Source organism: Vreelandella arcis (assembly GCF_900103865.1).
In the GTDB taxonomy this organism is placed as follows: Bacteria; Pseudomonadota; Gammaproteobacteria; order Pseudomonadales; family Halomonadaceae; genus Vreelandella; species Vreelandella arcis.
Window position 1 is genome coordinate 57672 of record NZ_FNII01000005.1, and the last position, 115343, is coordinate 173014.

Genomic DNA, 115343 nt, shown 5'->3' on the forward strand with positions numbered 1-115343 from the left:
GGGTTCGGTCCGGCGTGCCAGTTGCCACGCCTCGAGCTCGGCGCTGCGCAGTCGAGGGAGCACTTCATGTGCAGTCTCAAGCAGCCGCTCTCCTGAGGCGGAAAGCGTCAGTCGGCGTCCTTCACGGTGAAAAAGCGCCACACCCAGGCGGCGCTCCATTTCACGAATGCGATGCGTAGCCGCAGGCTGAGTAATGCCGATAGCGCCAGCAGCATCGTGCACCGTGCCGTGAGTGGCAATGGCGTCTATCAATACGTAATACTTGATATCCAGCATGGGACTCAGGGATCTCTTGAGAGGTGACGCGTCGCGTGAAACGACATGCTAGCACCGGCCAGTTTCTTTTGAATACGCCGTGTTCCATACATTACCTGGCCATCTTCATAAGGCGTGGAAATACTGGCTTAATCATCAGGGCGTTTTGTTGCCGAGCAGCCCCTCAAAAAAGTTCGCCGCGTTGGCTTCCAGCCCTTCCAGGTAGTATCCCCCTTCCTGCACCACCAGTGTGGGCAGGTTCAGGCCCGCTACTGTGCGGCCAAGCTGACCAAAGCCTGCTGTGGAGACGGCGACTTTCGCCTGGGGGTCGCGCTCGTCGATATCAAACCCCAGCGCCAGCACAATCGCGTCCGGCTCAAACAGACGAATGGCCTTGCAGGCCTGTTCGAGACGGTCAAAAAACACCGACTCTTCTGACCCGTGGGGCATCGGCAGGTTGATGTTGTAACCCAGCCCGGCACCACACCCGCGCTCGTCTTCGAAGCCGGTGACCGCCGGGTAGAAGTTGGTGGTATCGCCGTGGATCGAGATATACAGCACATCGTCGCGTTGGTAGAAAATTTCCTGAACACCCTGCCCATGGTGCATATCCGGGTCCAACACAACCACGCGGGGGTAGCGCGAGGTAAGGTGCTGCGCGGCAATCGCCGTATTATTGAGGAAGCAAAAACCACCGGCGGTGTCGATGCCCGCATGGTGGCCCGGCGGGCGCGTTAACGCATAGGCAAAGCGCTCACCGGCCAGCAGCGTTTCGGCAGCGGCCACCGCGCTTTGCGCGGACCAATAGGCGGCTTGCCAGGTGTGCTTGCCCACCGGCGCGCTACCGTCGGCCAGGTAGCACGCGGCTTCCGCCAGTATGCCTCGCAGGGCGTTGGGCGAACGTACGAAGATGTTGGAGATGACTTCTTCGCCCCAGTCTTCTTCAAGCGCATGCCAGCGCTGGTAAGCACTTTCAAGAAAGCGTAGATAGGCCAGCGAATGCACCGCCCTCAGTGGTGCCACGCCGTAATCGGCGGGTGTCTGAAGCTCAAAGCCCAGCTGTTTCGCGGCCGCCTGCAGGTGCTGGGTACGCTCGGACACTTCCAACGGCGTGCGCATTTTCCCGCGGGAGAAGTAGGTTTGCGGCTGGTGAAGCATTTGGTCAGCGTGAAAGAAGGTCTTCATCCGTTACTCCCCCGTCTCGCCCACGCCCTTGACCACGAAGTCGCGGGCCACGCCAATATGGTAGTCAATGGCCTCACGGCAAGCCTCGGGACTGCCGCTATTTAGCGCTTCCAGTAACTGGAAGTGGCTCGTCGCGATGGTCTCGGGGGCTTCATGGGTTTTGGTGATTAAAGTGATGCACAGGCGCAGCTCGTGGGTCAGGTTATCAAACGCAAGCAGCAGCCGTTCGTTGCCTGCGTAGTGCAACATTAAGCGATGAAACTGCAAATCCTCCTCAATGCGGCGTGTGCCGTCGTTGCCTGCTGCTGCCTCACATAGCACCTCTACCTGCTGATTTAGCGCACGCTGGGCCTCGGGCGTATAGCGCTCGGCCAGGCGCTGAATGGCATGGCGCTCAAGGCACAGTCGTAAATCAAATACATCGTCGAGTTCAACGGCATTCAACGCGCGAACAAAGAATCCCCGGCGGGGTTTTGAGACCAGCAAACCACGGCTTTCGAGAAGCCGAGCGGCCTCACGCACCGGTGCACGGCTAACACCCAAATCCCGGGAAAGCTGTACTTCAGAAAGCCGCTCACCAGGTAAAAACTGTTGCTGAATAATTGCTTGAGTCAAATAGTCAGCGACTTGATCAACCAGATTTTGCTGTTGGATAAAGGCCTTGGGGGCCGACGTTAATAAGGCCATAAAAAATCACTCATGGGGGCGACGCAATTTTCAGTATGACGAAAATAAACCTGATGTCGACGAACGATTGCCGACTGTCGACAGTTTTTTGAAGCGCTGCTATGTTCAAAAAGGCCCTTTAAAACACAACAACCGGCCACCTCATCACGCCTCGCTCGCCTAACGATAACGCAAGCCATTGCGTGCCATGCATTGGCCTAATAACCGAGGAGCAGGAAACATGAAGACACCATTGGCTTTGGCTATTTCCGCTGCAGCACTCGCCTTTACCTCTACCACTCTTGCCGACGACCCCAAGCCAGGAGGAACCGTCAATACGATTGTCCAGCCGGAACCGCCAGGCTTGGTACTGGGCATGATTCAAAACGCCCCCACGCGCACCGTGGCGGGCAATATCTACGAAGGGCTGCTGCGCTATACCACCGACCTGGAACCCATGCCGCAACTGGCAGAGTCGTGGGAGGTTAGTGACGATGGCCGCACCTACACCTTCCATCTACGCGATGACGTTACCTGGCACGACGGCGAAGCCTTTACCGCTGAGGATGTGGTGTTCTCCGCCGATGTGTTCCATCGCGAATTGAACCCCAGCGCCCGGGCGGTGCTGCAACACGTGGAGAGTATCGAAGCCACCGACGATCACACCGTGGTATTTACCCTGACACAACCCTTCGGCCCGTTCCTGCTCTCCTTTGAAGCGGGCACCTTCACCATGGTGCCCGAGCACCTTTACGCGGGTACCGAGTTCCGCGATAACGAGCACAACGACCACCCCATTGGCACCGGCCCGTTTAAGTTCGCCGACTGGGAACGCGGCACGGTGATCGAGCTGGTTAAAAACGAGGAGTACTACGAAGACGACCTGCCCTACCTGGATGGCGTTAACTGGCATGTGATCCCCGATGGCGCCTCCCGGGCGGTGGCGTTTGAGAACGGCACCATCGACGTGCTGCCCAGCGGTACCGTCGAAAACTTCGACATTCCGCGTTTGGCGGAAATGGATAACGTCTGTATGACCGAAAAGGGTCACGAGTACTTCAGCCCCTTCGCCATGCTGTGGATGAACAACCGCGAAGGCCCCACCGCCGATAAGCGCTTCCGCCAGGCGGTGATGTACGCCATGGATCGCGAATTTGCTCGCGATGTACTGTGGAACGGCCTGGGCAAGGTGCCGCTTTCCGCCTTTGGCTCTAATGCGCGTTTCCAGAACGATGACCTGGAACCCTACGACCACAACCCCGAGCGCGCACGCGAGCTACTGGACGAAATGGGCTACGACGGTGAAGAGATCACCATTCTGCCGCTGCCCTATGGCGAAACCTGGACACGCTGGGCCGAAGCCGTGCAGCAGAACCTGCGCGAGGTGGGGATCAATGTAGAAACCCAGGCCACCGATGTGGGCGGCTGGAACCAGCGCCTGGGCGATTGGGATTACGACCTGGCCTTTACCTACCTGTACCAGTACGGCGACCCGGCACTGGGTATTTCACGCACCTACCTTTCCGACAACATTGCCAAGGGCTCGCCCTGGAATAACGTCGAAGGCTACGAAAACGAGCGCGTTGACGAGCTGTTTAACGAGGCCGCCACCGCCTTCCCCGAGGAAGAGCGCGAAAAGCTTTACCGCGAAGTGCAAGAGATCCTTCACGAAGATGTGCCTGTTGGCTGGCTGATGGAGCTGGGCTTCCCGACACTCTACCGTTGCGATGTGAAAAACCTGGTGACCTCCGGCGTGGGGGTTAATGATGGCTTTAAGGATGCTTGGCTAGACCGCTAAGTTCAGGCCCTACCTAGGCGGCGCCAGCCGCCTAGGTGTTTCAGCCATGTCTTGAAGGTATTCGTCAGGAAACTACTTATGGTCTACGCTCGCCTAATTCTCATGCGGCTGTTCAAAGCCGTGATTGTGCTGTTTTTAATCGTTATTTTTAATTTCCTGCTAATTCAGTTAGCCCCCGGTGACCCGGCCGCTATTCTGGCCGGCCAAGCGGGCGCTGCCGACCAGGAATTTCTTAACCAACTGCGCGAACGCTTTGGCCTTGACCAGCCGATGTATGTGCAGCTTTGGCGCTATGTGTCGGGCATCGCCATGCTCGATTTCGGCTACTCCTACCGGTTGGGTGTTCCGGTATTCGACCTGATTATGGACCGCTTACCCGCCACCCTGCTGCTCACCGGCACGGCCTTTGTGCTCTCTCTGGTGCTGGGCATTGTAGCGGGCTCCATGGCCGCGGCACGGGTTAAAAAGCCCTCCGGCTCATTGATTATGGCGCTCGCGCTAGTGTTCTACGCCACCCCGCTATTCTGGGTCGCATTAATGTCGGTGGTGGTGTTTTCGGTCTACCTGGGCTGGCTGCCCGCCTACGGCCTTTACACCGTTGGGGCGGACTACACAGGGTTTGCGCTGGCACTCGATATCGCCAAACACTTGGTGCTACCGGCAACTACCTTAGCGCTGTTTTTTATGGCGATTTACACCCGCATGACGCGCACCTCGATGCTCGATGCCGCCCAGCAGGATTACGTCAAAACCGCCCGCGCCAAAGGCTTAAAGCCCAGTATTATCCAACGTCGCCATGTGCTGCGTAACGCGCTGCTGCCGATTATCACCCTGGCGGGCCTACAGGCGGGGCAAATGGTCGGCGGGGCGATACTGACCGAAACCGTGTTTGCTTGGCCGGGCATCGGGCGGTTGATGTTCGAAGCCCTTGAACAGCGCGACTACAACCTGCTGTTAGGTATTTTCTTCTTCTCGGCGGCCTTGGTCATCGTCTTCAACATCATCACCGACTTGGTGTACAGCCTGGCTGATCCACGCATCAAGAAGGGGGCCTCATGAGCTTTTTCGCGCGCTTTGCGCAAAACCGTGGCGCCCTGGTGGGGTTGATTATTCTGCTGGTGATTATCGCCATGGCGATACTCGCTCCGCTGTTGTTTCCTGAATCGCCCTGGCGCATGGTTCAACGGCCGTTTTTGCCGCCGCTCTCGCAAGATGGCTTTCCCCTGGGCACCGACACCATGGGCCGCAACGTAGCGTCAGGTTTGATGCACGGCGCCTGGGTATCGCTACTGATTGGGCTGGTATCCACCAGTGTGGCGCTGCTGATTGGCGTACCGCTTGGGGCTATTGCGGGCTACTACGGCGGGTTGATTGACGATGTATTGATGCGCTTTACTGAGTTTTTCCAGACGATCCCCAACTTCGCGCTGGCGATTGTGCTGGTGGCCATCATGCAGCCCAGCATCACCTCGATCGTGCTGGCGATTGCGATTGTTAGCTGGCCGCCGGTGGCCCGTTTGGTGCGCGCCGAGTTTATGTCGCTGCGCAACCGCGAATACGTGGAGGCCGCACGCTTGGTCGGCCAGTCCAACACCACGATCATCATTCGCCAAATCCTGCCCAATACGCTGTCGCCGATTATTGTGCTGGCTTCCTTGATGGTGGCCACCGCCATCTTGCTGGAATCAGCGCTGTCGTTTCTCGGCCTGGGGGATCCTAACGTGATGTCCTGGGGCTATATGATTGGTGCGGCGCGCACGGTGATTCGCCAAGCGTGGTGGCTGAGCTTCTTCCCTGGGGTAGCGATTTTGCTCACCGTGCTGGCGTTAAATCTCGTCGGTGAAGGATTGGACGACGCCCTGAACCCCAAACTTTCCCGCGAGCGCTAGGAGCCTCTTATGTCTGCAACAGAGAATCAAAGCGCTGAAACGGTACTCAGCATTCGCGACCTAAGCATTGCGCTCCCCAAAGGGGCGGATCGCGCCCTGGCGGTGGAGGACGTCAGCTACGACGTGAAGCGCGGGGAGATCATGTGCGTGGTAGGCGAGTCGGGGTCGGGCAAGTCGATGGCTGCCAACGCGGTGATGGGGCTACTGCCCAAGGGCGTACGCGCCACCCAAGGCGAGATACTCTTTGAAGGGTGGAACCTTCTCGCCATGACGGAAAAACAGCACCGCGCCCTGCGCGGCCTGAAGATCGGCATGATATTTCAGGAGCCGATGACCGCCCTTAACCCGCTGATGCGTGTCGGCGCACAAATTGCCGAGGTGTTTGAGGCCCACGGCCAGTTCACGTCTAAAGAGCGCCAGGCCCACGCCCTAGAACTGTTAATCGAGGTGGGTATACCCCAGCCGGAGAAGGCCATTCGCGCCTATCCCTTCGAGCTTTCCGGCGGGCAGCGCCAGCGGGTAATGATCGCTATGGCACTAGCGCTGGAACCCATTCTGCTGATTGCCGATGAGCCGACCACGGCGCTGGATGTGACCACCCAGGCGCAGATTCTCGAGCTAATTCGTGACCTTCAACAGCGGCGCGGCATGTCGGTGATGTTTATCACCCACGATTTTGGTGTGGTGGCCGAAATCGCCAACCGTGTCTGCGTGATGCGCCACGGCAAGATTGTCGAACTGGGTGACGCCAGACCGGTGCTTGAGAACCCCCAAGACAGCTATACCCAAGCGCTGATCGCAGCGATTCCCAGCAACGCGGTACCGCCCCACCGTGAGACTAGCCAGGTCGCCCCGCTGCTGGAAATCAAGCAGCTCAATAAAGTCTTTCGCTCCCGAGGCGGTTTATTTAAGCCTGCGCGGGAAGTGCGTGCCCTTGACGATATTTCGCTCACCCTAGCCCGCGGTGAAACACTAGGCATTGTGGGAGAATCCGGTTCAGGCAAGTCCACCCTAGGCCGCTGCGTGGTACGTCTTGAGCACCCCGACAGCGGCGAGCTGCTGCTCGATGGCGTTAACCTTTCACAGCTCAAAGGCGATGCGCTGCGTCGTGAACGCCGCCGGGTGCAGATGATTTTTCAAGACCCTTACGCTTCGCTTAACCCTCGCACCAAGGTGGGCATGGCGATTGCCCAGGGGCCGATTGCCAATGGCACACCCAAGGCCGACGCACTTAAGCAGGCGGGCGAGCTGTTAGACATGGTCGGCTTGGGCGCCAGCGCCGTGGAGCGCTTTCCTCACGAATTTTCCGGCGGCCAGCGCCAGCGTATTGGCATTGCTCGGGCGCTGGCGCTCAACCCCGAGCTGATCGTGGCGGACGAAGCCGTCTCGGCGCTGGATGTGTCGATCCAGGCCCAAGTGCTGGAACTGCTTGAAGAGCTTAAACAGCGGCTGTCGCTTTCGCTGCTGTTTATTACCCACGACTTACGCGTCGCCGCCCGGATTTGCGACCGCATTGTGGTGATGCAACATGGCCGCATTGTCGAGCAAGGCAGCGCCGAGCAAATTTTCCTCGCCCCAAAAGAGGCGTATACCCAAGACCTGCTTAAGGCGATTCCCGGCCGCGAAGGCCCCATGGCGGCCACTGCGTAAATTGTTTAATGGCAAGAAGGATACCCAATGCAGATAACCCTGGAAGCACTGCGCGATATTGTGGGTTCTTCCCATGTATTGACCGGCGAGGATGTACACGACCGCCGCGTGGACTGGATGACCAGTGCTCCCTGCCAGGCAGGCGCGATTGTTCGCCCTGCGGATACCCAGCAAGTCGCCGCCGTGATGCAGGCGTGTCACGCCGTGCAGCAGCCGGTGGTCACCCACGGTGGACTGACCGGGTTGGTACACGGTGCAGAAGCAAGCCCTGACGAGCTGGTGATATCCCTTGAGCGCATGAGCGCGATTGAAGAGGTTGACCAAGTGGGAGGCACCCTCACCGTGCAGGCAGGCGCGCCGCTGCAGCGTGTACAGGAGGCCGCTAAAGAAGTCGACCTACAGTTCCCGTTGGATCTGGGTGCTAGAGGCAGCTGCACGATTGGCGGCAATATCGCCACAAATGCGGGCGGCGTCCGGGTAATACGTTACGGCATGATGCGCCAGCAGGTGCTTGGCCTGGAGGCGGTCATGGCCGATGGGCGGGTGGTCAGCTCCATGAACCGCATGTTGAAAAACAACGCCGGTTTCGATTTAAAGCAGCTGTTTATTGGTAGCGAAGGCACCCTTGGGATTGTGACCCGTGCGGTGCTGCGCCTGCAGCCGCCCACACCCAGCGAGCAAACGGCGCTAGTGGCCTGCCCCTCCTTTGAGGCGTTAACCGGGCTACTCAGCCAGATGGGCAAAACACTCGGCGGCAGCCTCGGCGCGTTTGAGGTGATGTGGCAAAACCACTACCGCTTGCTCACCGAAACACTAGGCCGCCACACCCCGCCGATTGCCACCGAGCATCCGTTTTATGTGATTATTGAGTCCCTGGGCAGCGATACCGAGCGTAATGCCATCCAGTTCAGCGAGGCGCTAGAGGATGCGTTAGAGAGCGAGCTGATTGTCGATGCGGTGATTGCGCAATCAAGCACCCAGCGTGATGGGCTATGGGCGATTCGCGAAGACATTGAAGGACTGATCCAAGGGCTGTCGCCGGTGCTTACCTTCGATGTCAGCTTGCCGATTGCCGACATGCAGCGCTACACCGATGCCCTGGAAGCGCAGCTAACGAACCGCTGGCCCGAGGCGCGACTGGTGGTCTTTGGCCACCTGGGCGATGGTAACCTGCATATTTCCGTTAGTGCGGGAAGCGATGCCGCTGAAGTTCGCCGTGAAGTGGAAGCCATGGTCTACCAGCCGCTGGCCGCGCTGGGCGGGTCGGTTTCCGCCGAACACGGCATTGGCCTGGAGAAGCGCCCGTGGCTAAGCACCTGCCGCTCCAGCGCCGAGATCGAGTTGATGCGCACGCTCAAGCAGGCGCTAGACCCGCTCAATCTGCTGAATCGCGGTAAAGTACTTTAAATAAACCCGCTAAGTTAATCATTAATGCTGTTTTTAAAAATCGTTTTTAGAGATCGCTTTTAGGAATCAACATGCCACGTTACCCCGAGCACTTAACCGGCGAAGGCCCGCATAACCCCTTCCCAGGTATCAAAGTATTAGAGCGCAAGCTTGGCCAAGCGATTCCCCATCGACTGGGCTCTAACGAAGGCCTGGATATGCCCCACCGTGCGCTGCGCGAGCATTTTGGCGACGCCCTGGCCGAACACGTTTATTGCTACGGCGATGCCGAAGCGTTGGGCGTGCGCCAGCGCTTGAGTGTTCAGCAAGGTATTGCACTGGAAACGATGCTGGTAGATGCCGGTGCCGATAGTTTAATCGCCCTGGCCCTGCGCACCACCTGCGAGCAGGGGGAAACCGTTGTGAGCACCGCAGGCACCTACCCCACCTTTGGTTATTTTGCCAAAGGCCAGGGCTGCCGCCTGATTGAACCCGGCTACTATGAAGCACCGGGCGTGCTGGCCCCTGATCTGGAAGCCCTGGCGGCGGCCGCGCATAAAGAAAACGCTCGCTTGGTGTATCTGGCCAACCCGGATAACCCCAGCGGCCACTTACATAGCGACAGCGCGATTCTTAAGCTGCGCGAAGCGCTGCCCGACACCTGCTGGCTACTGATGGACGAGGCCTATGGGGATTTCCGCGATGACGCAGGCAGCGAGTTCGCCGCTAAAGCGCTTCCGGGAGTGATTCGCCTGCGCACATTCTCCAAGGCCCACGGTTTGGCGGGCCTGCGTATTGGCTACGCCATCGCCGACCCCGAGGTGCTGGCGATGATGATGAAGGTGCGCATTCACTACGCGGTCTCCACCTTGACTCAGGCCGCCGCCGAAGTGGTGCTCGACCACCCAGAGGAGGTGCACCAGCACGTCGCCGAAGTAAAAGCCCGCCGAGAGCAGTTGGCAGAACACTTTCGTGCGCTGGGTGCCGATGTGTTGCCCAGCGCCACCAACTTTATCGGCATTCGCTTACCCAGCGCCGAACTCGCTGAGCGAATCAACCGCGAGCTATTAGAAGCCGGTCGATTAATCGCCCGCCCGGCGCACCCTGCCCTCGGCCACGTGCTGCGTATTACCGCGGTCGCCGATGCTTTGGAGCCTGGGCAGTTGGCCATTCTTGAGCAGGCCATAAAAGAGCACGGCTGATTCGGCCTACTCCTCGTACTCCGGCTTAAGCTGACGTTAGCCAATGGCGAAAATCATCCAGCTCGCCGCGTACTACCTGGCGATATAAGTGCTGTAGTTGAGCCGTCACACTGTCTCGGCTGATGGGCTCGTTGACAGGCGGTGCACCCGCGCGCCCGCCGATGCGCCGCCCATCAAGCTCGCGCAGTGGCAGTATCTCGGCGGCGGTGCCGGTTAAGAACGCCTCATCGGCCGTGTACAGTTCGTCGCGGGTCATACGCCGCTCGCGCACTTCGATGCCCAGCACTTTTTGCGCTAGCTGAATCACACTATCCCGGGTGATGCCTTGCAGGCAGGAAGTCACTTCTGGCGTGTGCAGCACACCATCGCGTAGCAAAAAGACATTCGCCGCCGAGGCCTCGGCTACATAGCCCTCCGGGTCGAGCATAATGGTTTCATCAAACCCGGCTTTAAGCGCCGTATTCAGCGCCAGTATGGAGTTGACGTAGTGGCCGTTGGTTTTAGCCCGGCAGAGGCTGATATTGACGTGGTGGCGCGCCCAGGAAGAGGTTAGCGCCCGCAGCCCGTGAGTCGCGGCCTGGGGCGAAATGTAGGGACCTAGATCCCAGGCGGCGACCATTACCTGGGTGGTCAGCCCCTTGGCACGCAGCCCTAAACCTTCCGCACCGAAAAACACCGTGGGCTTCAGGTACGCGCTGTTCAGGTTGTTTTTGGCCAGACACTCACGCTGAACGTCGATCAGTTCCGCTTCGCTGAACGGCAGTGGCATATCCAGCGAATGAGCGCTTTCTGCCAAACGTCGGGTGTGTTCTGCCACGCGAAATAGATGCGTGCCGTTGGGCCCAGCGTAGGCCCGCACGCCCTCAAAACAGCCCATGCCGTAGTGCAGAGTATGGGTAAACAGGTGCACCTTGGCGTCGCGCCACTCTCGCCATTCGCCGTCCTGCCAAATCCAGCCGTCGCGATCATAAAGCGGTGTCATCGGTTTGTTTGCTCCCACTGTTGGCACCAGCTATCAATTAGCGTCTGCTGGTGCGGCTGCAGGGCCTGATAGCCCCAAGCAGCAATTTCATCGTTTTGCGGATCGGGCACGGCAATCGCACTTCCCGCCAGGGTTTGGATCACCGCGTGGCCGCATAGCGGCGCATAGCCTTCCGAGTAACCGCCTTCGTGAATAAACACCAGTTTGCCTTCACTAAAGCGCTCAGCGAGGGCCGTCAGCTGGGCGGTCATATTGGCAAACGCCTGGCTATTGAGCAGCATTTTGCCTAATGGGTCTTTGGCACAGGCATCAAAACCACAAGCCACCACAATTAGCTCGGGATTAAAGGACTCCAGTGCGGGCAACACCAGCTTCTCCATGGCGTACGCATAGGCGCCCAGGCCACAGCCTGGCGGCAACGGCAGGTTGAGGTTGGCACCCACGCCGTCACCTTCGCCCTGCTCATCAAAGCCACCGGTTTCCAGCGGATAATTAGCCGCCTGATGGATTGAAACGGTAAACACCTCGGGGTCGCCGTAAAACGCCGCCTGCTGACCGTTGCCGTGGTGAACGTCCCAATCGAGTATCGCCACGCGGTTAACCTGCCCCAAAGCGCGGGCGCGCATCACCGCCACGGGAATATTGCCCAACAGGCAGAACCCGCGGCCTTGATCGGCTTCGGCATGGTGGCCGGGCGGGCGACACAGGGCATAGGCGTTGCTGAGTTCACCCAGCGCCACGGCTTCGACGGCGGCGATGGCTAACCCGGCGGACTGAGTGGCCGCCGCCCAACTGCCGGGCATATAGGGCGCGCAGTCGCCGCCGTTGCCGCCTCGCGCTTTATCCCCTGCCTGCAGTTTGTCTAGGTAGCGCGGGGTGTGAAAGCGCAGCAGATCTTCTAGCGACGCGGCAGACGGCTTCACCACCTGAAGCTCATCGATCAGCCCGCTGACTTCGAGAATGTTCTTCAGCCGCCGCTTGCTTTCCGGGCTTTCCGAGGCGGCTTGGGGCTGCAAAAACTCACCGGGCGCAGAAAACACGCCAATCGCGCCTTGATCGTGCCAAAAGCAGCGTTCGTGCCAGTAAAAGCCCGTACTCATGGCTTAGCCTGCTGAAAGCCCTGCATAAAGGCGGTCAGGTTGGCGCTTAGATGCTCGGTGGGGTAGCCACCTTCCTGAACAATTACCATGGGTTGCGAAAGCGCCGCCAGGCGTTTACCTACCTCGACAAACGCCTCGGTTTCCACCCTGAGCCCTGCTAGCGGGTCATCTTTGTGGGCGTCTAAGCCCAGCGCCACCACCACGGCCTCCGGTTTAAAGCGCTGCAGATGGTCAATCAACATCGCTAGGGCATCGAGATATACATCTCCGTCAGCGCCCAACGGCAGGGGCAAATTGACGTTGGCCTCCTCGCCTTCGCCGCTGCCGATCTCATCAGCACCGCCCCAAAAGAAGGGATAGAAATCACTGGGGTCAACGTGCAGCGATCCCGTCCAGACGTCACCACGATCATAGAAAATATCCTGGGTGCCGTTGCCGTGGTGCAGATCCACATCGATGATCGCCACCTTGGCAAAGCGCTCGCGCAGTACCGTGGCAGCCAGCGCGGAATTATTCAGCAGGCAAAAGCCCCCGGCGCGCTCAGGCCCGGCATGGTGGCCGGGTGGGCGACACAGCGCGTAGGCCACTGGCGCGCCATTAAGCACCGCTTCGGCCGCGGCTTCGGCGCTCGCGGCTGAGGCCAACGCACCTTGAAAGCTGGTGGCACTCAGTGGGCAGGCCATATCGTGCAGGTGCCACCCCGCCTGACCGATCGGATGACGCGGGTAGTGATGACCACCGCCGCAGGGGTGAATGTTGGGTGCGACAAACTCCGCTGCATCAGGCAGCGCCTGCCAACGCTCATAAATCGTTTCCAGAAAGCGTAAATAGCGCGGCGTGTGAATCTGCTCCAAGCGCTTGCGCAACATTGGCGAATCGGCCTCGGCAGGTGCGGTCAGCGTAAGCCCTGCGCTTGCCAAGCCTTGGGTCAGCAGCTCGGCGCGAACTGGGCCTTCCGGCGACGGTACGGGCTGGCCGCGCAACAGAAAAGTCGGCGGGGCGTGGTACGCCTGGTCGGGGTGGTAAAAGCATTTCATGATTGAGTTTTGGCAGCCCGTTAGAGTAATGAAGGAATCCAGGTGGAGAGCGCTGGGAACGCCGCTAGCAGCACAATCACCACTAAAAACGACACGTAAAACGGCAGCGAAGCCACAATCGCCCGTTCGTAAGGCACCTCGGCTATTCGCGCGGCGGTCATCAGCGTCATCCCCACCGGCGGTGTCACGTTGGAGATATTGAGCACCACGATCATCAAAATGGCGAAGTGCAGCGGATCGAAACCCAACTGAATCATCGCGGGCACCAATACCGGGGCAATCACCACCAAGGCGGGCAGTACGTCCATCACCGTGCCAATCACTATCAGTAGCAGGCAGACCAGCATCAATTGCACAAAGGCTGCGTCGCTAACGGTGGTGATCATGCTGGCCGCATCCCGGGCAATGCCCGAGCGGGTGACGAACCAGCCCAATACCGCCGACGTTGCCAGCAAGAAAAACACCACGCCGGAAAAACGCACCGTGGTGACCAGGGAGTCCCAGATCTTGCGCCAGGTGAGATTACGGTAGAACACCACGCCAATCACGATGGCGTAAACCGCGGCAAAGCCGGAGGCCTCGGTGATCGTGGTTAATCCTGAGAGAATACCGCCGAGAATAATCAGCGGCACCACCATGGCGGGCAGCGCGACTAAAAATGCGAAAATCGCCGCTTTAAAGGGTGTCGGCGCCGCCTTAGGATAGTTACGTTTCCAGGCCAGAAAGAAGCTAACGCCCAGCAGCGCCAGCGCCATTATTAAACCGGGGATAATCCCGCCCGCGAACAGGTCAATCACCGAAATATCCCGCAGCAGCGTGGCGTAAACCACCATCACTACGCTGGGGGGAATAATCGGCCCAATGATCGATGAACAGGCGGTGACCGCGGCCGCATACTCGGCGTCGTAGCCCTGCTTTTTCATCTCGGGGATCATGATTTTGCCGATGGCGACGGTGTCGGTCACTGCGGCACCGGTCAGCCCGGCAAAAAACACCGACACCGAGATATTCACGTGGGAAAGCGACCCGCGCACCCGGCCAAACAGTGCATTGTTAAACGCAATCAGCTTATGGGTCAGCCCGCCCTGGTTCATCAGCTCAGCGGTGAAAATAAAGTAAGGCACGGCGATCAGCAAAAAGCCCGAAACGCCGGAGAACATTCGGTCGGCGATGATCCCCAGCATACGCTCGCCGCCCATGGCAAAACCGCCCGCCAAGCCCGACATGGCCATCACCACGGCCACCGGCGTACCAATAAACAGCAACAGAACAAATACCACAATCGCAGGTGTCATGAGCGGCGCTCCCCATCGGTGGTATCAATGAGCTCGCCAATCGCGTCTTGCTCATCAATAAAATGCTCAAGCAGTGCAAAACCATGAACCAAGTGCAGCAGCATCATGACGCCGCTGATGGGCACGACGATGGCGGTAAACTTGCTGGGAATGCTGATTTGTGCGGAGACCAAATAGACCTGGGTCGCGGTGCTGAAGTAGTTCCAGCCGTACCAGGTCAGCATTAGCGCAAACAGACCAATCACCGCCAGACAGAGCCCGGCAGCCACATACACCATGACCCTGGGCAAGCTGCGTACCAGCAGCGTCATGGCCACGTGTTCGCCGTAGCGCAGCGAAATGGTCATGGAGAGAAAGCCGATCCACGGTAAAAACAGCCGCGCCAGCGAGTAGGTCCAGCTTAGCGTGCTGCCGGTCACCAGCTTGTAAATAAACGCGGTAAATGAGATGCCGAGCATCGTCAGGACACAGCCCACACAGATTACGATGGCCACCTGATTGACGCTATCGCTCAGGCGGCGCAACGGTTGCAATATACCCATAAGCAAACCTCATCACTACGCCTCACAGGCCGGGGCGCGCCATGTCGCCCCGACGTTGATTAGCAGCTAGCCCTGGTGTAACTAACCAGGCTGTTATTGGCCGCTTTTATTGGCCATAGATGCGGTAGTCTTCCTCTTCCAACTGCTCGCCGACGCTTTCGACTTCGTCAAGCAGCCCCTGTACGCGAGCTTCGTCCATGCCAAAGTCATCGACGATCCACTCTTGCCAGGCGGGACGGGCAATCTCTGCCATGCGCTCACGTTCGGCATCGGGCATCAGGTAGCACTCTTCAAAGCGTTCGCAGGACTCCACCCAACTGGTGGTGGCTAGCGCCCCTGACATGCCGTGGCTAAGCTGAATGGCTTCCCGTGCCGAGCTTATTAACACCTGCTGCTGGTCTTCGGGTAACGATTGGTACCACGTCTCGCTGACCACCCAAGGGGCGCTGTTATACACATGCCCGGTGAGGGTGGTGTAGTCGGTCACCGCATCGAAGTTAAAGGTGGTGTTGAGCACTGGCGCATTGAACTGGCCATCGGCAAGGCCGGTTTCCAGTGCGGTGATCAGCTCGCCCCAGGGCAGCGGCGTGGCGGAAGCGCCTAACGATTGCATGATGGCCACGTGGGCGGGGTTCTCTTCGGTGCGAATATTGAGCCCTTCTAAATCTTCGACGGTCTCAATCAGGCGCACGTTATTGGTAAAGGCGACAAAGCCACCACCATCGTCGAAGGTGCCCAGATAGCGCAAATCGGCGTCTTCGATGGTGCCGGACATAAAGTCAGCGAACCATTCACTGTCGAAGAATGTCCACGCCTGGCGCCAGTTGGTAAACAGGAATGGAGCCGTGACGACTTGGTAATCCTCATAAAAAGACGACATTGCCCCAGCCGACATAATGGTCGACTGTAGCGTGCGCCCGCCCTGCACTTCTGAGCCGTTTTCCACCTCGGAGCCTAACTGGCCGCCGCCGAAGATGGTGACTTCAAGGTCACCGTCGGTGCGCGATTCGACCAGGTTTTTGAAATGCACCAGGGCCGGATAAATGGCGTTGTTGCTCATATCCTCGGGCAACTGCGTGGCAATCACCATTTCGTTGGATTGCGCTTGGGCATTGGCACTCGCAATGGCTAGCGGAAGTGCCGCCAAAGCGGCGATAAGTAGGGATTGGTTAGCGTTCATAACACACCTCGTTTTGGTTATTGGTCGGTCTTCGTTATGAGTGGCGTTGCCACCTATTTGGGGTCAATATCGTTGTTGTGCTGGTTATTCGGGGAGCGACTCCCATACCTCAATGGCGGCGGCTAAATCTTCCAACGAAGCGCCTACCGATTTGAATAGCGTGATTGCGTCCGATGAAGAGCGTCCCGGTTTAGTTCTCGCTAGCACTTCGGCAAGCTCCGCCTGGATCTGATTAAAGTCGAATTCACCCTCCTCAATGGCTTGCAAGATATCGCCCGCTTCACCTTTAGCACCGGCGTAGGTATCGACAAACACCTCAGCGCGACGCAGGCACTGGGCGTCGGTTTCGCGCATTTGCGGACGAAACGCACCGATCAGGTCAAGATGCGTGCCGGAGGTCAGCCACTCGCCCTTAATCAGCGGTTGGGTGGAAAGCGTCACGCAGCTAATGATGTCGGCTTCAGCCACGGCATCGGCTAATTCTTCCACCACCTGCGTCTCGAAGCGCTCGGCGTAGTCGTCGGCAATCGCTGCCGCTTTGCTGGGGTTACGCCCCCAGACCAGCACCCGCTTGATCGGCCGTACGCTGGCGTGGGCTTCAATCACCATGGGGGCCAGTTTGCCCGTGCCCACCACCAGCAGCGTTTCTGCCGCCTCGTTCGCCAACGCTTGGGCGGCCAGTGCAGAAGCGGCCGCCGTGCGACGCCGGGTTAGCTCGCTGCCGTCAATACACGCCAGCGGCTGGCCGTGCTTGCCTTCGCTGAGCAGATAGAGCCCCGAGATGGCAGGAACACCGTGGTCAGCATTTTGCGGAAATACGTTGACCATTTTGACGCCGATATACCCCGCCGTTTCCCAGGCGGGCATTAGCAGCATAGTGGCCTCGCCATCCGGACGATGCATGGCGTGGTGATGGCGTGGAGGGGACTCAACGCCGTTGACAAAGGTAGTGTGTAGTCGCTTGATCAAACCGTCCCAGCTAAGCGTTTGAGCGACCTCTTCGGCAGATACAACCCGCATATCAGGCCCCCGGCAGCGCGGCAATGACCATGATTTCAACCTTCCACTCGGGCTTGGCGAGCTTGGCCTCCACCGCGGCGCGCACCGGTGGACGACCCGGCACGACCCAGGCATCCCAGGCGGCGTTCATCTGATCGAACTCCGCCATGCTGGTCACCCAGATTTGCGCTGAGATCAGGTGCTCTTTGCTGGTCCCTGCCTGGGTCAGCAGTTGATCGATGCGTGCCAGCACCTGCTCGGTTTGGCCGCGCATCTCCGCGGTGGCATCAGTCGGTACTTGGCCAGCGAGGTAGACGGTGCCGTTGTGAACCGCGACTTGGCTCATCCGCGCATTGCTGTCTTGGTAGGTAACGCTCATCGGGTCTCTCCTTGAAAGGGTCTCTTCAAAGAGTAGAACGCTCAGCAAAAATTACTTGCCCGACACTGCGGCAGATTTGCCCGTAAGTCATGCAGGCAGGCAGAGCCTAGCAGTCGTAGGAGGAACTAACGGTCTGAAGAAGGGGAAAGCTCAAAATAGCGCCGATAGGCGCGGGAAAAACTGCCTTGATCGCGAAAGCCCACCAGCATGGCGATATGCCCCAGGCTGAGCGCGCTGTGGCGCACTAAGGTACGCGCATGCTCTAAGCGCCTGCGCTGCACATACGCCAGCGGCGTCACGCCGGTCAATTCCCGAAAGCAGCTATGAAAATGCCCTGGGCTTAATGCACATAGAGCCGCTAGCTGTTCCACACGAATCTCATCCGCCAGGTGCTGATCCAACCAAGCATCCAAGCGGGCAAGGTCGAGGCGTTCACTGATGCAATGTTGGCCCAGTTGGGTGACCGTGGCCGGGGTGGCATCGTGCAGATACATGGTCAGCGCGCGTAGCAACAGAATAGCGATTTCATTCTGTAGCGCGGGGCACTGCTCAAGCTGGTTGGCCAGGGCGTGGGTGAGCTGGTTTAACGCAGGGGGAACGCTGAAAAAGCGCGGCTTATCGAAAAGCCGCTCGATCTCGTCACCTTTTTCAAGCAAGGCCAACTGGGCGACAGGGATGTCGAGCACCAAGGTGCGGTTGCTACCGTCGCCCTGAAACTCGTGATGCCGCGAGGAAGGAATCAGGCAGCCGCGACGGGCGGTCACCCTTTCCCCTTGCCCTTCCATCGAAAGCTCCGTCACGCCACAGGTGGCCAGAATAAGCTGATGAAAATCGTGGGTATGGGCCACCTGCTCTTGGGCTAAATTGCGATTATGCAGCTCAAAAAGTGCCATAACGAGATACCGTCTTACGTCGAAGACTATTTAATCACTATAAAACGGCTAGACAACAAAAAGCGAGGGTACAGCCAACTGTGCGCTAACGCTCTCTGCGTGAGGGGCACAATGTGAGCGCTGGCTGTCATCCACCAGTCATGGACTCAGGTTAGCGTGGCAGCAAGCTGCCAAAAGAGTCCAAATAACATGTCACAGCGCCGACGCCCCCCTCTCAACGACCAGGAAGTCGCACCACTCATAAAACTGGCTAACGGCAATGCCTTGACGCTGCAGCGGGAAGCTGACCGCGAGGCACGAATGGCCTCGGCTTTGGCGCTTTTCCACTCGACGGCGTCAACCCACGAGATTCAGCCGCAAAGCATGAAAATACTCATGGTTTCGGATGTCTACTTTCCCCGCGTTAACGGCGTGTCTACCTCCATCGCCAGCTTTCGCGGTGCCCTTGAGCGCATGGGCCACTCAGTCACGCTGATTTGCCCTGGTTACCCCGTGGGCCAGGTGGACGAGCCGGGCGTGCTACGCATTCGTTCGCGCCAGGTGCCCGGCGACCCGGAAGATCGGATGGTTTACTACCGGGATCTGCTCGCCCTGGCACCGAAGCTTGCCGACGAGGCCTTTGACCTTATTCATATCCACACGCCCTTTACCGCTCACTATGCCGGTATTGCGCTGGGGCGTCGGCTCGGCCTTCCGCTGGTGGCTACCTACCACACACTTTTCGAAGAGTACCTGCATCACTATATTCGCTGGTTACCGCGACGCTGGCTGCGCCTTGCCGCGCGTCGGCTTTCGGTGCATCAGTGTCAGCAGGTTGATGCTCTCGTGGCTCCCTCCCGGGCGATGCAAGAGACACTGACCCGCTATGGCGTGACCACTCACACCCAGGTGATTCCTACCGGCCTGGGGCTGGACACGTTTTGCCACCCTCAAGGAGATAGCGACTTCCGCGCCTATTACGACCTGCCACAGGAGGCGCGACTGCTGCTCTACGTGGGGCGCGCCGCCTTTGAGAAGAACATCGATTTTCTGATCGATATGCTGCCCAAAGTGCTGACCGAACACCCGACCACCCGGCTAATCATCACTGGCGAAGGCCCTGCACACGACTCGCTTGTGCAACGCGCCCAGGACGTTGGCGTGGCGGACGCCGTGCTGTTTCTCGGCTATCTCGATCGCAGCGGCCCACTGCAGGCGGCCTACCGCGCCGCCGACGTCTTTGTATTTGCGTCACGCACGGAAACCCAGGGTCTGGTTTTGCTGGAAGCCATGGCACTGGGCACACCAGTTGTATCCACGGCGATGATGGGCACACTTGATGTGCTGAAAGAGGGGGAAGGCTGTCTTATCGCCGAGGAGAATCTTGACGACTTCTCCACCAAGGTCAAACGGTTATTAAGTGATGACACTCTGCGCCAGAAACTCGCCGAGCGCGCCCTGACCTATGCCGCCAGCTGGCACGAAGACGCCAAGAGCGCAGAACTTGTCGCTCTTTATCGCCAACTCACAGCCGATTACCAAGCAAAAGCGAGTAAGTAAGCGCTAACACTCGATTGACACTATGTTGGCGCTTTAGAGGAAGAGCGATTAAAGACAAGGCAAAAAAAAGAGCCTAGCGATGAACGCTAAGCCCTTAATAAACTTGGTGCCGGTGGCCAGACTCGAACTGGCACGCCTTTTACAGCGGCGGATTTTGAATCCGCTGCGTCTACCAATTCCGCCACACCGGCAATGGATGCGCATTATACGTAGATCCCTTTCTAGGTCAATCACATTGACTGACTTTATCCGCACAAAGCGCTATCCTATGCCGCCTGTTTGGCCACCGACATAGAGCTTTTTCATGCAGCGCGCGGATTTTCACTTTGAGCTACCCGACGAGTTAATTGCTCGCTACCCGTCTGAGCAGCGTAGCGACTGCCGTCTGCTGTGCGCGGATGGCCAGAGCGGCGCGCTCGAACACCGCCGATTTACTGACTTACTTGAGCTTTTAGAACCCGGCGACTTGCTAGTATTCAACGACACCCGCGTGATCCCAGCGCGCCTGCACGGTCACAAAGCCAGCGGCGGCAAGGTGGAAATGCTGCTTGAACGCCCGCTCGATGCTCACCGTGGCTTAGCGCATATTCGTTCGAGCAAATCTCCCAAGCCCGGTACAGAACTGATTTTTGAGGGCGATGTTCACGCCGTTGTAGAAGGTCGCCGTGAAGCGCTGTTCGAGCTGCGCTTTTTGGGCGAGACGCCGATGATTGCGCTTTTAGAGCAGCATGGCCACATGCCGTTGCCGCCCTATATCACCCGCGAAGACGAGTTAAGCGACCGCGAGCGCTACCAAACCGTTTATGCGCGGCGAGACGGCGCAGTAGCCGCACCTACTGCGGGGCTACATTTTGATCAGCCGATGCTCGATGCGCTGGCGGAAAAAGGTATTAACAGCGCCTTTGTTACGCTGCACGTTGGGGCAGGCACGTTTCAACCGGTGCGCGTCGACAACATCCTTGAACACCACATGCACAGCGAGTGGATTGAGGTATCGGAGACGACCTGCCAGCAGGTTCGCGCCACTCAAGCAGCGGGCAAAAGGGTGATTGCCGTGGGTACGACCAGCGTGCGCTGTTTGGAAAGCGCCTGCCTGCAAAGCACTGACAACCACATTGCCCCGTTTAGCGGCGACACCGATATTTTCATCTATCCAGGCTATGAGTGGCGTTGCGTGGACGCGCTAATTACCAACTTCCACCTGCCGGAATCAACGCTATTGATGCTGGTCTCTGCATTTGCGGGCTATGAAACCATTATGCACGCCTATCGCGCGGCGGTTGACGAGCGCTATGCGTTCTTCAGCTACGGCGATGCGATGCTGCTGACTCGATAAACATTCCTGCTTTAACCGCTTCCTGAACGAGTAATAACGATGCGAAACGACTGCTTTATGCGCTTTGAGCGCCTCGCCGACGATGGGCGGGCGCGCCGGGGCCGGCTCCATTTTCCACGTGGCACGGTGGAAACACCGGCGTTTATGCCGGTCGGCACCTACGGCACGGTCAAAGGCATGACGCCAGAGTCCGTCAAAGAGATCGGCGCCGAGATTATCCTGGGCAATACCTTTCATCTTTGGTTACGCCCGGGCACCCAGGTCATTGAAGCCCACGGCGACCTGCACGATTTTGCCCAGTGGGACAAACCCATTCTGACCGACTCCGGCGGCTTCCAGGTCTTTTCGCTGGGCGAGACGCGTAAAATCACCGAACAGGGCGTGCATTTCCGCTCGCCGGTGGATGGCAGCAAAGTCTTCATGGGCCCGGAAGAGTCGATGGCGGTGCAACGCTCGTTGGGCTCCGATGTGGTGATGATCTTTGACGAATGCACGCCTTACCCAGCCACCTTTGAGGAAGCCGAAAAATCCATGGAGCTGTCGCTGCGCTGGGCCAAGCGCTCCCGCGAGGCCCACGGTGATTCGCCTTCGGCGCTGTTCGGCATTATCCAGGGCGGCATGCATCCCGAGCTGCGCGAGCGCTCGCTCAAAGGGTTACTCGACATCGGCTTTGACGGCCTGGCGATCGGCGGTTTATCCGTGGGCGAACCCAAAGAGGAGATGATCAAGGTCCTCGACTACTTACCCACCTGGATGCCCGATGACACGCCCCGCTACCTGATGGGGGTTGGCAAGCCCGAAGACTTGGTAGAAGGTGTGCGCCGTGGCGTGGATATGTTCGACTGTGTGATGCCAACGCGCAATGCGCGCAACGGCCACTTGTTCACCGCCGAAGGGACCGTCAAAATACGCAATGCTGTGCATCGCTTCGATACTCAGCCCCTTGAAGAAGGCTGTGATTGCCATACCTGCCAACATTTTTCACGCGGCTATTTACATCACCTGGATCGCTGCAACGAGATGCTTGGCTCAATGCTCAATACCATCCATAACTTGCGCTACTATCAGCGAGTGATGGCTGATTTGCGCGCGGCAATCGAAGCGGGTACATTGACGAACTTTGTGGAAGGCTTCTATGCACGGCGCGGTCTGCCGGTGCCTCCCCTCGCGAATTAATCGGCGCTCGTGTCAACGGGCGTTTTAACCGGCTCAACCATTGAGTTTTTAACCCAGGAGTTCTCTGCAATGCTGGATTTCTTCATCTCATCAGCCCATGCCCAAGAAGGGGCCGCTGGCGGTGGTATTGCGCAAATTGTCATGCTGGTCGGCTTTGTGCTGATTTTTTACTTTCTGTTGTGGCGCCCGCAGGCCAAACGCGCCAAGCAGCATAAACAGCTGATCAGCAACCTGGACAAGGGCGATGAAATTGTCATCGGCGGTGGTATGGTCGGGCGCATTACCAAAGTCAGCGACGATTTTCTGACCATGGAAGTCGCCGAAGGTACCGAAGTCAACGTGCAGAAAAGCGCCGTGGCCGCCGTACTCCCCAAAGGCACGATCAAGTCCATCTAAAACTTAGCGTAACGCCCCTGCCCAAGTGCCAGCCATCCCGGCAGGGGTGACATGGTATGAACGATGGTGAACGTTGCTATGCACAGCGAACCTGTGCATAGCACTCCGTTTGTAATTGAAGGCAGGGCTTGCATGCTCAACCGTTACCCCCTGTGGAAGTATCTGCTGATACTGGTCGTTTTAGTGGTCGGCCTTATCTACGCGCTTCCCAATCTATTCCCCCAAGATCCCGCCGTCCAAATCAGCAGCGCCCAAAGCGGCGAAACGCTGGATGAAAGCGAAATTGAGCGTGTCGAAAACGCCCTCAATGAAGCCGATGTCGCTATCAAAGCCATCGAGCAAACTAACCAGCAGTGGCTTATTCGCCTGTCAGACACCGAGGATCAGCTGCGCACCAAAGAAATTGCCAGCGATCTACTCGGTGATGATGCCACCGTTGCACTGAACCTCGCCGAAGCGACGCCGGGCTGGCTGCAAGCTTTTTCTGCCTCGCCCATGACGCTCGGCCTCGACCTTCGCGGTGGCGTTCACTTCTTGCTGGAAGTCGATATGGATGCTGCTTTAACGCAGCGACTTGAAGTCAACGGCAGCGCGATGCGCGAACTGCTTCGCAGCGAAGGTATTCGCTACCGCAATACCGAGGTGAACGACCGCAGTTTGTCGATTGATTTCGCGGGCGAAGAAGACCGCGATACGGCGCGGGGACTGATCAGCCGCGAATTTCCTGACTTCGAATACAGCAGCGAAGAAGAAGGCCGTGCGGCACGCTTGGTAATGACGCTAACCGACCAATCGGTTAATGAAATTCAAGACTACGCCATCAACCAAAACCTAACCACGCTGCGCAACCGGGTTAATGAGTTGGGCGTTGCCGAGCCGCTGGTGCAGCGCCAAGGGCCCGACAAAATCGTAGTTGAGCTTCCCGGCGTACAGGATACCGTTGCCGCGAAGCGCGTTGTCGGCGCAACTGCGAACTTGGAATTCCGCCTGGAAGCCCGCCCCGACACGCCCGACAGCGAGACCGAGAGCTTTAGCTTCCGCAACGACGAATCGCGTTCGGCCGATTTAATGCGCGATGTCATTGTGACCGGCGACAGCGTTTCCAGCGCCAGCCGCAGCTTTGACGAAAACGGCCGCCCGCAGGTCAACATCGACCTGGACGGCACCGGTGGGATGCTGATGAACCGCGCCACACGCAGCAATATTGGGCGCAATATGGCGGTGTTGTACATCGAGCACAAAACCGAAGAGCGCACGGTGATGGAGGATGGCGAAGAGACCATCGTTCGCGAACCCTATGTAGAGCGCGGCTTGATTAGCTTGGCAACGATTCAGAGTGCGCTGGGCAATAGCTTTCGCATTACCGGTTTAGACTCGCCAACCGAAGCGGCCGAGCTTTCATTGCTGCTGCGTTCGGGGGCGCTCGCGGCGCCGATTTACTTCGTTCAGGAACGCACCATTGGGCCAAGCCTGGGCGCGGATAATATCGACCGCGGTCTGCTGTCGGTGCAAATCGGCTTGCTGCTGGTCGCGCTGTTTATGCTGATTCGCTACAAGGTGTTCGGTATTTTCGCCAATATCGCACTGGCTCTGAACCTTGTGTTACTGACAGCCGTGATGTCGATGCTGGGGGCCACGCTGACGCTACCGGGGATTGCCGGGATCGTGCTCACCCTTGGCATGGCCGTAGACGCTAACGTGCTGATCTTTGAGCGAATACGCGAGGAGCTACGCAATGGCATGTCGGTTCAGCAGGCTATTTATACCGGCTACCAGCGCGCCTTCACCTCAATCGTCGACGCAAACATCACCACCTTGCTGGTCGCGGTGATCCTGTTTTCGATTGGCACTGGGCCGGTCAAAGGCTTCGCTGTCACCCTGTCGATCGGTATTTTGACATCGATGTTTACCGCGCTACTGGTGACGCGTGCCATGGTCAACCTGATGTATGGCAGCAAGCCCGTTAAAAAGCTGTGGATCTAACGCCAACGCTCAGTCCAGACTTTAAGAGGTGGTAATGAAACCCTTAACACACCGGCAAATCGACTTTATGGGACGCCGTAAGCTTGCGTTCATCGTCGCTGCCGTCCTGCTGATCGTGTCGATTGGCGCGATTGCTTTCCAGCAGCTTAATTTAGGCCTGGATTTCACCGGCGGTACATTAATAGAAGTCCGCTATGCCGAGGCCCCTTCCCTCAACACGATCCGCCAACTGCTTGAGACCAGCGGATTTGAAGACGTGGCGGTACAAACCTTTGGGGCCTCTAACGAAATACTGATACGTCTGCGCCAAGCCTTTGATGCAGATATTGGCGGCCAAGTGGTCAACATGCTGGGTAACGACGGTGCCAGCGTGGAGCTTATCCGTGCCGAGTTCGTCGGTGCCCAGGTGGGCGACCAGTTGCGCGACCAAAGCGGCATGGGCTTGCTGGTCGCCCTGGGCGTGGTCATGCTCTATGTGGCCTTCCGCTTTCAGTACAAGTTTGCCATCGGCGCGCTGTTGGCGCTGATGCACGACGTTATCATCGTGGTAGGCTTCTTCGCGCTGTTTCGGCTTGAATTCGACCTGACGGTACTGGCCGCGATCTTGGCGGTCATCGGTTACTCGCTGAACGATACGATAGTGGTATACGACCGCATGCGCGAAGAGATTCGTACATCGCGCATCGATCATATGCCGCAAATCTTCAACGATGCGATCAATGCCACGCTCTCCCGGACGTTAGCCACTTCGGGCACCACTTTGCTTGTGCTAATCGCCCTGCTATTGCTAGGTGGCGATATGATTGAAAACTTCGCCATCGCGCTACTTGTGGGTATTGTGGTGGGCACGTTTTCATCTATCTACATCTCCGGGGCACTGCTGCTGCCGCTGAAGTTATCGCGTGAGGATTTGATTCCCACCAAGAAAGAGATCGACGAAGAAGAGGAAGAGTTGCCCTAATCGGGTTAACCTTGCCGCTACCAAAAAGCCCCTGCCGGTATTACCGGCAGGGGCTTTTTGTTTTACTGGGCTGATGCTTTAAATATGTGGCGCCAGTTGTTTAATTATCGCTTTATACAAGCGTGGCCCTGCGGCCAATAGCTGACCTTCGACTTTCACATTGGGCTGCCCGTCGGGGCTACCCATCAGCGCGCCGGCCTCTTTCAGCATCAGGCTGCCCACCTGCATGTCCTGCTCTTCAAGCCCCAATACAAAGGCGCTATCCACGCGACCGGTGGCCAGCTCAAGGATATCCAGCAACCCACACCCCGTGGCGATCAGGGTCTGAACCTGAGGAGCCAACTGCTGGGTAATGGTTAAATAGGCAGGCAAATGACGGGGACGCAGCCACGATTCAGGAAGGCTCATTGCCAGGCGCGTTGCGCTAATCGCTTTGGCTTGGCTGACCCGCATGCGTTTATCGTTGTGCTGGGCACCACGACCGCGGCTGGCGATGTACTCGTCATCCCCAAAGGGGGCGATGACAACCGCATGTTCGGGACGGCCTTTAATTAAACACACCACTGACAGTGCAAAGCCCTTACCCGCAACGGCTAGGTTGGAATAGCCGTGCAAGGGTTCAATCTTCCAGACGATATCGTCGCTTTCATCCTGACCGGGTTTAAAGGTCGTGAAGCGACCCATCACACCGTGCTGGGGATAGCCGCGCTCCAGCTGCTGAACAATGCTTGCCTCGGCTTTACGCGCCGTGTCTTCGAGCAGTTTGTCGAGGTTGAACTCATCGTGCGCGTTTTCGATACGCTCGCGCACCTTCAGGAAGTGTTCAACAGCGCCGCGCGCAGCGCGCAGCGTAAATTGGACCATCGGATTCATGGTTAGGCCTTGTGACAGTGATGTTAAAGAACGGTAGGCGGACGCTTCGCCTTTGGCGAGCAATTCTAGCAGACCGCTATCGGGCATGCTATCGACTCATGGTAGACTGCCGCTTTTCCGCTTCCTGTGACCGGGTCTTATCATGCTTGAGCGCATTCGCATCGTCCTTATCGGCACCAGCCACCCTGGCAACATCGGCGGCGTTGCCCGTGCCATGCATAACATGGGGCTTGCCGACCTGGCGCTGGTGGCCCCACGCTGCGAGGTCATCACGCAAGACAGCATCTCGCGCGCCTCGGGGGCTGACCACCTACTCCACAGCACCCAGGTGTTCGCGACCATCGAAGAGGCCGTGGCAGACTGCACGCTGGCAGTGGGCGCCAGCGCTCGCTCGCGCACCTTGCCTTGGCCGATGCTAACCCCACGCGAGTTGGCTGACCGATTACCCAGTGAATGCCAAGCGCCCAGCGCCCGCGTCGCGTTGGTCTTTGGCCGTGAAGATAGCGGCTTAACCAACGCCGAGCTACAGCGCTGTCACGCTCACGTGCACATTCCCACCAACGCCGACTTCAGCTCGCTCAACCTGGCGGCGGCGGTTCAGGTGCTCGCCTACGAATGCCGCATGGCATGGCTGAGTCAAACCGACAATCAACAGCCCGCCAGCGACCCCGGAGACACTGTACGGCCAGTCACGGTGTTGGAAGCGGATGATGAATTGGCGTCTCACGCGGCACTGGAGCGGTACTTCGAGCACCTCGAGCGTGTACTGGTGGCGATTGAGTTCCATGACCCAGACAAGCCCCGCCAGCTGATGGCCCGCTTGCGGCGTTTATACCTACGCGCGCGCCCCGAGCAAATGGAGATGAATATTTTGCGCGGCATTTTATCCGCAACTGAAAAGGCGGCGCAGCGCAAGCATCACCATGAGTGAACCGCTAGACTTGAAGAGATCGGCAGGTGCCCCCACCATCATCAATCCACCGCGCCCTATTACCTAGCGACGAAGAAAATAACCGCCCGGTGATGAATCGCACCGCTACCGCCCAAGGGATCCCCATGTTTCAACGCCTGCGTGAAGATATTAACAGCGTCTTTGAACGCGACCCGGCCGCCCGCAACTTTCTTGAGGTGCTGACCAACTACCCTGGCCTGCACGCTCTACTGTTACATCGCTGCAGCCACTGGCTGTGGAAAAAAAATCTTAAATGGCTGTCGCGCTCGCTGTCGACGTTCGGCCGCTGGCTGACCGGCATCGAAATCCACCCTGGGGCCACCATCGGGCGGCGCTTTTTTATTGACCACGGTATGGGCGTCGTTATCGGCGAGACTGCCAAGGTGGGCGACAATGTCACGCTCTACCAGGGCGTCACACTGGGCGGCACTAGCTTGAACAAGGGCAAGCGCCACCCGACTCTGGGCGATGGTGTGATTGTCGGCGCCGGGGCCAAGATCCTCGGGCCCTTTACCGTCGGCGCCGGCGCCAAGGTCGGCTCCAATGCCGTGGTGACCAAGGAGGTGCCCGCCGGGGCAACGGTCGTCGGGATTCCCGGCAAGGTTGTCAAACGCGCCGAACCCGACGTTGAAGAAGCGCTGGACGTGGATCCCGCCCGCCGCGAAGCCATCTGCCAGAAATTCGGCTTTGATGCCTACGGCGTCAGCGAAGACATGCCCGATCCCGTGGCGCGCTCCATGCAGGCCATGCTGGATCACATGCACGCGGTGGACGAGCGCATCGAGCGTATGTGCTCGACGCTTCGCAAGCTGGATGCGAACTATCGCGACGGCCAATTGCCGGCGCTGCGCGATGAAGACTTTGCCGATATTTTGGACGAAGCAGACGGCGCCTGCTCAGGCTTAGGCAAGCGCACTTCATCGACGACTTCCGCGGAGCGGGACTCCTCGTCGGGTAATGGTTGACCAAAGCACTCAGGTTTTCCCATAATGGCATCACATTTGCCGTTAGCGCTGAGTCGTCGGCGTCGAGGTACCTGCTATGCGTTTGACTACCAAAGGGCGATATGCCGTTACCGCCATGCTGGACTTAGCACTGCATGGCCAGCAGGGGCCGACCAGCCTTAGCGATATTTCTCAGCGCCAGGAAATATCGCTGTCGTATCTTGAGCAGTTGTTTGCTCTATTACGCCGTTATGGATTGGTTAACAGTGTCCGGGGGCCGGGTGGCGGCTATCTGCTTGCCTATGCGCCCGACGACATCAGCGTATCCCAGGTGATTGATGCGGTTAACGAAACCGTCGATGCCACCCGCTGCCAGGGACTTTCCGACTGTCAGCAGGGAGATACTTGTCTAACTCACCATTTATGGTGCGATCTATCGGCTCAAATCCGTGGTTTCCTGAATGATGTGACCCTCGCTCAGCTAATGCAGCGCCCTGACGTCATGCAGGTTGCCGAACGCCAACAGCAGCGCGTCGCAGCGGGCATCTTGGCGTCTTCGCCCTAAATAAGGCCGAGCGCCTTACTTTTTACCATAGGTACCATGACCACAATGACTGCCGCCTCGCTTCCCATTTACCTGGATTACGCCGCCACCACGCCGGTGGATCAGCGTGTGGCTGAGGTAATGCAGCGCTACCTCACGGCGGATCAACTGTTTGCCAACCCAGCCTCGCGTAGCCACATGCTTGGCTGGCAGGCAGAACAAGCCGTGGAGCAGGCCCGTCGCCAAGTGGCCGAGACCATCGATGCCGACCCGCGCGAAATTGTCTGGACAAGCGGCGCCACAGAAGCCAATAACTTGGCGTTAATTGGCTATATGCGGGCTAACCGCAAACGCGGCATGCACCTGGTCACATCGACGATCGAGCACAAAGCGATTATCGATACCGCCCGGGCGCTTGAGCAAGAGGGTTTTGACATCACCTGGCTACCCCCCGGGGCAGACGGCTGTATTCAGCCCGATCAGTTACGCAAGGCCATGCGCGATGACACCGCGCTGGTATCGCTGATGGCCGTCAACAATGAACTTGGCAGCATCAATGACATTGCTGCCCTGGCCGCCGTGACCCATGAGTTCGGCGCGGTGTTTCATTGCGATGCTGCCCAGGCCGTCGGCCGTATTGAACTGGCGGTGGCCGCTCAAGGGGTGGATTTAATGTCGCTATCGGGCCATAAAGCCTATGGCCCCAAGGGTGTTGGTGCCCTTTATGTGAAACGCCACCCGGATATTCACATAGAACCGCTAATTCACGGCGGCGGCCACGAACGCGGCATGCGCTCTGGCACACTGCCTACGCATCAGATTGCCGGCATGGGGGAAGCCTTTACCCTTATGCAACAGCAGCACATTGAAGATCAGGCGCACATCACCCAGTTACAGCAACGCTTTCTCAAAGGGCTTGAAGGGTTAGAAGGCGTTTATGCCAATACGCCTCTCCCCCAGGCGGTACCCAATATCCTTAACCTTGCCTTTGAAGGTGTGGACGGCGAATCGCTGCTAATGGGGCTGCGCGATGTGGCCGTATCTACCGGCTCGGCCTGCAACTCGGCAAGCGTAGATCCATCATACGTATTACTCGGCATTGGCGTCCCACGGCGCCTTGCTCTTTCGTCGCTTCGTTTTAGCTTTGGGCGCTTCACCACCAATGCCGATATCGACCACGCGATAACGCTTATCCGCCACGCGGTGAGCGGGCTGCGCGCTTAGCAGCGCTAAGCGGCTTACACATAGGAGGACGCCTCAATGGCCACACTCAACATCACTCCAGCTGCCGCCCAGCAGATCCGCCAGGTACTGGACGAACGCGGTCAAGGCCTAGGCCTACGTGTTTCCGTCAAACCCAGCGGCTGCTCGGGCTATAGCTATGTGCTCGACTTCGCCGACCAAGTGAACGACGATGAAGTGCACTTTGAAGCCAATGGCGCAAGCGTTTATGTTGCCCCCGACGCCCTCGAGATGCTCGACGGCAGCGAAGTGGATTACGTTAACGAAGGGCTTAATCGCTTTTTCCGCTTCAACAACCCTAACGTGAAGGACGAGTGCGGCTGCGGTGAAAGCTTTACCGTCTAGCGCGCTACCGGGCCTAAAAGCGCGACGGTATTCATCCCCCGGCTTAAGCGCTATAATCGCGCCACTCGGCAGCCAAATCAGCTACCGACACTTTTTATTTGTACCGCCCCGGCCCACCGGGGCGGCAATGTTTGTTTATCCTCTAAGGAGACTGTCAAATGGCAACTGAACGTACGCTGTCTATTATCAAGCCCGATGCCGTCGCCAAAAACGCCATTGGCGATATCATCGCTCGTTTCGAGAAGGCCGGGCTACGCGTCGTGGCCGCCAAAATGCTTCACCTGTCCGAAGAGAAAGCCGGCGGATTCTACGCAGAACACAAAGAGCGTCCGTTCTTTAACGACTTAGTCGGCTTCATGACCTCCGGCCCCGTCGTTGTTCAAGTGCTTGAAGGCGAAGATGCCATTGCCAAAAACCGTGATCTAATGGGCGCAACTAACCCCAAAGAAGCGGCAGCTGGCACGATTCGCGCCGATTTTGCGGAAACAATCGACGCCAACGCTGTCCATGGTTCTGACTCCGTTGAAAGTGCCGAGCGCGAAATCAACTACTTCTTCGGTAATGACGAAATCTGCCCGCGCTAAGATCGCCTTACCAGGTAGCGCTGCCGTTTCAACGTCTGTTGCCGGCCATTTACGCGGGGGCACCGCCCCCGCCACTTTCCTAAACGCTGACCACCATGACCACCACCGTAGCCCAACATACGCCTAGCGCCGATCCCCATCACGCGCCCTCCGACCAAGCAACGCCCGAGCGTCAAAACCTGCTGGGCATGTCGCGGGAGCAAATGGCGGCCTTTTTCGTCTCTATAGGCGAAAAGAAATTCCGTGCCGCCCAGGTGATGAAGTGGATTCACATCGAAGGCTGCGACGACTTCTCCGCGATGACAAACCTGTCAAAGCCGCTGCGGGAAAAGCTCGCTAAGCTGGCGGAAATTCGTGGCCCAGGGGTGATTTACGAGGGCACCTCAAGCGATGGCACGCGCAAGTGGGTGCTAGAGGTAGAGGATGGCAGCTACGTTGAAACCGTGCTGATCCCCGCCGAAAACGGCAAGCGCCGGACACTCTGTGTCTCGTCTCAGGTGGGCTGCTCGCTGGACTGCAGTTTCTGCTCTACCGGCAAGCAAGGCTTTCAGCGCAACCTGACCGCCGCTGAAATCATCGGTCAGGTGTGGGTGGCCCAGCGTAGCGTAGGGCCGCGTCGTGATACCGCCAATCGCCCGGTCACTAACGTGGTGATGATGGGCATGGGCGAGCCGCTGCTCAACTACGATAACGTCGTACCGGCCATGAAGCTGATGCTCGACGACGATGGTTACGGGCTTTCCAAGCGACGGGTAACGCTCTCCACCTCGGGCGTTGTGCCCATGCTGGACAAATTGGGCGATGAACTCGACGTCAGCTTGGCGGTCTCGCTTCACGCCGCTAACGATGAATTACGTAACGAACTTGTACCTCTCAATCGCAAGTACAACATTCGTGCGCTGATGGATGCCTGTCACCGTTATTTGGCCAAGTGCCCTGAAAACCGCTTGGTGACCATCGAATACACCTTAATCAAAGACGTTAACGATCAGCAGGAACACGCCGAACAGCTCGCCGCGCTGCTCGATGAGTTGCCTTGTAAGATCAACTTGATTCCGTTTAACCCGTTTCCGCATTCCGGGTACGAAACACCGTCGCGTAACCAGACGATGCGTTTTCAGCAGTGGTTGCACGACTTAGGCTACACTGCTCCCATTCGATCTACCCGCGGCGATGACATTGACGCCGCCTGCGGACAGCTTGTCGGCCGGGTAAAAGATCGCACCAAACGAAGTGCCCGTTATATTCAATCGATTCAATTGGATGCCGACTAATGGGTCTCCATCTTGACTTCCGGCGAACACGACGCTTTGATGGGTACCGCTTAATTTAGCGATGCACCTTTTTACCGTCACCTTGCGAGGATTTACATGATCAGTCACCGCAGGCTTTACCACCCATCTCGGGTGCCCATGCTCGCCGCCTTAGTCGGCAGCATGTGGCTAGCCGGCTGTGCCTCCTCTTCCAATGTGCCCTCCTCGCCGTCAACGCCCGAGGCTGCCTCAGCCTACACGCAGCTTGGGGTGGCTTATTTAGAGCGTGATAATCTCCCTAGAGCGCTAAAAGCATTAGACCGAGCGCTTGAGATTGCACCCGACAACGCGGAAGCGCTGCAGGCCATTGCCTTGGTCTACCAGCGTCAAGGCGAAAATAATTTGGCCGATGAGTATTTCCAGCGTGCCATTGATAAAGCTCCTAATTTTACACGCGCGCGTAACAACTACGCCGCATTTCTCTACCAAGAAGGCCGAGTGGAAGCCGCCTGCGAGCAACTCGAAAACGCTTCCCAAGACGCCCAGTACGACAATCGTACGCAGCTTTTTGCCAACCTGGGGCAGTGCTATTTAGCCCTGGGCAAGACCGACTTAGCACGAGAGCGCTTGAAGCGGGCGCAGCGGATCGATCCGCGCAACCCCCGCGGGTATTTTATGTTAGCTGAACTCGAATATTCACAGGGCAATTACACCGAGGCGTGGGCACCGCTGCAAAGGTATCTGCAGCTTGCCGGGCCGAGTCAAAACGCGCTGTCACTGGCTGTTGATATTGCCAAGGCCCGAGGCGACCACGCGGCTGCCGCTGATTACCAGCGTCAACTGAACGCCGACTGACCGATGGACGCCCTGATCACCGATTATTAAATGAAGGATGCTCAGCTATGAGCGAGACACCGTCACAAGATAGCGAAAACAACGTTAACGATTCACCCGGAAAAATGCTGGCTCGGCGCCGTGAACAACTCAACCTTCCCCTCAATGATGTCGCGCGGGCGTTGAACCTACGCCCGGCCGTCATAGAAGGCCTGGAAAACGATGACTACAGTGAAATTCCAGTGGCGACCTATCGGCGCGGTTACCTACGCGCCTATGCCAAATACCTCGCCATCGATGAACGCGAGGTATTGGATGCTTACCGAGCACGCTATGGCGAAGGCGACATTGATCGCAAAGTGACCCCCGTCACGGTGACCAAGCCACCGTCACGCCTGGGTGCTTGGCTATTTAAACTGGTGACGCTATTAATCATCGTCGCGCTAATTGCCGTCACCGTAATGTGGTGGCAGAGCCGTGGCGGCAGCGAACTACCCAACCTGGAATCGTCCTCCACTATGAATGACCCAGTGGAACAGGATGGCGCCGGCGGCGGGCTAACCGATGAACCAGCCCTGGCTGACGACCCAACAGCCTTCTCCAGCGAACCCGAGGCGGCGTCAGAACCCGACCCAACCACGAGCAACGCGGCCGCTCGCGACGATGCAATGGACAATGAAGTCGCCGCTGAAGGCTCGACCAACGACACGGAAACCAACGTTGACCCGGCCGATCCAACTCTATTAGACGATAACCAGCAAGCGGATCAAGCAACGGGGCTTGCTGCAACGGACAACGAAAGCGACGATAACGCTAACGCCACGTCTGATGACGCCAATGCGGACACTGACAGCGGCGACGTCGACTCCAACCGCTTAACGCTGACGTTTAACGAACAGTCGTGGACGGAAATTATCGATGCCAACAATCAGCGCGTACTGGTGGGCCTTCAGCAACCCGGCACCTCTGCTGAGGTCGAAGGCCAGGCACCGTTTCGTCTCACCGTCGGCAACGTCACCGGTGTTGAAATGCGCTATCAAGGAGAGGCAGTCGACTTAACCTCTCGCGCAGGTGCCAACAACGTTGCTCGATTCACTCTGGGAGAATAACCCGACTTATGCACGCTCAATCGCCCATCCAGCGCCGAGCTTCACGTAAAATCCACGTGGGGAACGTGGCGGTGGGGGGAGATGCCCCCATTGCCGTTCAGAGCATGACCAACACGGACACGCTCGACGTGGCTGCGACCGTGGGGCAAATTCAACAGTTAGAGAAAGCCGGGGCTGATATCGTGCGCGTGTCAGTCCCCGATATGGACGCCGCCGAAGCCTTTGGCAAAATCAAACGTTTAGCAAACGTGCCGCTGGTCGCCGACATTCACTTTGACTATAAAATCGCCCTGCGGGTGGCCGAGTTGGGCGTCGATTGCCTGCGCATCAACCCCGGTAACATTGGCCGTGAAGACCGCGTAAAAGCAGTGGTCAGCGCCGCCCGGGATCATGGCATCCCCATCCGTATCGGCGTTAACGCGGGCTCTTTAGAAAAAGATCTGCAAAAAAAATACGGTGAACCCACCCCTGCGGCACTCGTCGAGTCCGCCATGCGCCATATCGACTACCTGGATCGCCTGGACTTCCCCGAATTCAAAGTCAGCGTTAAGGCGTCGGATGTGTTTATGGCGGTCGCTGCCTACCGCGATCTGGCCACCCGGATCGAACAACCGCTGCACTTGGGTATTACCGAGGCAGGTGGGCTTCGTTCAGGCACGGTCAAATCCTCTATTGGCCTGGGCATGCTGCTGATGGATGGCATCGGCGATACCATTCGCGTCTCGTTGGCGGCCGACCCGGTCGAAGAGATCAAAGTCGGCTACGACATGTTGAAAAGCCTGAAACTGCGGTCAAAAGGCATCAACTTTATTGCCTGCCCAAGTTGTTCACGGCAGAATTTCGATGTCATCAGCACCATGAACCAGCTTGAAGAGCGGCTGGAAGACGTGATGACCCCCCTCGATGTCTCGGTCATTGGCTGCGTTGTTAACGGACCGGGTGAAGCCAAGGAAACCGATATCGGCCTCACCGGCGGCAGCCCCGCCAACTTGGTGTATATCGACGGTAAACCTGCCAGCAAATTGCGCAATGACCATCTTGTCGATGACTTGGAGCGGCTGATCCGCGACAAAGTGCGCGAAAAACAGCAGCAAGAAGAAAATACGATCGCCCGCAGCGTTTAATCGTTTTGCGAGATAGCCGACCAGGGAGTTTGCCTTGAGCAAGTCTGTAGCCAAAAAAATTCAAGCCATCCGTGGCATGAACGATCTATTGCCCAGCGATAGCCCACGCTGGCAGTTTTTTGAAGAGAAAGTTCGTCAGTTAATGCAGCGCTACGGTTTTGCCGAAATACGCATGCCGATCGTCGAGCAAACCGCCCTATTCGCACGCTCTATCGGCGAAGTGACCGACATCGTCGAAAAAGAGATGTACACCTTCGAAGACCGCAACGGTGACAGCCTCACCCTGCGTCCCGAAGGCACCGCAAGCTGCGTCCGCGCCGCCATGGAACACGGTCTTCTGTACAACCAAACCCAACGGTTGTGGTACCAAGGGCCGATGTTCCGTCATGAGCGCCCGCAAAAAGGCCGTTATCGCCAGTTTCATCAAGTGGGCGTCGAGGCGTACGGGTTTGAAGGCCCGGATATTGATGCTGAAGTCATTTTGCTGTCTGCCCGGCTATGGCAAGAATTAGGCTTGATGGAGCACGTCACGCTTGAGCTTAATTCGCTGGGTTCCAGTGAGGCCCGCGCCGCCTACCGCGACAAACTCGTGGCCTACTTTGAACAGCATCGCGAGATGCTCGACGAAGACTCGCAGCGGCGGTTAACCAGCAATCCGCTGCGTATTCTCGATTCCAAAAATCCCGCCATGGCCGAGATGCTCGATAACGCACCACGCCTGATGGATAACCTCGACGAACCATCGCAAGCCCACTTTGAGCAGCTAAAAACCATGCTCGACGCGGCGGGTATTGCGTATGTCATCAACCCACGTCTTGTGCGCGGGCTCGACTATTATTCGCGCACCGTGTTCGAGTGGACCACGACGGCGCTAGGCAGCCAAGGCACTGTGTGCGCCGGCGGCCGTTACGATGGATTGGTTGAGCAACTCGGTGGCAAGCCCACGCCAGGGGTCGGCTTTGCCATGGGGATTGAACGACTTATTTTGCTGCTCGAAACCCTCGACCTGGTGCCTGACGAGGCGCTAGGCGGTTGTGACGTGTACCTACTGCCAATGGACGATACGGCCACTATTGCTGCCATGACGCTAGCAGAACAGCTGCGTAGCGAACTGCCGTGGCTGCGGATGCAGCTTCACTGCGGCGGCGGTAGTTTCAAAAGCCGCATGAAAAAAGCCGATAAAAGCGGTGCGCCCTTTGCGCTGCTATTAGGGGAAGACGAAATAGCCGAGCAGGCTATCACGCTCAAAGCCTTGCGCGACGACCAGGCCCAACAACGCATTCCCCAATCAGCGTTGGCCCATACACTCAGCGAGCAGCTGACGCACTCTCAATAAACGGGCTGCAGGTTGTCCTGCATCTCAATCCATTATGACCGCGGCACCAAGGCGGCGGTTATCGTTGAATAGGAGGCCGCCCGTGGCGGAGCTTAGAAGCGAAGAAGAGCAGTTGGATGCAGTGAAGCGCTGGTGGAAAGAAAACGGCACGTCATTGATAGCCGGTGCTGCCCTTGCCGCTGCTGGCGTTTTTGGCTGGAACGCTTGGCAAGACTACCAAGCCGGGAAAGCGGAAGCGGCATCGATACGTTATCAACAGCTCGTCAGCCTGTCAGCAGGGGACGACATGAACGACTCCCAGCTTAGCCAAGCACGCGAGTTGGTCGATGAGATTGTCAGCGAGCACGACGACACATTGTATGCCGAGCTCGCTTTGCTGCTGGAAGCCCGTCTGGCCGTCCAGCAAGACGACCTGGACAGCGCCACGGCGGCACTCACCGAGGTAGCTGAATCGTCGTCTCGGCGCTACGTACAAAGCCTGGCGTGGCTGCGTTTGGCGCGTATCGCCATCGCCAACGACCAGCCTGAACGTGCCCTGGAATGGCTCAGCGAACCGATTACCGAAGCCTTAGCCGCGCAGCAAGCCAACGTACAGGGCAATGCCTACCTGGCACTTGGCCAAACTGATGAGGCCCGCGACGCTTGGCAAAACGCCCTTGAGCTGGCACAGCAACAAGACCAACCGTTGTATGGCGTGCAGTTCAAGCTTGACGATCTCGGCGCTGAGGAGACAGCTCAATGAACCCTATGTTTTCAACCCCAATAATGCGCGTTGCCCTAGGCGCCACCGCACTGGCCTTGTTAGCCGGTTGCGCGACCCAAAGCGAACCTGCTTATACTCCCAAAGAACTGAGCAGCATCGAGGAAAGCTCGACCCTTGAGAGCCTTTGGCAGCGCGACGTAGGCGACGGGCTGGGGCGTGCGCGTTACCCGATTGCACCGGCGCGCGAAGGCGATAATGTGTTTGCCGCCGACGCCGAAGGCGTGGTGATGTCCTTCGCGGCTGACAGCGGCGAAGAACGCTGGGAAGTCGACCTCGAGACACCCGTTTCAAGCGCGCTAACCGCGATTGCCGGACAGGTCTACCTGGGAACCCGCAACGGTGAAGTCATTTCACTGGATCAACGCGACGGCAGCGTTAACTGGCGCTCACGGGTGTCCAGCGAAGTATTAGCTGCTCCGCAGGCCAACCCACAATTACTGGTTGTGCAAAGCATCGACGGACAGGTCACCGCCCTCGATCGCGAAAGCGGTGAAGAGCGCTGGGTATATACCAGCTCTCAGCCATCGCTCACACTGCGTGGCACCGGCACCCCATTGGTCATCGAGCCGGTCAGCTTCGTCGGCCTCGCCAATGGCCGCTTGGCTACCCTCGACAACCGCAACGGCCAACCACTGTGGGATATGCAAATTGCCACCCCCAGTGGCCGTAGCGAAGTCGAACGCCTGGTCGACCTCACCGGCCAGCCCGTTCTCAGCCAGGATGGCCGCCTGTTCGTTACCAGCTATAACGGCCGACTGGTCGCGCTGGAAGCCACGCGCGGTAGCGTAATCTGGGAGCGTGAATTATCGAGCCGCCACGCGCCTGTGTTAGTGGGTGATTACCTGTTTGTAGTGACCGATGAAAGCCACGTTGTGGCCATCGACACCAACAACGGCCAGGAAGTATGGCGTAACGACGAATTAGAAGACCGCTGGCTAACTGCGCCTGCATTTGCCGATGGCCGTTTGGTTTTCGGCGACTTTGAAGGCTATCTTCACCTGATCGATGCCCGAGAAGGTGACCTTGTTGGCCGCACCGAGATCGACGGTTCTGGCATTAGCGTCCCCGCCGTCACCGAAGGCGACGTGATTCACGTCTTGGCCAATGACGGACACTTAGAAACCCTGGAAGTCTCTCCATGACACCCGTGATTGCGTTAGTCGGCCGCCCCAATGTGGGCAAGTCGACGCTGTTTAACCGCCTGACCCGCTCGCGGGATGCGCTGGTGGCCGACTTTCCAGGCCTTACCCGCGACCGCAAGTACGGCAATGGCATGCTGGGCAACAAAGCCTATACGGTAATCGACACGGGCGGCATTAGCGGCGACGAAGAAGGCATCGACGCCGTGATGGCCGAACAGTCGCTAGCGGCGATCGACGAAGCCGATATCGTCATGTTTATGGTCGATGCGCGGGCGGGGTTGAACGTGGCCGACCAGGCCATTGCCAATCACTTACGGGTCAATCAGAAAAAGACCTGGCTGGTGGTCAATAAAACCGACGGCCTGGAAGAACACTCGGCGATGGGCGACTTCTGGTCGCTGGGCCTCGGCGATCCTTGGCCGATTGCCGCCGCCCACGGGCGCAACGTCTCGACCTTAATGGATACCGTGCTTGAGCCCTTCCCCGAGCGCGACGCCGACATCCCTGCCGACACCGGTACAAAGGGCATTCGTATCGGCGTTATCGGACGTCCCAACGTAGGTAAATCGACGCTGGTCAATCGCCTACTGGGTGAAGAACGCGTGGTGGTCTTCGACGAAGCCGGCACAACGCGTGATGCTATCGAAATTCCTTTCGAGCGACGCGGCAAACCCTATGTGCTGGTCGATACCGCCGGTGTCAGGCGTCGCAAGAACGTCAGCGAAATCGCCGAGAAGTTCTCGATCATCAAGACCCTCGACGCAATCAAAGCGTGTCACGTGGCGGTCATGGTGCTGGATGCGCGCAGCGGGCTGGTTGAGCAAGACCTGCACCTGCTCGATTACGTGCTCACCACCGGTCGTGCGCTGGTATTGGCGGTTAACAAATGGGACGGCCTGGAAAGCGACGCCAAGGATAAAATGCGCAACGAAATTAAGCGCCGCCTGGGCTTTGCCGACTACGCCGAGATGCACTTTATCTCGGCGTTGCATGGTACCGCCGTTGGCGACCTTTATCCGTCGATTGAGCGCGCCTTTGATGCCGCTAACGCCCACTGGTCCACCAACCGCTTAACCACTTTGCTGCAGGACGCCGTCAGCCAGCACCCACCGCCGATGATCCATGGGCGACGCATCAAGCTGCGCATGGCCCACCAGGGTGGTAGCAACCCGCCGATTATCGTTGTGCATGGTAATCAGACCGCCTCTCTCCCTGACGCCTACCGCCGCTATTTGACCAACACCTTCCGCAAGGTGTTGAAAGTGCGCGGCACCCCTATGCGCTTCGAGTTTCGCTCCGGCGATAACCCGTTCGATCACATGGCGGGCGCCAGCGACAAAGAGAAGGCTAAAAAGCGCGAACTTAATCGCACCAAAGAAGCGCGTAAAAGCCGCCGTTGATCGCTACATGTCTAGCCGTTGGCGTGTAACCTTTTGCGGCCTACCCAGTGGGCCGCAAACTGCCAGGCAGTGCGGCCGCTGCGCCCGCCGCGCAAGGTCGCAAAGCGCAGCGCCTCGGCGCGCGCCGCGTCATCAAAGCTAACCTCACCGCCTACGCGCTCGACCCAATGGGCGCACATGTCCAAATAGGTAGCCTGGTTGAACGGATGGAAGCTCAGCCACAAGCCAAACCGATCCGATAGCGATATTTTTTCTTCCACCGCATCGCCATGGTGCAACTCCTCTCCCACGAGACGCGTGCCGCTGTTGTCGTCCATCGATTCAGGCAACAAATGCCGTCGGTTGGACGTCGCGTAGAGCAGCACATTCTCAGGCGGGCCGGTCAACGCGCCATCCAACACGCTTTTAAGCGCCTTGTAGGCATCATCGTTGCCTTCAAAGGAAAGGTCGTCGCAATACACTACAAACCGCTGGGGTTGATGGCGCAGCTGTTCTACCAGTATCGGTAAGCTTGAGAGCTCGTGCCGGTCGATCTGCACTAAGCGCAGCCCTTCGCCAGCTAATGCGTTTAGCAGCGCGCGCACCACCGACGATTTACCGCTGCCTCTCGCCCCCCACAACAGCGCGTGGTTGGCAGGCAAACCGCGTAAAAACGCGCGGGTGTTGTCCACCAGCGCCGCCTTTTGCCGTTCAATGCCTAGCAAGTCATCCAGCGTTAACGCATCGCGCGGCGGCACCGCCACTAACCTACCGCCTAACGGGTGACGCTGCCACAGTGCGGCAACCTCGGTTTGCCAATTGACCGGCTCGGGTGCTGGCGGCAACCAGTGGTCTAAGTGGTCGAGTAACTGTGTTAACCGCTGACTCAATTCGGCATCCATAAAGCCTCTCTTAATGAATTATGCTCACGAGAATTGATTTACCCCGTACACTAGTTATCTTGTGTGCTAGGAATTCACTCGTTGAAAAGGAAATATCCCATGCGCTGGCTTCGCCCTCTCGCTATCACTGCCCTATGTGCATCTATCGCAGCTTGCACAACGTCGCCCACCGGACGTTCGCAGCTATTGCTGTTGTCCGATGAAGAACTCAATAACATGGGCAGCCAAGCCTTCAGCCAATATCAACAAGAGTTGCCAGCAGCCGGCCAGGCAAGCCAGCGTTACGTGCAATGTATCGCGGATGCCGTCGTCGCGGAACTCCCCCAGGCGCAGCAACAGCTCGACTGGCAGATCCGCGTCTTTGAAGAAGAAACCCCCAATGCCTTTGCCCTGCCCGGCGGCTACATGGGCGTGCATACCGGCATGCTGGATATCGCTACCAGCCAAGACCAGCTAGCCTCTGTTGTTGCTCACGAAATCGGCCACGTACTGGCCAAGCACGCCAATGAGCGAGCCTCGACCCAAAGCGCTACTCAGCTAGGCCTCTCGGTAATTTCCAGCACCGCGGGCATTCAGAGCGAACAACTGATGGGGGTATTGGGAATGGGGGCGCAATACGGCATTATGCTGCCTTTCTCACGCCGCCATGAAAGCGAGGCGGATACTATCGGGCTGCAACTAATGGCTCAAGCCGGGTTTGACCCGCGAGCCAGCGTTACCCTCTGGCAGAACATGCAAAAAGCAACTAGCGGCGGCCAACCGCCGGCCTGGATGTCGACCCACCCCAGCCAAGGCCAGCGGATAGACGGGCTGGAAGCCGATATGAATAACGCCCTGGCCACTTACGAGCAAGCCCGCAACAATGGCCGTACGCCTAACTGTCCGCGCCCATAACCGTTCGGAAATCTCGCGGACGATAATGACCTCCTCAGCCGGCGCGCCATAGCGCGTCGGCTTAGTCTACTATGCCCCTATAGCCCCGCAAACAGCACCACACCAAGCACGATGGCCAGCAGTAGCACCGTTTCCAGAACCATTAGTATCACCGGCTTCCACCCCACCACCGCAAGTTTCTGGAATGACGTTTTGATACCCAGTGCTGCAATCGCCGTGACGAGACACCAACGAGACAGCGTCGACATCCCCTCATTCACCGACTCGGGAATCAACCCCAAACTGTTAACCACGACCAAAATCACAAAACCCACCAGGAAACCCGGCAGCCTCGGCACTTTTCCCGACGCTCCTCCCTCTTGACGCGACGCTCGAAAAAGCCACATGAAAATCATCACTGCCGGCACTAGCATGGCTACTCGCACCAATTTGACCAGTGTTGAAATGTCGCCTGTTTCATCCGAGATCATATAGCCAGCACCCACCACTTGAGCCACATCGTGGATAGTGCCTCCCAAGAAGATCCCGGCTTGGACATTAGCCAGCTCTAAAGCTCCAGCGATCAATGGGTAAATCACCATGGCAGCGGTTGAGAGTGTGGTCACACCCACCACCGTGAGAATGGTGTTACGTTCACTGTTCTCATGACGCGGCATCACCGCTGACAGCGCCAATGCTGCCGATGCACCGCAGATGGCAACCGACCCTCCAGTCAACAGGCCAAGATCACGCGGTAAACCCAGCATCCTCGCCAAAACCGCGCCCGACAGAATGACGATGGCCACCGAACCAATCACAGTGAGCACAGGCACGATGCCCAGCTCACCCACTTGCTCGAACGTCATCCTCGCTCCCAGCAGTGCCACTCCCAGGCGAAGGACGGTGCGAGCGGCAAATTCGATACCCTCACGACAACGCCCCTCTTCACTCAAAAAGTGCAGCGACATACCAAATAGCAACGCATACAGAAGCGTTGGGCCTCCATAGTGGTCAGCGATAAACGTAGTGGCCAGCGCGATGGTGACGCACACTAACAGACCACGACCAATATCGCGGACGTTACCAACCTGACGGATCAACCGAGAAGACCAACCAGCCTCAGGTGTCGTGAATATTGGTGGCTTCATGTGCCTACTCTCCTAGTACTGGCATGCCCGTCCAAAAGCATGTGGCGCTGTGAGGTTGGCTTTTAACCTCAACAATGGCGTCGATTGTTATGGCCGTGACAACCCTTGCAAAGCGCCGGAACGCTTTGCTGATCTGAATTATCAAGAGACATCATGGTCGCGTTAGTAGCTTAGGAACCTACCGGCCCAGTGCTGAGGAAAAATAAGCTATTCAGCTTCCTTCAGCATGGGCCTTTAGAGCGGCCACGACAGAGGTGGGCAACATGACGTGGTCATTTTGCTCTCGACGCAATTGAAAGCGACGATCTCCAGGCATACGTACACCAGGCTGTTCCTGCATCGCGGCAAATAAACTCTCGGCATGCTCAACGAAACCCGATGAGAAACGCTGCGGATCGAACAGCAAAATCAGATGACCAACGCCAGGCGGCGCACCGTCAGCGTCGAAAAAAGAACTTGCCTGGAAGCCGAAATGACTACCTGAAAGCCCCGCGGTGAGAAGTTCTACCATCAGTGCCAGGGCCGCCCCTTTTGCGTCACCGGCGGGCACCATACTGCCCGCAATTGCTTCATCAGGGTTGGTTGTTGGGTGACCTTCAACATCCAGCGCCCAGCCTTCTGGGATCGACTCTCCCCGCTTCTTTGCCATCATCACCTTGCCGCGCGCGACCTTTGATAGCGATAGATCGATCAGCAGCGGATCACCGTCACGGCGAGGGCATGCAAACGCAATAGGATTGGTGCCAAACAAGGCTTGATTACCCCCCCAGGGTGCCATCGCCGAGGGCGCATTGCTGAAAGCCAAGGCTAGATAGCCACGACGAGCCGCGGCCTCTACCGGCGCTCCTGCCACACCAAAGTGATGGGAACGAGCGATGGATACTGCGGCAATCCCAAGCCGATCCGCGCATTCATAGCCAGCTTTAAGGCCCTGGTCGACGGCTGGGAAAGCCAAACCATGCCCTGCATCAACGCGTACCACGGCGCCATTAACCTCTATATGTGTGACCGCCGAGGCATCGACCTTGCCGCTAGCTGCCTGGTCTAGATAGAAAGGCAACCGCGACAGACCATGAGAGGCTAGCCCGTCTAGCTCAGCCGCCAGCAACGCCTCGACAGTCACCGTGGCCTCAGCCTCACCGAAGCCTTTACCGCGCATCGCCGCTACAGCCAACTCCCGGGCCTGCTTGAGTGTGAGCTCGATGTTATCGTTCATACGCTCACCTCTATCCACTCTAATACCTCACGGACATTGTCGGCGGTCATCTGACTGATACGTGCGTTGGATTCCTCAGTGACACCGGCGATGTGTGGCGTCAGGATAAGATTCGGCACACCGTCAAGCACCGAGCCACTCGGCAGGGGTTCCTGCTCAAAGACATCGAGCAACGCTCCGGCCAATCGACCATCAGTCAGCGCCGCTGCCAACGCCCTTTCATCCACAATGCCGCCCCGTGCGGCGTTGACCAAAATGGCATCGTGCTTCATGCGCCTTAAGGCCTCATCATCAATCAGATGACGTGTCTCATCGGTCAGGGGCACGTGAAGACTGACCGCATCAGACACTTCCAGCAATGTTGCGAGGCTATCTTGGCGTGCCACACCGGCCCATTCAGGCGCATCTGCCGCTAGATGCGGATCGAAAGCAACCACGTTCATACCCAGGGCAAGCGCCCGCCGTGCCGTCTCGCGCGCGATGGCTCCAAAGCCGACCAGTCCTAGCGTACAGCCGCTCCCTTCGCGACCGATCAACGCCTGGCGGGGCCATTCTCCTGCCAACATTGCCTGGCTGGAGAAGTAAGCCTGGCGGCGCAATATCAGGATACCGGTCAGCACATACTCGGCGACCGAACTGCCATTGCCGCCATGCGCCGGTTTAACCACGACGCCTTGAGCTTCACAAGCCTCTAGATCGATGTTGTCGAGCCCCACACCTAATCGCCCAACAACCTTGAGGTGGGGAGCGGCCGCCAATAATTCGGCATCTACCTGGGTGCGGTTGCGCACGATGATAGCGTGAGCGTCGGCAACGGCCTCAAGCAGAGCCCGGCGATCATCGACCAGCCCTGTATCAAAGGTCACCTCGAAGCCGTCTTTAAGGCTCAGGACAGCTCCCTCATCCATAAACTCGGTAATGACAATTTTATTCATAGGTATTTTGCTCCTGTTACCGAGCCAGACCCGGTATCGGTTGTTGTATGCCGCGACAGAGACCGATTGATTACATCCACCACCGCCCCACCGGCAGAGGCACATTGAGCAGTAAAGCAAACAGGCCGTAGAAACATGCCACCAGTACGATGCCGCTGATCAGGTGCCCTATTAGCCGCCGTGGTGTCCAGGGACGGTATTGAGCAATCATCATCAAGGTAACGAAGCTCACCAGTCCCGCCAGCAGAAAGCCCGCCCATGGCATGATTAATGCCCAGACCGTCATCGCTAACACCAGCAGTACCCGCCGCGGGGTCGACCCCCGGTCTCGCTCGGTGTTGCTTGATACCCCGCGCATTATCAGTTGGCCAAGCCGCAGTACCCCCGAAAAGATGGTCACTATCGCGATGGTGACGGGGAAAATAGCACCAAGCTGGCTCATGTCCTGACTCTGCCATAGACAAATACCGCCTATAGCGATGAACAACATTGGCATCAGGAACTCGGAACGCGCCGAGCAAGCTGCCTGGATACCAGGCAGTGTTTTACTTCTAGAGAGCCCCTTCGTCATTACAAAACCTCCTGATGAGGATCACCCGCACCGTTCGGGTTACGCCGCCGGGCACGGCGAGCCTTGATCAGTGGATAGAAGACGCTGAGAATCGACAGAGCGATGATCGTCAACGAAATCGGTCCACCAAAGAACATCACGGCATAGGAACCACTTGCCCGCCCCATCAGAAAACCCTGCACAAAGCCCTGCTCGGCGATAGGCCCCAGGATCAGGCCCAGCACGATCGGCGATGGTTTGAAGCCATAGCGGTTAAGCAGCCATCCCATGACGCCCAAGGTCAGCATGATGATCACGTCGCTGACGCTGTTGCGGATCGCATAGGTACCAATCACCGTCATGAACGCAATGGTGGGAACAAGCAACGCCTTGGGAACGCTAATGATGGATTTGAAGGCATAGCGGCCGATCAGCAATCCCAATGGCAGCAGCAAACAAGTGGCAATAAACAGCCCTGCAACGAAGGTGTACGTGATGTTGGCGTTGGTGGTGAAAAGCTCAGGCCCGGTACGAAAGCCCTGCACTAACAAAGCGCCCAGGATCACGGCATCCGGCGGTGTGCCCGGAATACCCAACACTAACGTCGGGATAAAACCGCCACCCACGGTGGCATTGTTGGCCGCTTCGGTCGCCAGCACCCCCTGGGGGTTTCCCTTGCCGAAGGAACTGGAATCCTTGGCGGCACGTCTGGCTTCCGAATAAGACACCAGACTGGCAATCGACCCGCCGGCGCCGGGCAAGATCGCTACCCCCGTGCCGATGGAGGCCGAACGCAACAGGTTGAGCTTGCCGATCCAGGCGTGTTTAAGGCCCTCACGCAAACGAATGCCACGCTGTTCTTCATCGACCTTAAGGTGGGATTCAGGGGTAGCGACCAGGTCAATCAGCACCGGAATGCAGTACAGCCCTATTAACGCCGAGACTATTTCGATACCGCCCAGCAACACCTGGGAGCCGAACGTGTAACGAATATCTCCCCCCACCACCGCCACACCGATGGTGGATAACAGCAGCCCGAAGCCCGCGCCCATAAAGCCTTTTAGGGTAGACCCCTCGGACAGCGCTGAAATCAGCGTGAGCCCGAAAATGGCCAGCCAGAAGTACTCCACAGGCCCGAAGCTGAGCGCCACCTGAGCCAATAACGGCGCCAGTGTCAACAACGCCAACACACCGACCAGGCCCCCAACAACCGAGGCCAATGTCGAAAGGGTTACCGCAAGATCACCGTCTCCCCGTTTGGCCATCGGAAAGCCATCAAACGTTGTGGCTATCGCCGAGGGTGTCCCCGGCGTGTTGACCAGAATGGCTGAATAGGAGCCGCCATAGATCGCCCCGGTGTAAATGGCACCCAGCATGATGAGTGCCGACTCTGGCGCCATGCCGAAGGTCACCGGAACGAGCACGGCCACGGCCATGGTAGCCGAAAGGCCGGGCAGCGCCCCGATGATGATCCCTGAGGCGACACCCAACAGCGCCAACCCCAGGTTTAACGGTGACAGAGCGCCTAGTGCATGACTAAAAATTTCCATACGACGCCTCTCCCGGAGGTTACTCGATCAGGCCGAGTTCACGCGCAGACGCCTCGTAAACATCCATGCGCTCCGCCATGAAGGCATCCACTTCTTCCAACGGAACATCCATTAGCACGAAGCCAAGATCCTGCATCTCTTCCCGGAACTGAGGGTTCTGGTTGATCTGCTGGAAGATATCAGAGAGCTGCTGCTGAACGTCCTCAGGGGTTCCCTCGGGTACCGCCATGCCGCGATAAGCGCCACCGACCATGTCATAGCCAAGCTCCTGGAAGGTAGGCACATCCGGGAACATGGGGTGACGTTCCTCAGAAGCGACCGCCAGCATACGGACTTTGTCCTGGTGGTTGGCCGCCACTGTGGTGTAACCCCACTCTGCCTGTACCTGTCCGCCTAACAGCGCCGTAACGGCTGCGCCGGTTCCCTTGAACGGAATATAGGTTGTGGTGACATCTGCCAACTGCTGGAAACGCGTATTGGCGACATCGTTGGCACTATAGGTGCCGCTACCGGAAAAGGTGACAGCCCCGGGCGCCTCTTCGGCCGCCTGAATCAAGTCATCCAGGGTCTCATGGGGGCTATCATTGCGAACCAGGATGGCATCGGGTGAATAGTGGAAATAGAAAAAGTTGTTGAGTTCTTCGGTCTTGAAACCGACATCCTGCCCCATGGGCTTGAGGATAATATGTGGCAGGTTGGATCCCATGATCGTGTGGCCATCAGCCGGCATGTCAGAGAGCTGAGACCAACCTACAGCGCCACCGCCGCCAGGCATGTACTGCACAATCAACTGCTCGCCGGTGATTTCTTCGAAGTACTTCTGCTGTAGCCGGGCGCTGATATCGGACTCACCGCCAGGGCCGAAGGGGATCACGTATTGAACATTCTTTGAAGGAAAGTCGTCCGCCAGAGCCACTGTGGTCAGAGCGCTGGCGAGGGACAAGCCGAGACCGGTCGCTAGACCGATGGAAATTGAGAGTCGCATGATTCATTCTCCAAGTATTGTCGTTGTCATTGTCGTTGTTAACTTGCGAGCCAACAGCACCGTGCTTGCACTACATTCACGGTGCACGGTAGAAAACACTCCCTCCTATTGTGGTGGTTAATTGATGAAGGCGACGCCCCAACATCTTTAAGGGCGCCAAAAAGCATCAGGCACTTTCGTAGAGACGCGTCAGTACGAATTCACGATGCCCCAGAGCCTCAGCCGCAGTGTGACGACCATTAGCGGTACGCAGCGTCATTTCCAACAACGCGTCACCCGCCTGATCCATATCCATCTCGCGTCTGAGGATATGCGTCACATCGACATCAACATGCTCGCTCATGGTACGCATGGTGCGTGGGTTGGCGCAGACCTTGATGACCGGCAAGATGGGGTTGCCGATAACATTGCCCTGACCGGTGGGGAAGTAATGCACGACATAACCGGCCGCCGCACACAGCGTCACCATCTCGGCCGCCGCCGACGATGAGTCCATGAACCACAGCCCTGACCCGGTGGGTGCTTCGGCTTTATCGAGCACACCGTCCACCATACAGCGCTTACCAATTTTCTGGATGTTGCCAAGCGCTTTCTCTTCGATAGTCGTCAGGCCACCTTCAATATTGCCCTTGGTTGGCTGGGACTCAGAGAGATCACTGGTTTTGTGGCGATCAATCATGTCGCTGTAGCGGTCGAACATCGCCTGGAACTGCTCACGCACCTCGGGCGTAGCGCATCGCTCGGCGACCAGATGCTCGCCACCGGTCAGCTCGGATGTTTCACCAAAGACCAAGGTACAGCCTGCGTCGTAGAGCTTATCGAAGGCGTTACCGGTGGTTGGGCAGGACGCCAGGCCAGAGGTGGTATCGGACTCGCCACACTTGGTAGAGACCCATAGCTCACTAATGTCGCACTCTTCACGCTGCAGCTCGCTGGCATGCTGCACAAACTCGCGCGCCTTTTTGGAAGCCGAGCAGATAGTATTGTGATCGCCGTTCTGCTCGATCCAGAAACCTTCAACAGGCTTGCCGGTGGACTTGATGCCATCCACGACTTTATTGGTCCAGCCCGGCTCGATACCAATCACGATCACCGCAGCAACGTTGGGGTTACAACCAATCCCAATCAGGGTGCGAAAGTGCAGATCCAGATCTGGGCCGAACTGCAACCGGCCATAGGCATGGGGCAACGCCAGGGTGCCCTTGATATTATTGGCGACGGCTTCGGCGGCAGCGTTGGAAATGTCGTCAACTGGCATAACGATAACGTGATTACGGACACCGACACGTCCGTTCTCGCGACGATAGCCCAGAAATTTGCGACCTTTGATTTCCATTTTTACCACCTCTTGGTTTTAACGTTGTGGACGTGCAGGTGCTCACCCTGCTTGATCGGCTTGATCACGCGACCAATATCGACGCTGTACTTAATGACGGTGTCATTCTCTGCCAGATCGCGGATTGCCAATTTATGACCAATCGGGATGGGATCATTGACGGTGAACGTAATGGTCTGATCTCCCTGCATAACCCACCCCGTCAACTCCTGACCGGCCTGAATCCCCTCGACCACCGCGACGCCGACGCTATCGTCGGTATCATGCACTACGAAGTCGATGCTCATGATGTCTCCTCTCAACGTGTGAGGTTTATTAACGTTGTCTCGATGCCCACTTGTGAAAACCACGGTGAGTCAGATGCTGTGAAGCCTCCACTCATATATATGATATATGATAGATGTTAGCAAGTCCTCTACATGTTTTTTTGATATTATTGTCTTGAGTAACCTAATTGACGTTATTGAATACCCGGCTAGCAGCACTCCAAGGAACCGAACATGAACGACCAGTCGACACCGAGCTATCGCCCGCTATACCAACAAATCAAGGAAGCACTGGTGTCACGTATCGTATCGGGCGCCTGGCCGCCCGGAACCTTCATTCCTAGCGAGTCAGCCCTATCGCAGGAATACGGTGTTAGCGTGGGAACACTTCGCAAAGCAGTCGATGCATTGGCTAACGACCATGTCGTTATTCGTCATCAGGGGAAGGGCACCGTCGTTGCTATGCACGACAGCGATAGCTCATTATTTCAGTTTTTTCACCTCATGCGTCTGGACGGTACTCGCTCGCTGCCCATTTCCCAGGTACTACTACGCGAGCGGCGGTCGGCCACTGTCGAGGAAGCGAAGGTATTGGGGATTGCGGCAAATGCAGAGGTGGTGCATATACGGCGGATCAGGGTCTTAGACGAGGTGCCAGCACTGCTGGAGAATCTGGTAGTGGACGCAGCGCGCTTTCCGGCACTGGAGAGCGAACCTCAGACATTGCCAAATACGCTCTACCAGCTCTACCAGCAGCGGTTTAAGCAGAGCGTTGCAAAAGCGGAAGAGCGTTTATTCGCTGTTGCAGCAGACGCTCAGGATCAGAAACATCTAGGGGTAGAGGTAGGCTCTCCGCTACTGGAGGTTCGTCGTATTGCGCGAGGGCTGCAGGGAGAGGCGCTTGAATACCGCGTCTCTCGCTGCGAGACGCAGCAACACTGCTACTGGAATGAGCTCTAACTACTTGGGCTTTAATCCCTCGGTGAGCCAGATACTGGCTATCTGCTGCCACAACCGAGTGTTGTAACGTAGGGCCTTAATAGTTCAACGACTGGCGTAGCCGCGCACGCACCGAGGCCGTCTCAGGGCGCACATTGCGCCACAGGAAAAACGATTCCGCGGCTTGCTCGACCAGCATTCCCAATCCATCTAACAACTTCGCCCCGCGTGGCCCAGCCCACTGAAGAAACACCGTCGGTTCAGCGCCGTACATCATGTCGTATGCCCAAGCGTTGGGCGCAAACAGAGAATCAGGTAATGGAGGAAGCTCACCCGTCAGGCTAGCGCTGGTGCCGTTGATCACAAGATCAAACGTGCCTTTCAAGCTATCAAATCCGCCGCCTTGTATAGCGCCAAGATCGGCAAAGTCTTCGGCTAGCTGATCGGCCTTAGCTGCTGTCCGGTTAACCACCACCAGCGAGGCTGGCTGCTCGTTGAGTAGCGGTTCAATAATCCCCCGGACAGCACCGCCTGCGCCCACCACCAACACACGCTTTTGGGTAAGCGACACACGATGAAACGCCAAATCGCGCACCAGCCCAATACCGTCGGTGGTGTCACCGTAGGTAAGGCCGTTACCCCCAGCGATCAACGTATTCACGGCACCCGCGCGGCGGGCACGATGACTGAGTGTATCGCATAGCGTAACGGCGTCCGTTTTAAACGGCACCGTCACGTTGGCCCCACGCCCACCGTCGGCGAAAAACTGCCGCCACGCCTCAGCCAACGCGTCTACTGGCGGCTCAATAGCCTCATAGTCAATGTCCTGACCTGTTTGCCGGGCAAAATCAGCATGAATCATCGGCGATTTGGAGTGGCCGACGGGATTGCCAAAGACACCGTAACGATCAGTCATAGAACCTCCTCGCCACGCGTCCTGGAGGCTTCGTCGAGCCAGTCACGGGGCACAAGATAAGCATTGAGTCGCGCTTCAGGGCTGTCGTTCTCAGGCACGAACGCATACTCCCAGCGGGCGAGCGGCGGCATCGACATCAAGATCGACTCGGTACGTCCACCGCTTTGCAGGCCAAACAACGTGCCTCGATCCCAGACGAGGTTGAACTCCACGTACCGGCCACGACGGTAGAGCTGAAATTCCCGCTCGCGTTCGTCCCAGGCATCCGCTTTGCGGCGCTCGACAATCGGCAAGTAGGCGTCTAGAAAACTATCGCCAACGGCACGCTGAAATGCAAAAAGCTACCGTCGTTGAGATCGTCAAAAAACAGCCCGCCCACGCCGCGGGTCTCATCGCGGTGCTTGAGGTAGAAATACTCATCGCACCAGGCTTTGTAGCGTGAGTAAACGTCGTCGCCAAACGGTGCGCAGGCGGTTTTGGCGACCTGATGCCAATGCACGACGTCGTCAAATACCGGGTAGCTATTGGGCTTCGAGTCTCATTGCTCTCGCACGCATATCTGGCCGCCTCATAGGCGATTCCTATTCGTCGGGCCAGGAGTTTGCCTTCAGCTTTCTTCAGATTCCGCCTCGCGACGGACGCCCTTTGCTGTTCAGCTAACGGTTCCCGCTATTTTCATCCCCAAGTCATCTAGCTAGCCACCACAGCTGACCAGATAGCGCCTGAAAGGCGCTGCGCGTCATGCCTAACACACAATAAAAAGCGGGGAAGGATACATTATCCGCCCCCGCTTTTAAGCAGCATGAACAAAACGCTCATTTTTGCAGCAACATGACTAAGCCTAAAATGAAAGATGCAAGAAAAAGTGTCTCTGCCGCAAGCATTACTATGGCCGTACCCCCTACTGAAATGATGCCGCGCAGGGAGGTCTTAATTCCGACAGCAGCAATGGCAACCAAAAGAGCCCAGCCCGAAATCTCGGTCAAAAAGGTTTGCAATACTTCAGGAATAAATCCAAGCGAGTTCAGCAAGGCAAGCAACGCAAACCCCAATAGAAACCCAGGCAAGATTTGCGTGCGACTTCCTTCTTTAGAGGCGAACATCTGGCGTACCCTCAAAGATAGCAACAGAACAACTGGTGCCAGCATAGATACGCGGATCAACTTGACCAGCACAGCTATTTCACCCGTCTCATCAGAAATAGAGAACCCAGCCCCAACAACTTGGGCTACATCATGAATAGATGCCCCCAAGAAAATACCGGCTATATCAGCATCGAAACCTAAAACTTTCACCAGCACTGGGTAGATGATCATAGTAAGCGTACTTAGCACGGTCACACAAAGCACAGTGAGCGTCAGATCACGGTCGCCACCTTTGCGCGAGGGCAAAACTGCGGCGATAGCCATAGCGGCGGAGGCTCCGCAAATCGCGACTGATCCTCCTGTCAGTAGTCCAAGGTCGTTATCTCGTCCCATGAGCCGAGCAATTAAAATGCCAAACCCGATAGTAAGAAAAACGCCGAAAATGACACCGATGATAATCATCGGCCCGAGATTGAGTAAAATTTCCCAACTCACACGCACCCCTAGCAGTGCCACGCCGAAACGTAGCACGCTGCGAGCAGTGAATTGGATACCTACGTAGGTACGCGGATCATCGCAAAGAAAATTTAATGCCATACCGAGTAAAAGTGCCATAAGCATAGCTGGAGCACCGTAATGCTCAGATAGAAATTTCGCAGCCATAGCAACGAGAACGGAAACCAGAAATCCCTTCATATTCTCATTGAGAATAAAGGAGATTTTTTGAGACCGTTCATGGATTCGTACCTGCATCACGACCTTATCCTTTTATTGTAAGTACGGATAACGCCGTATCGAGGTCGGCAATCAGGTCATCAATATGCTCGAGGCCAGCGTGGAACCGGACTATCTTCCCTCCCTTTGGTAGTCCGATAAGCGAAGCTCTACTTCGATCTGGCGAGATTGGCATAGCAAGACTTTCGAATCCTCCCCAACTACTACCAATACCAAATAGCTGTAAGCTGTTTAGCAAAATCTCCAGATCAACCCCCGCTATGAGGGCCACACTTAGCAAGCCATTAGATCCGCTGGCATCACGTGCCCAGATATCATGCCCCGGATGAACAGGCAAGCCTGGGTGCAAAACACGTATAACCTCAGGCCGCTCAGCGAGCCAAGTCGCTAGAGCAAGTGAATTTTCCTCGTGCCGTTCAAGCCGTAAAGATAAAGTGCGCATACCCCTCAACGTTGCATAAGACTCGTCCGGCGCAAGTGTCTGACCCGTGACATGTGCGGTTTTACGTATTTTACTAGCAGCCTCACCACGCGCGCTCACAGCTCCCATCATTACATCGGCATGTCCACCAAGGTATTTAGTCCCCGCTATAATGGATACATCACACCCCAGCTCTAGAGGGCGGTAGAGCCAACCGGATCCATAAGTGTTGTCTGCTACAACGATCAAGTCCGCCTTATGAGCGCTTGTGCACAGCGCAGGTAAGTCCATAACCTCGTAAGTTTGAGAACCGGGTGATTCGACAAAAACGAGATTAGTATTCTCTTTTACGTAAGGGGTAAGGTCAGTGGTATCTGAAGGAAAGAGGTCATAGGTTACACCAAACCGTTGTAAAACCTCATCACAGCAGGCTTTAGTCGCCCCAAAGATGGTATCAACAAGCAGGAGGTGATCGCCTGGACGTAAAAGTGCCATCAGGACAGAAGAAATGGCCGCCACACCAGTGGGATAAAGCCATGCACCCTCACCACCCTCGAGATCAGCGATTGCTTCCATCAGTGCATGAGCGGTGGTAGTTCCGCGCCTGCCATAGGAAAGCACGCTATCATCTGATTCCCGCATGTGCTTAGTTAAGTTATAGCTTTCCACCGTATTGTGAATAATCGTCGATGCACGTATCACAGGAGGGTTAGCAGGGCCTGGTCGGGCTGGCTGCCCGTAGTGACATAGTTTAGTTTCCCGCTTCATGACACATTGACTCCAGTTCTGATGCCACAAGAGGTTTAAGCACTGAGCGTTCCTGCTCGTCTAGCTGGCTTAGGAGATTTAATTCCCAAGCAAGATATTGACGTGCAGCTTCCAGATTGTCGTCATGTCTATCGTGGACAAAAAAGAGGAAGTCTATGCACTCCCTTTCTGTCGGTGTATAGGGAGTAGCAATAACTTGGTATCCAGTATCTCGCCAACTTTCTGGTGTTCCCACACAACCTGCTACATCCTCGGCGCCGAGCTCGGTTAACCTCTGCATTACTCCATACACAAGATCCGTGCTCTGACCGATGACAATGATGGGGCTCTTCTTATCTTCGACTTTGGTAAGATTCGCACGGTTGACCCACTCTGCACTCTCAATATGTGCCTTTCGGTAGGCCATTCCACGCGAGGCATCAAAGAGCTGCGCGCCCTGCAAAATGGATTGAGCCACATCGCGGAGAGGAATTTCTTTCGTCAGCGTCACTGATGGCTTAATTTCAGCCCCTCTTTCATCACCTTTCCGAGCATCGGCCTCAAGAACAAAAACGTCATGCCCCATACCCTTGAGCCAAATTGCAGTCCCTGCCGCACGAAGCCCCAAATCATCGCTTAGAACAACCTGTGCTTGGCGAGTCCCCAAAAATTCGTCTGTGGCTTGAACTAGCTGTCCACCTGGCGCATGACGTGCACCAGCCCAGTGCGCTTTGAGATACTCTTCTTCCGTGCGGACATCGAACAGAAAAGTAGTGCGTAATTTGTTATCTAGCATCGTTTGCAACTGCACGGGAGTAACTTTTTTTAGTCCAAACTGTGCTATCAGCTTTTCTGCTCGGCTATTTGCAAGTTGTTCAGCATCCGCGCTAAGAACAGGCAGTGCTTGTGGCACTTCACCATGGCATAGATCGAACCCTGATAAACGCCAGCCCTGTGTACCGTTGCGAAGTGCTAGCACTGGGTTTTTCAGCCCTAGATAGCGCAAAGATTGCGCGCCGATAATTGACCGAGTTCGACCGGCACAGTTGATCACCACTGGAGTATTCTGATCAGAAAGTAATTCTGGCAGCCGATAAGCTAGTTCAGCATTTGGACAGGACATCGCTCCAGGCAGAGACATCTTCTGAAACTCTTTCGGGGAACGCCCATCAAGTATCATCACTGGCATATTGTGTTGTTGCATTTCGTGGAGATCTTCAGCGGAAATAGAGGGTGTCTCACAGAAATGCTCGACTAGTTCGCCAAAACTCTTGGATATAACATTTACCCCCTTAAACAGGGTATAACCTGCTTCAGCCCAGGCGGGAGCTCCACCATTTAGTACAACAAGGTTGGCGTAACCCATCTCCACCATTCTTGCATGGACTAAGTCAGCCACGCCGTCCCCGGCATCCATAAGAATGCAGAGCGTCTCAAAACAGGGCACCAAAAGTGGTGCGCAAGTTTCAATGATGCTGTACGGCGCATTTACGCTGAGAAAAGGATGCCCCTCTCCATATTGACCATGTTCACGAACATCGAGAAAGGCATACTCTTTAGGTTCAGCCAAAAGTGCCTTCAGATCATCGGCGGAAATTTTTCTAATCGGCATTATTCACTCCGTTTCAGGTTCTAGTTTTCACACCGACGGCCATGATTTTGTATGTATTATTTTCTAGATCAAACACCTTACGTTCAGTCAGCGTCTCAAGTGGGCGGCCATAAAAATGCAAGTGACGGATGATCTGCTCATCACGAATTTCAACGCTATGTATGTCATCTGGCATGAGTGCAACAGAGGTTCCAGGGCGTATTTCAAACACCTCTTTCACACTCAATTCGGCATAACCTTCTTTACTACCATCATCATGGCGTTCGTAAAGGGTATTGAGTTCACTCCCTTCAACAGCAGCAATACAGGCCCAGGTCGTGTGATCGTGTGGCAAAATCTTTTTACCAGAGCGCATCACATTAAGATAAAGCGAAATTCCTGTATCGCTTTCCGATGCTATAAGATAGCGGGCCTGTAGTTCACCTTCTTCTGGTGGCGAAAATGCTGTATCTGTCCAAAAGTCGCTATACCCGGCCAATGCTTCAACATCCTTACGAATGTCGTTCAGCAAATTCCGGGTCAGCTCCCCCACATCAAGACGACTACGAGCATTCACAATGAGATTTTTTACAGCCTCTGAGCGTTTAGCGGAAAGATTAGTGATATTCGAAGACGACATGCAAAGTGCTCCTTTTAGTAAGTAAGGCGGGATATTAGTTACTAGTTCCGGCCGAAAAGTAGCTTGCGCGTAGATGGCGTAAACCACGTAAGATGGGGGCGATCCACATCACCGCAGCTAAGAGCAACATCGCTACGCTGATAGGATGATTAACAGGATCAATAAAGACGAACCAACTACCGCGAGAGATCGACAGGGAGTTAGCGATGGAAGCTTCCATCTGACTACCCAGAACTAAGCCGAGAATGGCTGGGCCAAGTGGAATATTCGAAACTTTCATCAAATAGGCCACTACACCCGCTCCCAGAGCCACCCAAACGTTGAACAAATTATTGCCATCGGAGTAGGCGCCTAGCAAACAAAGAAGAAGGATAAGTCCGACCATTACATTTTTTGGAATTGAAAAAACCAAGCGCGAAACTGTTCGGATCACAATATACGCAACAGGACCCATCAAAATATTGCATGCGAGGAAGGCCACCATAATCATCCAGGCGATATCGGCATGCTGAGTAAATAGAAGAGGCCCCGGCACTAGGCCGTGTAATGCCATTGCCCCAATAAACAGTGCCGAAGTGGAATTACCTGGAATTCCAAGCGAGAGAAGCGGCACCATGGAGCTAGCTGTTACTGCATTGTTGGCCGCTTCAGGAGCAGCGATTCCTTCGGGTGCACCGTCATCCCATTTTGGCTCACCCGCTCGACCTTCAAACTTTTTTCGAAAGCGCCTCCCGGCTTGGTCGTAGGCGATGTATATCGCCATCAGCATTCCCGCCCCAGGTAGCATGCCGATCAAATTGCCGATAGTAGCGCTCGTCAGCCATGTCGGCACAAGACGGCAGATCAAGCTTCGACCGAGATGCATAGAGCCGATTTCCGGTAACTTCTCGCTTTCATTATTATCACGACGCCCTTTTATCTGATCCTGAAGTAGATCAAATACGGCAGCGACACCAAAAAGTCCGACAAGAATAGGTACGAAAGGAATACCTTCGATTAAGTTGACGCTACCGAAGGTATAGCGTGGATAGCCTGTAACTTGGCTAAACCCGATGGTAGAGATTAAAAGCCCCAGGGCGGCAGAAAGTATGCCTTTCAGTACATTACCGGAGAGTAGGCCTACCACACTGGATAGCCCCAGAATGGTGAGAGCAGCATTCTCGACATAGCCGAAGCGCAATGCGATTGTGGCTAGAACCGGCGCGAAGACAAGTAGAACCAATGCGCTCAGAAGCCCACCTAATACGGAGGAAGTCATTGCGATAGAAAGTGCTTGACCCGCTTGCCCTTTACGGGCCATCGCATTGCCATTGACCGTGGTTAAGAGTGCAGAAGCCGTACCTGGCACTCGTATCATAATTGCAGGAATAGCACCTCCCGCCGCCGCTGCACAGTAGATACCGACCATTAGTGCCAACGCCTGCTCCGCCGGTAGGCTGAAAGAAAAAGGAATAAAAACGGCAAAAGCGATATTTTCATTCATACCAGGGATGGAGCCGACGATAAGGCCAGCAAAAACACCTATAGCTAACATCATTAAAACGCTAGGTTGTAAGAGCTCAGTAAATCCAAGAACAATCTGATCCATGGTCAAAGTCCCGGTGCAATGAAGGACAGAAAGGATTTCGGCAGGCGAACGTTGAGCACTAGCACGAAGAGTCCGTAGGTCACTAAGGTAATGAATATTGAAATCATTAGGGCACGACTAAGCCGACATACTCCACCGAGCCACAGCATGCCCAGCATCAGAAAGAAAGTTGAAAGTCCGAAGCCAATCCCAACGGACAGAGCTCCTCCCCAAAGTATGACAACAACAACGGCCAATGCGATTGCACCAAATTCATTTATAGGCAAAGCACGACTCTCATCGGAGAAAAACGACCTTAAAAAAATCACTAGCCCACATAATGTCAAAATGAGAGAGATAATCAGTGGAAAAGTCCGAGACCTCGGATCAAAGTCTATGGCGAGATATGTCGCGCCTGCGCCAAAAACAATCAAAATAGCTCCCATCCATATATCTGGATCGCTATAAAAACGGCGGAAAAACGCCAGGGTGTTGACGATAGTCGGCATAGGAAAACCTCAGGAACAGACAACCAGGCAAGCTGGTCATGCCCGCCGCGGAATCAGCGCAGACATGACCGTGAAAATCAGATGGCTCACACGCTTAGCGGGCCAGCCCATTGTCCTCAATGATAGGCACTACCTGATCTGTATAGGAGGTGATGAGGGATTGAAAACTAGTTGCATCACGATAGGTCGCATCGAACCCAGCATCGGTCATCTTTTGTTGATATTTTTCATCTTCATAAACCTGTTTGAGTAGTTCAGAAAGGAACGTTACGCTCTCCTCAGACGTTCCTCTGGGTACAGCCCAGCCACGGAAAGTCGCCCAAACTGGAATACCTAGCCCCGATTCCTCAAAAGTTGGCACATCTGGAAAATTTGCATCTCGAGCATCTGAAGCCACAGCGAGAATACGTACAGTGCCAGCCTGGGCATGTACCATAGCCTCGCCCATTGGCCAGAAGGCGCCATCGGCATGCCCACCGACAACCGCCTGAAGTTGTTCTCCGAAGCCCTGAGCTGGCATATAATTGAACTCAATTCCCACCGAAGACGTCAGCGCTAAACCAGACATGTGATGCGATGTGCCTATACCAGCTACAGCCATGTTTAAAGGATCTTCTTCCGCTGCTGCAACGAAATCTTCGATAGTGTCGAAAGGCGATGATGCTGGAACTGCTATTACTTCAGGATCGAGGTTGTAGGCAGCTACCGGAATAAAATCTTCTATACTGTAGGGGGCTCCTTTGAGTTGGGGATTAGTTACTACAGAGCTGGTCATGGCCAGGACTGTATAGCCATCTGGATTAGCATTTGCGACAAAGTTCTGGCCAACGATGCCACCACCACCTGCACGGTTAGACACGACAACCTTCACATCCCCTAGATATTGGTTAGCCGCTTCCGCAATAAGGCGTGAAGTGACATCGACGCTGCCACCTGGAGCGAAGGGCACCACCAAATCTATATTTTTCATCGGATAATCCTGGGCGGACACGGATGATATTAGCCCCGATCCTAGAACAACTCCTAAAACGATAGATTTATACATATATAGTCTCCTGTCGAATGGGTTGCCAATTTCGGCATTTCGTTTTGTTGTAAAATTCAAGCTACGCCTGAATGACCAATTGGTAAATTTAAAAAAACAGCCAAAAACATTAACATTACTAATGGATGATGTTTGATTAAGTTTCTCATCAACAGCGACGTCACCCCCAGATTGAGTAGCGCTACACTTTAGAATCCGATCCTATGGGTAAGGAGATTGGACATGAAGAAGCATTTCAGCGAAGAACATATCATTGGCTTCCTGGGCGAAGCAGAAGCGGGACTGCTCATCAAGGAGCTATGCCGTGGGCACAGTTTTCAGAAGCCAGTTACTATTTTTGGCGCAGCAAGTTTGGCGGTATGAGCGTACCCGAGGCCAAGCGACTCAAAGAACTCGAAGTTGAAAATGTGCGTTTGAAAAAGCTGCTCGCTGAGTCGCTACTGGAAATGGAGGTCACTCGCGAGGCGCTGAGGAAAAAGCGGTGAGTGCCCCTGCACGACGAGACGTGGTGCGCTTTATGGTGTCACATGGCCTGAGTGAGCGCCGAGCGCTCCGTGTCATCCGTATGAGTGCCAGCGCGTTACGCTATCAGCGAATGCCGGATCGCAACCAGGGCTTACGCGAACGCATCCTGGCGCTCGCGCATCGGCACCGTCGCTATGGGGCGGGCATGATCTATCTGAAGCTTCGTCAGGCCGGAGAGCCGGTCAATCACAAGCGTGTTGAGCGTCTATATGCCGAAGCTCACTTGCAGGTGAAGCGTCGCAAGCGCAAGAAAGTCACGCCTGCTGAGCGAAAACCCCTTGGCCGCCCTGGTGCCGCCAATCAGGTCTGGTCAATGGATTTTGTGTTTGACCGAACAGCAGACGAGCGAGTGATAAAGAGCCTCACCGTTGTCGACGACGCTACCCATGAAGCCGTGGCTATCGTGCCTGAACGTGCCATTGGCGGACTGTTTTTAACACGTATTCTGGATCATCTGGCTTTACAACGTGGCCTACCTAGCGCCATTCGTACTATGGAAAGGAATTCTGTGGGCGTGCCATGCTGTCATGGTCTCATCTCCGGAGCGTTGCACTGTTTTTAATCGAACCTGGAAAACCCAACCAAAACGCCTACATCGAATCGTTCAATGGGAGCTTTCGAGATGAGTACCTGAATGAGCATTGGTTCACCAGCCTTCATCACGCCCAGGTGGTCATCGAGGTATGGAGGCGAGAGTACAACGAAGAAAGACCAAAGAAGAGTCTTGGAGGACTGACACCTTCAGCCTATGCCGAGCAACTAGTGGTAAAACACGATAAAGTTACTTCTGATTCTAAACCCGGCTGCTACTGAAGATGGGGTGACGTCGCTGCCACCTAGTGATGTCTTGGTGCATTTTAGCACCTCTAATTAGGTGGTCAAATTCACTATACCACTACAGTGACCTCACCCTCTCAGTGTGGCGCACCGGCGCCGGTAGAGGGTAGGGAGGACTCCATCCCATTGTGCGCCTGCTCGACGACTTTAAAGGCATTCCGAAAGCCGATGGCTATGCGGGTTACGGTCAGGTGTGTCGTGCCAACTGTATTACCCGTGTTGGCTGTTGGGATCATGCGCGACGCAAGTTAAATAAGAAACCGGATCAGAGTTCAGCACATATCTGATCAAATAAAGCCCTCACTGCTAATGATAGTGAGCCATTGCGGCGATATATATAGAAATTGATGTCAGGCAAGGGAGGTAATCCTTCACGCTCACCCAAAATGCACAAATCTCGATTAATCATTTCAGGGGTGCGCGCAGTGATGCCTAACCCCGCATTAAGTGCAACGTGGATACCCGTTAGGGTTGGACAGGTGTAGCGTTCAACATGTGCCACTCCCCGCTGTTCAAGTGCACTCAATGCGATACGACGAAAAATAGAAGGCGAGTCTGCGAGTACCAATGGTATCGGCTCATTACGCTCAAGACGTAAAGTGGTTGAGGAGATCCAAACCGTTGGAGAGCTACGTAACAGCTTACCTTCAAAACGCTCAGTGTGGCGCGTAGTTAAGGTCATATCGAGCCTTCCATCTTCGAGAAGCGGCATTAAGCTCGGACTCCGATCAACTTTGAGCATGATATGAACACGAGGGTTCGTCTTAGCAAAGGCAGACAAAACACGAGGCAGGATTGAATCCGCGATATCATGCGGTGCTCCAATTCGGACTTCCCCATTTTCCTGGGACGCATTGACCATCATCACCGCTTGGTCGTTTAACGCAATAATCTGGCGTGCATAGGTCAATAAGTTTTGCCCTGCTTGGTTTAAATATCGTTGGCGACCAACCTTAACGAAAAGTGCTGTGCCCAACGCCTCTTCAAGTCGTCTCATTTGTTGGCTAACAGCAGACTGGGTGCGGCACACAAGACGCGAAGCGGCTGTGAACCCCCCCTCTTCGGCAATGGCAATGAAGGTACGTAACAAATCCGCATCTAAGTTTACGTTCATGGCAGTGAACCGTTTATTTTCATATAGTTTAAAATACTTCCATCAACAAATTATCTTCCTTTTAAAAGAGAAAGCATCCAAGGAGGAAATTATTAGTGAATTCAGTCATACCGTGGAAGAATGTAAAGCCACTCAATTTAAAACCATACTGATTGATCACAATGCTTGAGAAAAACTAAATACCACCTATTGTCTCTCTGATTAGTTTTTTCGAGGCTCCATTTTAGGCGACATGCTAGTTTCAAGGAGACTGCAACTCACTCTATGATACTCAATGTATTGACCCTACTCTATAATTGATATTGTGTAATGAAACAAATTGCTCGAATCAGACCACGTTTAATGATTGCCGCAGCATTTCTCGCACGGAGGCCGTCTCAGGGCGCACATTGCGCCACAGGAAAAACGATTCCGCGGCTTGCTCGACCAGCATTCCCAATCCATCTAACAACTTCGCCCCGCGTGGCCCAGCCCACTGAAGAAACACCGTCGGTTCAGCGCCGTACATCATGTCGTATGCCCAAGCGTTGGGCGCAAACAGAGAATCAGGTAATGGAGGAAGCTCACCCGTCAGGCTAGCGCTGGTGCCGTTGATCACAAGATCAAACGTGCCTTTCAAGCTATCAAATCCGCCGCCTTGTATAGCGCCAAGATCGGCAAAGTCTTCGGCTAGCTGCTCGGCCTTAGCCGCTGTCCGGTTAACCACCACCAGCGAGGCGGGCTGCTCGTTGAGTAGCGGTTCAATAATCCCGCGGACAGCACCGCCTGCGCCCACCACCAACACACGCTTTTGGGTAAGCGACACACGATGAAACGCCAAATCGCGCACCAGCCCAATACCGTCGGTGGTGTCACCGTAGGTAAGGCCGTTACCCCCAGCGATCAACGTATTCACGGCACCCGCGCGGCGGGCACGATGACTGAGTGTATCGCATAGCGTAACGGCGTCTGCTTTAAACGGCACCGTCACGTTGGCCCCACGCCCACCGTCGGCGAAAAACTGCCGCCACGCCTCAGCCAACGCGTCTACTGGCGGCTCAATAGCCTCATAGTCAATGTCCTGACCTGTTTGCCGGGCAAAATCAGCATGAATCATCGGCGATTTGGAGTGGCCGACGGGATTGCCAAAGACACCGTAACGATCAGTCATAGAACCTCCTCGCCACGCGTCCTGGAGGCTTCGTCGAGCCAGTCACGCGGCACTAAATAGTCATGCAGCCGCGCTTCTGGGCTACCCGCCTCGGGGGTGAAGGCGTATTCCCAACGGGCAAGCGGCGGCATCGACATCAAGATCGACTCGGTACGTCCACCGCTTTGCAGGCCAAACAACGTGCCTCGATCCCAGACGAGGTTGAACTCCACGTACCGGCCGCGCCGGTAGAGCTGAAATTCCCGCTCGCGTTCGTCCCAGGCATCCGCTTTGTGGCGCTCGACAATCGGCAAGTAGGCGTCTAGAAAACTATCGCCAACGGCACGCTGAAATGCAAAACATTCATCGAAGCTACCGTCGTTGAGATCGTCAAAAAACAGCCCGCCCACGCCGCGGGTTTCATCGCGGTGCTTCAGATAGAAATACTCATCGCACCAGGCTTTGTAGCGTGAGTAGACGTCGTCGCCAAACGGTGCGCAGGCGGTTTTGGCGACCTGATGCCAATGCACGACGTCGTCAAATACCGGGTAAAACGGGGTTAAATCATACCCGCCGCCGAACCACCAGACCGGTGGCTCGCCGTCTTTCTCGGCGATAAAGAACCGCACGTTGCCATGGCTGGTGGGCACATGCGGGTTTTCAGGATGCAACACCCAGGAGACGCCGACCGCGTGAAAGCTACGCCCGGCCAACTCTGGCCGGGCCGCAGTGGCCGATGGCGGGAGCTTTGCCCCATAAACATGGGAAAAGTTAACGCCGCCTTTTTCAAATACGCCGCCCTGCTCGATAACCCGGGAGCGGCCACCGCCGCCCTCTTCGCGATCCCACTCGTCCTGCTTGAAGCTTGCCTGGCCGTCGGCGCGTGCCAAGCCTTCGCAAAGACGCTCCTGTAGATCCAGCAGATAGGTTTTGACGGTATCCAGATGTTCGTGCGCCACATCGTCTCCTGAAGGTCGGTTAACTGCGTATCACACTGCCGCTGGCTAAATCACGGATCGTACTGGGACTGGCGTTGCCGCCCAGCTCGCCGGAAACGATTGCGGCCAGCTGGTCGCCGAAGACCGCCCTGACCTCGTCCTCGCTGGTCGCCGGTGGGTCGCCGGCAACGTTAGCCGAGGTTGACACCAGCGGGCCGCCGAACGCCTCACACAAGGCTTGCATCAGTGGATGGTCGGTCACCCGCAAGGCTACTTTAGCGTGAGCGCCGCGCACCATACCGTGGCTGCGGCCATTGTCCGGGACTAGCCATGTATTCGGGCCCGGCCAACTGGCCACCAGCGGCGCATGCAGCGCCAGCGGCAGTTGTGTGAGCCAGGGCTGAAACTGACTGATCGAGGCGGCCACCAGAATGACCCCTTTGGCGGGGTCGCGGTCTTTAAGACGCATGAGTCGCGCCAGCGCTTCGTCATTATCGGGATCGCAGCTCAGCCCCCATACGGCTTCCGTCGGGCAGGCAATCACGCCGCCCTCGCGCAGCGCGCGAACCGCAGTGTCCACTTCAGCAGCCGTTGTCATGAATTCTCCACCGGTGATGACAAAGGAAACCTTATCCTATCATGGGCGTGGTAAACGCACCCAGCCTCCTGCCCGCGACGCGACCCAGCCGTCGATTTCCAGCATCAATAGACGCTGCTGGCACTCGCTAACCGTACTGCCGCTTTGTTGCACTAAAGCGTCAATCGGCGTCGGTGAGGCACTCAAAAAACCAAGCAGCGAATCCGGCAAGGGTTCATCTGCCGGCCTCTCAAGCGCAGGCGGCGAGGCAGTGGGTTCATTCAAGCCAGGCGGCAGAAACTCGCTGGCCCAATGCTGCAGCTCATTGATAATGTCCTCGGGCTCGCAGGCCATGGAAGCGCCCTGGCGGAGCAGTTGTAAACAGCCGCGTGCCTGTTGATTATGCAGCGAGCTAGGCAATGCAAACACATCGCGGCCCTGCTCCATGGCCAGGCGAGCACTCACCAGGGAGCCACTTTTTTCGGCCGCCTCCACCACCAGCGTACCCAGCGACAGGCCCGTTACGATGCGATTGCGACGCGGGAAAAACGCCGGATGGGCAACGGTACCCGGCGGGTGCTCGGCCAGCACCAATCCACCCGGCGACTCGCTGAGCTGCTGGTAAAGGGCACGATGGCGGGCGGGGTAAATTACATCGATCCCGCAGCCCAACACCGCGACACTGCTGCCACCCTCATCCAACGCGGCCTGCTGTGCTACACCGTCAATCCCCAGCGCCATCCCGCTGACGATACACCAACCCCGGCGCGCCAACCCTCGGGCAAACGTTTGCGCGTTATGCCCGCCTTCAGCGGTGGGGCGCCGCGTGCCCACCATCGCTAGCGTCGGACGCTCAAGCGCGCCTAGATCACCCTGCGCCCACAGCACCGCCGGCGGGTCGGGGAGCTCGTTCAACAACGTGGGCCACGCCGGATGGTCACGGTGTAAAATGGTTCGCCCTGGAGCGCTTGACTGCCAAGCCAGGCTGGCATCCACCGCGGGTTGCAAAGGGCTCTTGGAGGGATGCTCGCACCAAAGTCGAAGCGCACTTGCCGCCTTGCTGGGCAACCCCGCCAGCCAACCCTCCGGCCACTGCGGTTGCTGCGCCACCAGTTGGGCAATTCGCTGCGGCCCCATGCCCGGCAAACTATTCACCACCAACCATTCCCTGGTATCCATCACGCCTCCTTGATCCTTACGTTTACTGGTGCCCGAGCCTGTTTAACGCGCTGGCGTGCGCACCAGATCGCCAACCTCCAGCACCCTTGAAGCCTTCATCACCAGCGCGTAGCTCACGTGATCATAAGGATTGAAGACCATCAAGGTACCAGCGGCCTCGCTGGGTAACATCAGCGACGCTTGGCTGCGCGGGTCGCTGACCACCTCGCCCTGCTGGGCAATTTGGAAAACATGCCCGGCCTGAACACCATCCAGCGTACCTAGGTCGATGGTCACCACCTGTAAACGCCCCACAAAACGCACGCCGCCGGGCACGCCGATCAGTGTTCCGGACAGCTCATTGAGCGGCGCGCGGGGCACCAGATCGTCGCTGTATCGCGGCGTTTCCAACGCCAACACAATGTCGTTGTTACGTACTTCTTGTTCGGCACTGAGCACTTGCAGTTGCACAATATCGCCCTCGGCGCGCAGGTAACGGGCTTCACCGATTTTGATTAACTCAGTGCCTAGCGGGCTACCATCAGCGGCCATATAGGTGTCTGCTGGCCGATAAATGCCGACCTTCCCCTGTCTGGGCACCTGTCCTTTTGCATATAGCGAATCGCCTGCCCCACTGATCAAGCGGCCCTGATCACCGGCCACGACGTACGCCAGCACGTCCTCGGAAGGGTCGCCACTAACGATACGGTGGTCACGCAAAAACGGCTGGATAATATCAGGGTCGATAGGCGGGATTGCTTCACGGCGAGGCACGGTTCGCATTTTGGGCGACAGCTTAACCACGCGCTGCGCCTGCGTCAGCGATAAGCAAGGTGCGCCTTGGCAATTTTTGAGCGTCAGGACGTCGCCTGGATAGATGAGATTGGGGTTATCAATATCGGGGTTGTTTTGCCACAGTTCGGGCCATTGCCAAGGGGCATACAAAAACCGATCCGCTATATCCCATAGGGTATCGCCCTCGACCACCGAATAACGCTCGGGGGCCGTATCGCGGACGCGCTCCCAAGCGTTGGCATCGACCATCATCAACAGCGCCACTACCCCCGCCAGCCAACCGCCAATGACGCCTCGCGGCCTATGTTGTCTAGCCCCCATCCCGACTCCCTAGCTTGTTTGCTGTAGCGTTGCGTTATTTGCTGTGGCATTGCGCCTGGTACCGCTGGTCAGGCATGCCCAGGAACATTGACAGCATGATATAGTGGTCAATCATTAAGTACATCGATCACAAACAATGTACTCGGATCATAAAGGACTTGGGCACGCGCACCTAGTCAGTGCATTGCCTAAGCGATTATTCAGCTCAGCATAACGGTGGTAGTAACGCCATGGCCAAACTCGCCATTCTCGAATTTCCTGACGAGCGCCTGCGCACCAAGGCCCAAGCAGTTCAAAGCGTCGACGATGAGGTGCGTCAACTCGTCGATGACATGCTGGAAACCATGTACGACGCCCGCGGTATCGGCCTGGCGGCCACGCAAGTGGACGTTCACCGTCGTGTGGTCGTGATGGACGTCAGCGACGACCAGTCACAGCCACTGGTGATGATTAACCCCCAGTATACGCCGCTCGGCGACACCCAAGAGCCGCTTTCCGAAGGCTGTCTGTCGATTCCCGAATACTACGCAGAAGTGCCGCGCTACCTGAACGTAGAGTTAAACGCACTGGATCGCAACGGTGAGCCCTATACGCTTGAAGCCGACGGTTTGCTGGCGCACTGCATACAGCACGAGTACGACCATCTAGAAGGCGTGTTGTTTGTCGACTACCTTTCGCCGCTAAAGCGCGATCGGATCCGTAAAAAAATGGAAAAGCGCCACAAGCAAATGCAGGATGCCTAGCCAGGCCGCTGCTAGGCTCTGCCTGACCGGGTTCCTGGTTATCTTTTACTTTTACCGCTAGGTCGTTCTGTCCATGTCATCATTGCGCGTTGTTTTTGCGGGCACACCGGAATTCGCTGCCTCAAGCTTGGCCGCTCTGCTGGAAAGCCAGCATGAAGTGGCTGCTGTGTACACTCAGCCCGACCGTCCCGCCGGTCGCGGGCGTAAGCTCACGCCCAGCCCTGTTAAACGGCTGGCGTTGGAACATGCACTGCCGGTTTATCAGCCTGAAAGCTTAAAAGCGGCCGATGCTCAGGCAACTCTGGCGTCGCTTAATGCCGACGTTATGGTAGTCGTCGCCTACGGGCTGCTGTTGCCCCAGGCCGTGCTGGATATCCCCCGCCTGGGCTGCCTAAACGTACATGCCTCGCTGCTACCCCGCTGGCGAGGCGCCGCACCGATTCAGCGCGCCATTGAAGCCGGCGATAATACTTCCGGCGTGACCATCATGCAGATGGACGCCGGGCTCGATACCGGCGACATGCTGCACGACGTCCGCACCCCGATCACCGCCCAAACCACCGGTGGCGACTTGCACGATCGTCTCGCTATTCAAGGGGCCAATGCCCTGATCAACACGCTCGATGAACTCGCCACGGGTTCCGTTAGTGCGACGCCGCAGCCTGAAGAAGGCGTGACCTACGCCGCTAAACTCACCAAGGCTGAGGCCGAGCTTGATTTTAGCCAGCCGGCGGAGCAGTTGGTGCGTAAAATTCATGCCTATAACCCCTGGCCGGTGGCTTGGTGTGCTTTGGGCAATGACCGACTACGCCTGTTAACCGCAAGTGTAGAACCCGGCGATCAGCCACCCTCCTTGCCGGGCACCCTGTTGGCACACGGAGATGATCATCTGCGAATCGCCTGCGGCCCTGAAGGCCGAGGCGTCCTCTGCGTTAGCCGCGCCCAATTGCCAGGCGGTAAAGCCTTGCCGGTTCGCGAGCTGCTCAACGCCCGCCAAACACGCCTCACCCCAGGCACTTGCCTGGGACAAAGTACCCCGCAAGGAGCATCGACATGAATCAGCCACGTTCGCCCAAAGAAGGCAGCGGCCTAGAGGTGCGCGCCGCTGCTGCGCGGGGGCTGCTGCCGGTGCTTACCGACCAGGGGTCGCTGGCTGGGCTGGATGAGCATAGCGTGGTCGCGCGTGATCGCAGCTTGCTAAAAGAATTGTGCTACGGCACCTGCCGCCGCTTACCGCGCCTGGAAGCCCTGGCCAGCAAACTCCTTAAGCAGCCGTTTAAAAAGCGCGATAGTGATGTCCAGGCCTTGCTGCTAGTCGGCATCTACCAGCTACTTTATATGCGCATCCCCGCCCATGCGGCAGTGGGTGAAACCGCCGGCGCGGCGCGTTTGCTGGGCAAAGACTGGGCCACCCGCGTATTGAACGGCTGCCTACGCCGCTTGCAGCGTGAATCGGACGCTTTGCAGGCGGAAGTAGACCGCGACCCTAACGTGGCGCTCGAACATCCAGCTTGGCTGTTGAAGGCGCTACGTCAAGCATGGCCCGACCATTGGCAGGCGATTGCTGAAGCCAACAATCAGCCGGGGCCCATGACGCTGCGCGTCAACCAGCGCCAGCAAGACCGCGAAACCTACTTGTCCTTGCTCAATGAAACCGGCTTAGGCGGCCAACTGTGCGTTCACGCGCCCGACGGTATTACCTTGGAAGAGCCCTGCGATATCACGACGCTGCCAGGCTTTGAACAGGGCCACGTGAGTGTTCAGGACGAAGCCGCCCAACTGAGCGCCGCGCTGCTCGGGCCGGCGCTCGCCCCGCGCCCCGGAGCCCGCGTGTTGGATGCCTGCTGCGCCCCTGGGGGTAAAACAGCGCACCTGCTGGAACAGTTTGATATCGCGCTCACCGCCGTAGATAGCGATAATCGGCGCTTGGCGCGGGTGGACGATACCCTAAGCCGACTGGGGCTGACGGCAGACTTGCAACATGCCGACGCCACCCAAAGCGACTGGTGGAGCGGCACCCCGTTCGACGCTATTTTGCTGGACGCTCCCTGTTCGGGGACAGGCGTGATTCGTCGCCATCCGGATATCAAAAAACTGCGCCGCCCCGATGATATCCGCAAGCTCGCCAAGCTCCAGCGCCAGCTTTTAGATAACCTCTGGACGCTACTGCGCCCTGGCGGTACCTTGCTGTACGCCACCTGCTCGGTGCTGCCTGAAGAAAATGCCGAGCAAATTGAGGCGTTTCTTAGCCGAACGCCCGATGCCAAGGTCACCACACCCAACGATGTTGCCTGGGGCATACCCAGCGGTCAGGGCCGCCAACTGTTTCCCGAAGCAAGCGGTCACGATGGCTTTTTTTATGCCAGACTAGACAAGCAGACTGCCTAAGGCATCTAGGCACTGAATTCATGACTCGGATGGAGACACCATGACGCATCACACCTACAAGCACATCGAACTCACCGGTTCATCTGAAACAGGCATTGAAGACGCCGTGCAGAACGCAATCGCCAAGGCGTCTGAAAGCGTCAGAAACATGCGCTGGTTGGAAGTCACCGATACCCGTGGTCATATCGAAGATGGCCGGGTGGCACACTGGCAAGTCACCGTTAAAGTCGGCTTTACGCTGGAATAAATCCCCACCTGCTTTTCGTCGGCGGCTGGTTTACACTGGCCGCCGTCTTTATGGCAGCGCAGTTAGGCCGCCTCGTGGTAGTAACGAGTCGTCGCTGGCGCTCTTAATGGAACCGATGCTCAGCAATGAAAATTATCATTCTCGGCGCCGGCCAGGTCGGCGGCACCCTCGCGGAATACCTCGCCCGTGAGGAAAACGACATTACCGTCGTCGATACCGACGCTCAAAAACTGCGCGACCTGCATACCAAACTCGATATCCGCACGGTGACCGGCGCGGGCTCTTACCCCATTGTGCTGCGTCAAGCGGGCTGCGAAGACGCCGACATGCTGATCGCGGTGACCAGCAGCGACGAAATCAATATGATCGCCTGCCAAGTGGCGCATACCCTGTTTCGCACCCCGACCAAAATTGCCCGGGTACGGTCAACGGCATACCTCACCCGCAAAGGCTTGTTCGCCCACGAGGCGATTCCCATCGACGTGCTGATCAGCCCCGAGCAGGTAGTCACCGATCACGTGCGCCGTTTGATCGAGCACCCCGGCGCACTGCAGGTGCTGGAGTTTGCCGGTGGGCTGGTTCAACTGGTCGCCGTCAAAGCGTTTTACGGCGGCCCGCTGGTCGGCCAGGATTTGGCGTTCCTGCGCCGCCATATGCCCAACGTGGACACTAGGGTGGCGGCGATCTACCGCCGCAACCGGCCGATCATCCCCCGCGGCGATACCGTCATCGAAGCCGATGACGAGGTGTTCTTCCTCGCCGCTCGGCGCGATATTCGCGCGGTGATGAGCGAGTTGCGTCGTGTCGAGCGCGATTTCCGCCGGGTGGTGATTGCCGGAGGCGGTAACATCGGCGAGCGGCTGGCGGAGCATTTGGAACACAGCCACCAGGTCAAGATCATCGAACACAGCCTGGAGCGCTGCACCACGCTATCTGAGCGCTTGGATCGCACCGTAGTGCTCCATGGCAGCGCCACCAGCAAGCGGCTGCTGGAAGAAGAGAATATCGAAGATTGCGATATCTTCTGCGCGCTGACCAACGACGACGAGGTCAATATCATGTCGTCGCTGTTGGCCAAGCGCCTGGGCGCCAAGAAGGTGCTCACGCTGATCAACAACGCCGCCTACGTGGACCTGGTCCAGGGCGGCGAGATCGACATCGCCATTTCGCCCCAGCAGGCGACCATCGGCAGCCTGCTGACCCACGTGCGCCGCGGCGATATCGTCAACGTCCACTCGCTGCGCCGGGGCGCGGCGGAGGCCATCGAGGCCATCGCCCACGGCGACAAACAGTCGTCCAAGGTGGTCGGCCGCACCATTCGCGAGATCGACCTGCCCGACGGCACCACCATCGGCGCGATCGTGCGCGGCAAGGAGGTCATGATCGCCCACGATCACATCGTGATAGAAAGCGGCGACCACGTGATTTTGTTTGTGATCGACAAGCGCCGCATTCGCGACGTCGAGCGCTTGTTCCAGGTAGGGCTGACGTTCTTCTGATGCTTACACCCAGCGCGCGACTTACTCACCAGCGGAGCATACGACAGCCATGAGCCTGCGGATTATTTTGCGCATTCTAGGACTGTTGCTAATACTCTTCAGCCTGACCATGCTCCCCCCCATGCTAATCTCCGCGTGGTTTCGCGACGGCGTGTGGGAAGCCTTTATGGTCGCCATGGCGATTACCGTGGCAACCGGCTTGGTGCTCTATCTACCCAATCGCCAAGCCCAAAAAGAGCTACGCGTGCGCGACGGTTTTATTATCGCAGCGATGTTCTGGACGGTACTTGCCCTATTCGGTTCGCTGCCGTTGATGCTGTTTGGCGACGAGGCGTTAAGCATTACCGATGCGGTGTTCGAGTCCTTCTCGGGGCTGACCACCACCGGGGCGACGGTGATGACCGGCATCGACTTTCTGCCCGAATCCATCCTCTACTACCGCCAGCAACTGCAATGGTTAGGCGGCATGGGGATTGTGGTGCTGGCCGTGGCGATCCTGCCCACCCTAGGGGTCGGCGGCATGGCGCTGTATCGCACCGAAATTCCGGGTCCATTGAAAGACTCCAAACTGACGCCGCGCATTACCGAAACCGCCAAAGCGCTGTGGTACATCTATGCCACCCTAACGGTGGCTTGTATGCTGGCCTACATGGCCGCCGGCATGAGTTGGTTCGATGCATTGGGTCACAGCTTTTCTACCGTGGCCATTGGTGGCTTTTCCACCTACGACGCCAGCATCGGCTATTTCGATAGCGCTACCATCGAGCTGATATGCGTGGGTTTTATGCTTATGTCGGCGTTCAGTTTCAGCCTCCACTTTGTCGCCTGGCGGGAGAAAAGCCTAACCCACTACTTTAATGATCCCGAAGCCCGCTTTTTGATGCTGTTTTTGCTCGGTCTCGCCGTGATCACCGTGTTATCGCTATGGCTCACCGATACCTACGACACACTTCGCGGACTGCGTCATGGCGTTTTTCAGGTGGTCTCGGTGGCGACTACCGCCGGATTTAGCGTGGCCGATTTTTCCATGTGGCCCGGCGCCCTGCCCTTTCTACTTTTTGTCGCCGCGTTCGTTGGTGGTTGCTCCGGCTCAACCGGCGGGGGGATGAAAGTCATCCGGATTATTTTGATCATTAAACAGGGCATGCGCGAGGTCATGCGCTTGATTCACCCCAACGCGGTCATTGCCGTCAAGGTGGGCAAAGTCAGCGTGCCGGACGGCATCGCCCAGGCGGTATGGGGCTTTTTCTCGGTGTATGTGTTGCTGTTTTTTTTAATGCTGGTCGGCGTGATGGCCACAGGCGTTGACCAAGTCACCGCCTGGTCGACGGTGGGGTCTGCGTTGAACAACCTGGGCCCGGCGCTCGGCGAAGCCAGTAGCCACTACGGTGATATGCCCGGCGTGGCCAAGTGGATTTTAGTCTTTGCCATGCTGCTGGGCCGTTTGGAAATTTTCACAGTGCTGGTGCTGTTTACGCCCGCCTTTTGGCGGCGCTAACCCCGCAGCGCTGACTATATACTCGTTGAGTTGAGACATTGTCATGACCCAGGAAGATGCCACATCGGCAGTACCCGATACTGACGCGCTACCCACCACAAGCGGCCCGGTCAGCGTCATTACGGTAGGCGATACCCGCTACACGCTACTCGGCACCGCCCACGTCTCGGTGGAAAGCGCCGATGACGTGCGCCAACTAATCAACAGCGGCCGCTTCGACGCAGTGGCCATTGAGCTGTGCGATGCGCGCCACCACAGCATGAACAACCCCGACGCCATGGGCGAGCAAGACCTCTTCCAAGTGTTTAAACAGGGCAAGGCCGGCATGGTCGCCGCCAGCCTCGCACTAGGGGCCTTTCAACAGCGTATTGCCGAGCAATCGGGCATTCAGCCCGGCGCTGAAATGCGGGCAGCAGTGGAAACGTGCCAGGCAAAAAAGCTGCCGTTATTGTTGGTCGACCGCGACGTGGGCATCACCCTCAAGCGTATTTACCGCAACGTCCCCTGGTGGCAACGCTTTTCATTGTTTTCCGGGCTACTGGGTAGCGTGCTCTCGCGCCAAACCGTCTCGAAAGAAGATATCGAGAAGCTTAAAGAAGGCGATATGCTGGAAGCTACATTCAGCGAATTTGCCGCCCAGTCAGAAGCGCTGTACACCCCGCTTATCCGCGAACGCGACCGCTACATGGCACTGCGCCTTGCCGAGGACGCCCCACCGGGACGTTATCAAAATGTGTTAGTGGTATTGGGTGCAGGCCACCTTAAAGGCACCGGCGAACACCTGGAAACACCGCTGCCCGACAGACCCAGCGATGAGATTGCCACGCTGGAAGCTACCCCGCCGCCCTCTAAATTGTGGAAACTGGCTCCTTGGCTGATTACCGCCCTGGTACTGATCGGCTTTGCCATTGGCTTCTCGCGCAATACCGAGCTTGGTTGGCAGCTGGTTACCGAGTGGTTTTTAATCAATGGCATTTTGTCCGCTGGGGCGACCATTGCGGCCCTGGCACATCCAGTCACGGTGATTGCCACTTTCTTTGCTGCCCCACTAACGTCGCTTAACCCCACCATTGGCGCAGGCTTCGTGGCCGCTGGGGTTGAGCTTTATATGCGCAAACCCAAGGTGCGCGACTTTGCCACCCTGCGCCACGACGTGGTGCACTTAAAAGGCTGGTGGAAAAATCGCGTTTCGCGCACGCTGCTGGTGTTTATTCTCGCCACCCTTGGCTCAGCGGTGGGCACCTGGGTCGCGGGCTTCAGAATCGCCGGCGCGCTATTTGGAAGTGCATGACCACACCACAACGCTCTCCCTGGCAGGCCGATGCTGCGCAGGCTACCTAGCTCGCAGCGCTAGAAATGGTAGTTAGCTTGACGCTCGAGCAGCCGCTGCATGGCTGGCGTGGGCGACTCAATTTTGTGATAAGCACGGCTGGCGGCGTAGCTGTCGTTGAACACATCAAAATAATCATCCAAGACGTCGGCGGCCGTCGCGTCGCCCCCCTGGCGCAACAGTTCAGCGGCCACTTCTACGGTGCATAAATGCGAACTTGAGGCAGCCTTGCGCAGCCGATAGCGGGACTCCCGCTCGGTGCGCAGCGGCAACACCGGCAGGGCATCAAGGTAAGGGCTTTTACGGAAAATTCGCCGCGCCTGTCGCCAGGTGCCATCCAGCAATATATACACCGGAATTTTACCGCTGCGCTTTGCGTCGCTAACCGCGTCTACCGAGACGACACGATCGGCATAATCGGGCTGATCGTCGGGAAACACCACAAAGGGCGCATAGCGCGGGTCTTTCAGCAGCGCGATCAAGCGTTCATCCGGCGCGGTGCGGTGCCAGGTAAACACCTGGGTTTGGGGCAGCACATCGCCAATCAAGCGCCCGGTATTGGTGGGTTTATAGTGCTCAATCCGGTGCGTTAACAGCCACACCTGGGCGTGGCTTTCGGCCTTAACCTGATAGGGGCATAGGCAATTTAACTCAGGCAAGTTGCAGCCTTCGCAACGCGTCACAAAGCTGCCCCGCGCCTTGAACTCGCGCCGAGGTGGGCGCGGATGGCCCGTCGCCGGGTCACGATCCACGCTTGCAGTATCGGCATTGGCATTATTCGAACCAGACTCTGAGACAGACATCCGCACTCCAGCGGCTAACAAGGGGTGCGGAGTATAAAACAAGGACGCCGCCAAAGACGAACCCTCCGGCATCGTAAACCTTAAAATTGACCTAAGTTGACACCTAAAGTGCTTCGCCGCTAAAGTCTCGTCAACTTTCAAAATCATTAAGGTTTACCCGTGACCACCGCCACCCAACGCCACGACTGGACGCTTGACGAAATTAACGCGCTTTTTGCGCTGCCGTTCAATGATCTGCTGTTTCAAGCCCAGCAGGTTCACCGCGCCCACTTCGACGCTAACGCAGTGCAGGTTTCTACTTTACTGTCGATTAAAACCGGCGCCTGCCCGGAAGACTGCAAATACTGCCCCCAATCCGGCCACTACAATACCCAACTAGAAAAAGAGAAGCTGCTGGAAATTGAAAAAGTCGTCGAGCAAGCCAAGGCGGCAAAAGAGGCGGGCGCAAGCCGTTTTTGTATGGGTGCCGCGTGGCGCAGCCCCCGGGATAAAGACCTGGTGTTGGTGGAAGAGATGGTTCGCCAGGTCAAAGCCTTAGGGCTTGAAACCTGTATGACCCTGGGCATGGTTGATGGCGACCAGGCCAGCCGCCTGGCGTCCGCAGGGCTCGATTACTACAACCATAACCTGGATACCTCCCCCGATTACTACGGTGAAATCATCACCACCCGCACCTTCAGCGACCGGCTGGATACCTTGGCTACCGTTCGCGAAGCGGGCATGAAGGTGTGCTCCGGCGGTATTCTGGGTATGGGCGAAGACCCCAAGGATCGCAGCGCGCTCTTGCAGCAATTGGCCAAACTCTCCCCGCATCCCGAATCCGTCCCGATCAATATGCTGGTCAAGGTGCCCGGCACGCCGTTGGAGAACGTTGAGGATCTGGATCCTATCGAGTTTATCCGCGCCATTGCGGTGGCCCGTATTATGATGCCTCAAAGCCACGTGCGGCTTTCCGCGGGTCGTGAGCAAATGAACGAATCGACCCAGGCGTTAGCGTTTTTGGCTGGGGCCAACTCGATTTTCTATGGCGATAAACTGCTAACAACCGGCAACCCCCAGGCCGATCGCGACCGTGCCCTGTTTGCCAAGCTGGGCCTACACCCTGAAAAGATCGAGACCTGCGAAAGCGATGATGCTGAAGCGGCTCGCCTCGCCCAACAGGCGCAGCAGCAGGTAAATGCCGAGCGCGTCGCCGAGCTAGCGGTGGATGCCAGTGTCTGAAGCGTGGCAACAACGCTTAACCGATGCCCGTACTGATCGCCAACAGGCACATCGTTGGCGAACTCGGCAGGTAGTCAAAAGCAACACCCTCGACTTTGCCGGTAACGACTATCTGGGGCTTGCCCAAGACCCTCGCGTCTGCGAAGCCCAAGCAGAAGGCGCGCGCCGTTACGGTGCGGGTGCAGGCGCTTCGCATTTAGTCAGCGGCCACCTGGAAGTTCATGACGCACTGGAAGACGCCCTGGCACAGTGGACGGGGCGCGAACGTGCGCTGTTGTTTTCCACCGGCTATATGGCGAATCTCGGCGTGCTGCAATCGCTGGCTGACCGCCATACGGCTATCTTTCAAGACCGCCTAAACCACGCATCGTTAATCGATGGCGCGACGCTAAGCGGTGCTCGCTTACGGCGCTATCATCACCGTAACAGCAATGATCTCGCCCGCCTGCTGGAGCGCAGTGAGCGCCAGCACAAGCTAGTGGTCAGCGACGGGGTGTTTAGCATGGATGGCGATGTCGCCGAGATCGCCACGCTTGCTCACGTCAGCCAGCGGCACAACGCCTGGCTGATGATTGACGATGCCCATGGCGTCGGCGTGCTGGGCGAGAACGGCAGCGGCTGTGCTGGCGGCGTCACTAGCCAGGACGTGCCGATTCTGGTGGGCACCCTGGGCAAAGCGTTGGGCACGGCGGGCGCCTTTGTGGCCGGGGATGCCGAGTTAATCGATCATTTGATTCAGTTTTCACGCAGCTATGTGTACACCACCGCCCAGCCCCCGGCGATTGCCGCCGCCACCCTTAAAGCGCTAGAGATCGTTCAGGGAGAGCCGGAACACCGCGCCCAGCTAAACGCCAACATCGCCTACTTTCGCCGTGCGGCGCTGCCCTTGGGACTACCGCTTAGCGATTCGGCTACCCCCATTCAGCCGCTGCTACTCGACAGCGAGACCCGCGTCATGACCTGGGCTGCCAGGCTCGCCCAGCAAAGTATTTACGTCGGCGCCATTCGCCCGCCCACGGTGCCCAACGGTGAGGCACGCCTGCGCATTACGCTTAGCGCCAAACATAGCCACAGCGACATCGACCGCTTGCTGGAAGGGCTGAACAGTTGTCAGCGCGAGGAGGCCGCATGCCACGTCACCGCTTAATACTGCTTTCTGGTTGGGGCGTGGATAGGCGCATCTGGCAACCGCTCGATGACTTTTGGCCCGAGCATATAGAAGCGCAGTCAGTTGACTGGCCGGGCTATGGCAATACACCAGCATTGCCCGAAAACGCTACCCTCGAACAGCTTGCCAGCGCCATGGCCGATCAACTTCCCGAGGATGCCGTATGGGTAGGCTGGTCGCTGGGTGGACTATTGGCCACCGCGCTACTCGATCAGCTTCCAGCACCGCGCGGTCTTTTGCTGATTGGCACAGGCGAGCGGTTTTGTAGCGATGATGGTGTTAGCAAGCATGAACTTGCCAGCTTCCGCCGGGCTTTTACCCGGGAGCCAGATATCACCTGGCAGCATTTTTTACGCTGGCAGGCCCAGGGTGAGCCCACCCCACGCCACGCCCACCGGCAATTGCGCGCGCTCCTCGGCGACCACGCCAGCGCCGATCACACTACGCTATCCCAAGGCCTTGACTGGCTTGCCAATGTGGATAATACCCAGCGTTTGCAACAGGCGCCTTGCCCGGTGATTCGCCTGATCGGAGAGCACGACCCCCTGATTGGCGCCAGCAAGCATGCTCGGGCGGTGCCGCTTGCCCACAGCGGCCATTGCCCCATGCTCTCGCAACCGGCACGGCTGGCCACCGTCTTGGCTGAGCAAGCATCAGCGTTCGCCGCTAAGGAGCTAGTGTGAGTACCACCACAGCGACCCCAGCGCTGCGCTGCCCAGTGACGTCTAGCTGGCAGGCAAACGTTGCCCGCGCTTTCTCCCGGGCAGCCCCGCAATACGATGCCTTGGCTAGCGCCCAGCGCCATATCGGCACAACCCTCTGGAACCACTTACCTGACACCGCGGGGCTGAACATTTTGGACTTGGGCTGCGGCACTGGCTATTGGACTCAGCGGCTGGCGAAACGCTACCCCAGCGCTCGACTTTCCGGCCTGGATCTAGCCCCCGGGATGCTGGAGGAGGCGCGCCAGCGCTATGGTGACACTATCCACTGGCAGCAAGGCGATGCCGCCGCGCTGCCGTTTAGTGGGCAACGTTTTGATCTGGTGTTTTCCAACCTGGCGATCCAATGGTGCCCCGACATCGACGCGGTGATGGGTGAAATACAGCGCGTGCTTAGCGATACCGGTCAAGCGTATATCACCACGCTGCTGCCCGGCACGCTTAGCGAAGTCGCCGATGCCTGGCAGCGCCCGGAGGCACTGCTCACCACGCCCAGTGCCGCCGAGCTGAAGCGCGCCGTTGTCAACAGCGGGCTTACGTTGGCACGTCAGTCTGCCCAGTGGCGCACGTTTTACTACCCCGACCTAAAAGCGGTGATGGCCTCTATCAAAGGTGTGGGCGCTCAAGTGGCACGCCCCGGCGCTCGAATTACCCGCGCCGAGGTGGCGGGCGCCCGCGAGCGCTTTGAAACCCTTCGCGAAGCACAAGGCCTGCCCGTCAGCTACCGCTGCTTTACCCTGCAGCTGGAAAAATCGGCATGAGCGTCTATTTCGTCACCGGCACCGATACCGATGCAGGCAAAACCCTGGCCACCAGTGCGTTGCTGTACGCCGCCAAACGCCAGCAGCTCAGCACGCTGGGCTTAAAGCCCATCGCCTCGGGCAGCCAGGCGACGTCTGACGGGCTGCGCAATAGCGATGCCCTGGCCCTGCAAGCACAAAGCGTTCCGCCGGTCGCCTACACCACGGTTAATTCGATCACCTTTGAGCCCGCTATTGCGCCCCATTTAGCCGCGATAGAGGCAGGCCGGCCGCTGAATATCAGCGTTATCACGGGTATTTTACGCGAAACGCTTAACCACACCCCGCGTGATCTAACGCTGATTGAAGGGGCAGGCGGTTGGCGCGTACCGCTCAACGAACGTGAGGATTTTTGCGACATTCCCAACGTCCTGCGCCTGCCGGTCATCCTGGTCGTCGGGCTTAAACTGGGCTGTCTTAATCATGCACAACTCACCGCGGAAGCTATTATCGCCGACGGCCTGACGCTGGCGGGCTGGGTGGGTAGCGTGGTTGATCCCGCCTTTGAAGCTGACTCTGCCCGCTTTGAGGCCAACATTGCGCATCTAAACGCCAAACTCGCAGCCCCCTGTTTGGGCGTAATCCCCCATCTTAATGCCCCCAGCGCTGCTGCTGCCCACCCCTATCTTTCTCTGGAGCCGTTATGAACACGCCGGTTTGGCACCCCTATGCGAACTTAAAAACCCAAACGCCCGCACCCAAAGTGGTGGGCGGTGACGGCGCTCATTTTGTGCTTGAGAGCGGCGAGCGTTTGCTGGATGCCACCTGCTCCTGGTGGTGCATGATTCACGGTTACAGCCATCCGCGCTTGGTAGCGGCCATTCGCGAGCAGGCAGGTGAGCTTTGCCATGTGATGCTCGGCGGCCTAACCCACAACCCCGCCGATCAATTAGCCCATGAGCTGGTGCGAATCACTCCGGACGGGCTGAATCATGTGTTCTACTCCGACAGCGGTTCGGTGGGCATGGAAGTGGCCATGAAAATGGCCCTGCAATATCAAGTGCTCACCGGCCACCCCGGCAAGCAAAAAATGCTTTCGCTGATGAAGGCCTACCACGGTGATACCACCGGCTGCATGGCAGTCTGCGACCCGGAAGAAGGCATGCATGGCCTGTTCGCAAGCCTGCTGCCCCAGCACCATTTCGCCTCGGCGCCCACGGCCCCTTTTGATGCCACGCCGCCACAGGTAGACCACGATCTCAGTGCTCTGCGTGACGTACTTGAGCACCATCATGACGAGATCGCAGCGCTACTCATGGAGCCGCTGCTACAAGCGGCGGGCGGGCTCAATATGACCTCGCCGGACTATTTGCGCGGCGCGCGGGCGTTGTGTGATGAGTTTGGTGTGCTGCTGATTTTTGACGAAGTGGCCACCGGCTTTGGCCGCACGGGAAAACTGTTTGCCGCCGACCATGCGGATGTAACGCCGGATATCATGGTGCTCTCTAAAGGTTTGACCGGCGGTTATTTGGGCCACGCCGCCACCCTGGCCACGGATCGCGTCCACGACGCCTTTATCGGCGATAGCGAACACCATGCTTTTATGCACGGCCCTACGTTTATGGGGAACCCGCTGGCCTGTCGCGTGGCACTGGAAAGTTTGCGTGTGTTTGAGGAAGAGGATTATCTGGGCAAAATCGCCGCGCTCAGCCGAATTCTTAGCCGCGAGCTGCTCGACGATGGTGCCCTTAATGCCCACCCCGCCGTGGCTGATGTGCGCGTACTGGGTGCCACCGCCGTGATTGAAGCACACTCCGCCGAGGCGCTGAAAGGCGTGGGCAGCTTTGCCCGCGAGCGGGGCGTGTGGCTAAGGCCCATCGGTCGCTGGCTGTATACCATGCCCGCCTACATCACCTCTGAAAGTGAAATGGCCCAAATTACCGACGTAATGAAGGCGTGGTTTCTTGATGGATCAGCGTCTTAAGGCAATATCAAATTGCCTTGTTTACGCCACTGATTGACCAGCGCGGGAACGCCCTCACCAGCGTTGGTGTTAACCGCCAACACGCCCGGTGGGGTTAGCGAATCGGCGTCGGGGTCAACCAAGGCACACGGGGTATCCAGCTCAATGTAGGAAAGCAGCGAGGCGGCAGGCATTACCGCCAGCGACGTGCCCACCACTAGAAAAAAATCCGCTTGGCTCGCAATGTCACAGGCATCTTCAAACAGCGGTACTGACTCGCCGAACCACACCACGTCCGGGCGCAGTTGGCTGCCCTTGTCGCATACATCACCAAGGGTAATCCCCCCTTTGGGCAGCGGGTAGCGAAGGCGCGCGTCTACCGATGAGCGCGCTTTTAGAATCTCGCCGTGAAGGTGTAGCACATGGCGGGAGCCTGCCCGCTCATGCAGGTCATCAATATTTTGGGTAATCACGCTGACCTTAAACCCGTCCTGTTCAAGGGCTGCCAAGGCTTTATGGGCCGCGTTGGGTTTGGCTTTGCGGATTTGATCGCGGCGCTGATTATAAAAATGCAACACCCGCTCAGGATCGCGTCGCCATCCTTCCGGCGTAGCCACCTCCTCCACCGGATATTCTTCCCACAGGCCGTCACTGGCACGAAAGGTTTTGATGCCGCTCTCTACGCTGATACCCGAGCCGGTAAATACCACCAAGTGTGGGGATGCTGTCATCGTGGCCTCGTCATTGTCTTCAGCAGTGTCAGCCGCTTACTGTATCAGCCTAATATACCAGTTGCCCCACGGTTCCTGCGAAACGCTGCTTATTGCGATAGGGGTAAACGTCGATCACCCGCCCGTCAATAATCGCCCGCTGCAACTCCTGCCAATAGCTGGCATCGAATAGCTCCGGGTGTTGCTCCATAAACAGCCGACGAAGCTCTGGGTTGGCAAACATAAAGGGGCCAAATTCTTCGGGAAAAATATCGTTAGGGCCGATAGACAACGTCTCGGCTCCCCCTGACTGGAAGTCATTGCTATAGGATTTGGGAATATGCCGAAAACGGCATTCGGTGAGGTAGCAGACTTCATCATAGTCGTAAAAAATCACCCGGCCGTGGCGGGTGACGCCAAAGTTTTTCAGGAGCATATCGCCGGGGAAAATATTCGCCGCCGCCATCTGCTTAATGGCGTTGCCGTAGTCTTTTAGCACCATCGCCTGCTCAGCGGCACTGCATTCTTCCAGGTAGATATTCAGCGGGGTCATCATGCGCTCAGTGTAACAGTGCTTGATAATCACCTTGTCGTCTTTCAGCGAGACGATGGAAGGTGCAACCGCTAGTAAATGTTCAAGGCACTCTGGGTCGAAGTGATCCTGACGTACGGTAAAATTAGAAAACTCCTGGGTATCCGCCATACGCCCTACCCGATCGTGGCGTTTCACTAGGCGGTACTTTTCGCGCACCACGGCGTGGGTAACGTCTTTGGCTGGGTCGAATTTATCTTTAATGATTTTAAACACGGTGCGAAAGCTGGGCAGTACAAACACCGCCATCACCATGCCGCGCACGCCTGGGGCGATAATAAATTGATCTTCGCGCTTGGCCACCTGGCGGTTCAACGCCCGGAAAAACTCGGTTTTGCCGTGCTTAAAAAAACCGATAGCAGCGTAAAGCTCCCCTTCCGGCTTGTGCGGCATTAGTTGCTGGAGGTAATCGACAAACTCTCTGGGCACCGCCACCTCGACCTGAAAATAGGCGCGGGTGAAGGAGAAGATAATCGATACCTCGTCGGTTTCCGTGAGCACCGTATCCAGATGCAAGCGGGGATCGCCCCCTTGCTCCTCACCATAACCTTCACCGTGCAATACCGGTAAAACCAGCGGCACCTGCTCGCCACCCCCCGAGATACGGCCCACTAGATAGGCCCCTTTGTTGCGGTAGAACACACTTTTCAAAAGCTCTATTTGAGCATCATCTGCCTGCATAATCGCCGGGGGAAGCTGTGCCTCAAGCAGCTCGGCCCCTAGCTTAGTATCGCGTTCAAGGTCGACAAACCGGTTTTCAAACGGCGCCTCTACCAACGCCCAGGCTAAGGCGCCGGGCCAATCGCCATTGACCTTTTCCCGACGGCACAGCTCAATCCCCGAGCGGTGCGCGGCATCCTCTCGGGAGCTATACACAAACATCCACTCGTTACGGATATGGCGGTGCTGAAAAATCGAGCAAAATAGCGAGTTGAAAAACGTTTCTGCCAGCTCGTAGTCGAGCCGCTGGCTAATCAATTCCGCATAATGGGTTCGCGCTTCGCCCCAGGTTTCGCAGTGGGCCAACACCTCATGGCTGAAGGTGCGCTGCAAACGCCCCATGGTGTCGTTGACTTTTTCTTCATAGAGGTTGATGCGCGACGCCGAGGCCTGCTGGGCGTCACGCCACGCCGCGTCACGAAAACGCCGGCTGGCATCAGCGGTGATCTGTTTAAAGCGCGCACGGTACTCGTCAAAGCCGTGCAATACGGTGGCCGCTAAGCGATACGCGGGAGAAAGTTTCACGGGCTAACCTCCTGTCGATTTTGCCTAGCGTTACCCAACGGCAAACTACATGCGAGGCGACCTTGGTGGGTAACCCACCTATTAGCGTAATGCGTCCATACGAGTCAGCTGCAAACAAAAGGATCCCGCGGTACGGTCGGCGATTAAAAAGCCTACCTGGGTTAGATCTGAAGGATGGAGCGGTGGCGCGTCCGTTAATACCGTCCCGCGACGCACGGCTTCAAAAGTGTCCCAAGGGAAATGCAGTGTTTCCCAAGCATTCTGAGACGGCGTAAATTTCACTCGATAAGCAGAGGCATCACCAAGTGATGTACTTTTCAGCCGCAGTTGATAGGTACGCCCATCCCCTCTCACGGTTAGCGCTAAGCCCAGGGCATTCGCCAAGGTGGGTTCAAAGCCGTTAGGCTTACGGCGCACCGAGGCAAAGCCGCCGCCATTTTCCAACGACACCTCACCGTGAAAACAGCCTTCTCCATCGACAACACTGAATTGGCTCTGGGATTCGCCGCCCATTACGCCATCGTCTACGGAATACCAGCGCTGTTGTTCGTCTACCTCATTGAAGGTTAGCGTCATCAAAAATCCTCGCACTTGTTCATAAATAGGCAAAAGCTCTTGGCGGTGGGTCGCGTTCACTGATGCTGTGAGTATTGATCACGTTAGCCAACGCTCGGCAAAATGGTCAGCAACTAACGGTCGGTCAAAATAGTAGCCCTGGGCCTGGTTGCACCCCATTGAGAGTAACGCCTCTGCCTGGTCGGCGTGTTCGATACCTTCTGCAATCGTTTCAAGCCCCAAGGTGGTGGCCATGGCAATAATCGTCGCGACAATCACACGGTCATTGTCGCTGGTGAGCATGTCGCGAACGAACGAAATATCAATCTTGATTTTATCGGCAGCAAAGCGCTTTAAATAGGCCAACGAGGAATAGCCGGTGCCGAAATCATCGATGGCTAAGCCAAGCCCGTGCCCCTTAAGCGTTTCGGTCATGGCAATGGCTTTTTCGGGATGAACCATAATGCCACTTTCGGTGATTTCCAGGCTAAGCATTGACGCCTCAACCTGATACTGATGACAGAAGGCCAACAGCGACGTCGCCAGATCGTCGTCCTCAAACTGATCCGCCGCAATGTTGATCGCCAACTGGCCCGGGAGCCGCATTCCCTGTTGTTGCCACTCTGCCAGCTGTCGACAAGCTTCTTCTATCACCCAATTGCCCAGCGCCACCATCATGCCGCGCTCTTCGGCGATGGGAATAAACTTGCTGGGTGAGACGCAGCCTAACTCCTCATCGTGCCAGCGGCATAGCGCTTCGGCACCAATCAATTGACCCGTGCGAAGGTCAACCTGGGGTTGATAGTGCAACCGTAACTGATGCTCGGCAATCGCCACCGCTAGCCGCTTGGCAATATGCAGCTTTTCTGAGACTAACTGGCCCATCCAGGACTCAAAGTGGAGTACCGACAGCTTCTGACGCTTGGCCTGATACATAGCAATATCGGCATATTTGAGCAATGCCTGGGGCGAGGTCGCATGGTGCGGATACAGCGTCACACCCATACTGACGGATAGCTCAAAAGACTGCTGACCAATGTCGACCGGTTTATCAATGCTCTCGCATAGTCGCTGCGCCGTCGCTAAGGCGATGTCGGCATCCGCCCCATGACAGACCACCACAAATTCGTCTCCCCCCAGGCGCGCCAGGTAGTCACCCGGTGCTATAACAGAAGCGAACCGCTCGGCGACCACTTTTAAGACCACATCGCCGGTATCATGACCTGCCGTATCATTAATCTCTTTGAAGTGGTTAAGGTCGAGCAGCAAGAGGGCCAAGGGTGACGAGATGGGAGCCGATAGTTGACTCGCCAAATGGCGCATAAAATCGATACGGTTCGGCAACTGAGTGCCTACATCCCGGTAGGCTAACTGACGTATTTTCGCTTCATCTGTTTGGCGCTCAAGTTCAGAGGCCGCCCGCGCCGCAAATATCTGCAACACGCTACGCACCATCTCCACCTCGACCAATGGCGCTTCAAACATCACCCCGATAATCCCCATGGGCTTACCACGGCTGTCATTCAACCGGCGCCCGACATAACCACTCACCCAGTCCAACGCCCCACAGCTTTCGCCAGGCAACATAATGGCGGCGCCGTCTGTCACGATGCACTCCTGTTCAACAAGCACTTTTTTACACGGCACACCAGGAAGGTAGTACGCAAAATTATCTTCGCGCTGCCCATTAATGTAGAGGGTTACCGTATGGGCAAAATCCTGATCATGCTTATCCAACAGTGAGATAAATCCTACACCGGCGGATAGCGCCTCGGCCATATGGGCGGTTAGCTGATGTAAAAAAGCCCCTCCCTGCTCAGCAGACATGGCCTTTGCCACCCGCGCTACCGCCTGCTGAATACGCTGCTCGGTTTGCTGGCGACGCCGACTTTCGATACCCAGCGAGACCTCATTCGCCAGGTCTTGCAACAAAGGCAGCTCATCATGGCCCAGCTTGCCGCGCTGCTGCTGGTAAAGCGTCAACACCCCATAATGTTTTTCAGCGCAGTGCAACGGCAACGCTATGATCTGTTCCACGCCAAGCGCCATAAGCGCTTGGCGTACCCCCGAGGGCATGCTCTCGTCATCAAGACATTCAATACAAACGGGACGTTGACGGTATAACGCACGCTCGGTGAACTCAGCGCTATAGCGTGCAATAAACAGCTGAGTAGGACTCAACCAAGAGGCTACGTCGCCATCGGCATCCGCCATGGCCATTACCTGTAATGAATCAGTTGATTCAGCGTCAGGCGCCCGCTGACTGATCCAAGCGGCAGTATAGCCACCCACACCAACCGCCAAACAGCACGCCGCCTCCATCAGTTGCTGCTCACTCCCGGTGTGCATTAATAAATCATGACTTCGACTCATTAGCCGAAGCGCACGGTTCTTACTTCGCAATCTTGTTTGTACATTTGCCTGTGTGACTTGGCGGGCTAGCTCAGTACCACTCAGGGTGGCCGTGATACGCAGGACTTCTTCGGTGTATGAAGGCGGCACCAGTGGAGAGGAATGCATAATCGCAAGCACGCCCAGGCAAGTGCCATCGGGTCCTTTGATGGCAACGCCCCAATATCCTTCAATCGATAACGCGCCAAGCCGAGTATCATTGGGAAAGCGATCACCCACGCCGGATAAACTACACCAGCGAGACAGCGTAACAACTTGTTCACAAGGCGTGTTTGTTATCGCATAAGGTTCTAAATTGCTAAGCGCCCCATGCGTCCAGAAGGCCAAAGGCGTCGCTACGCCAGGGCGGCGATCTAAGCGCGCCAAAAGGGCATGATCAACGCGCCAAAAGGGCATGATCAACGCGCAGGATTTCCGATAGCGCTTTGACAAGGTGACAAAAAAAACCGTTTTCACTGGCCGAGGTCAAGCTATCAGCCAACTGCCTAAAAACCACTGGTGCCCTAGTAGAAGACATGATATCAACGCCTTTGGATTTCGTCAGGTAAGCCACGTCTGCTAGCCAAAGGTCTCGGCCGGAGCCGAAGAAAGCCGCTGTGTGATCATCCCTGAACCATACGCTAGTAATTGAGTAAACAACTGCATGTTTTATATCTTTAAAAACTCGACTCGCCACTTCCCACGGCAGAGCCCACACCCACTTTGGGTCTATGCCTGTCTTAAACCCGCCACCCTCAAACGGCTATTTATTATTCATCGCCGATTATTTAAATAACAACATCTAGTTCAACCTTACTAACTACTCCCGCTCCTAAAGATCCAACATTATTATTATTTAAATGACCAAAAAAATTAAATTAACAACTTTCCCAGTTGTTCGACGCGCTTTGCCACAAAAAACTATCTATCATGTTGAATATCAACCTTTAAGGTTGATATTCAACCTAAATAGTCCTTCCTGTCAATAGGTCGATCCTCAACCATTCAGGTCTATATGGAGGACACTGTGAATAAAATTGAACAGAAACGGCTAGCTAGCAACATCGGAAGAGCTATTGCCAAGCAGCGGATTCGCAGTCGACTGACCCAGGAAGAAGTGGCTGAACGCCTTGGCATTGGCAATGAAGCTGTCTCAAGAATTGAGCGCGGGAGGGTTATCCCCAATATAGTGAGACTTCTGCAAATGGCAGAAATATTTAACTGTGAAGCCTCAGTGCTATTAGGGCAAGCCAGCGTCCATCTAGACGATCAGTCCAGCCGGGTAAGGCATCTTCTTGCGCCACTTGAGACGAGTGATCGTCAATTATTAATCGATATTATTGAGAATCTATCCAACCGCTTTAATAAAAATAATACGGATAACTATTAAACTAAAAAACTAACTTCCGCAGATTTAAAATCACTCAGCACAGCACTAACAGTTAAGCCTTAAAAACTGTTGTCCTGTTTAAACCCCATCCCCAAACGGTGCCTAGCCTGCCCACCCAAAGGTTGTGCTTATTGGTGGCACCTGCTCATTCATGGTATAGGTGATCTATCGACGCTGCGTGTCACAGGAGCTTTTATGCTCAACACCACCGCTTGGAACCGCATCCGCTACACCGCTTATGCCCCGATATACGATGCCATTGTGAATCGCGCTTTTCGCAGGCCTCGGCAGGTGGCGCTGGGTCAAGTGGACTGGGAACCCGGCATGCGGGTGCTGCTGGTCGGCGCAGGTACCGGTCTAGACCTCCCTTTTATTCCCCGTGAGCTAGAAATTCACCTAACCGACTTGACCCCCGCCATGGTCAAACGTGCTGCTGAACGTGCCAGTCGATACCAACGCGATGTGACATGCCAAGTTATGGATGCCGAAGCACTTGCCTACCCGGAGGCACATTTTGATGTGGTGGTCATGCACCTGTTGCTGGCTGTCATACCCAACCCCCAGCAGGGGCTGGCCGAAGCTTATCGCGTACTCAACCCCGGCGGCCAACTATGTGTGATGGATAAGTTTCAACCTGATGACCAACCTGCCGGTGCGGCACGCCGGGGATTGAATGCCTTCACCTCGCTGCTCGCCACCGATATCACCCGTCAAGCGCAGCCCTTACTCAATCAAGCAGGCTTCACCATCCGCCACGACGAACCGGTACTCATGAACGGGTTATTTCGCGCTTTGATAGCAGCTAAGCCCGACTAAGCCATTCTCTTTGACGCCATCCAACCTGGCGAAGGCTATTCGGCTCGCTTAAAATAACCAGCTGTTTTTATCGCTCAGGTCTTCCATGTCTCGCCCTACCTCGTTCAGCCAACCGCTAATACAATTGGTCAGTCGCCTGCACTTTTATATTGGCCTTTTTGTCGGCCCGTTCATTCTTGTTGCGGCGTTATCCGGCATCGCTTATGTGCTTAGCCCGTCACTTGAAAACTGGGTGTATCAAGACGCGCTAGAGGGCACCGAGCAGGGCGAGCTTCAGCCGTTAAGCGCCCAGATCGCGGCGGCCCAGACGTATCTGGCCAACACGACTCCACCTGATGCAGTGCGTCCAGCTCCTGAATCAGGCGACACCACACGGATCATGTTCAGTGATTCTTCGCTGGGCCCCTCACAACATAAGGCGGTGTTTATCGACCCCGTTACGCTCAATGTCACCGGTGAAGCTAACGTCTACGGGACAAGCGGCGTGTTGCCACTGCGCACCCAGGTCGACCTGTTTCACCGCCAGTTGCTACTGGGTGACATTGGGCGGCTTTACAGTGAACTAGCTGCCTCGTGGCTATGGGTGATGGCTCTGGGAGGCGTGGCGTTATGGTTTACGCGACGCCAAGCCTTGCGCCAACGCCAGGGACCACGGCGGCTTGCCCGGCGCCACGCCGTGCTGGGCAGCGTGCTCGCGTTAGGTCTATTGTTATTTTCCGCGACGGGGCTTACCTGGTCGCAATGGGCAGGCGGTAACATCGCCGAGCTACGTCACGCCTGGGGGTGGAGCACGCCTAGCGTGTCTACCCAAATCAACGCATCCCAAAGCGAGCCTCTCGATGAACATGCCCAGCACCGTTCGTCAGCCCACCGTTCAAGCACACCAACCATCGCACTTTCCGATTTCGATCGCGCACTGACTAGCGCCCGCCTTGCAGGACTGGAAGCTGACCGCATACAACTTACGCCGCCTCGTTCGCCAGAGCAGGCATGGCGGGTCGCCGAAATAGATCGCCGCTGGCCGACCCAGGTAGACCAAGTAGCGCTGCATCCACAAAGTATGTCGGTCATCGACCAAACCGATTTCACACGTTTCCCGCTGGCCGCTAAGCTCACCCGTTGGGGGATCGATCTACACATGGGTGTTCTGTTTGGATTAACCAATCAGTTGGTGCTGGCGGCCATTGCCGCTGGTGTGGTCGTGCTGATTGCCTGGGGCTACTTAATGGCATGGCGACGCCTTCGCGTGGCAAGCGGTCAACGCTTCCCATCGGTGACCGAGCCTTGGGTATCGCTAACACCAACAATGAAAATGATCACCCTCGGCGTGACCTTACTAATTGGCGCGGCCCTTCCCGTATTAGGGGCAAGCCTGGCACTGTTTATCGTGATTGACGTGTTGCGCTGGTATAGTAAACAGCGTGTTACCCCCAATAGAGAGGTGCCCAATGCCTAAAGCGGCCGTGAAACGCTTTCGTCGTTTACCCGATGATGAGCAATCGCGCATTATTGAGATGGCTTGGGAAGACCGCACACCGTTTGAAGCAATCGAAAATCTATTTGGTTTGGCCGAACCTGATGTCATTGAAGTAATGCGCCACCAGCTTAAACCCACCTCGTTTCGCCTATGGCGCAAGCGCGTCACCGGTCGCGCAACTAAACATACTGCCTTGCGCTCGCCGGATGTTCTAAGGGGCTACTGCCCGACGCAATATAAGCGCTGATTTACTAACACCACAGCCTCAATGTCATTTTCTAAATGGGCCTTCCGAACCACTGATAAAATGTTATATTATCACATAACATAAACCTAATCAGAGGTGTACTCGCAATGTCTGCATTTTCCCCTTTGCCCGTGACCGTGCTCTCGGGTTTTTTAGGTGCTGGAAAAACCACCGTTCTCAATCATATTTTAGCCAACCGCGAGGGTCGCCGGGTGGCGGTGATCGTCAACGATATGAGCGAGGTGAATATCGACGGTGCGCTGGTGCGCGGCGGCCCAGGCGAGTCCACACTGGATAGCGATGTGGCGCTGAACCGTTCTGAAGAACGCCTGGTGGAGATGAGCAACGGCTGCATCTGTTGCACGCTGCGCGAAGACCTGTTGGAAGAAGTCAGCCAACTAGCCCAGGAAGGCAGGTTCGATTACCTGGTGATTGAGTCCACCGGGGTTTCTGAACCGCTGCCCGTGGCGGAAACCTTCACCTTTGAAGATGGCAGCGGTCAGAGCCTTTCCCATGTCGCCCGCCTAGATACGCTAGTGACCGTGGTGGATGGCGCCAACTTTCTTGCCCAGTACCGCGAAGCACAAAGCCTCGCCGAAGCCGGTGAAAGCCTGGGCGAAGACGACGAGCGCAATGTCGCGGATCTTTTAGTCGATCAAATCGAGTTTTGCGATGTGCTGCTGATCAGCAAAACTGATCTGATCGACGTAAAAGAGCTGGAGGCGCTGAAGGCTATCCTGCACTCGCTGAACCCCGACGCAGAGTTGGTGCCGATCACCCAAGGCGGCGTGCCGCTGGACAAGGTACTGGATACCGGCAACTTCAGCTTTGAACGCGCTCAATTGGCACCGGGCTGGCTGAAAGAAATGCGTGGGGAGCACGTGCCGGAAACCGAAGAGTATGGCATCGGCAGCTTCGCCTACCATGCCCGTCGCCCCTTTCACCCGCAGAAATTCCACGATTTGCTCAATGCCGAATGGTTTGGAGAAGGGCTGCTGCGCTCGAAAGGTTTTTTCTGGCTCGCTACTCGCCCGCGCTATGCAGGCCAATGGAGCCAGGCGGGCGGCATCGCCCATCACGGCCCGGCAGGCGTATTCTGGAAAGCCATTCCTGAAGCGAACTGGCCCGATGATCCCGAGTCGCGCCAGTTTATAATTGAAAAGTGGCAGGAACCATTCGGCGATATGCGCCAGGAGTTGGTATTTATCGGCCAGAATCTGGATCAAGCCCGAATGCGCGAAGCGTTGGATGCCTGCCTACTAAGCGAAGGCGAACTGCTGGAAGGTATGGAGGCGTGGAAAAAGCTGCCTGATCCGTTTCCTGCCTGGGATTAGCCCCCCAGCTATTCATCTCCCACGGCCCAATGCTGCTGCATTTGCAAGAAGGTGATTGACGCCGACCAGGTGATCAGCATAAACCCGATCAAGCCTTCGGCGCTTAGCAGCAACCGCATACCACCCTCAGGCGTCAGGTCGCCAAAGCCGAGGGTGGTATAGCTGATTGCGGACATATAGACATAATCCCACAGCGACACAGCTTCACTGCCCGAAATCTGTCCCGTGTCGGGCAAGGCTTGCAGGCCAATTAACGCCACGGAAAAAAGGCCAATTTCTGCAAGATGAGCCCCAAACAGTGCCATAAACAAGACTAAAAAGCGCCCTCTTAAGGCAAGCTGCCAGTACTCCAGTTTGCGGCTAATGCGTATTGCCACTTCATAATGCACCAACACGCTGGCTACGACAGCGGCGACCGTCACCAGTAACGCCGCTACAATTCCGCTTAACATCGCTGCTCCTTGAATGTACGTCCTTGTGAGAGCTTAAGCGTAGCCAACAATTCGCCTTTAGTATCGGTGCGCGCGTTTCAACTTGCCAAGTGCTCAGCTACCCACGCGCGCACCTCGGGGTAGGCACGTTGCTCAAAAACCGCGAAGCCGTTAAGGCCGCGGGCTTTGAGCGGGGTAAACACCGGCATGGTTAAGCCGCACAGAAAATGCGCCAGCCGCTGGGCATTAGGTGGCTGGCCAAGCTGTGCGGAGTGGTGCTCTACAAAGGGCCTGGCATATTGTTGAAAGTCCGCATCGCTTAATGGGGGCTGTGGAGGTGCATCAGGTAATTTTACCGGGTGGCCGTAACACACCGAGCAGTGCCCGCAGCGGCCCTGCTCGGCATCGGATGGTGTATCAAACGAGCTATCACCAAAGTGCTCGGCTAAACGCCGGGTGAGACAGCTTTCCGACTCAAACAGCGCCAGCATAGAATGCAGCCGCTCGATCTCGGCGCGCTCTCGGGTGAGGCAGTCGTCATACAGCTGGCTCGCCAGCGCCTCAATGGCAAAATCGGGCTGGCGCACCTCATAAACATCGGTCATCCGTTTGCCTTCCAGGGTCAACCAGCCTTTTTCCTGAAAGTACTCAAGGGCGGTTATGACGCGAGCACGAGAGGCATCAACCTGCTGCGCCTGGCCCGCCTGGTGCAGGCGGTCAAAATCCACCGTGCCCCAGGTGCGGGCGATAGGAATATTATCGATCAATAGACGCACAAAGGCCGCCCGCTCGCCCTCGAAGCGACTCACCAAGGCATCCGGTTCAATATCGTAGCGCAGCCGATACTCGGCCAGAAACGCAAAGCGCGGCGCAATCACGCCGTGCATTTCCAGCCGCACTAATAGTGTTTTCAATGGCAGCGAGCGGATATTGGTGTCGCGGGAAAGCGTAAAAAGCAACACTTCCCACTGGCGATCCGGCGCTTGGCCTGCCGCCGCGATTTCTTCCAGCAGGCGATAGATGCCAACGTATTCAGGGGTATCGCCGTAAACGAAGTTTTCCAGCACCCGCAGACCATCCCGCCCGGCCAGGGTCAGGCAGGTGGAAGGCAGGCCGTCGCGCCCTGCCCGGCCAATTTCCTGACTGTAGTTCTCGATGGACTTGGGCAGGTCATAATGCACCACGTTACGGATATCGCCCTTATCGATGCCCATGCCAAAGGCGATGGTGGCCACGATGCAGGGCGACTCGCCGCTCATAAACTGGTTCTGAATCTCGTCACGGCGGGATGAGTCCAACCCCGCATGGTACGCCTGAGCTGCGATGCCCTGGGCCGCCAAGGCTTTCGCCACCTGCTCGGCGGTTTGCTGCAGGGTGACGTAAATAATCGTCGGCGCCTCAAAGCCCGGCTGCATCTGCGGTTTAAGCCAGTTGATAAGCTGCTGCTGGCGATCCTCCATGGCGGGTGACACCAGCAGCTCAAGATTGGGGCGGTAAAAGCCGGTGGTGATCACGTTTTCCGGCGCGATGGCAAACTTCTCGCCCATATCATCGATGACAGCAGGGGTCGCCGTGGCAGTGAGCAGCAGCACTTGGGGGATGGCAAAGTCGCGCTGGTAGTCCGGCAGCTTCAAATAATCGGGGCGGAAGTTATGCCCCCACTCAGAAAGGCAGTGGGCTTCGTCGACCACTAGCAGCGAAATATTGACCTGGCGTAGAAAATGGCGAAAGCGCTCGTTCTTGAGCCGTTCCACCGACACCATCAGAATTTTTAGTTCGCCGCTTTTGGCGCGCTCCATCACATCACGGGTAGTCTTGCGGTCTTGAGTGGAATCAATGCTCGCCGCTGCCACGCCGTGACGAGCCAGAAAAGCCAGCTGATCCTGCATTAGCGCCAGCAGTGGCGACACCACCAGGGTTAAATACGGCAAATGCAGCGCGGGAAGTTGATAGCACAATGACTTTCCCGCGCCGGTAGCGAAAATCGCCGCTGTGGAGTGCCCCTCCAACACTCTGGACACCACCGCCTGCTGGCCGCCGCGAAAGTCATCAAAACCAAAGACGGCTCTTAGCGTTTGCTGGGGTGATGTGGGGGGCATGAGCGTTCCTTGTTAACGAAATACAGGCTTAAAACGCTTTCTCCAGCGCAAAGCGTGGCTGGGTATGGCCGTCTTTTGTCACCGTTTCAACAAACATCTCAAGCGGACGCACCCAGAGGCCGTAGTCGCCGTATAGCGCACGATATACCACCAACAACTCTTCGCTTTCGCTGTGCTGGGCGGTGCCGAGCACTTCGTAAAGACTGCCCTTATAGTGGCGATAAATACCGGGAACGGGAGCGGTCATTCGCTTTCCTTCTGAATAGCTGGCTGGTTGGCTTTTTTGGCGAGCCGCTCAAGCACTTTTGAAGCGGCGACAAAGCCGAAGGTACCGGTCAAAAAAGTGGCGGCGCCGAAACCGGAGGCGCAGTCCAGTCGGGTAGCGTCACCACTGCCGGGCTTTTGCAGGCACACCTCGCCGTCGCCGCTGGGGTACACCAGCTGCTCGTCAGAGTAGACGCACTCCACCGAGAAGCGCCGCTTGGGGTTGCGGGAGAAGCCGTAGTCCCGGCGCAGTCGTGAGCGCACTTTGGATAACAGTGGGTCGTGCTCGGTGCGGGTGAGATCGGCGACCTGAATCCTCGTAGGATCGGTTTGACCACCCGCCGCGCCAGTCACGGTGATGGGGATTTTGCGCCGCTTGCACCAGGCGATCAGCGCGGCCTTGGCGATCACGCTATCGATGGCATCCACCACGTGATCAGCGTCAGCTGGGATACGTTCGGCTAGGTTAGTGGGCGTCACGAAGGCGGTGTCAGCCATAATCTCGATCTCGGGAGCAATCAAACGACAGCGCTCGGCCAGCACCTCAACTTTAGGTTGACCGATGGTGCCATCTAACGCATGCAGCTGGCGGTTGACGTTAGACACACAGACGTCGTCCAAATCAATCAGCGTCAGCTTGCCAATACCCGAGCGCGCCAGCGCCTCTACGGCCCAACTGCCCACACCGCCGACGCCGACCACCACTACGTGGGCATGTCGAAACGCCTCAGCAGCTCGCTGCCCGTAGAGGCGACGAATCCCACCAAAGCGAAAGTCATAGCCCGCAGAAGCGGGTTCCCGCTGGGCAGCGGATATGGGTTGATCTGGAGGCACGGTTGAGGACATAGCAGACTCATTCATAGCGCTTGGAGGGCTGACGGAGTGGTGTGGGGTGGCATACGCACGCTATCCAGCGGCAAGTGCCCTGCCCAGCCGAGATGATGAAATAACGCCGTCATCGTGTCATCCAGCGCACAGCTAAACTCCATCCGCTTGTCTAACAGGGGATGATCAAATGCAAGATAAGTGGCCGCCAGCAATAACCGAGGCGCACTAAGCCGCTCGGCAAAAAAGCGATTATGAACACTTTTGCCGTGCTTGGCATCGCCGATAATCGGATAGCCACGTCGCGATAGATGACGGCGAATCTGGTGGCGTCGCCCGGTCAACGGCCGCGCTTCCACCAACGCGTAACGCGCCACCGGATAGCGGTCTACCTGAACCGGCAGCTCGACGCTGTCTAGACGGCGAATATCCGTCATCGCGGGCATGGCGGGCATTTCCGCCTTGGGACGGGTGCCGTCCTCTTCCCGCAACGGATAGTCCAAACGCTCACTTTCCGGTGCTTTACCGCGCACCACAGCCAGGTAGCGTTTTTCTACCTGTCGCTCGCTGAAGGCGTCGCTAAGCAGGCCAGCCACTGTAGATGAGAGCGCAAACACCATCACGCCCGATGTGGGTCGGTCTAACCGATGCACTGGATAGACCCGCTTGCCGATCTGATCACGCAACCGCTGGAGCAAGAATTCGGTTTCGCCCCGCGCCAACGCCGAGCGGTGCACCAAAAGTCCCGACGGCTTATGCACCGCAACGAGATATTCATCCTGATAAAGGATGTTCAATGGCGTCATAACGCTCCCAGATAATAGCCAGTCACTAAAACTATTTACAAAAACAAGGCGCCATTGTCGCGGCTTACCAGGGCGTTGTCATCCTCACAATGAGTAAAGCGCTTGCTTGATGGATTGGCAGGTTAGCCAGTAGCCAACTACTTTGAAGGGGTACCTTATCAATTGTTTCCACGGATCTGGAAAGGAGTCACGACCATGCGTTATGTTTCATTAATCGGTGGCCTTGCCGCCTCGCTACTGCTTGTCTCTGCTGCTCAGGCAAATGAGAGCATGGAAGTAGAAATGCATAAGGTCAGTGCCGAGGGTGTTGGGGAATCCATCGGTACTATCAAACTTGATGACGCTGAACACGGTTTGCTGTTAACGCCGGATCTAAGCGACCTGGAGACCGGTGTGCACGGTTTTCATGTGCACGAAAACCCGAGCTGCGAAGCCCAGGAAAATGATAGCGGTCACATGACCGCCGCGCTTTATGCCGGTGGCCACTACGACCCAGAAGAAACAGAGACCCATGAAGGGCCTTATGGAAAGGGACATCTAGGCGACCTTCCGGTGTTAACGGTTAATGACGATGGCGTCGCTGATTTGCCCGTGCTCGCGCCGCGCTTGAGCGTCAAAGATATCCAAGGGCGCAGCATTATGATTCATGAGGGTGGCGACAATTACTCGGATGACCCAAAGGCGCTTGGCGGCGGTGGCAGCCGTGTAGCCTGCGGCATAGTGGAAACCTCAGATGATTCTGATGACGATGACTCTGAGTAAGGCTTAAAACAAAACGGGCAGCCAATTGGCTGCCCGTTTTACGTTGCAAACTGACCAGCTTAAACGTTTACTCGTCACCGGCCATTTGCATCTGACGCTGCATATAATTCTGAATGCCCACCTTGTCGATCAAACCAAGCTCGGTTTCGATGTGGTCGATATGATCTTCCTCGTCGGCGAGCAAGTCACGCAGCATGTCGCGTGTCACGTAGTCTTTTACGCTCTCGCAATAAGTAATGGCGTCGATGTAGTCATTACGGCCGTCATGCTCGATTTTTAAGTCGCACTCAAGCATCTCTTTGACGTTTTCACCAATGTGCAGCTTGCCCAAGTCCTGAAGGTTGGGAATACCTTCGAGAAACAGAATACGCTCGATGATTTTATCGGCGTGCTGCATCTCTTCGATGGACTCATCATATTCCCACTTGGCAAGCGCCTGCAGGCCCCAATCTTTGTACATTTTGGCGTGCAAAAAATATTGGTTGATCGCGACCAATTCGTTGCCAAGTGCAATGTTGAGGTGCTGAATTACTTTCGGATCACCTTTCATGACGTCACCTTTTCTCTGTAATGCTGACGGTTTAATAAACACGATCAAGCAGTTACGTAAATGAAGGAGTATAGGCCATGGAAGGGCATACTCCCTGTCTTACAGGGAGTATAAGGAAGGGGCTTAAAAATTCAAGTAAATCAAATATTTGCTAACGATAAATCGAACAATAGCGATTCGCGTCACACCGCGTAGGCGAGATCCATATTGGCTTCTAAACGAGCCTCATGAACCGCTTCACGAGTGAGGGATTTTGCAAAGCAGGCACACTTACCGCACTGAGTGGCGCAGCCGGTGGCTTCACGAACTTCTCGCCAGGTGCGCGCTCCGTCGCTAACCTGCTGGCGAATCTGATGGTCGGTTACTCCCTTGCACACACAAACGTACATGGCTGCACCTCATAAATGTCATGAGATGAATGTAAATGATTCGCATACATCTTTGCAAGTAAAAATGTATAGCCTTTAGTAGCGATTAGTCTTTGGCGTTGTGCTTGGGTAACACGACCGTCGACGTGTTGGACGCGATGTCTGGCCAACTGCGGCGCTGGGTATCAAATAGCACCCACCAATAGCCTATTCCCAGCGCCGCCAAGGACAGCCAAGCAGTAAGACAGCGCACCAGGCTTTGTTTCAATGAGATGGCGTCTCCCTCGGTGGTTTGCACCCGCAGCCGCCATGCCTGCATACCCAGTGTCATACCACCCCGCCGCCAGAAATACACAAAAAACAGCGTGGTAAACAACACCAGCAATAGTCGCAGGCTCCAAATATCCACGCCCATGGTGCCAATATCTTCTGCGCTTTGGCCTAATACGAACCTGAAAAATGCAAGGTGGGCGACGGTGACCGCCATCCAGATCGCGGTGAGCAACAGGCCGTCGTAAAGCATCGCGCCAACTCGCCGCCCTAAACCTGCGGGCCGCGCATTGGTTTGCTGGGAAAAGCGACGTTCAGCCATGAAGTTCCCTAAAGATGAAGGTTAGCCGTTGCGGCGCAGAAAATAGATCCCCACCACTGCACACGCCAAGGTCGGCACCAAAACGGCCCACACGGGCGAGAAACCAAACAGCGTTGAAGCCGGTGCCAGCAAATCCTGAACGTATTTAAAGACCAACCCGGTTACCACACCGTAAAACACCCGGGTACCCGCCGCCACAGTACGCAACGGGCCAAACACGAACGAGGCCGCAATTAACACCAGCGACCCCATGGTGAACGGCAGTAACAGCTTTTGCCAAAAGTACAGTAATGGCTGGTCGGCCTGCAGGCCCTGTTCTTCTAAAAAGCCCGCATAGGCCCATAGCTCGCTGGGCGCTTGGCTCTCCACCGAGCGCAGCAGCCGCTCTAACTGAAGCGGGGTAAAATCGGTGTCCCAGCGTAAGCTGTTAGCATGCTCGGACTCGGTATGGCCATCGAAAATCCGCGTGGTGGCAACATTCTCTAATTGCCAGGCACCATCGTCCCAGCGAGCGCGCTGCGCGTATGTCGCTTCGACAAGACGTTCTTCGTCAAAGCGGTAACGGGTCAAATCCAACACGACATCATCAGCACGAATGGCACCGAAACGGTAAACGCTGTCGCCCTCTACCTGCCAACCGCTACGGCTGGTTAGCATCGCCCCTTCGCCCTGGAGTTTCTCGAGCCGCCAGGCTTCGGCATATTGTTCGGTGCGCGGGCTTACATATTCCGCCACCATCAATACCACGACTACTACCAGCAGTACGGGCTTCATCACGCTCCAGACAATACGCGCCAAGGAGCGACCCGCCGCGCGCATCACGGTTAACTCGTTGCTCGACGCCATGCTGCCCAAGCCAATTAACGCGCCAATCAACACTGCTACCGGCGCGTACTGATAAAACCGCCAGGGCACACGCATTAGCAGATAAAAAAACGCGTCCAACGCACTGTAACCCTCTTTCACATCGCCTAAATCGTCGATGTAGGCAATGGTGATATCCAGGCCCAGCAAGACAAACTGCACGACGACAATGGCCGCCAGCACATTGCGTGCTATGTAGCGGTCGAGACGATCAACGCTTGTTAGCCCATTCAACATTAGCGCATCCCTTTGCGTTGCGAGTGCCAGATCATCAGCAGGCCGAGCACCAAGAAAAGTCCGTGAACGGGCCAAATCCCCAGGACGGTCGACCATGCACCGCTACCCACCGCATCCACGGCCGCCAGCAATAAACTCAGGTATGCCACGTATAAAAAAACAGCGGGAAGCAGCTTGGCAAAGCGTCCCTGCCGGGGGTTCACCCGCGACAGCGGCTGCGCCATGATCGCCAGTACAAAGACCATCAACGGCAACCCAGCCCGCCATTGCCATTGTGCTTGGGCACGATCATTGCCGTCTCGCCACAGCGCCGCCGTCGTGGTGTATTCCAAAGAATCAAGCTCTTGGCGATCACGGCTAAGCCCCAAACGCAGCGTATAGCGCTCAAACGTCAAGCGTTCGGCATTGCGCCGCCCTGGCGTTACGCCATAGCGCTCGCCATCATTAAGCACCAAAAAGCGGCTACCGGTATCCATGCGCGTTTCTTGATAGCCGGTCTTCGCCCGGGTCACGAAATTATAAGCGCCCTCATCGCCGGGCTGGCGCTGCTCGTGAACCAGCACATCCTGCATTTCACCATCGTCATTAAAACCGCTGATATAGGCAGTACGGCCGCCGCCAAACTCCTGAAACCGCCCGGGAGCCAGCACCGAGACGTCTAAGCGGCTACGCTGATCTTCCAAAATAGCCGCGGTTTTCAGCGCGCCCGCAGGCGTTAACCAAAGGCTGCATACCCCCACCAACACCGCCACCGCCGAGGCGGGCAGTAGCGTGACCTTGAGTAATCGAGTGGGGCTCATGCCGCAGGCCACCATGACGGTGATTTCGCTATTCATGTAGAGTTGGCCGTAGGCCAGTAAAATGCCCAGAAAAAACGCCAGCGGGAGAATCAGTTCCATAAAACCCGGCAGGTGATACAACATCAAAGTGCCCAGGATGTTGACCGGAAAATCGCCTTCCGCCGCATCTGAAAAATAGCGGATAAAGCGACTACCCATGATGACTAGCAGTAATATGCCCGCCACAGCAGACATGGTGAGCAATACTTCACGGGTTAAATAGCGGAATAAGATCAACGCGCTCTCCGGCTAGTCGGACAGGATGTCATGCAATGCCTGCGGTGCTTGGGTACACTGGCCCATTATCCTGAATACCTCGATGCTTGTCTTGTTGGAGACGTCATGGAATTTTCCGTTCAGACGGCCAATCCGGCCAAAATAGAAACGGCCTGCCTTGTTGTTCCTGTCTATAAGGACAGCGATTTTCTGCCTGCCGTGGCAAAACTCGACGACGCCAGTGAGCAATTGATTGGTCAACTGGTGGCCAGCGGCGACGTTGATGCCAGCCTGGCGAACATTCAGCTACTGCCGTACGCGCCGGGCCTCGGGGCCCAGCGCCTGCTGTTAGTCGGCCTGGGCGAGCGCGAAAAATGCCATGAAGCAGCGTACTTGAAAGCCCTGGATGCGGCTATGGCGTCGCTGGTTAAACTGCCCATTGGCGAAGCCAGTGTAATGCTGACCGACATACCCTTGGACGATCGCGATACGCGCTGGAAGGCGCGCAAAGTACTCGAGAGTATCGAGCGCGCGAGCTACCGCTTTGATCAGTTCAAACGCAACCCCGCGCCTGCGTCCAGCCTAACCCAGTTAAATTTGATGATCGGCAGCGCCAGCGATGCCGACGCTACCCAAAAAGGGGCCCAACAGGGCAGCGCCATCGGCCAGGGCATTAACTATACGCGTACCTTGGGCAATCTACCGGGCAATGTCTGCACGCCGCGCTATTTAGCCGACCAGGCCGAACAACTTGGGCGCGACTCGAAAGGGGCGTTATCCGTGGATATTCTCGACGAAGACGCGCTAGCTGACTTGGGCGCCGGCGCCCTGCTGTCGGTAGGTCGCGGCAGTCGCGAGCCGACCCGCTTAATCGTCATGAAATATCAAGGCGCCGATAACGCGGACGAAGCCCCACACGTATTGATCGGCAAAGGCATCACCTTCGATACCGGCGGTATCTCGCTCAAGCCTGGCGAAGGCATGGACGAAATGAAATTCGATATGGGCGGCGCCGCCAGCGTGTTCGGCACGGTTAAAGCACTCCTCGAGATCAAGCCCAAGCTCAACCTGGTGTTTATCGTCGCTGCTGCGGAAAACATGCCGGACGGTGCCGCCACCAAACCCGGCGATATCATCACCACCCTCAAGGGGTTAACCGTTGAGGTGCTCAACACTGACGCCGAAGGCCGTTTAGTGCTGTGCGACGCGCTAACCTACGCGGAGCGCTTCAAACCCGCAAGCGTCGTCGATATCGCCACGCTCACTGGCGCGGCCATCATTGCGTTGGGCCATCACGCCACCGGTTTGCTATCCAACGACGACGACCTGGCGCTTGATTTGCTGGAAGCTGGCGACGCATCCTGGGATCGCGCCTGGCACCTGCCCCTATGGGATGAGTACCAAGAGCAGTTGGAGTCCAACTTCGCCGACCTGGCCAACATCGGCGGCCGCCCGGCAGGCACGATTACCGCAGCGTGTTTCCTTTCGCGTTTTGCCGACCGTTTCCCCTGGGCACACCTGGATATCGCCGGCACTGCCTGGCACTCCGGCAAACAGAAAGGCGCGACCGGACGCCCTGTTGGGCTGCTAACGCAGTATTTGCTGGATCGCGAGAACGACGCCCAAGTCGAAAATAGCGACAGCTGAACAACGAGCGGTTGCCTTTAAGCGCCACAACCGTTAAACCTAAACACATCAAGGCGTACGGAGCTTGACTCGGTGCGCCTGTTTTAATGCCCTCACTTATTAAAGTATTCGCCCTAAGAGGCGTGTTGCTAGCGGAGACTAACAGCCGTGCCCACTGCAAGTTTTGATACGCATTTTGAAGCCCTGCCGTCCAATCAGCCGACGGGAGATGAGATTCGCGACGAGATTCTCAAAAACCCCGGCTTTGGCAAACACTTTACCGACCACATGGCGCATATCCGTTGGACGGTAGACGCCGATTGGCATGGTCACCAGGTGCGCCCATACGGGCCGTTGACGCTGGATCCCGCCGCCTCGGTGCTACACTACGGCCAGGAAATTTTCGAAGGGATTAAAGCGTACCGCCATGCCGACGGCTCCATCTGGACGTTCCGCCCCGAGAAAAACGCCGAGCGCTTCCGCCGCAGCGCCCGCCGCCTTGCGCTCCCCGAGCTTTCTGACGAAGATTTCATTGGGTCGCTGAAAGCACTGCTGGCCCAAGACCACAGCTGGGTGCCCACACCCGCCAGCGCTTCTGATGAGTGCAGCCTGTATCTGCGCCCGTTTATGATCGCCTCTGAAGCCTTCTTGGGCGTCCGTCCGGCTCACGAGGTGGATTACTACGTCATTGCCTCGCCGGCGGCGGCCTACTTTAAAGGCGGGATTGAGCCGGTTTCCATCTGGCTTTCTTCTCATTATAAGCGCGCAGCACCCGGCGGCACCGGCTTTGCCAAGTGCGGCGGCAACTACGCGGCATCGCTCGCCGCGCAAAAAGAAGCCGCCGCCAACGATTGTAGCCAAGTTGCGTTTTTAGACGCCGCCGAGAATAAATGGATCGAAGAGCTGGGCGGCATGAACCTGTTCTTCGTCTTCAAAGACGGTCGCTTGGTGACCCCGCGCTTGACCGACACCATTCTGGAAGGCGTCACGCGCAACTCGGTATTAACCCTGGCCAAAGACGAGGGCTTAACCCCGGAAGAACGCCCCATCAGCATCGACGAATGGCGCGAGGGCGCCGCCTCCGGCGAGATTACCGAGGTCTTCGCCTGCGGCACCGCCGCGGTGATCACCCCGGTGGGCGAACTGGTCAGCGAGGAAGAGCGTATTCGTCTCACGGCGGGTGGCAATAACGAAGTGGCCAAGCGCATTCGTACCAAGCTGCTCGACCTGCAATACGGGCGCAGCGAAGACAAATACGGCTGGCTTACCCAGCTAGCGTAATCGCCAACCACCGTTTGCGCCGCCGCTGGACTCCTCCGCCGGCGGCGCCTCCTTGAGACGCCCTGCCAGGAATCCGCTATGGCGCGTATCGACTTTTATATCCTCCCAGACACGACGCTGGACGCACGCCTGCAGTTTGCCTGTAAGTTGGCTGAGACCATCTACCGCAAGGGCTATCGACTACACCTGCACTGCGAAGACAAAGCCCTGGCCCAACAGGCCGACGATGCCCTATGGGGGTTTCGCGACGACGCCTACCTACCCCACGCTCTAGAAGATAGCGACATGGCCGCCAACGTGCCGATTACGCTGGGCTGGCAGCAGTTACCAGTGCCCACGGAAGAGACCGCCCTGCTCAATCTGCACCCGGACATTCCCGAGGGCATTGAGCATTACGTACGGATTGCCGAGATCATCAATCAGCACCAGCAAGTGCTGGTCGCCAAGCGCGCCTGCTGGCAGCGCTATAAGGAAATGGGCCATGAGGTCGTCCCGCACAAGTTGGGGTAGGTACAGTGCACCTAATATGAAGAGGCTTGGCCGGACACCGAAATTGACGTTTTCCTCGCGAGCTGAAACTAAGTAAGCCATGACGATAAGTGAACTTCTTGAGATGGTCGCACGCGGCGAAGACAGCCGCCACCAGTTCAAACGCGATGCCACCAACGCGGATGGCCTTGCCGCTGAGCTGGCTGCTTTCGCCAACAGTGGCGGCGGCTGGTTGTTTCTGGGCGTTAATGATGATGGCTCGATTGCGGGACTGGATGGCGCGATGGTTCGGCGGCTGAACCAGTTGCTTGGCAATGCCGCCTCCCAGCATGTGCGCCCACCGGTGCATCCGATAACCGAGAATGTGCAGACGGATCAGGGCATTGTGGTCGTGATAGAAGTGCCCGATGGCTTAGCCAAACCGTATCTCGATAATCAAGGCCGCATCTGGGTCAAGCAGGGTTCGGACAAGCGGCATGTGACTTCCCGCGAAGAGTTACAGCGCATGTTCCAGCGCTCCGGGTTAGTTTACGCCGATGTGGTGCCGGTGGCAGGCTCCTCGGTGGAAGATATCGATGACAAGGCTTTTACCGCCTATTTCAATCGTCGCTATGGCGAGAATAGCGAGTACGCTGGCCTTACACGGGAGCAGTTGCTGCAGAACCTGGGCTTGGGCGATGGACAGGAGCTAAATCTGGCGGGATTAATGCTGTTCGGCCGCAATTCCCAGCGCTGGCGCCCTGCCTTTGAGGTGAAGGCGGTGGCCTTTCCCGGCACCGAGCTGCACGATACCCGCTACCTAGACAGCGAAGACATCAAAGGCACCCTGCTGGAGCAGTTCCGGGGCGCTTTCGCGTTTATCAAACGCAACCTGCACCATGTGCAGCATGGGCGGGGGTTCAACACCCTGGGCGAGCTTGAGATTCCCGAAACGGCGCTGGAAGAGTTACTGGTCAATGCCTTGATCCACCGGGACTACTTCACCAGCGCCTCCGTCCGCTTGATGGTCTTTGCCGACCGCGTGGAGATCGTCAGCCCTGGCCACCTACCGGACAGCCTGAGCCCCGACGACATTAGCCGGGGAAAGACCATCCGCCGCAATCCCACACTCACTGAACATGCTTCTCATATCCTGCCTTATCGCGGCATGGGTAGTGGCATTCCACGAGCGCTTGAGGCTTGGCCTCGAATCGACTTGGTGGACGATCCTTCGGGCAATCAATTCAGCGTCATTGTCTGGCGGCCGGAGGCAGAATGGCTGGGCGCTTCCCCACCCGTCACCGACCAAGTCACCGACCAAGTCACCGACCAAGTCACCGACCAAGTCACCGGGGAAGTCAGCCCGGAAGTCGCTCGTCTGCTTGAATCCTTGGAAGGCGAAATGACACGGGCCGAGTTACAGGATATTTTGGGTCTCAAACACCTGCCTCATTTCCGAAACGCGTACTTGCGACCGGCACTGAACGCAGGCTTGATTGAGCAGACAATTCCGGATAAGCCCAATAGCCGCTTGCAGAAATACCGTTTAACGGTTGTTGGTAAGCTGTGGGTAGAAAATCAAGGAAAGCAGACTTGAGATGAACAAGCCATCCACCTCCGATCCGATACTTCTGTCTGAGCTTCGCCAACTGATCGATTCGGCAAAGTAAAGAGCTGCCGCCGCCGTTAATTCAGAGCTGACCTTGTTTTATTGGCAGCTAGGCAGCCGCATTCAGTCGATGCTATTTGAGCGAACCGCCATTTCCCGCAAGCCGGAAGAGACCATTCGACATGAACTGCAAACCCTGCGCGATGTCGGTCAGCCCTCGCCGCAGCTACTGCTGAAAGACCCTTATGTGCTGGATTCTCTGGGTTTAAATGACCGCTACCTAGAGCGGGATCTGGAAGACGCGATTCTGCGTGAGATTGAGCAGTTCCTTCTGGAGCTGGGAGCGGAGTTCACCTTTGTGGCGCGCCAAAAACGCATCCAGATCGATGACGAGGATTTCTACATCGACCTGCTGTTTTACAACCGCAAGCTCAAGCGGCTGGTTGTGATTGACCTGAAGCTGGGGCGCTTCAAAGCAGAGTATAAGGGCCAAATGGAGCTTTATCTGCGCTGGCTAGCCAAGCATGAGCAAGAAGCCGATGAAAACCCGCCTTTAGGAATAATTCTCTGCGCCGGTAAGCAGGAGCAGATTGAACTGCTGGAATTGGATAACAGCGGTATTCACGTGGCGGAATACCTGACCGTCCTGCCATCCCGTGAGGCCTTGCAGGCCAAGCTGCACCAATCCATTGAAAGCGCACGCGTACGCTTGTCAGACGAACAGGAAAGGTAATGCCATGACCACCCGTCATAAACGCGAGACCCCGCACGTGGCGGGGTCATCAATGGAGAAGACAATCACTATCAGGCCGGTCAGGCAGTCTGCCTGACCGGTTCTCTATCACTGCTCTCCATCACTGCTTTCCATCAGTACAAGGCGTCTTCGCTTTAGCCGCCCTGTTGCTGCTGTTGTTGCTGTTGCATCTGCTCCCGCATCTGTTGCATTTGCTCCTGCCGCTGAGCCACGGCTTCATCCAGTTGATCACGCTGTTCCTGAGTGAATACGCCTTCGATCTGAGACTGCATGATGATGGCATCAGCAGTCATTTCGGCCGTAAGGTCACCAAGACGCTCCGCGTTTTCGCGGATGGCCGCTTCATCGTAATCGGGCTGAACCTGCTCGCCGAGTTGCTGTTGCAGCTCCTGGGCTTCCTGCTCCTTGGCACCGATCTCATCTTGCATCTGGGTCATGAGGCTGCTGATTTCCTCTTTCTGCCCTTCATCCAGATCGACCATTTCGTCGAGCTGATTGACCTGATCATCGATACTGGGAGGGCCACCCCCCATTTGCTGGGCCATGACGGGGACACTGAATACCAGTGCTGCGACTGCCGGAGCGAAAAGCTTGGCTATTGGCATAAAAACTCCAATTACGTACAAATTTGTATTTCCTGCCCGACGAAATCCTGACGGGTCGTGCGATCCGACAGTGCTATTTTCAAAAAATTCGTCGTAACGACAAATTGTTGATTAACATGGGCTGGCCCTTGCCGCGCCATTTCCACCCATGGAGACGTCTACGTGTTAACGCGCTACCCGCTTGTAACGATCGTCATCGCCCAGCTGTTCGGCACCTCGCTGTGGTTCAGCGTCAACGGCGTAGGCCTGGCGCTGCAGGAGGCCGTCGGGCTGAGCGGGCGTGACCTTGGCCTGTTGACGATTGCCGTTCAGGCGGGGTTTATCAGCGGCACGTTGTTTATTGCAACGACAGGCCTTGCCGACCGCGTCCGCGCCAGCCATCTGTTTGCGCTTTCCGCAGTACTCGGCGCGCTGATCAATGCGGCGTTCATCACGGTGGCGGATAACGTCACGCTGGCCGCGGTGGCGCGCTTTGCCACGGGGCTTTGTCTGGCGGGGATCTATCCGCTGGGCATGAAACTGGTGGTCAGCTGGACGCCCAGCCACGCCGGGGCGGCGCTGGGTTGGCTTGTCGGCATGCTGACCCTGGGCATCGCCTCGCCGCACCTGCTGCGCGGGCTAACTCTGAGCCTGCCCTGGCAATGGCCGCTACTGCTTGCCTCTCTACTCGCGTTAGTCGCCGCGCTGATGATTTACAAGCTGGGCGTTGGCCCGCACCTGCCCGCCAAGGCCAGCGGTGGCCGCCCCTGGGCGGGGCTTGCGGCGTTTAAACACAAAGATTTTCGGGCGGCGGCGCTTGGCTACTTCGGCCATTGCTGGGAGTTATATGCGCTATGGGCGCTGGTACCGTTTCTGGTGACCCGGGAGCTTGAGCGTCTCGGCGCCAGCAGCAGCGCCCAGCCATGGCTGAGCTTTGCGATCATCGCCGTCGGCCTGCCCGGCTGCGTGCTCGCCGGGCGTTGGAGCCGACGGGTGGGCAGCGCCCGTGTCGCTTTTGTCGCCCTGGCCACCTCGGGCGCCCTATGCCTGATCTACCCGTTGATCGGCGCCGCCCCACCGCTGCTGCTGATCGCGCTAATGCTGGTATGGGGGCTGAGCGTGATCGCCGATTCGGCGCAGTTCTCGGCGCTGGCTTCAGCCACCGCCCCCGCCGAGCGACTGGGCGCCGCCCTTGCCATGATGAATGCCATCGGCTTTGGCCTGACCATCCCGTCGATCGCCCTGGTCACGTCACTATGGGATACCCAGGGCCTAGGCGTTATCTGGTGGTTGCTGCCCGGGCCGGTGCTTGGGCTCATCGCCATGCGCGGGCTGAACCGTCGCCCGGCAAGGGCCTGACGCCCTACCCCTTATCGCGCTATACTTGTCGCCATTTTTTCGACCCTATTTATGAATTCCATGCTTCCCTGCGGGGAGCATCGTTGCGGTGAGCCAATCCATGGAAAAGACCTACCAACCTGAGCAGATCGAGACCCGCTGGTACGAGCGCTGGGAAGCCGACAACCGTTTCGCCCCGTCAGGCCGCGGCGAGCCGTTTTCGATCATGATCCCGCCGCCCAACGTGACCGGCAGTCTGCACATGGGCCACGCGTTCCAGGACACCATTATGGATACCCTGACGCGCTGGAAGCGGATGCAGGCCAACAACACCCTGTGGCAGGTAGGCACCGACCACGCCGGTATCGCCACGCAGATGCTGGTCGAGCGCAAAATTGCCGCTGAAGAAGGCAAGACCCGCCACGACCTGGGTCGCGAAGCGTTTATCGACAAGGTGTGGGAGTGGAAGGAAGAATCCGGTGACCACATTACCCGCCAGCTGCGGCGCATGGGCGCCAGCGTCGACTGGTCCCGAGAGCGCTTCACCATGGACGACGGTTTCTACAAGGCCGTCCAGGAAGTGTTCGTGCGCCTGCACGAAGACAACCTGATTTATCGCGGTAAGCGGCTGGTCAACTGGGACCCAACGCTGCACACCGCGATTTCCGACCTTGAAGTCGAGAACAAGGAGCAGCAGGGCAGCTTCTGGCACTTCCGCTACCCGCTGGCCGACGGCGTCAAAACCGCCGACGGCAAGGATTACCTGGTGGTCGCCACGACACGCCCGGAAACCCTGCTGGGCGATACCGGCGTGGCGGTCAATCCGGAAGACGAACGCTACGCCTCGCTGGTCGGCAAGTTCATCGAGCTGCCGCTGGTCGGTCGCCGTATTCCCATCGTTGCCGATGAACACGCCGACATGGATAAAGGCTCGGGCTGTGTGAAAATCACCCCGGCCCACGACTTCAACGACTACGAGGTCGGCAAGCGCCAGAACCACCTGCTGATCAACGTCTTCTCCAAAAACGCGGCGATTCTTGAGCAAGCTGAAATCTTTGATCTCAAAGGCCAGCCCCAGCCCTTTGAGGACGCCAGCCTGCCCGCCAAGTACGCTGGCCTCGACCGCTTCGAGGCACGCAAGCTGATCGTAGAGGACATGGACGCGCTGGGCCTGCTCGAGCAGGTGGAGGCCGTTAACAACACCATGCCCTACGGCGACCGCTCGGGTGACGTCATCGAGCCGCTGTTGACCGACCAGTGGTTTGTCGCCGTGGAGTCGCTCGCCAAGCCTGCCATTGAAGCGGTGGAAAAAGGCGACATCCAGTTCGTGCCCAAGAACTACGAAAACATGTACTTCGCCTGGATGCGCGACCTCCAGGACTGGTGCATATCCCGACAGCTGTGGTGGGGCCACCGCATTCCCGCCTGGTACGACGAGGAGGGCAATGTCTATGTTGCGCGCACGGAAGTCGAAGCTCGTGAGAAGCACGAACTTGGCCCTGATGTAACATTGACGCAAGACGAAGATGTGCTGGACACCTGGTTCAGCTCGGGCCTGTGGACCTTCGGCACCCTGGGCTGGCCGGAACAAACCCCGGAGCTTGAGACCTTCCACCCGACCAGCGTGCTGGTCACCGGCTTTGACATCATCTTCTTCTGGGTGGCCAGGATGATCATGATGACGCTCAAATTCACCGACGAAGTACCGTTCAAGACGGTCTATGTACACGGCCTGGTGCGCGACGGACAGGGCCAGAAGATGTCCAAGTCCAAGGGCAACGTGCTCGACCCCATCGACCTGATCGATGGTATCAGCCTGGACGCGCTGCTCGAAAAACGCACCGGCAACATGATGCAGCCGCAAAAGGCCAAGGCGATTGCCAAGGCCACCCGCGACGAATTCAAGGACGGCATCGAAGCCCACGGCACCGACGCGCTGCGCTTTACGTTCCTCTCCCAGGCCACCACCGGGCGCGACATCAAGTTCGACATGAACCGCCTGGACGGCTACCGCAACTTCTGCAACAAGCTGTGGAACGCCTCGCGCTACGTGCTGATGAACGCCGAAGGCGAAGATTGCGGCACCGACGGCGGCGAGGTGGAACTCTCCCTGGCCGACCGCTGGATTATCTCCCAGCTGCAGAAAACCGAAGCGCAAGTGACCAAGGCAATGGACGAGTACCGCTTCGACCACGCCTCCCAGGCGCTCTACGAGTTCGTCTGGAACGAGTACTGCGACTGGTACCTGGAGCTTTCCAAGCCGGTACTCTGGGATGAAAATGCCACGGCGGAAGCCAAGCGCGGCACGCGCCGTACGCTGGTGCGCGTGCTCGAAGCCATTCTGCGCCTGGCCCACCCGATGATGCCCTACATCACCGAAGAGATCTGGCAGCGTGTGTCACCGCTTGCGGGTATGTATATGGGTGACGATGCGTCGATCATGCACCAGGCATGGCCGGAAGCCGACAAGAGCAAAATCGACGAGCAGGCGACCCTGGATATCGAATGGCTGAAGGGCGTGATTATCGCCGTGCGCAATATCCGCGCCGAGATGAACATTGCCCCCGGCAAGCCGCTGGACGTGCTGCTGACCAAGGGCAAGGCCGAGGATGCCGAGCGTCTGGAAAGCTACCGTCACTTCCTGGCCAAGCTCGCCAAGCTGGAAAGCGCCACCTGGCTTGAAAACCCCGACGACGCCCCGCTTTCGGCGACGCAGCTGGTGGGCGACATGGAAGTGCTGGTGCCCATGGCCGATTTGATCGACAAGGACACCGAGCTCAAGCGCCTGGCCAAGGAAATCGACAAGCAGGACAAGCTGATCGGCGGCATCGAGAAAAAGCTCAGCAACGAAGGCTTTATCGCCAAAGCCCCCGAAGCCGTGGTGGAAAAAGAGCGCGGCAAGCTGGCCGAGTTCCAGGCCGCCAAACAGCTGCTTGAAGAGCAAAAGGCGAAGATTGCGGCTTTGTAGCATCTAGTTATTACCAAACCCAAAAGCGGTGCTGAGAAGCGCCGCTTCCATTTGGAGTTTGCATATGCCTACCTGCTGGATAATTGCAGGCCCAAACGGGGCGGGTAAAACAACATTTGCGTTTGAGTACCTACCGCAAGTCGCCAATGGCTCCCGCTTTGTCAATGCCGACCTCATTGCCGCCGGTCTTTCGCCATTCGCCCCTGAGAAGGAACTGATGGCGGCAAGCCGATTATTTCTTAAAGAAATTGATTGGTGTATCAAAGCAAAAGATGACTTTGCCTTCGAGACCACGCTTTCGGGTATCACTTATCTCCATAGAATTGATCAGTTACGCAGTAGTGGATGGCGCGTAGTGCTATTCTACTTGGCGTTACCCAGCGTTGAGATGTCTCATATGCGGGTTGCTGAGCGAGTTTCACATGGAGGGCATAACATTCCGAAGAGGGATATAGAACGGCGTTTTCCTCGTAGCCTTTCAAACTTGTTCATGCGCTATAGCGTCGCTGTAGACGAATGTCTTTGTTTTATGAACAGCGGCGTGGAGCCTGAACTGGTATTTGAACAACACGGTCAAACCCGACATATTATTCAGCATGAATATTACCAACACCTTTTGGAGGTAGCCGCATCGTGAATACCGACCGACACACTCCCTCCCCCTTTGCGCAACAAGCACTTGCTGCAATGAAACAGGCTGTCAGCAAGGAGTTAGATCGCAAGAAGCGTTTAGGACACTATGCTGTGGTTTGGAAAGACGGCAAACCGGTTAAAATCGGCGAGGACGCTTCACCGCGTTAATACCAACTTACGTCTATACCCCCATTCTACTGCCGATTTGCTCCCTACTTGACAGGGGATCTTAGAATAGCCGCAGTGCCCTGTTTGCGATTGGGAGCCTGCTTTAGACGAGCAAGGAGAAATGGATAAGGAACAAAACTGAAGACAGCCTGCCCATAGGATCTGGACCATTTGATCCTGATGGTCCGAGGCGGGTCACTACCCTCTAGCGAGTGACGCTGCCCCGCATTCACCCATCGAGGTCGCTTCCCTATGGCAACATCCTCCGATAAGTTCCTAAGCACGCCACCCACCCTACCGCCGCTGAACCCTGAGCGCGTATCGCTATTCGAGCAAGCGGGGTTGACGGTCAAGCCTCTGGAACCACTGGGCATTGAAATATACGGCGCCGATGTCCGCACCCGGCTCCCCCAGCCTGTCATCGACGCCCTGGAAGTGGAAATGGCCCATCGCGGCTTCATCGTCTTCAAGCACCAGACGGATCTTTCGGCGGATGAACTGGTCGAGGCCAGCAAGTGGTGGGGCGCGGGCGAAATCCATTCGACCCACGGTGTTCACCCGGCAACGCCTGGCATGAACCGGGACGTCTTCCGCTGCTCCAACGACAATCGCTACGGCATCCTGGGCGTGGGTCCCCAGTGGCACAACGACGGCAGCTTCGAAGCCGCCACCTTCTCGCATTCCGCCTATTATATGGCGCGGGCGCCCGAACAGGGCGGCGGCACCCACTTCGCCCACCAGGGCGCCGCCTTCGACGTGCTCCCCGAAGAAAAGCAGGCTTTCTGGGAGCGCCTTGTCTCGGTCAACTCAGCCTCAGGGGTGAGCCATCCTGTCGTCCACACGCATCCTATATCTGGACGCAAGAGCGTATGGCTGCACCTGGGCATGACCGGCGCGGTCATAGAACGGCTGCCGGAGGACGGACGCCCCATCGACGAACTGCAGCAGGATCCCGCCTCTACCGACCAGCTTCGCCTGCTCAACGAAGACGAGATAAAACAGCTTTTCAACGACTACAATGACCTGCTGAATGCGTCGTTCGAGAAAGGCTACGGCATACGCTACCACTACGACACTGGCGATCTGCTGTACATCGATAACTGGGCGCTGGCGCACCGGGCGGCGCCGGAGGCGCACATGTCCGCCGAGGAGCAGGGCCTGCGGATCATGGATCGCGTGACGGTCAAGTCCAGGCAGAACCTGGCGCCGCACTTTGGCTTGCCGCAGTACATCAACCTTGCCGGCCCGCACCCCTTCAATCGCGATGGCGTCTGGAAAGCCGGTGGCGTGGGCTTTCGCTGGAAAGATGACATCCCCATGCAAAACTAGACGGTGTACCTGATGCGTTGATCATCCCCCGTCGCGTCTTGACCACTTTTTCTTCTGAACCGTGTAAGGTTGGTACAACTACTGCCACTGAGTGGCATCGAATATTGCTTTTACACGGATTGTGCTATGCCGACATCCTCAGAGACGCGAACACAGGCGCTGGCGAGCGAATTACAGCGGGCGGGGATTGCCTACCGCGAGATGTCGCCCATGGCGGACACCGGGCTTGCCCACGACCATGTGTGGCTACACCGCGACGGCGAAGACTGGGTGGCGCGGCTGCCCAAGCAGAGCCAGATGAACCTGGGGCCGCAAGATAACCTGGCCTACGAGGCGGCGTGCTACGCGCGCGCCAGCCAGGGCGGGCATGTCCCGCGCCTGCACGGCCTGCTGGACGTGAGCGACGCCCTGCCCCGGGGCGGCCTGCTGGTGGAGGCTATCGACGGCCGGTTGGCCCGACTGCCGGAAGATCTGCCGCGCATCGCCGAAACGCTTGCCAGCCTGCATCGCTTGCCGCTTCCGGATAAGCCCGCCCCGCTGCTGTCGCCGGCAGACCCGTGGCGGGCCATGCGCGAGGAAGTCGCCCGTCAGTCTGAGTGGCTCGAGCAGGCGGGCTTGAGCACCGACGTCATCGACCGGATCCGCGCCGAGCTGGACGCCCTGCCGGTGGTGCTTGCCGATGCAGCACGCTGCCTGATCAGCTTTGACACCCACCCCGGCAACTTCCTGATCGACGCCGAGGGCCGCGCGGTGCTGGTCGACCTGGAAAAGGGCCGCTACGGCCTGCCGGGCATTGACCTGGCCCATACCAGCCTTTATACCTCCACCACCTGGGATCTCAACAGCCAGGCGAACCTCTCGCTGGACGAGGTGGTGGATTTTTACCGCGGCTGGCAGGCCGCCATGGGCGACTCGCCCAGCGCCGAGACGCTGGTCGCCTGCCGCCGCGCCACCTGGCTGTGGTCGCTAACCTGGTGCGCTAAATGGCGCGCCCAGCACTTACACGCCAAAGATGCCGAGCGCCGGGGCGAAGACTGGTCGGCAGAGCTT

At 57.0% G+C, this 115343-nt stretch carries 110 protein-coding genes, 1 tRNA gene and 3 pseudogenes (2 of these 114 cut by a window edge); 60 read left to right on the top strand and 54 right to left on the bottom strand.

The window, feature by feature from the left end:
* The 3 genes from BLR97_RS07040 to BLR97_RS07050 all read right to left on the bottom strand — a co-directional run.
* Positions 1-276 carry the beginning of a LysR family transcriptional regulator gene (locus BLR97_RS07040; protein ID WP_089704073.1) on the bottom strand. It extends 609 nt beyond the left edge of the window, so the window shows 276 of its 885 coding nt (coding positions 1-276); its start codon is at positions 274-276; the stop codon falls past the left edge of the window.
* A 135-nt stretch (positions 277-411) separates the two neighbouring features.
* The gene (locus tag BLR97_RS07045; RefSeq protein WP_089704076.1) at positions 412-1440 is read right to left on the bottom strand and encodes a histone deacetylase family protein; all 1029 of its coding nucleotides are present in this window, start codon (positions 1438-1440) and stop codon (positions 412-414) included.
* Positions 1441-1443: 3 nt separating this feature from the next.
* Complete coding sequence (locus BLR97_RS07050; RefSeq protein WP_089704080.1) at positions 1444-2127, bottom strand: GntR family transcriptional regulator; 684 nt, start codon at positions 2125-2127, stop codon at positions 1444-1446.
* A gap of 220 nt (positions 2128-2347) precedes the next feature.
* Here BLR97_RS07050 and BLR97_RS07055 point away from each other — a divergent pair, with 220 nt between their 5' ends.
* The 6 genes from BLR97_RS07055 to BLR97_RS07080 all read left to right on the top strand — a co-directional run bounded on the left by BLR97_RS07055 (position 2348) and on the right by BLR97_RS07080 (position 10031).
* On the top strand, positions 2348-3904 hold the full coding sequence (locus BLR97_RS07055) for an ABC transporter substrate-binding protein (RefSeq protein WP_089704084.1): 1557 nt from the start codon (positions 2348-2350) through the stop codon (positions 3902-3904).
* A 78-nt stretch (positions 3905-3982) separates the two neighbouring features.
* Entirely contained in the window at positions 3983-4963 is a 981-nt protein-coding gene (locus BLR97_RS07060) for an ABC transporter permease (RefSeq protein WP_089704087.1), read from the top strand.
* The gene (locus BLR97_RS07065) at positions 4960-5793 is read left to right on the top strand and encodes an ABC transporter permease (protein WP_089704089.1); all 834 of its coding nucleotides are present in this window, start codon (positions 4960-4962) and stop codon (positions 5791-5793) included. Before BLR97_RS07060 ends, BLR97_RS07065 begins: the two co-directional genes overlap by 4 nt.
* A gap of 9 nt (positions 5794-5802) precedes the next feature.
* Positions 5803-7443 (top strand): ABC transporter ATP-binding protein, encoded by a 1641-nt coding sequence (locus tag BLR97_RS07070; protein ID WP_089704092.1) that lies wholly within the window; start codon positions 5803-5805, stop codon positions 7441-7443.
* A gap of 27 nt (positions 7444-7470) precedes the next feature.
* Complete coding sequence (locus BLR97_RS07075) at positions 7471-8850, top strand: FAD-binding oxidoreductase (protein ID WP_089704095.1); 1380 nt, start codon at positions 7471-7473, stop codon at positions 8848-8850.
* 71 nt (positions 8851-8921) lie between these two features.
* On the top strand, positions 8922-10031 hold the full coding sequence (locus BLR97_RS07080) for a pyridoxal phosphate-dependent aminotransferase (RefSeq protein ID WP_089704098.1): 1110 nt from the start codon (positions 8922-8924) through the stop codon (positions 10029-10031).
* 25 nt (positions 10032-10056) lie between these two features.
* Here BLR97_RS07080 and BLR97_RS07085 read toward each other — a convergent pair whose 3' ends face one another.
* The 9 genes from BLR97_RS07085 to BLR97_RS07125 form a co-directional block, all read right to left on the bottom strand.
* A complete protein-coding gene (locus BLR97_RS07085) occupies positions 10057-11013 on the bottom strand; it encodes a branched-chain amino acid transaminase (protein WP_089704101.1) in 957 nt (318 codons plus the stop codon).
* Positions 11010-12113, bottom strand: a complete 1104-nt coding sequence (locus BLR97_RS07090; protein ID WP_089704104.1) for a class II histone deacetylase — start codon at positions 12111-12113, stop codon at positions 11010-11012. The genes BLR97_RS07085 and BLR97_RS07090 overlap by 4 nt, the downstream gene beginning before the upstream one ends.
* Complete coding sequence (locus tag BLR97_RS07095) at positions 12110-13150, bottom strand: histone deacetylase family protein (RefSeq protein ID WP_089704107.1); 1041 nt, start codon at positions 13148-13150, stop codon at positions 12110-12112. Before BLR97_RS07095 ends, BLR97_RS07090 begins: the two co-directional genes overlap by 4 nt.
* Positions 13151-13170: 20 nt before the next feature.
* The gene (locus BLR97_RS07100; protein WP_089704110.1) at positions 13171-14445 is read right to left on the bottom strand and encodes a TRAP transporter large permease; all 1275 of its coding nucleotides are present in this window, start codon (positions 14443-14445) and stop codon (positions 13171-13173) included.
* A complete protein-coding gene (locus BLR97_RS07105) occupies positions 14442-14987 on the bottom strand; it encodes a TRAP transporter small permease (protein ID WP_089704113.1) in 546 nt (181 codons plus the stop codon). The genes BLR97_RS07100 and BLR97_RS07105 overlap by 4 nt, the downstream gene beginning before the upstream one ends.
* A 106-nt stretch (positions 14988-15093) precedes the next feature.
* Positions 15094-16167: a TRAP transporter substrate-binding protein DctP gene (gene dctP, locus BLR97_RS07110; RefSeq protein WP_089704116.1), complete on the bottom strand. Its 1074-nt coding sequence runs from the start codon at positions 16165-16167 to the stop codon at positions 15094-15096.
* Positions 16168-16251: 84 nt separating this feature from the next.
* Positions 16252-17187: a bifunctional Delta(1)-pyrroline-2-carboxylate/Delta(1)-piperideine-2-carboxylate reductase gene (gene lhpI / locus BLR97_RS07115; RefSeq protein ID WP_089704120.1), complete on the bottom strand. Its 936-nt coding sequence runs from the start codon at positions 17185-17187 to the stop codon at positions 16252-16254.
* 1 nt (position 17188) lies between these two features.
* Positions 17189-17545 carry a RidA family protein gene (locus BLR97_RS07120; protein ID WP_089704123.1) on the bottom strand — a complete coding sequence of 119 codons (357 nt, stop codon included), beginning with the start codon at positions 17543-17545 and terminating at the stop codon, positions 17189-17191.
* Between the two features lie 125 nt (positions 17546-17670).
* Complete coding sequence (locus BLR97_RS07125; RefSeq protein WP_089704126.1) at positions 17671-18438, bottom strand: helix-turn-helix transcriptional regulator; 768 nt, start codon at positions 18436-18438, stop codon at positions 17671-17673.
* A 189-nt stretch (positions 18439-18627) separates the two neighbouring features.
* Between BLR97_RS07125 and BLR97_RS07130 the strand changes: the two genes are divergently transcribed.
* The gene (locus tag BLR97_RS07130; protein ID WP_089704128.1) at positions 18628-19977 is read left to right on the top strand and encodes a glycosyltransferase; all 1350 of its coding nucleotides are present in this window, start codon (positions 18628-18630) and stop codon (positions 19975-19977) included.
* 104 nt (positions 19978-20081) lie between these two features.
* Here BLR97_RS07130 and BLR97_RS07135 read toward each other — a convergent pair.
* A tRNA-Leu gene (locus BLR97_RS07135) sits at positions 20082-20168 on the bottom strand.
* Between the two features lie 113 nt (positions 20169-20281).
* Between BLR97_RS07135 and queA the strand changes: the two genes are divergently transcribed.
* The 5 genes from queA (at position 20282) to secF (ending at position 25829) form a co-directional block, all read left to right on the top strand.
* A complete protein-coding gene (gene queA, locus BLR97_RS07140; RefSeq protein ID WP_089704131.1) occupies positions 20282-21313 on the top strand; it encodes a tRNA preQ1(34) S-adenosylmethionine ribosyltransferase-isomerase QueA in 1032 nt (343 codons plus the stop codon).
* Between the two features lie 57 nt (positions 21314-21370).
* Positions 21371-22489, top strand: coding sequence for a tRNA guanosine(34) transglycosylase Tgt (tgt, locus tag BLR97_RS07145; RefSeq protein ID WP_089704757.1), 1119 nt, complete (start codon positions 21371-21373; stop codon positions 22487-22489).
* A 69-nt stretch (positions 22490-22558) separates the two neighbouring features.
* The gene (yajC, locus tag BLR97_RS07150) at positions 22559-22885 is read left to right on the top strand and encodes a preprotein translocase subunit YajC (RefSeq protein WP_089704134.1); all 327 of its coding nucleotides are present in this window, start codon (positions 22559-22561) and stop codon (positions 22883-22885) included.
* A 132-nt stretch (positions 22886-23017) separates the two neighbouring features.
* The gene (gene secD, locus BLR97_RS07155; protein ID WP_089704137.1) at positions 23018-24868 is read left to right on the top strand and encodes a protein translocase subunit SecD; all 1851 of its coding nucleotides are present in this window, start codon (positions 23018-23020) and stop codon (positions 24866-24868) included.
* A gap of 34 nt (positions 24869-24902) precedes the next feature.
* On the top strand, positions 24903-25829 hold the full coding sequence (gene secF / locus BLR97_RS07160; RefSeq protein ID WP_089704140.1) for a protein translocase subunit SecF: 927 nt from the start codon (positions 24903-24905) through the stop codon (positions 25827-25829).
* Positions 25830-25907: 78 nt separating this feature from the next.
* On the opposite strand, the gene BLR97_RS07165 is transcribed toward secF, so the two are convergent.
* Positions 25908-26702, bottom strand: coding sequence for an inositol monophosphatase family protein (locus BLR97_RS07165; RefSeq protein ID WP_089704760.1), 795 nt, complete (start codon positions 26700-26702; stop codon positions 25908-25910).
* 142 nt (positions 26703-26844) lie between these two features.
* Here BLR97_RS07165 and BLR97_RS07170 point away from each other — a divergent pair, with 142 nt between their 5' ends.
* The 14 genes from BLR97_RS07170 to der all read left to right on the top strand — a co-directional run bounded on the left by BLR97_RS07170 (position 26845) and on the right by der (position 40274).
* Positions 26845-27633, top strand: a complete 789-nt coding sequence (locus BLR97_RS07170) for an RNA methyltransferase (RefSeq protein WP_089704143.1) — start codon at positions 26845-26847, stop codon at positions 27631-27633.
* A 125-nt stretch (positions 27634-27758) separates the two neighbouring features.
* Positions 27759-28619 carry a serine O-acetyltransferase gene (gene cysE, locus BLR97_RS07175; protein WP_089704763.1) on the top strand — a complete coding sequence of 287 codons (861 nt, stop codon included), beginning with the start codon at positions 27759-27761 and terminating at the stop codon, positions 28617-28619.
* Positions 28620-28695: 76 nt separating this feature from the next.
* A complete protein-coding gene (locus BLR97_RS07180) occupies positions 28696-29163 on the top strand; it encodes a Fe-S cluster assembly transcription factor (RefSeq protein WP_089704147.1) in 468 nt (155 codons plus the stop codon).
* A gap of 45 nt (positions 29164-29208) precedes the next feature.
* Positions 29209-30366 (top strand): aminotransferase class V-fold PLP-dependent enzyme, encoded by a 1158-nt coding sequence (locus BLR97_RS07185; protein ID WP_089704150.1) that lies wholly within the window; start codon positions 29209-29211, stop codon positions 30364-30366.
* 36 nt (positions 30367-30402) lie between these two features.
* Positions 30403-30729 (top strand): HesB/IscA family protein, encoded by a 327-nt coding sequence (locus BLR97_RS07190; RefSeq protein ID WP_089704153.1) that lies wholly within the window; start codon positions 30403-30405, stop codon positions 30727-30729.
* A 158-nt stretch (positions 30730-30887) separates the two neighbouring features.
* Positions 30888-31313: a nucleoside-diphosphate kinase gene (gene ndk / locus BLR97_RS07195; RefSeq protein ID WP_089704156.1), complete on the top strand. Its 426-nt coding sequence runs from the start codon at positions 30888-30890 to the stop codon at positions 31311-31313.
* Positions 31314-31408: 95 nt separating this feature from the next.
* Positions 31409-32587: a dual-specificity RNA methyltransferase RlmN gene (gene rlmN, locus BLR97_RS07200; RefSeq protein ID WP_089704159.1), complete on the top strand. Its 1179-nt coding sequence runs from the start codon at positions 31409-31411 to the stop codon at positions 32585-32587.
* A 96-nt stretch (positions 32588-32683) separates the two neighbouring features.
* A complete protein-coding gene (pilW, locus tag BLR97_RS07205) occupies positions 32684-33421 on the top strand; it encodes a type IV pilus biogenesis/stability protein PilW (RefSeq protein ID WP_089704162.1) in 738 nt (245 codons plus the stop codon).
* 47 nt (positions 33422-33468) lie between these two features.
* Entirely contained in the window at positions 33469-34509 is a 1041-nt protein-coding gene (locus BLR97_RS07210; protein ID WP_089704165.1) for a RodZ domain-containing protein, read from the top strand.
* Between the two features lie 8 nt (positions 34510-34517).
* A complete protein-coding gene (gene ispG, locus BLR97_RS07215) occupies positions 34518-35633 on the top strand; it encodes a flavodoxin-dependent (E)-4-hydroxy-3-methylbut-2-enyl-diphosphate synthase (protein ID WP_089704168.1) in 1116 nt (371 codons plus the stop codon).
* A gap of 34 nt (positions 35634-35667) precedes the next feature.
* Positions 35668-36969: a histidine--tRNA ligase gene (gene hisS / locus BLR97_RS07220; RefSeq protein WP_089704171.1), complete on the top strand. Its 1302-nt coding sequence runs from the start codon at positions 35668-35670 to the stop codon at positions 36967-36969.
* Positions 36970-37051: 82 nt separating this feature from the next.
* Positions 37052-37711: a YfgM family protein gene (locus BLR97_RS07225; protein WP_089704173.1), complete on the top strand. Its 660-nt coding sequence runs from the start codon at positions 37052-37054 to the stop codon at positions 37709-37711.
* Complete coding sequence (gene bamB, locus BLR97_RS07230) at positions 37708-38874, top strand: outer membrane protein assembly factor BamB (protein WP_089704176.1); 1167 nt, start codon at positions 37708-37710, stop codon at positions 38872-38874. Before BLR97_RS07225 ends, bamB begins: the two co-directional genes overlap by 4 nt.
* Positions 38871-40274, top strand: coding sequence for a ribosome biogenesis GTPase Der (gene der / locus BLR97_RS07235; RefSeq protein ID WP_089704179.1), 1404 nt, complete (start codon positions 38871-38873; stop codon positions 40272-40274). Before bamB ends, der begins: the two co-directional genes overlap by 4 nt.
* An 11-nt stretch (positions 40275-40285) precedes the next feature.
* Here the strand turns inward: der and BLR97_RS07240 are convergent, their stop codons facing one another.
* Positions 40286-41155, bottom strand: coding sequence for an ATP-binding protein (locus tag BLR97_RS07240; protein WP_089704183.1), 870 nt, complete (start codon positions 41153-41155; stop codon positions 40286-40288).
* A 99-nt stretch (positions 41156-41254) separates the two neighbouring features.
* Here BLR97_RS07240 and BLR97_RS07245 point away from each other — a divergent pair, with 99 nt between their 5' ends.
* The gene (locus BLR97_RS07245; RefSeq protein ID WP_089704187.1) at positions 41255-42049 is read left to right on the top strand and encodes a M48 family metallopeptidase; all 795 of its coding nucleotides are present in this window, start codon (positions 41255-41257) and stop codon (positions 42047-42049) included.
* Between the two features lie 77 nt (positions 42050-42126).
* Here BLR97_RS07245 and BLR97_RS07250 read toward each other — a convergent pair whose 3' ends face one another.
* The 8 genes from BLR97_RS07250 to BLR97_RS07285 form a co-directional block, all read right to left on the bottom strand.
* Positions 42127-43176 (bottom strand): YeiH family protein, encoded by a 1050-nt coding sequence (locus BLR97_RS07250; protein WP_089704190.1) that lies wholly within the window; start codon positions 43174-43176, stop codon positions 42127-42129.
* Between the two features lie 211 nt (positions 43177-43387).
* Complete coding sequence (locus BLR97_RS07255; protein ID WP_089704193.1) at positions 43388-44392, bottom strand: Ldh family oxidoreductase; 1005 nt, start codon at positions 44390-44392, stop codon at positions 43388-43390.
* A complete protein-coding gene (locus tag BLR97_RS07260) occupies positions 44389-45327 on the bottom strand; it encodes a hydroxyacid dehydrogenase (RefSeq protein WP_089704197.1) in 939 nt (312 codons plus the stop codon). Before BLR97_RS07260 ends, BLR97_RS07255 begins: the two co-directional genes overlap by 4 nt.
* A 70-nt stretch (positions 45328-45397) precedes the next feature.
* Positions 45398-45898 (bottom strand): tripartite tricarboxylate transporter TctB family protein, encoded by a 501-nt coding sequence (locus BLR97_RS07265; protein WP_089704199.1) that lies wholly within the window; start codon positions 45896-45898, stop codon positions 45398-45400.
* Entirely contained in the window at positions 45898-47427 is a 1530-nt protein-coding gene (locus BLR97_RS07270; protein WP_089704202.1) for a tripartite tricarboxylate transporter permease, read from the bottom strand. Before BLR97_RS07270 ends, BLR97_RS07265 begins: the two co-directional genes overlap by 1 nt.
* A gap of 19 nt (positions 47428-47446) precedes the next feature.
* Positions 47447-48412, bottom strand: a complete 966-nt coding sequence (locus tag BLR97_RS07275; RefSeq protein ID WP_089704205.1) for a tripartite tricarboxylate transporter substrate binding protein — start codon at positions 48410-48412, stop codon at positions 47447-47449.
* 166 nt (positions 48413-48578) lie between these two features.
* The gene (locus tag BLR97_RS07280) at positions 48579-49748 is read right to left on the bottom strand and encodes a UxaA family hydrolase (RefSeq protein ID WP_089704208.1); all 1170 of its coding nucleotides are present in this window, start codon (positions 49746-49748) and stop codon (positions 48579-48581) included.
* Positions 49749-49750: 2 nt separating this feature from the next.
* Positions 49751-50035 (bottom strand): UxaA family hydrolase, encoded by a 285-nt coding sequence (locus BLR97_RS07285; RefSeq protein WP_089704210.1) that lies wholly within the window; start codon positions 50033-50035, stop codon positions 49751-49753.
* A 213-nt stretch (positions 50036-50248) separates the two neighbouring features.
* On the opposite strand from BLR97_RS07285, the gene BLR97_RS07290 reads away from it, so the two are divergent.
* Positions 50249-50974, top strand: a complete 726-nt coding sequence (locus BLR97_RS07290; RefSeq protein WP_089704213.1) for a GntR family transcriptional regulator — start codon at positions 50249-50251, stop codon at positions 50972-50974.
* Between the two features lie 76 nt (positions 50975-51050).
* Here the strand turns inward: BLR97_RS07290 and aroE (BLR97_RS07295) are convergent, their stop codons facing one another.
* The 9 genes and pseudogenes from aroE (BLR97_RS07295) to BLR97_RS07335 all read right to left on the bottom strand — a co-directional run bounded on the left by aroE (BLR97_RS07295) (position 51051) and on the right by BLR97_RS07335 (position 60209).
* The gene (gene aroE / locus BLR97_RS07295; RefSeq protein WP_089704216.1) at positions 51051-51869 is read right to left on the bottom strand and encodes a shikimate dehydrogenase; all 819 of its coding nucleotides are present in this window, start codon (positions 51867-51869) and stop codon (positions 51051-51053) included.
* Positions 51866-52389 (bottom strand): annotated as a pseudogene (locus tag BLR97_RS07300) (coproporphyrinogen III oxidase); the annotation flags it as partial. The pseudogene BLR97_RS07300 and the gene aroE (BLR97_RS07295), both read right to left, overlap by 4 nt.
* Positions 52390-52684: 295 nt before the next feature.
* The gene (locus BLR97_RS07305; protein ID WP_089704219.1) at positions 52685-53707 is read right to left on the bottom strand and encodes a YeiH family protein; all 1023 of its coding nucleotides are present in this window, start codon (positions 53705-53707) and stop codon (positions 52685-52687) included.
* A 7-nt stretch (positions 53708-53714) separates the two neighbouring features.
* Positions 53715-54878: a cystathionine beta-lyase gene (metC, locus tag BLR97_RS07310; RefSeq protein ID WP_089704224.1), complete on the bottom strand. Its 1164-nt coding sequence runs from the start codon at positions 54876-54878 to the stop codon at positions 53715-53717.
* Entirely contained in the window at positions 54862-56469 is a 1608-nt protein-coding gene (locus BLR97_RS07315) for a rhodanese-like domain-containing protein (RefSeq protein WP_089704227.1), read from the bottom strand. Before BLR97_RS07315 ends, metC begins: the two co-directional genes overlap by 17 nt.
* Before the next feature lie 13 nt (positions 56470-56482).
* Positions 56483-57088 (bottom strand): cysteine dioxygenase family protein, encoded by a 606-nt coding sequence (locus BLR97_RS07320; protein WP_089704231.1) that lies wholly within the window; start codon positions 57086-57088, stop codon positions 56483-56485.
* Between the two features lie 34 nt (positions 57089-57122).
* Positions 57123-58676 carry a tripartite tricarboxylate transporter permease gene (locus BLR97_RS07325; protein WP_089704234.1) on the bottom strand — a complete coding sequence of 518 codons (1554 nt, stop codon included), beginning with the start codon at positions 58674-58676 and terminating at the stop codon, positions 57123-57125.
* Positions 58677-58678: 2 nt separating this feature from the next.
* Entirely contained in the window at positions 58679-59164 is a 486-nt protein-coding gene (locus tag BLR97_RS07330; RefSeq protein ID WP_089704237.1) for a tripartite tricarboxylate transporter TctB family protein, read from the bottom strand.
* Between the two features lie 94 nt (positions 59165-59258).
* Positions 59259-60209 (bottom strand): tripartite tricarboxylate transporter substrate binding protein, encoded by a 951-nt coding sequence (locus BLR97_RS07335; protein ID WP_089704241.1) that lies wholly within the window; start codon positions 60207-60209, stop codon positions 59259-59261.
* Between the two features lie 222 nt (positions 60210-60431).
* Here BLR97_RS07335 and BLR97_RS07340 point away from each other — a divergent pair.
* Together BLR97_RS07340 and BLR97_RS07345 are read left to right on the top strand one after the other, a co-directional pair.
* Positions 60432-61547, top strand: a pseudogene (locus BLR97_RS07340) (IS3 family transposase).
* 152 nt (positions 61548-61699) lie between these two features.
* A pseudogene (locus BLR97_RS07345) lies at positions 61700-61858 on the top strand (IS66 family transposase); the annotation flags it as partial.
* Here BLR97_RS07345 and BLR97_RS07350 read toward each other — a convergent pair.
* The 6 genes from BLR97_RS07350 to BLR97_RS07375 all read right to left on the bottom strand — a co-directional run bounded on the left by BLR97_RS07350 (position 61837) and on the right by BLR97_RS07375 (position 67603).
* Positions 61837-62685 carry a LysR substrate-binding domain-containing protein gene (locus tag BLR97_RS07350; RefSeq protein WP_089704244.1) on the bottom strand — a complete coding sequence of 283 codons (849 nt, stop codon included), beginning with the start codon at positions 62683-62685 and terminating at the stop codon, positions 61837-61839. The pseudogene BLR97_RS07345 and the gene BLR97_RS07350 sit on opposite strands and share 22 nt — an antisense overlap.
* A gap of 328 nt (positions 62686-63013) precedes the next feature.
* Entirely contained in the window at positions 63014-63835 is an 822-nt protein-coding gene (aroE, locus tag BLR97_RS07355; RefSeq protein WP_089704247.1) for a shikimate dehydrogenase, read from the bottom strand.
* The gene (gene hemF / locus BLR97_RS07360; protein WP_089704250.1) at positions 63832-64773 is read right to left on the bottom strand and encodes an oxygen-dependent coproporphyrinogen oxidase; all 942 of its coding nucleotides are present in this window, start codon (positions 64771-64773) and stop codon (positions 63832-63834) included. Before hemF ends, aroE (BLR97_RS07355) begins: the two co-directional genes overlap by 4 nt.
* Positions 64774-64792: 19 nt before the next feature.
* A complete protein-coding gene (tsaC, locus tag BLR97_RS07365) occupies positions 64793-65350 on the bottom strand; it encodes an L-threonylcarbamoyladenylate synthase type 1 TsaC (protein WP_089704254.1) in 558 nt (185 codons plus the stop codon).
* Positions 65351-65389: 39 nt separating this feature from the next.
* A complete protein-coding gene (dprA, locus tag BLR97_RS07370; protein ID WP_089704257.1) occupies positions 65390-66508 on the bottom strand; it encodes a DNA-processing protein DprA in 1119 nt (372 codons plus the stop codon).
* Between the two features lie 42 nt (positions 66509-66550).
* Positions 66551-67603: a LysM peptidoglycan-binding domain-containing protein gene (locus BLR97_RS07375; RefSeq protein WP_089704260.1), complete on the bottom strand. Its 1053-nt coding sequence runs from the start codon at positions 67601-67603 to the stop codon at positions 66551-66553.
* A gap of 230 nt (positions 67604-67833) precedes the next feature.
* Here BLR97_RS07375 and def point away from each other — a divergent pair, with 230 nt between their 5' ends.
* From def to BLR97_RS07410, 7 genes are all read left to right on the top strand, one after another.
* Positions 67834-68346, top strand: a complete 513-nt coding sequence (def, locus tag BLR97_RS07380) for a peptide deformylase (protein ID WP_089704263.1) — start codon at positions 67834-67836, stop codon at positions 68344-68346.
* A 73-nt stretch (positions 68347-68419) separates the two neighbouring features.
* On the top strand, positions 68420-69403 hold the full coding sequence (gene fmt, locus BLR97_RS07385; protein ID WP_089704266.1) for a methionyl-tRNA formyltransferase: 984 nt from the start codon (positions 68420-68422) through the stop codon (positions 69401-69403).
* The gene (gene rsmB, locus BLR97_RS07390; RefSeq protein ID WP_089704271.1) at positions 69400-70734 is read left to right on the top strand and encodes a 16S rRNA (cytosine(967)-C(5))-methyltransferase RsmB; all 1335 of its coding nucleotides are present in this window, start codon (positions 69400-69402) and stop codon (positions 70732-70734) included. The genes fmt and rsmB overlap by 4 nt, the downstream gene beginning before the upstream one ends.
* Positions 70735-70774: 40 nt before the next feature.
* The gene (locus BLR97_RS07395) at positions 70775-70981 is read left to right on the top strand and encodes a dodecin (RefSeq protein WP_089704274.1); all 207 of its coding nucleotides are present in this window, start codon (positions 70775-70777) and stop codon (positions 70979-70981) included.
* 125 nt (positions 70982-71106) lie between these two features.
* Positions 71107-72480: a Trk system potassium transporter TrkA gene (trkA, locus tag BLR97_RS07400; RefSeq protein WP_089704277.1), complete on the top strand. Its 1374-nt coding sequence runs from the start codon at positions 71107-71109 to the stop codon at positions 72478-72480.
* A 49-nt stretch (positions 72481-72529) separates the two neighbouring features.
* Positions 72530-73978 (top strand): TrkH family potassium uptake protein, encoded by a 1449-nt coding sequence (locus BLR97_RS07405; RefSeq protein ID WP_089704279.1) that lies wholly within the window; start codon positions 72530-72532, stop codon positions 73976-73978.
* 43 nt (positions 73979-74021) lie between these two features.
* A complete protein-coding gene (locus BLR97_RS07410; RefSeq protein WP_089704282.1) occupies positions 74022-75269 on the top strand; it encodes a TraB/GumN family protein in 1248 nt (415 codons plus the stop codon).
* 59 nt (positions 75270-75328) lie between these two features.
* On the opposite strand, the gene BLR97_RS07415 is transcribed toward BLR97_RS07410, so the two are convergent.
* Positions 75329-76111 carry a tRNA-uridine aminocarboxypropyltransferase gene (locus tag BLR97_RS07415; protein ID WP_089704286.1) on the bottom strand — a complete coding sequence of 261 codons (783 nt, stop codon included), beginning with the start codon at positions 76109-76111 and terminating at the stop codon, positions 75329-75331.
* Between the two features lie 159 nt (positions 76112-76270).
* On the opposite strand from BLR97_RS07415, the gene bioB reads away from it, so the two are divergent.
* From bioB to bioA, 6 genes are read left to right on the top strand one after another with little or no spacing between them, the layout of a single operon-like run.
* On the top strand, positions 76271-77332 hold the full coding sequence (gene bioB, locus BLR97_RS07420) for a biotin synthase BioB (protein WP_089704289.1): 1062 nt from the start codon (positions 76271-76273) through the stop codon (positions 77330-77332).
* Positions 77319-78479 carry an 8-amino-7-oxononanoate synthase gene (gene bioF / locus BLR97_RS07425; protein ID WP_089704290.1) on the top strand — a complete coding sequence of 387 codons (1161 nt, stop codon included), beginning with the start codon at positions 77319-77321 and terminating at the stop codon, positions 78477-78479. The genes bioB and bioF overlap by 14 nt, the downstream gene beginning before the upstream one ends.
* The gene (locus BLR97_RS07430; protein ID WP_089704294.1) at positions 78461-79183 is read left to right on the top strand and encodes an alpha/beta fold hydrolase; all 723 of its coding nucleotides are present in this window, start codon (positions 78461-78463) and stop codon (positions 79181-79183) included. The genes bioF and BLR97_RS07430 overlap by 19 nt, the downstream gene beginning before the upstream one ends.
* The gene (locus BLR97_RS07435; RefSeq protein WP_089704297.1) at positions 79180-79983 is read left to right on the top strand and encodes a methyltransferase domain-containing protein; all 804 of its coding nucleotides are present in this window, start codon (positions 79180-79182) and stop codon (positions 79981-79983) included. The genes BLR97_RS07430 and BLR97_RS07435 overlap by 4 nt, the downstream gene beginning before the upstream one ends.
* Positions 79980-80669, top strand: a complete 690-nt coding sequence (gene bioD, locus BLR97_RS07440) for a dethiobiotin synthase (RefSeq protein WP_089704299.1) — start codon at positions 79980-79982, stop codon at positions 80667-80669. The genes BLR97_RS07435 and bioD overlap by 4 nt, the downstream gene beginning before the upstream one ends.
* Positions 80666-81946, top strand: coding sequence for an adenosylmethionine--8-amino-7-oxononanoate transaminase (gene bioA, locus BLR97_RS07445; RefSeq protein WP_089704302.1), 1281 nt, complete (start codon positions 80666-80668; stop codon positions 81944-81946). Before bioD ends, bioA begins: the two co-directional genes overlap by 4 nt.
* Here the strand turns inward: bioA and BLR97_RS07450 are convergent.
* The 4 genes from BLR97_RS07450 to BLR97_RS07465 form a co-directional block, all read right to left on the bottom strand.
* The gene (locus BLR97_RS07450) at positions 81943-82656 is read right to left on the bottom strand and encodes an SIR2 family NAD-dependent protein deacylase (RefSeq protein ID WP_089704305.1); all 714 of its coding nucleotides are present in this window, start codon (positions 82654-82656) and stop codon (positions 81943-81945) included. The genes bioA and BLR97_RS07450 overlap by 4 nt on opposite strands.
* A gap of 49 nt (positions 82657-82705) precedes the next feature.
* Complete coding sequence (aceK, locus tag BLR97_RS07455; RefSeq protein ID WP_089704308.1) at positions 82706-84472, bottom strand: bifunctional isocitrate dehydrogenase kinase/phosphatase; 1767 nt, start codon at positions 84470-84472, stop codon at positions 82706-82708.
* A gap of 81 nt (positions 84473-84553) precedes the next feature.
* Positions 84554-85048: a CIA30 family protein gene (locus tag BLR97_RS07460; protein WP_089704311.1), complete on the bottom strand. Its 495-nt coding sequence runs from the start codon at positions 85046-85048 to the stop codon at positions 84554-84556.
* 78 nt (positions 85049-85126) lie between these two features.
* Positions 85127-87658, bottom strand: a complete 2532-nt coding sequence (locus BLR97_RS07465) for a bifunctional diguanylate cyclase/phosphodiesterase (protein ID WP_244511254.1) — start codon at positions 87656-87658, stop codon at positions 85127-85129.
* Positions 87659-88445: 787 nt separating this feature from the next.
* Between BLR97_RS07465 and BLR97_RS07470 the strand changes: the two genes are divergently transcribed.
* The 5 genes from BLR97_RS07470 to zigA all read left to right on the top strand — a co-directional run bounded on the left by BLR97_RS07470 (position 88446) and on the right by zigA (position 92682).
* Positions 88446-88808: a helix-turn-helix domain-containing protein gene (locus BLR97_RS07470; protein ID WP_170832997.1), complete on the top strand. Its 363-nt coding sequence runs from the start codon at positions 88446-88448 to the stop codon at positions 88806-88808.
* A gap of 195 nt (positions 88809-89003) precedes the next feature.
* A complete protein-coding gene (locus BLR97_RS07475; RefSeq protein WP_089704317.1) occupies positions 89004-89624 on the top strand; it encodes a class I SAM-dependent methyltransferase in 621 nt (206 codons plus the stop codon).
* A gap of 85 nt (positions 89625-89709) precedes the next feature.
* Positions 89710-91080, top strand: coding sequence for a PepSY-associated TM helix domain-containing protein (locus BLR97_RS07480; protein ID WP_089704320.1), 1371 nt, complete (start codon positions 89710-89712; stop codon positions 91078-91080).
* Positions 91073-91348 carry a TIGR03643 family protein gene (locus tag BLR97_RS07485; protein WP_089704324.1) on the top strand — a complete coding sequence of 92 codons (276 nt, stop codon included), beginning with the start codon at positions 91073-91075 and terminating at the stop codon, positions 91346-91348. The genes BLR97_RS07480 and BLR97_RS07485 overlap by 8 nt, the downstream gene beginning before the upstream one ends.
* A 107-nt stretch (positions 91349-91455) precedes the next feature.
* Positions 91456-92682 carry a zinc metallochaperone GTPase ZigA gene (gene zigA / locus BLR97_RS07490; protein WP_089704328.1) on the top strand — a complete coding sequence of 409 codons (1227 nt, stop codon included), beginning with the start codon at positions 91456-91458 and terminating at the stop codon, positions 92680-92682.
* 8 nt (positions 92683-92690) lie between these two features.
* Here zigA and BLR97_RS07495 read toward each other — a convergent pair whose 3' ends face one another.
* The 5 genes from BLR97_RS07495 to BLR97_RS07515 all read right to left on the bottom strand — a co-directional run bounded on the left by BLR97_RS07495 (position 92691) and on the right by BLR97_RS07515 (position 97107).
* Positions 92691-93134, bottom strand: a complete 444-nt coding sequence (locus BLR97_RS07495; protein ID WP_089704331.1) for a potassium channel family protein — start codon at positions 93132-93134, stop codon at positions 92691-92693.
* 77 nt (positions 93135-93211) lie between these two features.
* Positions 93212-95212, bottom strand: coding sequence for a RecQ family ATP-dependent DNA helicase (locus BLR97_RS07500; RefSeq protein ID WP_089704334.1), 2001 nt, complete (start codon positions 95210-95212; stop codon positions 93212-93214).
* A gap of 28 nt (positions 95213-95240) precedes the next feature.
* On the bottom strand, positions 95241-95459 hold the full coding sequence (locus BLR97_RS07505) for a DUF1653 domain-containing protein (protein ID WP_089704337.1): 219 nt from the start codon (positions 95457-95459) through the stop codon (positions 95241-95243).
* Positions 95456-96322, bottom strand: coding sequence for a tRNA cyclic N6-threonylcarbamoyladenosine(37) synthase TcdA (tcdA, locus tag BLR97_RS07510; RefSeq protein ID WP_244511255.1), 867 nt, complete (start codon positions 96320-96322; stop codon positions 95456-95458). The genes BLR97_RS07505 and tcdA overlap by 4 nt, the downstream gene beginning before the upstream one ends.
* A gap of 11 nt (positions 96323-96333) precedes the next feature.
* Entirely contained in the window at positions 96334-97107 is a 774-nt protein-coding gene (locus BLR97_RS07515) for a pseudouridine synthase (protein WP_089704340.1), read from the bottom strand.
* A gap of 195 nt (positions 97108-97302) precedes the next feature.
* On the opposite strand from BLR97_RS07515, the gene sodC reads away from it, so the two are divergent.
* Positions 97303-97869: a superoxide dismutase family protein gene (gene sodC / locus BLR97_RS07520; RefSeq protein WP_089704343.1), complete on the top strand. Its 567-nt coding sequence runs from the start codon at positions 97303-97305 to the stop codon at positions 97867-97869.
* A gap of 67 nt (positions 97870-97936) precedes the next feature.
* Here sodC and bfr read toward each other — a convergent pair whose 3' ends face one another.
* The 5 genes from bfr to lptF form a co-directional block, all read right to left on the bottom strand.
* Positions 97937-98419, bottom strand: coding sequence for a bacterioferritin (bfr, locus tag BLR97_RS07525; protein WP_089704346.1), 483 nt, complete (start codon positions 98417-98419; stop codon positions 97937-97939).
* A 182-nt stretch (positions 98420-98601) separates the two neighbouring features.
* Positions 98602-98808: a (2Fe-2S)-binding protein gene (locus BLR97_RS07530; RefSeq protein WP_089704350.1), complete on the bottom strand. Its 207-nt coding sequence runs from the start codon at positions 98806-98808 to the stop codon at positions 98602-98604.
* Positions 98809-98893: 85 nt separating this feature from the next.
* Positions 98894-99379: an RDD family protein gene (locus BLR97_RS07535; RefSeq protein WP_089704352.1), complete on the bottom strand. Its 486-nt coding sequence runs from the start codon at positions 99377-99379 to the stop codon at positions 98894-98896.
* Positions 99380-99400: 21 nt separating this feature from the next.
* Positions 99401-100480, bottom strand: a complete 1080-nt coding sequence (gene lptG / locus BLR97_RS07540) for an LPS export ABC transporter permease LptG (RefSeq protein ID WP_089704355.1) — start codon at positions 100478-100480, stop codon at positions 99401-99403.
* Complete coding sequence (gene lptF / locus BLR97_RS07545; RefSeq protein ID WP_089704358.1) at positions 100480-101556, bottom strand: LPS export ABC transporter permease LptF; 1077 nt, start codon at positions 101554-101556, stop codon at positions 100480-100482. Before lptF ends, lptG begins: the two co-directional genes overlap by 1 nt.
* A gap of 105 nt (positions 101557-101661) precedes the next feature.
* Here lptF and BLR97_RS07550 point away from each other — a divergent pair, with 105 nt between their 5' ends.
* The 5 genes from BLR97_RS07550 to BLR97_RS07570 all read left to right on the top strand — a co-directional run bounded on the left by BLR97_RS07550 (position 101662) and on the right by BLR97_RS07570 (position 107252).
* On the top strand, positions 101662-103182 hold the full coding sequence (locus tag BLR97_RS07550; RefSeq protein WP_089704361.1) for a leucyl aminopeptidase: 1521 nt from the start codon (positions 101662-101664) through the stop codon (positions 103180-103182).
* A 147-nt stretch (positions 103183-103329) separates the two neighbouring features.
* Complete coding sequence (locus BLR97_RS07555) at positions 103330-104442, top strand: branched-chain amino acid aminotransferase (RefSeq protein WP_089704364.1); 1113 nt, start codon at positions 103330-103332, stop codon at positions 104440-104442.
* 78 nt (positions 104443-104520) lie between these two features.
* The gene (locus tag BLR97_RS07560; RefSeq protein ID WP_089704369.1) at positions 104521-104952 is read left to right on the top strand and encodes a DNA polymerase III subunit chi; all 432 of its coding nucleotides are present in this window, start codon (positions 104521-104523) and stop codon (positions 104950-104952) included.
* Positions 104953-105031: 79 nt separating this feature from the next.
* Positions 105032-106507, top strand: coding sequence for a Fic family protein (locus BLR97_RS07565; protein WP_089704372.1), 1476 nt, complete (start codon positions 105032-105034; stop codon positions 106505-106507).
* Between the two features lie 106 nt (positions 106508-106613).
* Positions 106614-107252 (top strand): PDDEXK nuclease domain-containing protein, encoded by a 639-nt coding sequence (locus BLR97_RS07570; RefSeq protein ID WP_479694207.1) that lies wholly within the window; start codon positions 106614-106616, stop codon positions 107250-107252.
* A 155-nt stretch (positions 107253-107407) separates the two neighbouring features.
* On the opposite strand, the gene BLR97_RS07575 is transcribed toward BLR97_RS07570, so the two are convergent.
* Entirely contained in the window at positions 107408-107878 is a 471-nt protein-coding gene (locus BLR97_RS07575) for a Spy/CpxP family protein refolding chaperone (protein ID WP_089704375.1), read from the bottom strand.
* 162 nt (positions 107879-108040) lie between these two features.
* On the opposite strand from BLR97_RS07575, the gene BLR97_RS07580 reads away from it, so the two are divergent.
* The 6 genes from BLR97_RS07580 to BLR97_RS07600 form a co-directional block, all read left to right on the top strand.
* A complete protein-coding gene (locus BLR97_RS07580; RefSeq protein WP_089704379.1) occupies positions 108041-109216 on the top strand; it encodes an MFS transporter in 1176 nt (391 codons plus the stop codon).
* A 100-nt stretch (positions 109217-109316) separates the two neighbouring features.
* Positions 109317-112163 (top strand): valine--tRNA ligase, encoded by a 2847-nt coding sequence (locus BLR97_RS07585; protein WP_089704381.1) that lies wholly within the window; start codon positions 109317-109319, stop codon positions 112161-112163.
* A 64-nt stretch (positions 112164-112227) separates the two neighbouring features.
* Positions 112228-112800 (top strand): ATPase, encoded by a 573-nt coding sequence (locus BLR97_RS07590; protein ID WP_089704384.1) that lies wholly within the window; start codon positions 112228-112230, stop codon positions 112798-112800.
* Positions 112797-112964, top strand: a complete 168-nt coding sequence (locus BLR97_RS19710; RefSeq protein ID WP_170832995.1) for a hypothetical protein — start codon at positions 112797-112799, stop codon at positions 112962-112964. The genes BLR97_RS07590 and BLR97_RS19710 overlap by 4 nt, the downstream gene beginning before the upstream one ends.
* A 252-nt stretch (positions 112965-113216) precedes the next feature.
* A complete protein-coding gene (locus tag BLR97_RS07595) occupies positions 113217-114293 on the top strand; it encodes a TauD/TfdA dioxygenase family protein (RefSeq protein ID WP_089704387.1) in 1077 nt (358 codons plus the stop codon).
* A 126-nt stretch (positions 114294-114419) separates the two neighbouring features.
* Positions 114420-115343: the 5' portion of an aminoglycoside phosphotransferase family protein gene (locus tag BLR97_RS07600; protein WP_089704389.1), read on the top strand. It continues 111 nt past the right edge of the window; only the first 924 of its 1035 coding nucleotides appear in the window; it begins with the start codon at positions 114420-114422; the stop codon falls past the right edge of the window.

What these genes read in the sequence shown, in the direction of transcription:
- BLR97_RS07350 (WP_089704244.1), bottom strand. Translation starts at nt 62,685, where the DNA reads ATGAACGTAAACTTAGATGCGGATTTGTTACGTACCTTCATTGCCATT.
- BLR97_RS07270 (WP_089704202.1), bottom strand. Translation starts at nt 47,427, where the DNA reads ATGGAAATTTTTAGTCATGCACTAGGCGCTCTGTCACCGTTAAACCTG.
- metC (WP_089704224.1), bottom strand. Translation starts at nt 54,878, where the DNA reads ATGAAGCGGGAAACTAAACTATGTCACTACGGGCAGCCAGCCCGACCA.
- cysE (WP_089704763.1), top strand. Translation starts at nt 27,759, where the DNA reads ATGTTTCAACGCCTGCGTGAAGATATTAACAGCGTCTTTGAACGCGAC.
- tsaC (WP_089704254.1), bottom strand. Translation starts at nt 65,350, where the DNA reads ATGACAACGGCTGCTGAAGTGGACACTGCGGTTCGCGCGCTGCGCGAG.
- BLR97_RS07240 (WP_089704183.1), bottom strand. Translation starts at nt 41,155, where the DNA reads ATGGATGCCGAATTGAGTCAGCGGTTAACACAGTTACTCGACCACTTA.
- lhpI (WP_089704120.1), bottom strand. Translation starts at nt 17,187, where the DNA reads ATGCGGGTTGTATCTGCCGAAGAGGTCGCTCAAACGCTTAGCTGGGAC.
- aroE (WP_089704247.1), bottom strand. Translation starts at nt 63,835, where the DNA reads ATGACTGATCGTTACGGTGTCTTTGGCAATCCCGTCGGCCACTCCAAA.
- BLR97_RS07080 (WP_089704098.1), top strand. Translation starts at nt 8,922, where the DNA reads ATGCCACGTTACCCCGAGCACTTAACCGGCGAAGGCCCGCATAACCCC.
- BLR97_RS07190 (WP_089704153.1), top strand. Translation starts at nt 30,403, where the DNA reads ATGGCCACACTCAACATCACTCCAGCTGCCGCCCAGCAGATCCGCCAG.
- der (WP_089704179.1), top strand. Translation starts at nt 38,871, where the DNA reads ATGACACCCGTGATTGCGTTAGTCGGCCGCCCCAATGTGGGCAAGTCG.
- BLR97_RS07335 (WP_089704241.1), bottom strand. Translation starts at nt 60,209, where the DNA reads ATGTATAAATCTATCGTTTTAGGAGTTGTTCTAGGATCGGGGCTAATA.
- BLR97_RS07515 (WP_089704340.1), bottom strand. Translation starts at nt 97,107, where the DNA reads ATGACGCCATTGAACATCCTTTATCAGGATGAATATCTCGTTGCGGTG.
- BLR97_RS07255 (WP_089704193.1), bottom strand. Translation starts at nt 44,392, where the DNA reads ATGAACGATAACATCGAGCTCACACTCAAGCAGGCCCGGGAGTTGGCT.
- BLR97_RS07065 (WP_089704089.1), top strand. Translation starts at nt 4,960, where the DNA reads ATGAGCTTTTTCGCGCGCTTTGCGCAAAACCGTGGCGCCCTGGTGGGG.
- yajC (WP_089704134.1), top strand. Translation starts at nt 22,559, where the DNA reads ATGCTGGATTTCTTCATCTCATCAGCCCATGCCCAAGAAGGGGCCGCT.
- BLR97_RS07410 (WP_089704282.1), top strand. Translation starts at nt 74,022, where the DNA reads ATGACCCAGGAAGATGCCACATCGGCAGTACCCGATACTGACGCGCTA.
- BLR97_RS07375 (WP_089704260.1), bottom strand. Translation starts at nt 67,603, where the DNA reads ATGGGGGCTAGACAACATAGGCCGCGAGGCGTCATTGGCGGTTGGCTG.
- fmt (WP_089704266.1), top strand. Translation starts at nt 68,420, where the DNA reads ATGTCATCATTGCGCGTTGTTTTTGCGGGCACACCGGAATTCGCTGCC.
- aroE (WP_089704216.1), bottom strand. Translation starts at nt 51,869, where the DNA reads ATGACTGATCGTTACGGTGTCTTTGGCAATCCCGTCGGCCACTCCAAA.
- BLR97_RS07325 (WP_089704234.1), bottom strand. Translation starts at nt 58,676, where the DNA reads ATGGATCAGATTGTTCTTGGATTTACTGAGCTCTTACAACCTAGCGTT.
- BLR97_RS07480 (WP_089704320.1), top strand. Translation starts at nt 89,710, where the DNA reads ATGTCTCGCCCTACCTCGTTCAGCCAACCGCTAATACAATTGGTCAGT.
- BLR97_RS07180 (WP_089704147.1), top strand. Translation starts at nt 28,696, where the DNA reads ATGCGTTTGACTACCAAAGGGCGATATGCCGTTACCGCCATGCTGGAC.
- bioF (WP_089704290.1), top strand. Translation starts at nt 77,319, where the DNA reads ATGCCAGTGTCTGAAGCGTGGCAACAACGCTTAACCGATGCCCGTACT.
- BLR97_RS07070 (WP_089704092.1), top strand. Translation starts at nt 5,803, where the DNA reads ATGTCTGCAACAGAGAATCAAAGCGCTGAAACGGTACTCAGCATTCGC.
- pilW (WP_089704162.1), top strand. Translation starts at nt 32,684, where the DNA reads ATGATCAGTCACCGCAGGCTTTACCACCCATCTCGGGTGCCCATGCTC.
- rsmB (WP_089704271.1), top strand. Translation starts at nt 69,400, where the DNA reads ATGAATCAGCCACGTTCGCCCAAAGAAGGCAGCGGCCTAGAGGTGCGC.
- BLR97_RS07530 (WP_089704350.1), bottom strand. Translation starts at nt 98,808, where the DNA reads ATGTACGTTTGTGTGTGCAAGGGAGTAACCGACCATCAGATTCGCCAG.
- BLR97_RS07130 (WP_089704128.1), top strand. Translation starts at nt 18,628, where the DNA reads ATGTCACAGCGCCGACGCCCCCCTCTCAACGACCAGGAAGTCGCACCA.
- tgt (WP_089704757.1), top strand. Translation starts at nt 21,371, where the DNA reads ATGCGCTTTGAGCGCCTCGCCGACGATGGGCGGGCGCGCCGGGGCCGG.
- ispG (WP_089704168.1), top strand. Translation starts at nt 34,518, where the DNA reads ATGCACGCTCAATCGCCCATCCAGCGCCGAGCTTCACGTAAAATCCAC.
- def (WP_089704263.1), top strand. Translation starts at nt 67,834, where the DNA reads ATGGCCAAACTCGCCATTCTCGAATTTCCTGACGAGCGCCTGCGCACC.
- BLR97_RS07585 (WP_089704381.1), top strand. Translation starts at nt 109,317, where the DNA reads ATGGAAAAGACCTACCAACCTGAGCAGATCGAGACCCGCTGGTACGAG.
- BLR97_RS07210 (WP_089704165.1), top strand. Translation starts at nt 33,469, where the DNA reads ATGAGCGAGACACCGTCACAAGATAGCGAAAACAACGTTAACGATTCA.
- BLR97_RS07185 (WP_089704150.1), top strand. Translation starts at nt 29,209, where the DNA reads ATGACTGCCGCCTCGCTTCCCATTTACCTGGATTACGCCGCCACCACG.
- BLR97_RS07305 (WP_089704219.1), bottom strand. Translation starts at nt 53,707, where the DNA reads ATGCAGGTACGAATCCATGAACGGTCTCAAAAAATCTCCTTTATTCTC.
- bioD (WP_089704299.1), top strand. Translation starts at nt 79,980, where the DNA reads ATGAGCGTCTATTTCGTCACCGGCACCGATACCGATGCAGGCAAAACC.
- BLR97_RS07090 (WP_089704104.1), bottom strand. Translation starts at nt 12,113, where the DNA reads ATGAGTACGGGCTTTTACTGGCACGAACGCTGCTTTTGGCACGATCAA.
- bamB (WP_089704176.1), top strand. Translation starts at nt 37,708, where the DNA reads ATGAACCCTATGTTTTCAACCCCAATAATGCGCGTTGCCCTAGGCGCC.
- BLR97_RS07550 (WP_089704361.1), top strand. Translation starts at nt 101,662, where the DNA reads ATGGAATTTTCCGTTCAGACGGCCAATCCGGCCAAAATAGAAACGGCC.
- BLR97_RS07075 (WP_089704095.1), top strand. Translation starts at nt 7,471, where the DNA reads ATGCAGATAACCCTGGAAGCACTGCGCGATATTGTGGGTTCTTCCCAT.
- dctP (WP_089704116.1), bottom strand. Translation starts at nt 16,167, where the DNA reads ATGAACGCTAACCAATCCCTACTTATCGCCGCTTTGGCGGCACTTCCG.
- BLR97_RS07120 (WP_089704123.1), bottom strand. Translation starts at nt 17,545, where the DNA reads ATGAGCGTTACCTACCAAGACAGCAATGCGCGGATGAGCCAAGTCGCG.
- BLR97_RS07485 (WP_089704324.1), top strand. Translation starts at nt 91,073, where the DNA reads ATGCCTAAAGCGGCCGTGAAACGCTTTCGTCGTTTACCCGATGATGAG.
- BLR97_RS07495 (WP_089704331.1), bottom strand. Translation starts at nt 93,134, where the DNA reads ATGTTAAGCGGAATTGTAGCGGCGTTACTGGTGACGGTCGCCGCTGTC.
- trkA (WP_089704277.1), top strand. Translation starts at nt 71,107, where the DNA reads ATGAAAATTATCATTCTCGGCGCCGGCCAGGTCGGCGGCACCCTCGCG.
- zigA (WP_089704328.1), top strand. Translation starts at nt 91,456, where the DNA reads ATGTCTGCATTTTCCCCTTTGCCCGTGACCGTGCTCTCGGGTTTTTTA.
- BLR97_RS07535 (WP_089704352.1), bottom strand. Translation starts at nt 99,379, where the DNA reads ATGGCTGAACGTCGCTTTTCCCAGCAAACCAATGCGCGGCCCGCAGGT.
- BLR97_RS07060 (WP_089704087.1), top strand. Translation starts at nt 3,983, where the DNA reads ATGGTCTACGCTCGCCTAATTCTCATGCGGCTGTTCAAAGCCGTGATT.
- BLR97_RS07315 (WP_089704227.1), bottom strand. Translation starts at nt 56,469, where the DNA reads ATGCCGATTAGAAAAATTTCCGCCGATGATCTGAAGGCACTTTTGGCT.
- BLR97_RS07125 (WP_089704126.1), bottom strand. Translation starts at nt 18,438, where the DNA reads ATGGCACTTTTTGAGCTGCATAATCGCAATTTAGCCCAAGAGCAGGTG.
- sodC (WP_089704343.1), top strand. Translation starts at nt 97,303, where the DNA reads ATGCGTTATGTTTCATTAATCGGTGGCCTTGCCGCCTCGCTACTGCTT.
- bioA (WP_089704302.1), top strand. Translation starts at nt 80,666, where the DNA reads ATGAACACGCCGGTTTGGCACCCCTATGCGAACTTAAAAACCCAAACG.
- rlmN (WP_089704159.1), top strand. Translation starts at nt 31,409, where the DNA reads ATGACCACCACCGTAGCCCAACATACGCCTAGCGCCGATCCCCATCAC.
- BLR97_RS07475 (WP_089704317.1), top strand. Translation starts at nt 89,004, where the DNA reads ATGCTCAACACCACCGCTTGGAACCGCATCCGCTACACCGCTTATGCC.
- BLR97_RS07330 (WP_089704237.1), bottom strand. Translation starts at nt 59,164, where the DNA reads ATGCCGACTATCGTCAACACCCTGGCGTTTTTCCGCCGTTTTTATAGC.
- BLR97_RS07285 (WP_089704210.1), bottom strand. Translation starts at nt 50,035, where the DNA reads ATGAGCATCGACTTCGTAGTGCATGATACCGACGATAGCGTCGGCGTC.
- BLR97_RS07505 (WP_089704337.1), bottom strand. Translation starts at nt 95,459, where the DNA reads ATGACCGCTCCCGTTCCCGGTATTTATCGCCACTATAAGGGCAGTCTT.
- BLR97_RS07045 (WP_089704076.1), bottom strand. Translation starts at nt 1,440, where the DNA reads ATGAAGACCTTCTTTCACGCTGACCAAATGCTTCACCAGCCGCAAACC.
- BLR97_RS07165 (WP_089704760.1), bottom strand. Translation starts at nt 26,702, where the DNA reads ATGAATCCGATGGTCCAATTTACGCTGCGCGCTGCGCGCGGCGCTGTT.
- BLR97_RS07280 (WP_089704208.1), bottom strand. Translation starts at nt 49,748, where the DNA reads ATGGAAATCAAAGGTCGCAAATTTCTGGGCTATCGTCGCGAGAACGGA.
- BLR97_RS07500 (WP_089704334.1), bottom strand. Translation starts at nt 95,212, where the DNA reads ATGCCCCCCACATCACCCCAGCAAACGCTAAGAGCCGTCTTTGGTTTT.
- BLR97_RS07590 (WP_089704384.1), top strand. Translation starts at nt 112,228, where the DNA reads ATGCCTACCTGCTGGATAATTGCAGGCCCAAACGGGGCGGGTAAAACA.
- BLR97_RS07260 (WP_089704197.1), bottom strand. Translation starts at nt 45,327, where the DNA reads ATGAATAAAATTGTCATTACCGAGTTTATGGATGAGGGAGCTGTCCTG.
- BLR97_RS07275 (WP_089704205.1), bottom strand. Translation starts at nt 48,412, where the DNA reads ATGCGACTCTCAATTTCCATCGGTCTAGCGACCGGTCTCGGCTTGTCC.
- BLR97_RS07250 (WP_089704190.1), bottom strand. Translation starts at nt 43,176, where the DNA reads ATGAAGCCACCAATATTCACGACACCTGAGGCTGGTTGGTCTTCTCGG.
- BLR97_RS07170 (WP_089704143.1), top strand. Translation starts at nt 26,845, where the DNA reads ATGCTTGAGCGCATTCGCATCGTCCTTATCGGCACCAGCCACCCTGGC.
- BLR97_RS07055 (WP_089704084.1), top strand. Translation starts at nt 2,348, where the DNA reads ATGAAGACACCATTGGCTTTGGCTATTTCCGCTGCAGCACTCGCCTTT.
- BLR97_RS07095 (WP_089704107.1), bottom strand. Translation starts at nt 13,150, where the DNA reads ATGAAATGCTTTTACCACCCCGACCAGGCGTACCACGCCCCGCCGACT.
- BLR97_RS07430 (WP_089704294.1), top strand. Translation starts at nt 78,461, where the DNA reads ATGCCACGTCACCGCTTAATACTGCTTTCTGGTTGGGGCGTGGATAGG.
- BLR97_RS07290 (WP_089704213.1), top strand. Translation starts at nt 50,249, where the DNA reads ATGAACGACCAGTCGACACCGAGCTATCGCCCGCTATACCAACAAATC.
- bfr (WP_089704346.1), bottom strand. Translation starts at nt 98,419, where the DNA reads ATGAAAGGTGATCCGAAAGTAATTCAGCACCTCAACATTGCACTTGGC.
- BLR97_RS07460 (WP_089704311.1), bottom strand. Translation starts at nt 85,048, where the DNA reads ATGACGCTAACCTTCAATGAGGTAGACGAACAACAGCGCTGGTATTCC.
- queA (WP_089704131.1), top strand. Translation starts at nt 20,282, where the DNA reads ATGCAGCGCGCGGATTTTCACTTTGAGCTACCCGACGAGTTAATTGCT.
- BLR97_RS07560 (WP_089704369.1), top strand. Translation starts at nt 104,521, where the DNA reads ATGGCGCGTATCGACTTTTATATCCTCCCAGACACGACGCTGGACGCA.
- BLR97_RS07245 (WP_089704187.1), top strand. Translation starts at nt 41,255, where the DNA reads ATGCGCTGGCTTCGCCCTCTCGCTATCACTGCCCTATGTGCATCTATC.
- BLR97_RS07100 (WP_089704110.1), bottom strand. Translation starts at nt 14,445, where the DNA reads ATGACACCTGCGATTGTGGTATTTGTTCTGTTGCTGTTTATTGGTACG.
- BLR97_RS07595 (WP_089704387.1), top strand. Translation starts at nt 113,217, where the DNA reads ATGGCAACATCCTCCGATAAGTTCCTAAGCACGCCACCCACCCTACCG.
- BLR97_RS07450 (WP_089704305.1), bottom strand. Translation starts at nt 82,656, where the DNA reads ATGACAGCATCCCCACACTTGGTGGTATTTACCGGCTCGGGTATCAGC.
- secF (WP_089704140.1), top strand. Translation starts at nt 24,903, where the DNA reads ATGAAACCCTTAACACACCGGCAAATCGACTTTATGGGACGCCGTAAG.
- BLR97_RS07105 (WP_089704113.1), bottom strand. Translation starts at nt 14,987, where the DNA reads ATGGGTATATTGCAACCGTTGCGCCGCCTGAGCGATAGCGTCAATCAG.
- tcdA (WP_244511255.1), bottom strand. Translation starts at nt 96,322, where the DNA reads ATGTCCTCAACCGTGCCTCCAGATCAACCCATATCCGCTGCCCAGCGG.
- BLR97_RS07575 (WP_089704375.1), bottom strand. Translation starts at nt 107,878, where the DNA reads ATGCCAATAGCCAAGCTTTTCGCTCCGGCAGTCGCAGCACTGGTATTC.
- BLR97_RS07085 (WP_089704101.1), bottom strand. Translation starts at nt 11,013, where the DNA reads ATGACACCGCTTTATGATCGCGACGGCTGGATTTGGCAGGACGGCGAA.
- BLR97_RS07265 (WP_089704199.1), bottom strand. Translation starts at nt 45,898, where the DNA reads ATGACGAAGGGGCTCTCTAGAAGTAAAACACTGCCTGGTATCCAGGCA.
- BLR97_RS07415 (WP_089704286.1), bottom strand. Translation starts at nt 76,111, where the DNA reads ATGTCTGTCTCAGAGTCTGGTTCGAATAATGCCAATGCCGATACTGCA.
- dprA (WP_089704257.1), bottom strand. Translation starts at nt 66,508, where the DNA reads ATGGATACCAGGGAATGGTTGGTGGTGAATAGTTTGCCGGGCATGGGG.
- BLR97_RS07405 (WP_089704279.1), top strand. Translation starts at nt 72,530, where the DNA reads ATGAGCCTGCGGATTATTTTGCGCATTCTAGGACTGTTGCTAATACTC.
- ndk (WP_089704156.1), top strand. Translation starts at nt 30,888, where the DNA reads ATGGCAACTGAACGTACGCTGTCTATTATCAAGCCCGATGCCGTCGCC.
- BLR97_RS07050 (WP_089704080.1), bottom strand. Translation starts at nt 2,127, where the DNA reads ATGGCCTTATTAACGTCGGCCCCCAAGGCCTTTATCCAACAGCAAAAT.
- secD (WP_089704137.1), top strand. Translation starts at nt 23,018, where the DNA reads ATGCTCAACCGTTACCCCCTGTGGAAGTATCTGCTGATACTGGTCGTT.
- BLR97_RS07320 (WP_089704231.1), bottom strand. Translation starts at nt 57,088, where the DNA reads ATGTCGTCTTCGAATATCACTAATCTTTCCGCTAAACGCTCAGAGGCT.
- lptG (WP_089704355.1), bottom strand. Translation starts at nt 100,480, where the DNA reads ATGTTGAATGGGCTAACAAGCGTTGATCGTCTCGACCGCTACATAGCA.
- BLR97_RS07395 (WP_089704274.1), top strand. Translation starts at nt 70,775, where the DNA reads ATGACGCATCACACCTACAAGCACATCGAACTCACCGGTTCATCTGAA.
- BLR97_RS07565 (WP_089704372.1), top strand. Translation starts at nt 105,032, where the DNA reads ATGACGATAAGTGAACTTCTTGAGATGGTCGCACGCGGCGAAGACAGC.